A 113,633-nucleotide genomic window follows, 5' to 3' on the forward strand; every position below is an offset into this window, starting at 1 on the left:
TACGGCTGGGAGCCCACGGAGGAGTACTTCTCGCCGTGCCGTCCGGTCTACGTCGCGGAGACGATGGGGAAGGCACGGGCGGAGGCGGAAGAACACCTCGAGTTCTTCTACGACACGCTGTTCGCCGGCCTCTACCGCGCCGGCGCGGTCCAGCAGGTCGGCGAGTCCGCCTACCGGGAGGACGACTCCTTCTCCTATGCGGACCACACGCCCGAGAAGGGGAAGAAGGCGATGAACTTCGACTTCGACGAACTACAGGAGACCGGCGAGATCATCGTCGGGTCGCCCGAGTACGTGGTCGGCGAGATCGAGCGCCAGTACGAGGCGATCGGCGGGTTCGGCACGTTCATCGGACTGTTCCAGTTCGGGACGCTCCCCGACGACCTGGTTCGACGGAACCTCGAACGGTTCAGCGACGACGTCATGCCCGAAGTGCGGTCGCTGACGAACTGACGTGGACGGGAGTCGGACCGCGAGCAACGGGAGTCCTCGAGCCACACCCGTCGCACGCGGAGCGGGGAGATCGCCTCCAGTGCGGGCCTACTCCGGCTTGCCGGGGAAGTTGACGAACCGGTCGAGCCGGTCGCGCCCCTCCTCGAGTATCGAGCTCCCGTGGAAGACGAGGATGACGTCGAACGAGTAGTCGAGCAGCCGTTCGAGCCCCTCCTCCAGGGCGATGAGGTCGGTGCTGTACGCCGCCGGCGGGAGGACGGGGTAGCCGGCCGGCATCCCGCGCTGGTCCGACCCGCTCACGACGTCGCCCGACACCATCACGCCGCGGTCCTCGTCGACGAACGCGTAACTGTCCTCCTTGTGACCGGGGACGTGGAGCGCCTCGAACCCGCCGATCGTGTCGCCGTCGTCGTAGACGTGATCCGGCTCGTGACCGTCCAGATCCGTCTGTGCCGAGGCCCAGACGTCGGCGTCGAACGCCTCGGTGATCGTCCCGAGCCCGCCGACGTGGTCGTGATCGCCGTGGGTGAGCACGATCCGTTCGGGCGTCATCCCGGTTTCCTCGATGCGGGCGACGGTTTCGTCCGCGCCGTCGGCGAAGCCGGTGTCGAACAGCGTCGGCGTCTCCCCGTCCACGAGGAACACGCGATACCGCCGGCCGTCCGCGAACGTCTTCGCCGTGACGTCGTACACGCCGTCCTGAATCTCCGTGACTCCCGTCATGGTGTGAGAGTTCCCTACGCCGCATAATGTAGTTTTCCCCGCCGCTATTCGACCGCGAGCGGGCGCAGGCAGTCGAGCACGACGCCGACGTCCTCGGGCCCCGCTCGGCCGACCGCGGTCGGCCGGACCTCCCTCGTCCACGCGTCGAACTCGTCCATCGCGCCGTGGTACTCGACGAGGTTCGGGTGGAAGAGGAACGTCTCGCCAGGGGCGGCACGGTCCGTGAGCTCCGCGAACGCCGCCTCGGGCGTTCCGTCGCCGCCGAGCAGGCGCGTGTCGTGGGGGAACACGGAGTCGAACAGGTCGATCCCGTCCGGCGCGTCGGCTTCTGACCGGCCGAGGATCCACGTGAGGCCGAGTTCGTCCGCGGCCCGGAGCGTCCCCTCGCTCACCTCCTTGAACGGCGCGAAGAAGCCCTCCGGGCGGACGCCCGCGGCGTCCTCGATGGCGTCGAGCCCCCGCGCGAGGTTCTCGTGGGCGAGGTCGTACGGGAGCCCCGCGCACTCGACGTGTCGATACCCGTGGAGCACGATCTCGTGGCCCTCGTCGTCGAGTTCCTCGATGATCGCCGCCCGCTCGTCGGCGTCCCGTCCGAGGAACGCGACGCTCGCCCGCGCGTCGGCGTCGAGGAACAGCCGCGAGAGCGTCCGGTACTCCTCGTCAGTGTAGCGGGCGAGTGCGTGGAACGTGCGCCTGTCCAGCTCCGCGTCGGACCCGGCGTGCTCGGCGATGAACCCGAAGAACGCCCGCGTTTCCAGCCGCCGTAGCTCCGATAGCTCCTCCATGGTTCGCCCGGACGATGGGTCGGTCCGGTCATAAACGCTCCCCCGGCCCGACGAACGCGCGGCCGTCGCCGGTCCGCCCGGTCAGTGAAACGCCTGCCGGGACGACGCGAGGGACACGTCCTCGGGAAGCTCGCGGAGCGTCGAGCGCGACGTCGACAGGTCGGCCGTGACCGCCGCCTCGGGCGAGGTCTGGAGGTTCACGCCGAAGTCGACGTCGACGGTCGGGACGGGCGCGCCGTCCTCGATGTAGAACGGCGAGTCGTGGCCGGGGATCACGAGATCGACCCGCGATTTCACGTCCCGAATCGTCTCGATGGCCTCCCGCTTGTCGTGGAGCACCATCGGGTTCTCCGTGGCCACCTCGCGCGTGTTCTTCACGGCGTCGCCGGTGAAGCCGTAGGTGCGGTCCCCCTGGGACAGCAGGAACCCGACGTGGTGTTCCGTGTGGCCGGGCGTCGGGAACGCCTCCAGGCCGCCGACGGTATCGCCGAGCGCGAACGGTTCGACCCCGAGCGAGTCGAGCATCGCCGCGGCGTTGCGCGGGGTCGCCCAGTCGTACTCGCCGTTTCGAACGCGTGCCAGTTCCTCCTCGTACACGTGAACCGTCGCGTTCTCGAAGAGGTCCACGTTGTCACAGTGATCGAAGTGGACGTGCGTGAGCAGCACGTCCTCGACGTCGTTCGGATCCACGCCGACCTCATCGAGCGCGTCCGTGAGGAGCGGTCGCCGCGCCAGCGAGCCGACGTCGACGACCGTCGACTCGTCCACCAGCGCCGCCGATGCCTGTCCGAGGTAGCCCTGACTCGACCGTCCGGGGATGCCCTGCAGGAGCACGTCTATTCGCGTCATCGCCTCCCCGGTCGGACGCGGACGGGTAAAGCGTGTGGGTCGATCCCCGCCGGCCGAACGATTATTGCTCTGGGGAGCCGTCACCCACGCATGCAACTGGCACTCGTGCAGTTCGAACCGCGGGGCACGGTCGCGGGAAACCGCGAGCACGTCGAGGAACGGGTCCGGGAGGCGGCCGCCGACGGCGCGGATCTGGTCGTCCTGCCCGAGATCTGGAACGTCGGCTACTTCGCGTTCGACCGGTACGAGGCGGACGCCGAACCCCTGGACGGCGAAACGGTTTCCGCGGTTCGATCGCTCGCGGCCGAGGTGGGGATACCGATCCACGCTGGGAGCATCGTCGAGCGGGACGGTGACGACCTGTACAACACGAGCGTCTACGTCGACGACGCGGGCGAGGTGCGGGCGACCTACCGGAAGATGCACCTGTTCGGCTACGAGTCCGCCGAGAACGAACTGCTCACTCCCGGGGACGAGGTCGTGTGCTTCGAGACGGCGTTCGGGACGGTCGGGCTCGCGACGTGCTACGATCTCAGGTTCCCGGCCCTGTTCCGGGCGATGTCGGACCGCGGCGTCGACCTCCTGCTCGTGACGTCGGCGTGGCCGCTTGCGCGGCTCGACCACTGGTCGCTGTTGACGCGGACCCGGGCGCTCGAACACCAGTGCGTGCTCGCCGCGGCGAACGGGGTCGGTCCGAACGAGGGGGTCGAACTCGGCGGCCACAGCTGTGTCGTCGATCCATGGGGGACGCCGGTCGCGAACGCGGGAGGGCGCGAGGGGACGATCCACGCGCGGGTCGACCCGGCGACGGTCGGCGAGTCCCGCGCCGAGTTCCCGACGCTGGCTGATCGACGGATCGACGTCCGGTACGACGTCGGGGACCCGCGGGAGGGCGAGTTGAACGACTGAGCGTTCGCGAGGAAGGGGTCGAGCGTCGTTCCCGTCCGAACGAGCGCCCGTCAGGTGCCCTCGGGCGTGTGCCAGTCGATGACGTCGACGGTGTAGGCGACGGACAGCGTCCGGTTCAGGACGGGGTCACGGAGCTCCGCCTCGAAGTACGGTTCGGTCCGCAGTTCGCCGGCGTCGGTCCCGACGCTGCCCGAGAACAGGAGCGTCCCGTCGTGCGGGGGCGTCGTCCGGTCCTCGAGCAACGAGAACAGGTCCTCGGGGGGACGGAGCTCCGCCAGCGTCCCGGTCTGGTACCGGTCCGGATCGGTCGGATCGCCGGTCCAGCTCCTGAGTTCGAGTTCGTCCCAGTGGTCGGCCACCTCCGCGAGTTGCCAGAACGTGTCCCCGACGACGTTCGGACACACCTGCTTCGAGAGCGCGACGTTCTCCGTCTCGAGTTCCCGGTCCGTGTGGTCGCTGCCGACCGTCACGTACACCCTGTCGTGTGCGACGTAGAAGGCGACCTCCACCTCGCCGCTCGTCTCGCCTGAGGCGACCTGGATGTTCGTCCCGGTCGAGAGCGAGTGGCGGGGCTTCGGGTAGAGGATCGGGGTTCGATCGGGCGGGGACACCCCCTCGGCTTCGAGTTCGGCGACGTGCCGGTCGACGGCGTCGCGGTCCCGCCCCGTCCAGCCGGCGTTGACGAGGCGGTCGATCGAGAGGCTGACCGACTCCTCGTCCCCGTTCCGGTGGAGCAGGCACCCGTAGATGGTCATTCGTAGTATCTGACCTCGAACGTGAGACAGCCGTTGGGTGACCGATACGGGCCGTGTTCCATCCCGGGCTTGCGGTACGCGTACATGCCGGCCGTGAAGGACTCGTCCAGCCGCTTGTCGATGAGTTCGCCGTGGAGGACGTACGCCTCCTCGTAGAACTCGTGGGTGATGACCGACTCGGACTCGGTCCCCGGCTCCAGTTTCAGGAACCGCGTGTGGCTGCCGTCCGGTTCTTCGTGCAGGATCATCTCGGAGACCCCGTCCGAGTAGGCGCCGGCCTGCTCCCACTCGTACTCGTTCGCCTCGGCGGTCGGGTCGTGGAACTCCTTGCTGGGGGTTGGCATCGACGGTCGAAACGAGGAATCCCCGTTATTTATGCGTTCCCGTCAGGATCGCCGATCAGTCCGGCAGTCGTAACAGACGACGTACAATAATCAAAACCATTATACATCTGTATTAGAAGTGTTCGTACACATGGTAGAAGTGGGTACGTTCCACAACGGTAGTACCAACATCGGCCTGAAGCGCCTCGAGAGCGGGCACATCATTCCCGACGCGGACTTCGACGAGCGACGTGCCGACGCGCGCGAGGTGGCACGGGACCAGATCGAACACGGGATCAACGCCGAGAAGGCGGGCCTGGATCGGGTGTACTTCACCGAACACCACTTCCAGCCGATGGGGCTCGAGTTCAGTACGAACCCGCTGATGTCACAGATGCAGGTCGCCAGGGAGACCGACCACGTCAAACTGGCGCAGATCTCGAACATCATCGTCTGGCACGACCCGGTCCGGCTGGCCGAGCAGACGGCGCTGCTCGACGTGATGAGCGACGGGCGCGTCGAGGTCGGCATCGGCCGGGGGTACCAGCCCCGCGAGAACGAGGTGTTCGGACAGTACTGGGGAGGCACCATCCAGAGCCAGGAGCAGAACCGCGTGTCCTTCGAGGAGAAGTTCGAGATCCTCAAGCAGGCGTGGACCGAGGACCTCTTCTCCCATCACGGGGAGTACCACCAGATCCCGCCCGCCCACACCAAGTGGCACCACGGTCAGGAGAAGCAGTACCTCGCCGACGACGTCACGAGTTACGACGTCGACGACATGCTCGAGTGGATCGAGGAGGAGGACGAGTACTCGAGCGGCGGGCAGAGCGTCACCGGCGGCCGCTCGCGGCTCAAGACGCTGAACGTGCTTCCCAAGCCCGTCCAGGAACCGTTCCCGCAGCTCTGGCAGCCGATCAACTCCTCCCGCTCCGTGAAGTGGGCGGCCCGGAACGGCGTCAACCCGATCATCACGCTGGGCCCGGCAAAGCGCATCTCGCCGATCGTCGAGACGTACTACGAGGCTGCCGAGGAAGCCGGCTGGCCCGACGTCCGTCCCGAGTACGACGGCGAACCGTTCGCCTACGGCTGGGACGAGGAGCGGCACCGGGGCGTCGCGATCTACCGTCCGGTGTTCAACACGGAGCACGGGACCGACGAGCAGTACGAGCGGTTCAAGATGGGCCAGGAGTTCCTCTGGCAGTGGTTCGACGCGTTCTTCGGCCTCGAACGGATGCTCTCGATGGACGACGACGAGGTCGACGCGCTCCGTGACCGCCGTGACCTCGCCGAGGACGACTACCTCACGCCGGACATGCAGCTCCTGAAGGAGAAACAGGTCGCCATCGTCGGGGACAGCGAGGAGATCGCCGACCAGCTCGTGGGGCTGGGCGAGGACTGCGGCTACGAGGACTTCAACGTGGCCGGCGTGTTCGAGTGTGCGGGCCTGTCGGGCGAGGAGATCGACGGCCAGATGGAGGTGTTCGGCGAAGAGGTCGTCCCGTACCTCGAAGGCGAGTACCCCAGCCCGTAGTTCGACGCCCGGATCGCCCCTCCATCCGTCCCGATCGTTCATCCACGTTTTACGCCATCTCCGAACACGGTAGCCGACGGCATTCCGGCCGCGAAAACCGACCGAACGGAGCCCGATCAGCTTCCGTTCCGGGCCCGGAATCTCCCCTCATTCGTGCCGGCCCCGCCGGTTTTCGGGTCGCTGAACCGGGTCAAATCGGCCGCCTGGACCCGTTCCGGCCGGGAGCGAACCCGGAGAGCAACCGACCGACGAACTCGACCGGCCGGCCGGGTCGACGTTCGGAATCCCCGAACAACGGCGTCGTGTCCCCGGCCCCTTCGACCGCTGCACGCTCCAATACTTACAGTACTACGGCTGTAAAGTATTCGTGGTATTTGGACACACGTCACAGGACCTCTCGACTCCGGGTCCGAGCCCGCTACGGCTTTCGAACTCGTGTCCGGACATAGCGAACAGATGATGGTCCGTCGCGTCCCCGAACGCGCGTCTCGAGTCGGGAGCGAACGTCCGGCGCGCGCTCCCCGGTTCGGATCGCCGTGGGTCGACGCGATCCGGTCGGGGCCGGCGTCTGCGTCCGCGGAGAAAAGATTATCAGTGAGAAACGAGAACGTGTAGATCCGACAGCGCTGGCAACCAATGAGACACGACAATCGCGTGCGGCGGGAGAGTGCCACGTCACTCGATCGGGACCTGTTGCGCCTGCTGGCCGACCGTGGGGCGGCGTGCCGGGAGACGTGGGTCGACCCGGAGGAGATGGCCGGGCGACTGGATCGGCCGCCGGCGGAGATCGGGTCCGCGCTCCGGGCGATGGCGGCGGAGGGATACCTCCGGGTGACGCGTATCGAACGGGGGGCGATCCTCACCATCACCGACCGCGGCCGGGGCGAACTCGACGGGCCGACCGGGGAGGACCGCATCGAACTCGCGGGCACGATCGAGGACGGGCTCGGGAAGGGCGGGGAGTTCGTGGCGCTCCCGGGGTACGAGCGACAGTTCGAGGCGCGGCTCGGCTATCGCCCGTTCCCGGGAACGTTGAACGTCGCCCTGACCGAGGACGCCGCGCGGAGCCGGCGGGAACTGGCGGACGTTCCCGGAATCCCGATCGACGAGTGGGAGGCCGACGGCACGACCTACGGTGCCGCGACCTGTTACCCGGCGTCGATCAGGGCCGACGAGGGGAGCGCGCGGGAACTCGTCCACGTGCTCGTCCCGGAACGGACGGCACACGACGTCGACAAACTCGAACTGATCGCGCCGATGCGGCTGCGGGCGGACCCGGCATACGACACCGGGAGCGAGGTCACGATCCATGTCTGAGAGCAACTACCGGACGGCGGGAGGGACCGACGTCGACCGAGCCGTCAAGGCGTTCCGGTCCGGCGAGCCGGTGCTCGTCCACGACGCAACCGACAGGGAGGACGAAACCGACATCGTCTATCCGGCCGCGGCCGTGGGCCCGGAGGACGTGACCCGGCTCCGGAACGACGCCGGCGGGCTCGTCTGTGTCGCGCTCGCCGCGGACGTCGCGGACTCGTTCGACCTCCCGTTCCTCGCCGACGCGCTCGATCACCCCAGCGTCGAGTCGGGGAACCTGGCGTACGGCGATCGGTCGTCGTTCTCGCTTCCCGTCAACCACCGCGACACGGTGACGGGGATCCCCGACGGCGAGCGCGCGCTGACCATCTCGGCGCTCGGGGCTGCCGCGGCCGAGCCGGACCGGACCGAGTTCGCCGCCTCGTTCCGCGCGCCGGGACACGTCCCGCTCCTGCGTGCTGCGGACGGGCTGTTGAGCGAGCGGCGGGGACACACGGAACTCTCCATCCGGCTCGCCCTGGAGGCCGACCGCGCGCCGGCGACCGTCGTCTGTGAGATGCTCGACGACGACACCGGGGAGGCGCTCACGCGGGAGGCCGCGGCGGCGTACGCCTGGGACCACGGACTCGTTCAGGTCGAAGGGACAGAGATCGTCAACTCCCTCAGGTGATCGCTCGCCCGGCCCGTGACGCCGGCCAGTCGCGGTTCGGCGCCGTGAGCGGAGGAAGATATAATTGACCGGTGATCGAATCAGGTTTCATGAGTCGCCTTGACCTGAGTGGTATCAACCCCGCGAACGTCGTTCCGCTCGCCGACGACGGCGAGCGCATCGACGAGTCCGGCCTCCGGTCGCACCTGCGCGACCTGGTCACGACCGAGGGGATGAACGGGATCGTCTGTAATGGCCACGTCGGCGAAGTGTACGCGCTGACGAGGGACGAACAGCTCCGCGTCGTCGAGATCGCGCGCGAGGTCACCCCGGACGGCATGCCCGTGGTCTCGGGCGTGGTGGGCGGGTCGACGACCGAAACCGTCGAGCAGGCGGGTCGGATGAAGGAGGCGGGCGCGGACGGCCTCCTCGTGATCCCGCCCCACACGCCGATCAACGAGCATCGACGTGCGGCGGTGACGTTCTTCGAGGACCTCTCGGACGGGGTCGACGTCCCGCTCGTCATCTTCCAGCATCCCACCTGGGCCGGCGGGTTCTACGAGCCGTCGCTGCTCGCGGAGCTGATCGGGGTCGACAACGTCGTCGCGGTGAAGGACGCCGTCTGGGACGTCGACCACTACCAGGAGGACGTTCGCGCCATCCGCGACGCGGACGAGGACGTGCAGGTGCTGGTGGCCAACGACGAGCACCTCCTGCCGTCGTTCTCCATCCGGTCCGAGGGGGTCATCCTGGAGCTCGCGGCCGTCATTCCGGAACTCGTCCGGGACCTCCACGCCGCCGTCGAAGCGAGCGATATCGCGGCGGCTCGGCGAGTCTACGCCCGGATGGAACCGTTCATCGACGCGATGTACGAGCCGCCGGTGACCGAGTCCCACACCCGACTCAAGGTCGCACTCGAACTCCAGGGACGGATCGACTCGGCCGTCCCCCGTCGTCCCGGGGTGCCGATCGACGACGAGGAGGTCGAGTCGATCCGGGAGAGCATGGAAGCGACCGGCATCCTGTAGTTCGGTCCGGCACCCGCACGGGTCCGGTGGTTCGCGGCGAAGCGGTTTTATCGCTCACCGCCGTCCCGCCTCCATGGCCGAATCCACGAGCGGCGTCGGCGGAACCTGGGCGGAGTCGTCCGCACCCGAGATCCGTCGGCTGGCCGAGCGTCCCGGCTCGATCGTCGTCGTGCCGGTCGGAAGCGTCGAGCAACACGGCGACCACCTCCCGGTCGCGACGGACGCGATTCTCGCGGGGGCGGTCGCTGGCGCGGCCGTCGAACGGGTCGAGGCGGACGTACCGGTGATCGCGACCCCCGTCGTCGCGCCCGGCTTCTCGCCCCACCACCTGTCGTTCGGCGGAACGCTCTCGCTCCGGCGGGAGACGCTCGTCCGACTGCTCACCGACGTCGCCGAGTCGGCGCTCGACGGCGGGTTCGACGCCCTGCTGTTCGTGAACGGCCACCGGGGGAACGACTCGATCGTCGGCAGCGTCGTGGGCAGCGTGGGCGCGGCCCGTCCCGACGTGGACGTGGGGGCGGTCACCTACTTCGACCTCGCCGCGCCGTTCGTCGACGACGTCCGTCGGAGCGACGTCGGCGGGATGAGCCACGGCGGCGAGTTCGAGACGTCGCTCATGCTCCACCTCCGGCCGTCCCTGGTGGACGAGAGCCGATTCGAGGTCGAGTACCGCCGGGAACCCCACGAGCACGGCGTCCACGACATGTTCGAGAGCGGCCCGCTCGGCAGATATCGTGACTTTGCCGACCTCTCGTCCTCCGGGGTCGTCGGCGATCCCTCGGAGGCGAGCGCCGAAACGGGCGACTCGCTGTTCGAGGGGCTCACGACCGAACTCGCGGCGGTCCTCGAGGAGCTTCACGACGTCACGACGGGGACGGAGCGACCCCCGTCCAGTGACTGACGCTCAGTCCCGCTCGGGGGCGGGTAACTGCTCGACGATCTCCGTGTCGTACACCTCGTCGACGTCGACGAGCTTTTCGGCCTCACGGACGGCAGCGGGTGGCTCGGGGAGCCCCTCTGCGGGCGTCTCGACGGGGACGCCCGCCTCGAGGAACCCCCGTTCGAGCCCCGGCTCGAACAGGATGTGGAGCCTCGAGACGCGGTCCTCCGCGTTCCGGAACCCGTGGACGACCCCCTTCGGGAGGTACACGGGTTCGCCCGGCCCCACCAGCGCGTGCTCGTCGGCGTAGTAGACGTCGAACTCGCCGTCGATCGGCATGAGCAGTTCGTCGTGGTCGTTGTGGACGTGCAGCGGCGCTTCGTACCCCGGCGGGCACGTCTGCTCGGCGAGCGACAGCGAGCCGTCCGTCTCTTCCGCGCTCGTCTTGACCGTGACGATGGACCCCCGCGACCACCACACCGACGTTCCCTCGTCCCGCCTGCGGACGATCGGGTTCGGTTCCGGACACATACACCCCGAACCGGGGGCGACTGGACGATAAAGGTGGTGCAGCGGGTGACGCCCGCGGTGCGGTTCGATCGACCGGCGGTCAGGGGACGGGTTCGGTCCGATCGACGGACGGCCCGGCGGGCGGGTTCGGGTCGGCCGGAACGGATGCGAGGCCGGTTCTACCGAAATCAGCACGGATAAGGTGCCGCCCGCGTGAAGGGTGAGCATATCACGCATGGCCTCCCGATCGACGAACTTCACCAGCGTCCTCGACGCACGCACCGCCCCGAACCCGGACACCGTCGCGCTCGTCCACGACGCGACCGGCGAGCGCGTCACCTACGGGGAGCTCGCCGACCGCGTCGCGGCCGCGGGGAACGTGCTCCGGTCCCGTGGCGTCGAACAGGGCGATCGCGTCTGCCTGTTCTTCCCGAACGAACTGTCGTACCTCTCGGCCCTGTTCGGGGCGATGCGTCTCGGCGCGGTTCCGGTCCCGATCAACGTCCGGCTCTCCGCGGACGCGATCACGTCGGTCGTCGCCGACGCCGGCGCGACGGTCGCGGTCGCCAGCGGCGAGGAAGCGATCGGACGACACGCCCTCGAGGCGCTGGCGTCGCCCGACACCGCGCTCGAAACCCTGCTCGTCGACGACCCGGACCCGACCGTGACCGACGCGGCCAACGAGTCGGATGTGGGCTCGTTCGCCCGGGCGATGGACGGGGCGTCGACCGACCTGGAACCGGCCGCGGTCGCCCCGGAGGACCCCGCGATGCAGCCGTACACGAGCGGGTCGACCGGCGAGCCCAAGGGGGTTCTGCTCACGCACGGCGGCGTCGCGTGGAACACGGACTCGCTCGCCAAGGCCCTCATGCTCGACGACAGGGAGCGGGGGCTCGCCGCGACGCCGCTGTACCACAAGAACGCGATGCCGGGGTTGAAGGCGCTGCTCGACAGGGGCGGGAGCGTCGTCGTCATGCCGGGGTTCGAGGCGGCGGCGGTGATCCGCGCGATCGACGAACACGGGATCACCTTCATCACGGGCGTGCCGGCGATGTTCAAGCTGCTGCTCGACGAGACCGAGGCGATCGCCGAGGCGGACCTGTCGAGTCTCTCGTTCGCCGAGTGCGCGAGCGCGCCGGTGCCGGCGGAGCTCCACGAACGGTTCGCGGACGCGTTCGACGCGACGCTGCTCGAGGCGTACGGGCTGACCGAGGGCGGCCCGGTCGTGTCGGTGTCGCCGCGCTGGGGCGTCACCAAACCCGGAAGCACCGGACTCGCGATCCCGGGGACCGAGACGGTCGTCGTCGACCCGGACTCGCTCACCCCCCTCGAGGCCGGCGACGTGGGGGAACTGCTCGTGTCGAACCCCGGGCTGGGGCGGTACCACGACCGCCCGGAGGAGGTCGAGCGGAACTTCCTGCGCCGGGACGGGGCGACGTGGCTGCGAACGGGCGACCTCGCCCGGAAGGACGGGGACGGCTACCACTACATCGTCGGGCGCGTCGACGACATGATGATCGTCGGCGGGGAGAACGTCTACCCGACCGAGGTCGAGGAGCTCCTGCTGGGCCACCCGGCCGTCAGGGACGTCGCGGTGGTCGCGGCCCCCCACTCCGTGAAGGGCGAGGCGCCGGTCGCGTTCGTCGTCGCCGACGACGTCACGGCCGCGGAGCTGAAGGAGTACGCGCTCGACCGCGGACCCGCGTACGCACATCCACGGCGGGTGTTCTTCAGGGAGTCGCTGCCGCTCACCGGGACCGAGAAGATCGACCGGGGGACGCTCGAAGGCGAGGTGGAGGGGCTCATCGACGGGACGCTCTGAACGTTCTCCCCGGGGTGGAACCGGCCCCACCGGTGGTGAGATTTATCCGCCCGGCCGCAAAGGTACGGCCGTGCCGACGTTTCCAGTGGCCCCGGACGTGTACGGGATTGCCCTCGACGACGACGAGACGACTGCCGCGTACCTGATCGACGACGAGGAACCGACGCTCGTCGAGACGGGGACGGCGCAGGGAGCGTCCCGGATTCGATCCACGCTGACGACGCTCGGCGTCCCGCCGGAGACGCTCCGTCACGCGGTGATCGGCCACTACCACCTCGACCACGCGGGGGGCGCGAGAGCGCTGCTGGAGGAGGCTCCCGAGTTGACCTGTTACGCCCACGGGTCGATGACCGCCTGGCTGACCGAGGGGGAGCAGTTCGATCGGCTCGTCGAGAGCACCGCGAGCGCGCTTCCGGACCAGTTCGAGGGGATGGGCGCGCCGGACGGGCCGCTCCCGACGTCGCGCCTCCGGTCGGTCGGCGACGACGGAACCAGTCTCGACGTCGGGAGCCGGACCGTCGAACTCGTCCACACGCCCGGCCATTCGCCCGATCACCTCTCCGCGTTCGTCCCCTCGGACGGCATCGCGTTCGCGAACGAGGCGATCGGGCGGCTGTTCCCGCGGACCGACACGTTCCTCCCGCCCGCGACCGTCCCGTCGTTCGATCTCGAGGCGACCGCGCGGAGCATCGACCGGCTCGCCGACCTCGACCCCGACCTGGTCGCGTTGAGCCACTTCGGCGTCCACGACGAGCCGGCCGCGCTGTTCGACCGCGCGCGCCGGGCGCTCTCCCGCTTCCGCGACCGGGTTCCAGCCCTCCACGAGGCTCACGGGGAGGACCTGGAGGCGACGGTCGACGCCGTGCGTCGGGAGCTGCTCGACGGGCTCGAGGCGGGGTATCCGCGACGCTTCGTGGACACCCAGGCTGACGTGTGTACGCGCGGGTTCCTCGCCGCGACCGACCGCCGCTGACAGCCGTTGGGACCGACGAGCCCACCGCAAGTCCGTCGCGTCACTCCGCCGCCCGCCCCGTCACCGCGCCGCCCGCGCCGTCACCTCACCAGGAGTCGGAGAGCTGCCGGCGGGGATAGATGGAGACCTCGTGGACCGTGGTCGCGTCGGAGCGCTTGCACGCGAACGCGATGGCCTCCGCGACCTCCTCGGGCTCGGGTGCCTCGCCCGCCTCGTAGCGTTCGCGCTGTGAGAGCCCCTCCTCGAACTCGAACCCGGTGCGGACCCCGCCGGGGTTGACCAGCGTGACCGCGACGTCGTCCTCGCCCGCCCTCGCCTCCATCGAGTGCGCGAACGACCTGACCCACCCCTTCGTGGCGGCGTACACCGGGTTCGCCGGGAACGGGTACTCGCCGGCGAAGCTCCCGACGAACACCAGGTTCCCGCTCGTGGCCTCCAGTTTGGGAAGCACGGCCTGCGTCACGTAGAACGTCCCGTGAACGTTCGTCTCGGTGATCGCCCGGAACTCCGCCGGCGACGTCTCGACGGGGTCGCCCTCGACGCCCGTTCCCGCGTTGTTCACCGCGACGTCCAGTTCGCCGTGCCGGTCGACCGCCGCGTCGACGGTGGCGCGCACCTGTTCGGGGTCGCGGACGTCCGTCGGCCGGACGTGGACGTCGGCGTCGAACTCCGCGCGCAGTTCGGACGCGAGCGTCGAGAGCCGGGACTCGCGCCGCGCCGTGATCGTGAGGTCGGCCCCCTCCCGCGCGAGCGCCCCGGCGGTCGCCCGACCGATGCCGGAACTCGCGCCGGTGACGAGTGCAGCCGTCCCCGTGAGTGTTGATTCCACGGTCGCTTCCATGTGTCCGACATCCCATGTTCGCTTCGGTACCGGGGATACCTGAACGCCCCCGGCACGCGGCGTCTCGGCCGTATCGACCGCTATCACAAGCGGCTTTCGCGTCCGGGGCGATGCCGACGTATGACCACGCAGGGTGGACCCCCTCGCATCGACCACGTGACGATCGCGGGGCGGGACCTGGACGCACTCGAGGCGGCGTTCGAACGGGTCGGGATCGACCCGGAGTACGGCGGCAGACACGAGTCGTCGGTGACCCACATGTCGGTGGTCGGGTTCGCGGACGGCACGTACGTCGAACTCCTCGGGAAGGCGGAACCGGGGACGGCAGACTTCTGGGACGCCCACATCGACGGCGACGCCGGCCCGTGCGCCTGGGCCGTGCGAACCGACGACATCGACGGCGCGACCGAGGCACTCGTGGAGGCGGGCGTCGCGGTCGACGGGCCGTTCCCCTACAGCCGCGACCGCCCGGACGGGACCACCGCCGAGTGGAAACTCACCTTCCCCGGGGAGGGCGAACCGGGCGAGCTGTTGCCGTTCCTCATCGAGGACGTCACGCCGAGGAGCCGGCGGGTTCGACCGACCCCGTCCGCCGTCGAGTCGGGGCTCTCGGGGGTCCACACCGTCGTCATCGCGGTCGAGGACCTCGACGGGCCGATCGAGCAACTCCGGTCCGCGCTCGGGCTCTCCGCGCCGACGCGCGGGCGGGTCGAGCGGGGTCGGCTCGCGGGCAACGCGGCGGCATTCGCGGACGCGCCGGTGGCCCTCCTCGCGCCCGGAGGGACCGACGGCTGGGTGGAGGACCGCCTGGAACGGGTCGGTCCCGGCCCGTGTGCGTTCCTGTTCGGCGACGCCGGCGACGACGTCGATCGGTTCCCCGTCGGCGAGCGGTGCGAGTTCGGGCCGCTGGACGTCGCCCTCCTCGATCCCGACCGCGTCGGTGGCATCGAGCTCCTCGGGATCGTGGACGCCGAGGGGGCCGAAGGCGGTCGGTCGTGACCGTCCGCGGCGGGAGTTCGTCACCGGAACGCCCCGACCCGGACCGTCCTCAATCCTGCACGAACAGCACTTTCCCGTACAGCTCCCGATCGTCCATCTTCCGGAACGCGGTGTCGTACTCGGACAGCGGGTAGGTCTCCTGGATCACGGGCTCGATCGTTCCGTCCCAGACGTACCCACAGAGCTCCTCGAGTTCGTGGGGGAGCGCCCCCGAACTCCCGACGAGATCGAGCTGGCGGATGAACAGGAGCCGGAGCTCGGTTTCCGGGTTGGGGCCGGCGGTCGCACCGGAGGTGATCAACCGACCGCCGTCCCGGAGCGACCGCATCGAGTCGGTCCACGTGGGGCCGCCGACGCAGTTGTACACGGCGTCGACGCCGGTCTCCCCCGTCAGTTCCCAGATCCGCTTCGAGAACGACTCCTCGACGTAGTTGATGACGTGGTCGACGCCGAGATCGCGGAGGAACTCCGCCTTCGCTTCGGTGCTGGTCGTCGCGTACAGCGTGTCCACGTTGAACACGGCGTCGGCGATCTGGACCGCGAACGTGCCGACGCCGCCCGTCGCCCCGACGATCAGCGCCTCCTCGGTCGGCCGGAGGTCCCCTCTGGTCGCCAGTGCGCGCCAGGCGGTCCCGCCGGCGGTCGGGACCGCGCAGGCGGTCTCCAGCGACACGTCGTCCGGGACGGGGATGAGCGCGTGGGCCGGGACCGCGACGAACTCGGCGTGGCCGCCACGGCGCATCTCCCCGAGCATCTCGAAGTCAGGGCACGACAGGTGCTCGCCGCGTTCGCAGGCGGGACACGACCGACACGACAGGTACGGGTTCACCAGCACGCGGTCGCCTTCCTCCCACGCGGTGACGCTCTCACCGGCGTCAGCAACGGTGCCGGCGACGTCGCCGCCGGTCCAGAAGGGGTAGCCGGGGACGTAATGGTCGAGCTCCCTGACCGCGAAGAGGTCCATGTAGTTGAGCGCCGACGCTTTCACGTCGATCAGTACCTCCTCGGGCCCGGCGGTCGGTCGATCGACCCGCAACAGTTCGTAGTTCTCGATCGGTCCGTGCTCGTGGAACCCGACAGCCTGCATTGTTGACCCCATACTCGGTGGGGGTTTCGTCGGCTTCGGCAAATAACCGCCCCCTCGGGAGAAGCTTTCCCCGAACGTGCGGCAGTTCTCCCGAGTCGAGTCAGTTCGCACGCGCCGACAAGTTAAGATATACTGTTAATTGTGTTATCTAGTATAAATTCTGCTACTATCTGGGCGTGCTCACGTGCGACTCCCACGTGGTCGTTCTGAACCCGAGTGAAAACTGGGATGTGAGTCTCCTGCGCATCGTTGAGGGTGCTTGATCGTTCTCCCGCTCCGATCCAGGGCGGCATCCCCCTTCATCGCGTGACTCGCTCAGTTCGCCGCGGCGAGTGGGAGTGTCCATGGCGGCCCAGCAGTACGTACTGAACCGCGTCAAAGCGCCTGCCCGTAACCGATACTGAACGTCCGCTCTGTCGAACGAAGCGTCTCGAGCACGGCGCACTCATGGCCCGACGGTCAGTGTCGTCAGGCACCCTTCTGGACTCACACCGTCCCTGATATATATGAACTCTTATATAAATATAAATTTGCCATTAAACGGGTTCCTTCATGATTCTCATCTTTCGAGGCGAGCAAGCGCTCCCGTTCGGGATCAACCCAGCAGTGACCCCGCTGACGGCTTTCGCTGCCCCATGACGAACGTCCCCGTCCGACCGCTCGAACGCCGGCACCTGCGCGACATACCGTCCCATCACACGCCAGTTCGATCGACCACGGTCGCAACCCGATCGAGCCACTCACCGACGGTCGAGACAGTTGTCGCTGACACGGGAACGGAAGTTCGACTCACCTCGCGGTTCCCACGGTGCGACCCGTTCTACCATAAATTCAGAGGTCAGTTCGTCTCTATCGCCGAAATCCGCGTCTCAGTGACCCGCTCCAAAACCGGGGTTGGACATCTCAAACGGGGAAAAACCGCTGAGCAACCCGATTTCGGCCGTTTCAGCTCGAAAAAGGTCCAACCCCGCTCAGAGACCGAGAGAACGGGCAGAAATCGGGGCTGGACATTTTCCCCCTCGCTCACACGGCGCCGAGGGGGCGGTCTCGACATGAACAAGGGGTGTTCGACGGAACGAATAATTGCCCGTCTGAGCACGGTAATCGCCAGAATTCGGGCGAATCAGGGCGTTACTCGGACCAACGAACCGATCAGTTCGACGCCACGAACGTATCACGCTATCCGTCCAGAAAAATGTCCAGACCTGTTGAGCCCCGCTGTTTCAAAACACCAGAGTGCGGATAGGAACCCAGGATCGTTCGCGGAGATCGATGCAGTTGGTTCCGGGAGCAGTTCCACGCGAAGCGAAGCGTTTCGATGCGTCGGCTGGCGGCCGTCCCGGTCGTGGACTGTGGCTCAACTGCCCACAGCATGCTGTACAGCAGGGTAGCTTTCGGTTCGCGGTCGGCTACTCCACTCTCTCATCGTGAGTACCCGAACGCCACCGTGACCAAGTCGCCCCGACTGTTTCATCTCGAGCGCTCCCGACGCGTTTTCTCCGCCAGGGACGGCTTCAGATGCAGCGGGATCAGCTGGGTCCGCAATCGGGTCAGACCCCAGATATCGCCGTTCCCTCGGCGATTAACCGGGGTTGGACGTCTCGAGATGGGATGTGTACCGGGTGAGTTTCCCGTCGAGAGCCGATCTGACCCGTAAGATCGACCGAATTGGGATCGGATCCGTTCGGGGGAAGATCGGCCAGATCGGGCCGAAAATGTCCAGCCCCTCCTGGCGGATCGGGCTCGCCGGCGATTTTACGGTCAGATTCGGCTCTCGTGGCCGATCTCGTATTTGACAACGATATGAAGAGTGGTGGCCGTGTCGCCGGTGACCGGTACGTCCCGGGCCCCCGGGGCACCGTTCACCGCCGGTCGACAATCACCCGATCGATGAACAACTATCAATGTGCGATCTCACCGAGTCACGGCGAGCGGTTCCCGGAGCGTCCACTCGTCGGTCGTGGGGTCGAGTCGGTGTGGTTCGGCACCCCGTTCCGCGAGGATGCCCGCGTGGTACAGCATCGCCTTCAGCTGGAAGACCGTCGGCGAGTGATAGACGTGGCCGTCCGCGAGCGTCTCGACCCTGAGGTCCCCGTCCGCGTCCAGCACGCGACCCCGGACGTCCTCGGTGCCCCGGACGAACAGCTCGACGGTGAACGTCGGATGCTGGACGTGCATCCACTCGACCAGGTCGACGAGTGACGGCTCGGCGATGCCGTCGTCGTGCATCGTCTGGAGCTCCTCGACGAGCAGTTGCGTCGCGGGGTACGCCCAGACGACGCGTCTGGTCAGCACGCCCCACTCGGGCGCGAGCTCGCAAAAGCGCGTCCGTGACCCCTGCCACTCCTCGAACGCGTACAGTGCGGCGTCGGCCGACCCGTAGCGGTCCAGCGCGAAGCGGATCACCTCCTCGCCGAGCGGCGTGAGACGTTTCCCCCGGGGCCGTTCGTCCACGAGTCCGAGGAACGCTGCCCCCGTCCGAGCGCTCTCGACCGCGCCCACGACGCGTTCGGCGAGCACCGAGTCGGTGTCGGCAGGGTGATAGCGCGCGAGCGGATACGCGAGGTAGTTCTTCGGGTGGTTCAGCCCGAACGACCTGTCGGCGACTCCCTGCGCGGTCGCCTGAAAGCGGATCGCCGTCGCGTCGTCGGAGGTTCGGTTCCCGACGACGCGCGGCACGCCGAGCGGGTCGACGGTCCCGTCGTCCGCGACGGCGAGGACGCCGACGTTGAGTTCGCGGGCGAGCGTCCGGGCCGACCCCGAGATCGCGTCGGCCGGCGCGGCGACGAACGCGGCGTTCGCCTCGTGGAGCCGGTCGTGCGCCTGGACGACGCCCCGTTCGACGTCGACGCCACCGGCGCCGGTGTGGCCCTTCGCCTCGACGGCGATCAGCGGCGGCTGCTCGCCGAAGCGCTCGACCGCGAGGAGGTCCGACTCGAGCGTTCGGACGCCGACGAGATCCGGGTAGCCCGAGCCCAGCCTGACGTGGTTGAACGGGGCGAGCTGCTCGCGGACGTCCGCTGGTATTCGCTGGTCGGGCAGCCACTCCTCCATCGCGAACTGCGTGTCCGCGACGGCGTACGCGTTCCCGTCGCCGGTCGCCGGAAAGAGGCGGCGCTTGGCGTGGGCGAGCACCCGTGGTTCCGACAGCGCCGCCGCGCCTGCCATGGTTCGGGGTTTCGGGGGTGGTACATGAAGGTTCAGGTGGAGGCGGAGCTGAGGGAGCGAGATGCGTCGTGCTGTCTCTCGGAATGCCCGTGGGACCGACGGACGAGAGCGACGGGCCACCGGCTCGATTGCCCAGACTATGGAAGCTCGTCCTGCCGGCGTGCCCACGCGAGCAGCGGGTCCAGCCGCTCGCACAGCTCCTCGCCCGAACCCGTCAGCTCGTACTCGACGCGGGGCGGGATCTCGTCGTACTGCTCGCGGGAGAGATACCCCGCCTCGACGAACTCCTCGAGCCGCGCGGACAGCGTCGAACTGCTCACGTCGCCGAACGCGTCCTCGATCTCGCCGTACCGCACCGGCCCGACCGCGCCGACGACACAGACGAGCTGCATCGCGTACGTCCGGCTGAGCAGGTCCATGACGCCGCCCAGCGGACAGTAGCACGCGGCCGGTTCCCCGGTCGATTCCGTCGGTTCCACCGGTTCGGTCGATTTCGCCGACTCAACCGACCCCGCCGACTCGTCCGACTCCGCTGATTCTACCGATTTCGCCGATTCTGGCGATTCTGCCGATTCCGTCGTTTCAGGCCGGCTCCCCGTTCGTCCCGTCATAGCTTCGTTCGAGCACACCTGGTTCGATGCTTCGGACTCGACAGTATATGTGCTTTGGATCTCGAAGTAACGGCTGCATGTCGGATTCCAGGTGCCGTTGCTGTGACCCCACGGACGCACCGACGACCGACCGTCCCGCGTCGACGGACCGCTGGCTCGACGAGCGCCCGGCGGGCGACGCGTCGCTCCCGCCCGACGTGGCCGACCGCATGAACGAGTTCTACGGGACGTCGATCGGGACGATCGACGAGTTCGTGGCCGCGACCCGCGTCGCGACGGGTGGCGGCGCGATCGCCCGCGAGGACCTCTGTCACGTCGAGGTGGAGACACCCCACGTCGCCAGGACGGCCGGGGAGCGCCACCACTTCCGGTGTTTCCTCGACGGGATCGCGCTCGCGTTCATCGCCGAGGAGCCGGTCGAGATCAGCACCGTGAGCCCCTCCGGAGCGCCGATCGAACTCGACGCGACGCCCGACGGCGACGTCGCTGCGACGCCGTCCGAGGCGGTGATGTCGCTGGGGATCGCGGCGGACGTGGCGACCGGCGACGACACGGCGTCCGTCGACGACGCAGCGACCGGTGACGATACGGCCCACGTCGACGGCGCGCCGGCCGTCGAGGCCGTCTACGGGGCCGTCTGCCCGGCCGTGAAGGCGTTCCCCTCGCGGGAGCACTACGAGGGCTGGGCGGCGGGCGTCGACGCCGCCACCGTCGGGCTCCCGCTTCCGCTCGGAGCGTCGATCGCCGCCGCCCTGACGGGGGAGCGTTGAGATGACGCCCGGTCGGACGCCGGCGTCGGACCGACCGAAGTCCCTCGCCGAGATTCGGGCGACGTACGCCGAGCAGGCCGAGTCGATCCACCGGTTCGAGCGGGTGAACCGGCTGCTTACCGGCCGGTACCGTCGCGAGCGGTTCGGGGACGTGACGGGCCGGGTGCTCGACGTCGCCTGCGGGACGGGGACGAACTTCCGCTATCTCCCGGACGGGATCGAACTCGTCGGCATCGACATCAGCCCGGAGATGCTGGCGAAGGCCGAAGAGCAGCTCGCGGCCCTCGGGATGGACGGGACGCTCCGGAACGTGGACGCGGAGGCGCTCGAGTTCGAGGACGACGGGTTCGACGCGGTGATCTCGGCGCTCTCGACCTGCACGTTCCCGGACCCCGTGGCCGCGCTCCGGGAGATGGCGCGCGTCTGTAAGCCGGACGGGACCGTTCGGCTCGTCGAACACGGCCGGAGCGACGTCGCCCCCTTCGCGCGATTCCAGGAGTGGCGTGCGGACGCCCACTACGAGCGGAACTGTTGCCGATGGACTCAGGAGCCGAGCGCGGTCGTCGCGGCCGCGGGGCTGTCCGTGCGGGATTCGAGCACCGGGCTGTTCGGCACGATCACCACGTTCGAGATCGACCCCGAGTGAGGCGTATGGACTTGCGGTCTCACGCCCGGTGGCGCTCGGACTCGATGGCGTCCCCCACGATCCGGGCGAGCTCCGACCGCGACAGCGGCTCCAGTTCGACGTGGGTCCCGTCGGCCGTGTAGAGAATGCCGGCGGTCACCTCCCGCTCGGGGAACCACTCGTTCAGGACGTGGTAGTAGACGCTCAGCTGCTTCCGGTACTCGGCCTCGGCGTGCCGACTAAGGTCGGTCTTGAAGTCGACGATCTCCGCCGAATCGGGCCGGAGGTGGACGAGGTCGACGATCCCCGAGATCGCCACGCGCTCGCCGTCGACGGTGAGCGGGAGAAACGCGTCCGCCTCGACCCGCAGTTCACCGTCGAGCGAGTCGAGGAACCGCTTCACGGTTCGCTCGTCCTCGTTGGCCGGCTCCGCGGCCTCGCCGTTCACGTACCGCTCGGCGAACTCGTGCGTTCGCGTACCGAACTCCGTCCCGCGGCCCTCCTCGACGTCCTCGAACACGTCCTCGCGCATCAGGGTGTGGGGCGTCTGCCCGATCGGCCCCTCAGGGGTGGGAACCGAGATCTGCAGCCTCGACTGGATCGTTTCCTGCCCCCGGTCCTGCTGGACGTCCGGCTCCAGCTCCTCGAGTTCGACCGGGAGCTCCTCGATGAACGTGTTGGGCGTCTCCCCGGCCGAGAGGATCAGGTGGTGCTCGGCGCGGGTCATCGCCACGTACAGCAGCCGGCGCTCCTCGTCGTAGCCGCGCGGGAGACACGTCCGAAGCACGTCCGACCGCCAGTCGTCGTACAGGTGTGGCCGCCCGTGGTCGTCCGCGTAACGCGTTCGCTGACGGAGCCCCACCGTGTCGTCGAACGTGATCGTCCCGCCGCTCCCCCCGGACGGCGGGAACCGGTGGCGGTTCATGTTGGCGAGGACGACGATCGGGTGTTCGAGCCCTTTCGCCGCGTGGATCGTCCGCACCGTCACCGAGTTCGTGCCCGCGCCGGCGTCGATCTCGTGGGTGCTGCCCGCCTCGATGCCGCGCTCGATGTACCGAACCAGCTCCCCGCGGGTCATCGTCGTCTCGTCGTGGACCGACTGGACCGTCGTCAGGAGTTCGTCGGCGGACGCGCCGTCGTAGTCGTACCGCGAGCAGACGAGGCGGGCGACGCTGCCGACGGTTTCGCGCGCGTCGAGGTCCGCCCTGAACGACGCCATGTTCTCGGGGAACTCCCCGGTCTCGAGGACGTGCCGGATCTCGTCCAGCGCGTAGCCCGCCTCCTCGAGGACGACCGCCCAGCCGCGGTCGGCGTCCGACTCGAGGATCCGCAGCCACGCGAGGAGGAGCTTCGCGGGGTCCGACCGGAACAGTTCGATGCCGCCCTCGTAGGCCAGGGGAACCCCGTACTCGTCGGCGGCCGAGAGCAGGTCCCTGCCGAACTCCCGCGTCCGGGTGAGCACCGCGACGTCGCCGTACTCGGGTGGTCGACGTTCGCCGTCGTCCTCGACCCGGTACGCCTCGTTCCCGACCAGCTCCTGGAGCTTCGTCAGGACCGCCTCGTGTTCGTCCTCGTGGCGGATCGCCTCGATCCGGGAGTGGTCGTGGTCCGTGTCCGCCGACAGCGAGACGACCCGCTCGCGGACCGCGTCGACGTCGACCTCGTCCGTACTCGCCGCGGGCGTCAGGAGGCTCTCCTCGGAGAAGTCGAGGATGGACTGGGTCGAGCGGTAGTTCTCGACCAGTTCGACCTCGGTGATCGGGCCGGTCGGCCACGAGACCCGCTCATGGTCGTCGTTCAGCTCTCCGACGAACCGGTCCAGCCGGGACTCGAAGTCGGTGATGTTCTCGACGGCGGCGTACTGGAACGAGTAGATGCTCTGCTTCCAGTCGCCGACGACACAGACGTTGTCGGTGCCCGCGAGCAGGAGCGCGAGCTTGAACTGGATCTCGCTCGTGTCCTGGAACTCGTCGACCATCACGTACTCGAACTCGACCGCCTCCCGGAGCCGGTGGTCCTCACACAGCAGGACGAACGCGAGGAGCTGGAGGAAGCTGAAGTTCAGGTAGTTCCGACCCAGCGCGAACGCCAGGTACTCGTGGTAGACGTCGTGGACGAACGATGTGAGCCCCTCCCGGTCCTCCTCGAACGCGCGCCGTGCGACGTCATCGGGAACCCGTTTCGTCCCCTCCCCGCGGAGTTCCGACCGGTCGGGGGCATCGGGGAGGTAGCATCTGTCCCGCCCGTACCGGCCGAGTCGCTCGCGGAGACGCGACTGCTTGCTACCCCCGTTCCGCGGCCGATTCAGCTCGTCGAACGCCTCCCTGAACGCATCGAACTCGCCCTCGAGGTGTCGCTCGCCGTTCCGGTACCAGCCGTCGCCCGTGGGGAACACGCCCTTGGCCGCGAGCCGTTTGAGCAGGTCGAGGAGTTCGGTCGGGTCCGCGACCGCCCGGAAGAACTCGTCGTACTCGGGGTGGTCCTCGCTGAACCCGCGGACGAACTCCCGGAAGCGCTCGGCCTCGACGGTCTCGTCCTCGAGGAGACGCGTCGAACGGGTGACGCGGTCGTCGATGTCCAGCAGCGTCGGCGCCGCGAAGCCGTGCTCCACGAGGAGGTCGTGACAGAGGCTGTGGAACGTCTGGATGGGGGCGTCCGAGAGGGTACGCATGCCGTACTCGGAGCGGGAGACGATGCGCTCTCTCATCTCGGTCGCCGCGCCGTCCGTGAACGTCACGAGGAGGACGTCCTCGGGGTCGACCGCGTCCCGTGAGACGACGTTCGCGTACCGGCGCGTCACGGTGAACGTCTTCCCCGTCCCGGCGCCGGCGTCGACGACGTGGATCCCCTCCGTGCTCTCGATGAGCCGTCGCTGCCGGTCGTTCGGTTCGGTCATCGCGTCCACCCCTCGAGGATGCAGTCGCGGTGGTCGACGTAGCGGTAGTTCGGCTCGCCGCCGGGTCCCTCGACGGGGAAGCGCTCCGCGCCCGCCCGCCGCGCGTTCACCTCCGCCAGCCGCTCGTCGACGAACGCCTCGAACGCGTCCAGGTCGTCGCTGAAGTAGTTCCGCTCCCGGATGCGGCGGAGGTGACGCAGCGCCTGCGTACAGCCGTTCTCGACGTACCTGTACTCGCCCACCGCCGCCCGCATCCGGTCGATGAGCGCCCGGCCCAGCGACGACGCGAGGAGGTCGTCGCTGTCGTCCGCCTCCGGGAACTCGTGGTCCCGGAGAACCGCCTCGTAGGCGTCGTACTCGACCTGTTCGAACGTCTTCCGGCAGTCGCCAGCGGCGTCCTCCCGGAGCTCCGTGAACACCTCCCGTCCGGCGACGTGCTCCGCGAACGGCGTCGGGTGGTACGTCACGGTCGTGAGACAGTCCTCGAGGTCGGCCTCGCCGCGGAGGACGTCCTCCAGCGTCTCCAGGAAGTGGAAGAACGTGAACTGCAGGCGCTCGTCGGGGCGATCGGCCCTGTGGTGGGTGAGATACAGCAGCGCCTGGAAGTTCGGCCGGTCGCTCGGCGGGTCGAGCGCGGAGCGTTTGACCACCGACGTCGGCGACGACTTCGCCCCGCTCTTGTAATCGATGAGGTGGTCACGCCCGTGCACGAGGTCGATCTTCCCCTTCAGGCCGAGGTCGTCGTTCTCGAACCAGCGTTCCGCGTGGGGAGCGTCCACCGCGCGGTCGTAGTACTCCGCGAAGAAGTTGCGCCCCCGGCCGCCGTCGGCCGTCACGAACGCCTCGCCCTCCGGCGGGTTCGCCTCGAGGAACTCGACGATGGTCTCCAGTCCGACCCGGTACTTCGTCCGGCGCACCTCGCGGTCGATCTCGCGCAGGAACGGGTCGACCTCCTTCAGGATGACGTCCGCGACCTCGTCGAGGTCCGCGTCCGCGACGGCGTCGGGATGGGCGACGGCGAACTCCGCGAAGTCGTGGAACAGGTTCCCCTCCGCGAAGTAGTCCCGGTCGGGGCCGTCGACGAGGCGGCCAAAGAGGTAGTCGCGTGGACAGTTGACGTACGTGCTCAGGCTCGACTGGCTGATCGCCTCCACCCGCCCCGGCTCGACGTCGAGGGGTTCCCGCTCGAAGCCGCCCCCGGGCGACCGGGCGGTGCGGGCGTGCCGAACCGAATCGAGGTCGTCGAACCGCTCGAACGCCTCGTCGAACAGTTCCTCGAAGTAGAGACACGGCGTCACGGGCGTGCCGCCCGCCGTGTCCTGGACGAGGTACTGCTGGTCGACGCCGTTCTGGAGCAGGAGCTGGAACTGCCGGATCTGGCGCTCGAACTCCCGGTCACGGTCGACCCACGGTCGCCGCGGCGAGGACCGCGTCCAGCCCTCGTCGATCCCCAGGAGGAACACGAGCGGGCGGTCGACGTACGCGGCCGTGTTCGCGTCCGCGAGCAGGACGCCCTCGTTCTCGCGGTCCACGGGGACGTCGTAGGTCTCCAGGTAGAACGCCAGCCGGTCGACCGCAGGCTCGGTCACCCTCTCCTCGAGAATGCCGAGCGCCCCGAGTTCCTCGCGGAACGCCGGGAGCGAGGCGTCCGTGACCGATTCGAACTCGTCGAGCGCCGTCCCGAACGTGTGCGACTCGATCCCCTCGGCGAACGCGACGAGCCAGTCGGTGCCCGGATGGTCGAGGTCGCGGAGACGCTTCTCGTCGTGTTCGACGTCGACCCCGTGCCCTAGGTGGGTGAGGAGCGGCCTGACGTCGCCGACGCGCGTGTCCCGCCCCGCGTGGGCGCTCCGGAGCAGCCCCAGGAACGCCCGGTGATCGGGCTGGTCGGCGAAGCCGGGCCCGCCGTAGTACGGGACCTCAGCGGCTTCGAGCGCGGACTCGACGAGCGGCGAGTACTGCCCGCCCGCGTCCAGGACGACGCCGACGTCGTCGGCGTTCTCGGGCGTGACCGTCTCGAGGAGGGCGTCGACGATCGCGGCCGGCGAGTCGAGGATGCGGAACGGCGAGTGGTCGAACGGCTCGTCCGTGAACGGGTCGACCGTCTCGTACTCGTCCGGGAGGATCGACCGCTCGAGCGCCGTGAGCTGGTCGATCCCGACGACGGCGACGGACGTGTCGGCGTCGATCGAGAACCCGGCGAGCCGCCCCGAGGTCGTATCCAGGTCCGCGACGCACTCGACGACCCGTTCGGTCGGTTCGCCCGCGAACGCGTCGTACTCGAGGATCGCGTCGACGCTCCCCTCGTGTTCCCAGCACTGCAGGACGTTTCCCACGACGTGGGCCGCCTCCTTCCACGGGAGGTCGAGGCGGTCGATCACCGCGAGGAACGCGAGCCTGTCCTCGGACTCCTCCCGGCGCCCGGCGGCCAGCCGGCGCGGCGTGATGGCGAACGGGCCGAACTGCGGCCCGTCGAGCCGGCGGTTCAGCGCGCTCGCGAGCGGCGCTTCGGGGACGAGCACGCGGTCGAACGCCTCGCACTCGGCGTAGAGCGTCTCCAGCGACTTCGCCCGCGTGAGTGACACGAGTTTCCGGACACGAGTCGGTCACTAAAGTGTACTGTGGGGTGGGAACCGACGGCGACCCCGACCGCCGCCGGGATGGCTTCCGGTCCATCAGCAGAACGGCGCTACTGATACCGCCCGCGCCCCTCGATCCCGCGCAACCGCTCTAACACGGCCTCCTCGCTCACACTAGCGTACCCCTCCTCGAACGCCGCGACCAGCGACGCCGACTCGTCGGCGGTCCCCACGAGCGACTGCTCGAACACGTGGAGGTCCATCGCGTGGTCCTCGACGTGGCCCGACCCGAACCCCAGGCCGAAGTCGAGCAGGAAGACGCGCTCGCCGTCGACCCGCACGTTCCGCGTCGTCGGGTCGCCGTGGACCACGTCGGCCGCGTGGAGGCGCGCGAGGTGTTCGCCCACGGTCCCCACCGCCTCCTCGGACAGCGCCGCCGCGAGGTCCCGCTCCCCGACGCGCTGCATGCGGATCGTCGCCTCCGCGACGTCCACGTCGCGGACGAGCGGGGTCGGCACCCCCTGTTTGCGCGCCTCGGCGAGCAGTCGCGCCTCCGAGACGGTGCGCTCGCGCCGCAGCGTCGCGTCCAGGTCGGGATGGCGGTACCCCTTCGGCAGTCGTCGCTTCGTCACCGCGTCGCCCGACATCTCGACGGTCGCCTCCGCGCCGCGGAGCGCCACGTCGTCCGCCCCGCCGCTCGCCGCGCCGTTCGGGTCGGGAACCCGCGAAACGGACTCGTCGTCGCCGCGCCAGGTGACCGGCACCTCGTCGGGCCGGAAGTTCGGGTCGATGGCCGACTCCGCCACCGACACGGTGTCGCCCGCGGCGGCCATCTTCGCGCCGAGCACGGCGATCATCCCGGCGTTGTCCCGGAGGAACCGTGGCTCGGGCGCGAAGAAGTCGGCCCCGCGCGCCTCGCACATCGCCGCGAGCATCCCCCGGAGGCGGTCGTTCTGGCCGACGCCGCCGCCGAGCACCAGTTCGTCGGTGCCGGTGAGCGAGAGTGCCCGTTCGGCGACCTCGGTCAGCATCGCGAACGTGTGCTCCTGTAACGAGTTGCAGACGTCCTCGACGGGGACGCCGTCGTCGTAGGCGTCCTTCGCGGCGCTCATGATGCCCGAGAAGGAGAAGTCCATCCCCTTCACGACGTACGGGAGGTCGACGTACTCGCCGCCCGCGGCGCGGGCCTCGATCTTCGGCCCGCCGGGGTGTGACCAGCCGACGTGGCGCGTGAACTTGTCCAGCGCGTTGCCGACGCCGGTGTCCATCGTCTCGCCGAGCACGCGATACCGGCCGTCGTGATAGCCCAGCAGGTGGGCGTTCGCCCCGGAGGCGTTGAGACACACCGGCGAGTCGAACCCCGAGCGGTGGCGGCCGACCTCCAGGTGGGCGACCATGTGGTTCACGCCGACGAGCGGGACCTCGAGGGTCCGTGCCAGCGCCCGCGCGGCGGTGCCGACGATGCGGAGACACGGGCCGAGCCCCGGGCCCCGCGAGAACGCGACGGCGTCGATCGGATCGGCGCCGTGCTCCTCGCGGGCCCGCGAGAGCGCCGTCCCGACGACCGCCGGGATCGCCTCGCCCATGTGTTCTGCGGCCTCGCGCGGGTGAATGCCGCCGCTGTCGGGTTCGTACGCGTCGGACTCGATGAAAACCGCGTCCTCGGCGTCGTCGAACACCGCGGCGCTGGCACACCACGCTGTCCCTTCGATGCCCAGGACGCGCATTCGGGGGCGGCCGCCCTACGCCTCTTCGGCCTCGGCGTCCTCCTCGACGCCGATGGCGTTGCGGTCGAGCATGTACGCCTGCTCGACGTCCTCGGCGTCCTCGGCCGTCTCGTACACCTTCGCGTAGCCGATCGTCTTCCGCATGCCGAACTTCGTGTTCAGCTCGTGGACGACGACCTCGTCGGCGTCCTTGTCGAGCTTGGCCGCGAGCGAGTCGCGGACCTGCAGGCGGGCGGGCGTCGCGTCCTCGTGTACGATCTCGAAGCGGACGTCGGTGCGGTGCAACATGGGGTTCCCGTCCTCGGAGATGACGTCGATGTCCATGGTTCAGTTGCCGGAAAATCCGGGTGTTGGGGGGAAAAGGATTTCGAAGCGGCCGGCAGTCCGACGGCGGGCCGACGAGGACGGCGTCGTTCTCCCCCCGGGCGTCGCCCGCCGCCCGGGGTTATCCCGAGTCGTCGCGTCCGAACGCCCGGATCCCGTCGGCGGCGACGACGTACGCGCCGCCCTCGACGAGCGTCGGCGGGCCGCCGATCCCCGAGGCGATCACGTCGGAGATGCCTTTGTCCTCGGTTCGCCGGTGCCACCGTTCGGTCCCGTCCGCCAGGTCGAGCGCGTAGATCCGTGCCTCGGAGCCGGTCTCGCCGACGTAGACGGCCGCGTCGTCGACCGCGGGAGTGGTCGCCGAGCCGCGCGGAACGCCGAACCGCCAGCGCTTGCTCCCGTCCGCGCGTTCCAGGCAGACGACCGCCTCGTTACCCGGGACGATGACCGCGTCCTCCGTGACCGCCGGCGTCGTCCGGCCGTCCGGTTCGACGCCGACGTCGGCGGTCCAGCCCACGCTCCCGTCGGCCACGTCGACCGCGCGGACGAGGCCGTCGGTGTCGAGGAGGAAGGCAGTTCCGGCCGCGAGCGCCGGGCCGGACTCGGACCCACTGGCGACGTCCACCTCCCAGACTGACTCGCCGTCGGTCGAGAACCCGTGCAGTACCCCGGCGTCGCTGGCGACGACGACGGTGCCGTCGGCGACCGCCGGCGGCGCCCGCACCTCGCCGTCGAGTTCGACCAGCCAGCGTTCGGTGCCGTCGGGTGCGAACGAGGCGACCGAGGACGGCGTCTGGAGTTCCCCCTGGGCGGCGTAGACGTCGCCGTCGACGACCGCCGGCGGCGTCGGGCCGCCCCCGCCGAAGTCGGTCCGCCACAGCCGCCCGTCGCCGCCCGGGTCGTACGCCTCCATCGCGGTGTAGCGCTGGACGTAGAGCCGCCCGTCGCCGACGGCGGGGACGGCCGCGGCCTCGCCGCCCAGTTCGACCGCCCACTGCTGCCGGCCGGTCGCGGCGTCGCGGGCGACGAGCAGCGAGTCACGGTTGCGCTCGACCGCGTACAGCGTCCCGTCGGCGACGACCGGCGTGGACAGCCGGCTGAAGAACGACCAGCCAAGCGACGGCTCCTCCGGCGTCGCAGTCCCGTCGAGTCGCCCCCGGCGGTCGGGCGTGTTGCCCCGCTGTGGCCACTCGGTGTCGGTCGGAAGGGGGGTTGGTGACCGGGGTGCCGCGGAGGTCGGGGGCGGCGGCGGGAAGCTGTGGGTGTCGGAGCCGGTCGGCGTCCCGTTCGGTCCGGCCCCAGGGACGCCGGCACAACCGGCGGTGGTGGCGAGGGCCGCGAGGAGGGCGCGTCGCGAGAGGCGGGGCATGCGGTGGTGGACTCTGCCGTGTCGGATGAAGTGTCTTGTGTGCGAGTCGGCGGGTTCCCCTGGTCCCGCTCTCGCCCATCCGGCCCGGCTGGTATGAGCGCGTCGCAGGCGACCATCGGGATCGCGATACGCCGCCCAACAGCACGTCATATGGTATCCTAACCATATGTATGGGGCCCTCCCCATATATTTATGCCGTTGGGGCGACTACCACAGGATGTCGATGGTGTACTCGGTCGTCGAGAACGAAGAAGACCGCGTCGGAACCCGTGTCACGCGCCGACGGATAATCAAAACCGACGACCCACAGTACCCGAGCGGGTACCGCTACGCGCTCCACTACGGCTACACCGACGGCCGGGGCACCATCCTGCGGTACGACAATGAAAACGAGACGATCGGCCGCCATGAGCGTCACACCCCGGACGGAATCGAGCCCATCGATTTCCCCGGCATACTGGCACTGCGCGACCGGTTCCTCGACGAAATCGAGGCCCTACCATGACCGATGACACCCTGAAGATCACGTTCGGACAGGCCGATGACCACCGGCGAGCCGCTCGCGAGCGGCTCCAGCGGGCAGAAGCCGGCGAGAGCGGCGACGCGATCGAACAGGACGCTCGGTTCGTCCTCAACTTCGAGGAGTTTGGCGACGTCGAGCAGCTCATGCGGACGTCGAACCTCGAACTGCTGGACGCGATCATCTCCGAGCAGCCCGAGAGCATTCGCCAGGCGGCGATGGCGGTCGACCGAGACTACAAGGAGGTCCACCGGAACCTGCAGGAACTCGAATCACTGGGCGTGATCGAGTTCACACGGGAGGGAACGAGCAAGAAACCGATTCTCCGAGGCGGAGCCGAAACGATCGACGTCTCGTTTCGGATGAAGGGACACGGCGAGATCGGTGATCGGTCTGGCGCGTCGGCGTGAAAGGACGACGGTGAAACCCGACCACGCCGGTTTCTCGCGGAAGCGTCGATGGGAACCTCGGTAACGGAGTCGTCGTCGCCGTCCGCGCCGCCGAGCGTCGTCCTGCCGACGACGCGGTAGATCGACGCGTGCGCGGCGCTTGCTGCCAGCTCGACGAAAACCACGAGCCGCTGGTCGTCCGGACGGCGCGGACGACCATGGCGTCGTTCCGGCCGCCGGAACCGGGGGCCACCACGAGCGGTCGCGTCAGCGATCGGTGCCGCCGACGTGGAGCGACGAGAACACGGTCGCCTCGATCTTCCGGAGGTGTTCGCCCACGGTCGTCCCGGAGAGCCCGGTCACGGACGCGATCTCCTCGTGGGTCGCCCCGCGGGGCTCCCGGTAGTAGCCGAGGTCGACCGCCACCCGGAGCACCTCCCGCTGGCGCTCGGTCAGCCGGGAGACGACGTGGCGCGGGCCGGGCGTGTACGGGCCGGTCCGTTCGATCTCGATCCTGACGCCCTCGGGCCGCTCGGCGAACGCGTCGGCGAAGGCCGACTCCGTCCCGATGTACGTCGCCCGGAGGCCGCCGTCGTCGGTGTACTCGACCGGCATCTCGATGAGGGACGACGACTCGCGCCGGCCCTCCATGAGCAGCCTCGTCAGGTCGTCCGCCGCGTAGCGCGTGTACGAGAAGAACCCGCCGTCGTCGCCGGAGACCGAGAACTCGACCACCTCGGGCGACTCCGACAGGATTCGGCGGAGCCCCCCGACGTCGCCCCGCCCCTCCGCGAACATGGCGACGGTGTCGTCGTCCAGGAGTTCCATCCGGTGGATGGCGCGGTACTCGAGGCCGAGGTCGAGGACCCGCCGGTCGAGCCGGTTGATCCCGTCCTCGTCGGGGTAGGCGACGACGGTGACGTAGCGCATGCGCCCCGATGGGTCGCCATCCCCCAAGTCGGTGTCTAAAAGCGTCCATGGATGGCCGGCAGCACGCTCACGGTCCCCGGCTGCGGAGCCGTACCCGATGGATTTCGGAGACGCGACGTGGCAGACGGTGGGCTCCGGTCCCGACGCCGGAGCCGAACGAGCGAACGCCCCCGACACTCGTCGGGCTCGGTTCCGCACCCGTCGTGGCGACGCCGCTCCGAAACGTGTGAACCGCTGCGGACGGTGGACGGGACCGGTCCGTGGTTCTCGCCGATCGCCGCGGTTCATCACGGATCGGGTGCCATCCCGCGGATGACGACGCCGACCGACGGGGAGGTCATCGTCCTCACCGGCGCGAACGAGGGGATCGGCTACCACATGCTCAGGGCGCTTGCCGAGGAGGACCGTCGGATCGCCGCGCTCGACGTGAACGGGGACGACGTCCTCGACGTTCGGGACGACGCGACCGCCCGGGTTCGATACGACGAGTGCGACGTCACCGACACCGACGACGTGACGACGGCGGTGAACGACGTCGTGGCGGAGTGGGGCCGGATCGACGTCCTCGTCAACAACGCGGGCGTGGCAGACGTCGGACTCTTCGAGGAGCAGTCGATGGCCGAGACGCGCCGCGAGTTCGAGGTCAACTTCTTCGGCTATCAGCGGCTGATTCGGGCGGTCCTCCCGCACATGCGGGCGCGGGGGACCGGGATCATCCACAACATGTGCTCGGGAACGGCCGACACCGGGCACCCCGGCCTGTCCGGCTACGCCGCGACCAAGGGTGCCATCAAGGCGTTCGTCCGCTCGCTCCGGCTCGAACTCCGCGACACGGGCGTCTCCTGTACGCTGATGGTTCCGCCGTCCGTGGACACGGGGATGACCGCCGACCTGGACTACCCCGAGCGGATGACGGTCGCCCCCGAGAACGTCGGCCGCAAGCTGGCCGGCAAGATCCACTCGACCCGGCCGGTGATCACGCCCGACCTGACGACGCGAGTCGGACTGTCGCTCACCCGGCGGTTCCCGTCGCTCTGGCGACGAATGACGGCGGGGGTCGTCGGCGACCCGGAGTGACGACGCGACCGACCCGGTGGCGACCGCCAGCGGGCGTGTGGCCGACGGCGTCCGGGTGCCGTCGCCCATAAGCGTCCGTGGATGGCCGGCAGCGGGCTCACCGTCCCCCGGCGCGGAACTATCCACGATGACCGACCACCCGCCGACGAGCGTCGTCCTGCCGACGACGCGGTGGACCGACGCGTGCGCGGAGCTGGCCGCCCAGGTGGACGAGGGCGACGAACTGCTCGTCGTTCACGACACCGGGGACGACCCCGTCGCCGGGCGGGACGACGTCCCCGAGGGCGTCCGGCTCGTCGCCGCCGGCGAGCCGGAGCGCTGTTCGGGGAAGGCCAACGCCATCGCCGCCGGGATGGAGACGGCGCGCCACGATCGGCTCGTCTGGACGGACGACGACTTCCACCACCCGCCGGACTGGCTGGCGACGATGAACGCGGACTACGCGGAGCACGGGCCGACCTCGGAGGTGCCGTACTTCGTCGGGCAGGACCCCCTGTCGGTGCTGCTCGAACCGCTGTACGCCTCGGCCGGCTCGCTCCCGCTCGCCCTCGGCAACCAGATCTGGGGCGGCGCGGTCGTGTTCGACCGAACCGACATCGACGAGGCCGCGTTCCTGGACGAGCTTCGGCGGACCGTCAGCGACGACGGCCTCCTGATGGAGCATCTCGACGTGACGACCGTCGGCCGGACGCGACCCGTCCACGTCGGCGGGAGCGTCCGCGAGGCGGTCGAGCGCCCGGTCCGGTGGGGGCAGATCCTCCGGTGGCACTTCCCCGGCGCGATGGTCGGGACGTGGCTCGTCTCGCTGCTCGTCCTCGCCGGTGCGGTCCTGGCCCCGCTCCCCGCGGCGGCGGTGCTGACGGCGGGACACCTCGCGGTCAACGAGGTCCTCGGCGTCCGCCGGTGGACGGCCGTGCTCGCGTACCCGTCGCTGTTCGTCTTCGTCCCGCTCGTGGGTTTCGCGCTCCTCAGCCGGACGTTCGTCTGGGGCGGCCGGCGGTACCGCTGGCGCGGGAAGTTCGACGTGACGGTCCTCGAGTAGCGAATCGTCCGGACCGGACCCGGTTCACGTCACCGCGCGCCGTCGATCCCTGCGGGTTCACAGCCGTTCCGGACGACACGGGAGAACGTGACGCGACGACCTCACCGCCGCTCCAGCAGCTCGAACGCCGCCGCCGCGTCGCCGTCCATCCGCTTCATGAGGTCGCGCGCCTCCGCCTTCGTCTCCGCGGTCACGGGGACGAGCACCATCCCCTCGTCGGGCTGGCCGTAGACGACGCTCGCGCCCTCCGGAGCGGCGACGATGGCGGGGAGCGTGGCGAGGTCCTCCTCGCCGGTCACGTGGACGACGACGTGGTCCTCGCGGTCGATCGCCTCCCGGAGCGCGGAAAGCATGGCAGAAGAGAGCGTCGCGGGCTCGTTGTCGACCTCGAGGCGGTCGTTCCCGCCCGCGAGGACCGCGGCGATCTCCTCGCCCACGGCCTCGCGTTTCGTCTTCCCGTCGAGCACGGAGACGTCGGGGTCGCGGTCGGCGACGCGGAGGTGGTAGGTGACGACGTCGCCGACGGCGAGGATCGGGTCGCCGGCGTCCGCGAGCAGCGCGTCCGTATCGGCGTAGACGTCGCCGAGCGGCTCCTTGAACGCGCCGCGGAGGGAGTCGGGGAGCCGGAGCATCCCGTCAGCGGACCTTCAGTGCGTAGCTGCCCGGCTCGCTCACGTTCATCTCGGGGGCGATCTCCGAGCTCTCGGGGTGGGTGATGATGACGTAGCCGGCCCAGTCCTCCGTGAGCGAGGAGGAGCCGCAGCTGTCACAGGTCTGGCTGTCCGGGTCGTTCACGTAGTGGCACTCGCGGCACGCGAGCCGGTCTTCCGCCATCTAGCTCCCCTCCGCGGTCGCCTCCCGCTCCTCGGCGTCGGCTTCCAGCCACTGGTGCTTGCCGAGGCCGGGCTGTTTCGCGGTGAGGCCGATCTTGGAGTCGCGGGGGTTGCGCTCGTCGATGCTCTTGGTCACGACGCGAACCCGGACCGAGTCCTCGACGCCGAGCGTCTGGTTGGATTCGGTCGAGGCGAGCTGCTGGTTCTCGCCGTCGTAGGCGAGGTACTCGTCGGAGATCTGCGAGACGTGGAGCAGCCCGTCGACCGGGCCGATGCCCACGAACGCGCCGAACTCGACGACCTCGACGACGTTGCCGTCGACGACCTCCTGCATGTCCGGGTCGAAGGTGACGGCGTCGAACTCCGCCTCGTAGTAGACGCCCGGGCGGTTCGGGAGGACCGCACCATCGCCGATGTCGTTCACCCGGGTGACGCTGACGACGCTGCCCACGTCCTCGTCCATCCGCCCTTCGAGCTTGTCCTGCAGCAGCTTTCGCACCCTGCTGTTCGTCACGTCGGCCAGGTGTTCGGGTGGCACCTCGACCGTGTCCTTGAGTCGTACCCGCTTGTACATGTTATTGTGCTGTTACCGCCAGTGTGTTCCCGCCCCTTAAACAGATTACGCGAACGGCTCGGTCCGCGAGCCGCTCGCGCAGGGGGCCGTCGTTCGTGACGACGTAGCCGTCGAACCCGCCCGACGCGAGTTCGACGACGGCGTCGTCGGCGTACGATTCGTCCGTCTCGACCACGCGGGCGCGCTCGGCGAGATCCCGGCCGACCGCGGCCGCTTTCGCCTCCGCGCCCGCGCCCTCCCGCAGCTTCTCCAGTTCCGCGAGGACCGCCGCCGGGGTGACGTACTCGGCGTCCGCCACCAGCGCGTCGACCGCCTCGAACAGCCGCACGTCGCACTCGACGGGCATCATGAGCGCGTTCGTGTCGAGGACGACGGTCGTCACGGTCGATACCTACGTCAGGGTCCCGACGCCGATGAGTCGCCAGCGGGCGCCCATCCGTCGGTTGATCGCGATCTTCGCGCCCGCCTCCGCACAGACCGGGCGCTTCAGCGACACCTCGCACTCGCCCTCGCGGGCGCTCGTCACCGCGCCGACCGTCGTCGCCGTGCCCACGGTGAGCATCAGCGGCTCGCCGGTCGAGATCTCCTCGACCTCGCCCTCGCCGACGACGCGCTCTAACAGTTCGACGTCCATCTCGAACGCCTCGCGCGTCGGCGGGAGGCTGCCGGGCTCGCCGGCGACCTGGCCCGCGAGCGCGTCGCCCTTCGTCAGGCTCGGGTCCAGGCCGGTGCCGACGCCGAGCAGGCCGCCCGGGCCGACCGTCTCGGCGGGCTGGCCGCCCGCCTGGAGCGACCGGACGCTCGTCTCGATCGGCCGGTACTCGGACTGGCCGCCCTCCTCGACCTCGCGGCCGGGTCGGAGTTCGAGGTCGTCGCCGGCCTCGAGGGTACCCTGCGAGAGCGACCCGCCGAGCACGCCGCCGAGCAGTTCGTCGGCGGTCGTGCCGGGCCGGTTGATGTCGAACGAGCGCGCGACGTACATCCGCGAGGCGAGCGTCTCGTCGCGCTCGGGCGTCGGGATCTCCGCCTCGATCGCCCCGATGAGGTAGTCGACGTTGATCTCCTGCTGGGCGCTGATGGGGACGATCGGGGCGTCCTCGGCCACCGTGCCCTCGACGAACTCCTCGATCTGGGCGTAGTTCTCGCGGGCGCGGTCGGCGCTCACGAGGTCGATCTTGTTCTGTGCGATGACGATGTTGTCGATGCCGATGATGTCCAGGGCCATCAGGTGCTCCTCGGTCTGGGCCTGGGGCACGTCCTCGGTCGCGGACACGACCAGGACCGCGCCGTCCATGATGGACGCCCCGGACAGCATCGTCGCCATCAGCGTCTCGTGGCCCGGCGCGTCGACGAACGAGACCGTCCGCAGTAGCTCGGTCTCGACGTCGTGCTCCGGACACGTCTCCTCGACGGTGAACGCCTCGGGCTCGTCGCACTCGGGACACTTGCGCAGCGTCGCGTCGGCGTAGCCCAGCCTGATGGAGATGCCGCGTTTCATCTCCTCGCTGTGCTGGTCGGTCCACGACCCAGAGAGGGCCTGAACCAGCGTGGTCTTGCCGTGGTCCACGTGGCCGACGAGTCCGATGTTCACCTCCGGTTGTGTGTTCTCCGTCACCATTGACCTCCGAGAGAGATTCTCGTTGTGGATTTTTCGGCCCGAGCGAATGATAAAGGTGCTGTTCTGGGGTTCCGCGCCGCCTTGCGGTTTTCCCGCTCGCTTCGTGTGAACGTGTGTCAGTGAGTGGTTTCGGTTCGGGTTCCGGTGGTGGTCATTGCGGGGACGGCCGTGGGGACGAACACACTGATTTCGTTGGTGACGACGTGCACCCGCTAATTTCAGTGACGCCGTGCAGACCGCTGCTGCTTGACCTAGGAGGACCTCGCCCTCCCCAGCCTCCTGCGATGCTCGCTCGCAGGCTCGCTGCGCTTCTCGTCCCTCGCGCGCATCCGGCGGGCACGGAGGCCCGCCGGCACGCGCCGACCGCACTTGGACGGACGAGGTTCGTGGCGCGCGGCGTTCACGAGAGCTCCGCTCTCGTGAGCTCACGAGACGCACGGCGTCTCGTGAACGGCCAAGCGGAGCGCGGCCGCTCGTGCGAGGCTCACGCGAGCGCAGCGAGTCTTCCGTGAGCGCGGACCGTCAAGCACCGCAGCGCGACCGGAGGGAGCGCGAGGAGCGTGGTTCGAAAGGCGCGAGCGCCGTTCGTCATCACGAAAACCTTCGGTTTTCGAACGACAGCGGCCGCACCGAGTCGATAGCCGCGGGGGCTTTCGAGGCGGTCCGACCGAGACGAATGACTCCGACCCCGACAGGAGCTCCCGAGGCAGTTCGAACGGAAGGAACGGCCGGGTCGGGGACGTCCGCGTTCACCACTGTACCAGTCCCTACGACGATACCCGTCAAGACCCCCGAGACGAATCGGCATACATCCGAAAGAAGTAATCCTACGACACCAGTCAGGACGGACATGGACGCCTACGAGCGGATTACCCGGAACGTCTCCGAGGTAGTCACCGAGGAGGAGGTGCGGGCGCTGGCCGACGACGCCGACGGCAAACGGGCGTACGTCGGCTACGAGCCGTCCGGCGTCCTCCACATCGGGCACATGCTGACCGCGAACAAGCTCATCGACTTACAGGAGGCGGGCTTCGAGGTCGTCGTCCTCCTGGCCGACGTGCACGCCCACCTCAACGACAAGGGGAGCTTCGAGGAGATCCGCGAGACCGCAGAGCGGATGAAGCGGCAGTTCATCGCGTACGGGCTCGACGAGGAGCAGACCGAGTTCGTGTACGGCTCCGAGTTCCAGCTCGACGAGGAGTACGTGCTCGACCTCCACGAACTCGAGGTGTCGACCACGCTCAACCGCGCGCAACGGGCGATGGCCGAGATCCAGGGCGGCGACACCGCGAAGGTGAGCCACGTCGTCTACCCTCTGATGCAGGCGCTCGACGTCGAGTACCTCGATCTCGACCTCGCGGTCGGCGGGATGGACCAGCGGAAGGTCCACATGCTCCACCGCGAGATCGTCCCGGGGCTGGGCTACGAGTCCCGGCCGTGCCTGCACACGCCGATCATCGCCGACCTGACCTCCGGCGTCGGGAAGATGTCCTCCTCCTCGGGCGTCTCGCTCTCGATGGAGGACTCGACCGCGGACATCGCAGAGAAGGTCAACGCGGCCTACTGCCCGCCGACGCGGGACCCCGACCCCGACGACGAGGGGAACGAGCGCGAAAACCCCGTCCTGGAGATCTTCCGGTTCCACGTGTTCCCGCGCTTCGAGACGGTCGTCGTCGAGCGCCCCGACGAGTACGGCGGCGACCTGACGTACGAGGAGTACGAGGACCTGGCCGCGGACCTGGAATCGGGCGAACTCCACCCCGCCGACGCGAAGGGTGCGCTCGCGGACTACCTCGACGAACTCGTCGCGCCGGGCCGCGCGGTGCTCGCCGAGTTCGCCGGCGACGCCGACCAGTAACGCCCGATCCGCCGGTCACCGCCGTCCCCGTTCTCGCCACTCCGATCGCTCCACAGCACGTCGGAGTACCTGCGTTTCCACGTCGGAGTACCTGCGTTTCCACGTCGGAATTCCCTCGTCTCCCGACCACGACGGTTCCATTCGTGGCACGTGTTCACTCGCGACAGATACTACTACCTGAACGTCAATTATAACGGTCGTTAGATTCAAAAAACAGTTAACTATGCGGGGCCTGTATTGAATATCCAACGGAGAAGATCGGCCGAAGCACACGTTCGGCCGAAACCACCGACAGCACGATCACCCATGACCGCGACCGCACACGCCCACCCGACGCCCGACGCGACCGCCGCACAGTCGTTCGACCGCATCCTCGTCCCCGTCGCCGACGCCGCCGACGCCGAGTCGCTCGCGGACACGGCGCTGTCGCTGGCGGCCGCACACGGCGCGACGGTCCACGCGCTCTCGGTCGTCGACATCGACGCGGGCGGTGGCCACTGGGACGTCGTCGTGGAACGCCACGAGGCCGCGGCCACCGGCGGGGTCGACGCGGTGGCCGAGCGCGCGGCCGCCCTCGGGGTCGAGACGGTCAAGCACGTCCGCTACGGCGACCCCGACGGCACCATCGCCGACTACGCCGCCGACCACGGCGCCGACCTCATCGTGATGGGCGCGCGCGACCGTTCGGGGCTCTCGCGGTTCCTCTCGGCCGGCAGCGTCACGCCGCGGGTGCAGCGTCGCTCCTCGGTGCCCGTGCTCACGGTTCCGGAGTCCGGCGCGGAGTAAGCGTCGCGCGGAGTAGTCGCGCAGCGACGGCGGCGGACGCGGTTCGAGGGGGTGTCGACCGGCCTGGTTCTTCGGCGGGGGGCAGCGTTCCGCGTGGAGGCTACGAGTCGTCCTCGCCGAGGTGGGAGACGTCGGTCGCGGCGTCGACGATGTCGAGCAGGGGGAACTGGGGTTCGCGGTCGAACGAGACGAAGACGCCGCTGTACCGGGAGGACGGGAAGAGGAAGACGATCAACTCCGTGAAGAGGAATAGCTGGCAGTCGAGGTCGCCGAACTCGCCGACCGACTTGAAGTCCTCGGCCGACACCTGGTTTGCCATCATGCTCTGATAGGCCCGGTCGAAGTCCATCCGGGTGTACTCGTCCTCGAGGTCCTCCCGGACGTACTCGACCTCGTAATCGATCGATTCGAGGGTCGCCACGACCCGTAGCTGTCCGCCCGCGACGTCCTTGAACGCCTCCACCAGGCTGGACATCTGTCCGCTTACATAACGGTCGCGGATGACAAAAGACCGGCGGTGAACGCGGTTTCGAGCCGCTCTCGCGGGGCGATCACGCGAAGCCGAACTGCCGCATCAACCCGCTCGCGAGCCCTTTCACGACCAGCCCGGTTCCGACGATCACCAGCGCGATCCCGGCCGCGACGACGGGGTCCGCGTAGGCGACGAGGCCGATCCCGCCGACCACCAGCAGTACGCCGAGGAGTCCGACCGTGCCGAGTTTCTCGAGCATGCTCCGGCGTCTCTCTCCCGGGGCCTAAACCGTCGCGGTCCGGCGTGGGGGCGAAATCCCGGCGAATTTAAACCTCGGCCGACAGAAGCTCCGTCTAGCCATGAGCGACGACGACTCCGGCGGTCGCAAGAACCTCCGGATGCCCGATGACGACGAGGTGTTCGCCGAGGTGACGAACATGCTCGGAGCCAATCGCGTGAAAGTCCGCTGTGCCGACGGCACCGAGCGGACCGCACGTATCCCCGGCCGGATGCAGAAACGCATCTGGATCCGGGAGGGCGACATCGTGCTCGTGGAGCCGTGGGACTGGCAGGACGAGAAGGCCGACGTGGCGTGGCGCTACGAGAAGGCGGAAGCCGACCAGCTGCGCGAGGAAGGCCACATCAAGTAGCCCGGTTTCGACGGCACACCGGCGGTTCCGGCTCGACGGACTCCCTCCGTAGCTGATCGAGTTGCCGATTCTCCACTCCCGTCCAGTCTCACTCGACGGCGCGCTCGCGCTCCGCCGACGCGGATTCGACCGCTTCGGTTTCGAGCAGATCGTCGAGCCGCCGCTGGAACGCTTCCTGCCCGAGTTCGCCCTCCGCGTACCGCCGTCGGAGCGTTTCGATCGGCGTCTCGGCCCCGTCGTCGGGGTCCCCTTCGATTGGTGCCCCCGCCGTGGGTGCCGCGTTCGCCTGCCGAACGAGGCCCCGCGTCAACTGGCCGGCGATCCCGAACGACGCGGCGATGACCGCGAGATACAGCAGTGCCACCGCCAGGACCGGGGTCCCCTCGAGGAGGCCGAACGCCAGCACCCAGAGCCCGACCGCGGACGCGAGCACGGCGACGCCGACGCGGACGGAGGGGCTGTCCGGCACGTACCGGTGAACCAGCTCGTACATCGGTTCCGACGTCTCGACACCGCCACAAAAGCGTCGGGGGAACCGGGACCCCGCCGTCCGTTCCCGGTCGCGGACTCGACCGTCGCCGCCTCCGGGTCACCGCGAACGACCTGCGGGGCTTTTCACGCCGGGCGACGTAGCCGGGTGCAATGACAGGGGAGTTCGGGCTCGTCGATCCCGAGGAGGCCGAGGTGCCGGGCGACGAGTGGGAGTCGCTCGACGTCTCGGACGACGAGGCCGACCGCATCGCCCGGCGGCAGGACGACGAGTTCGACGAGTTCCGGATCAGGGTCAAGGACACCGAGCAGTTCAAGATCGAGGCGTCGGTGTTCGACGACGCGACGCTCGCGGCCGTCTACAAGCTCGTCCAGGACGGCCACATCGGCGCGTTCGGCGGCCCCATCTCGACCGGGAAGGAGGCGAACGTGTACGAGGCGCTCGGGGACGACGGGGAGGAACTCGCGGTGAAGGTGTACCGCATCGGCACCTCGAACTTCCGGCACATGCGCGAGTACCTGGAGGGCGACCCACGCTTCGAGGGCATCGGCTCGGACAAGAAGAAGGTCGTGCTCGCGTGGGTGCGAAAGGAGTTCGCCAACCTCCGCCGCGCGAAGGCCGCGGGCGTCCGCGTTCCCGACCCCATCGCCGTCCAGCGGAACGTGCTCGTGATGGACCTGGTCGGTCACGCCGACGACCGGGCGCGCCGGCTCTCGGAGGTCGACGTGGAGAACCCCGAGACGGCCTACGAGGTCGTCCGCGAGTACATGCGCCGGCTCTACTCGGCCGGCCTCGTTCACGGCGACCTCTCGGAGTACAACATGATCATCCACGAGGGCGAACTCGTCGTCATCGACCTCGGGCAGGCGGTGACGGTCCACCACCCGAACGCGCGCGAGTTCCTCGAACGCGACTGCGAGAACGTCGCCGCCTTCTTCTCCCGGCAGGGGATGGCCGTCACGGGCGCGGAACTGCAGGAGTACGTCACCGCGCCCGAGCCGGAGCCGTCGGCGGATCTGGAGTGAGTTCGACGGCGGCGTGACCGCTCGACCCACCGACCCAGAGACGGAACGGCCGTTCGACCCGTCCGCTCGACAGAACGAGCCTTCTGCTCGCCCGCCGACAGAAGTGTCATTCTGCGAGTACATTTCTGCCCCCGTCCCCATCGGACGGACATGCGATCGCTCCTCGGCAACGTCGCCTTCCGGCGGCTGTTCGTGGGTCGGCTGGTGACGAACGCGGGCGACAGCCTCTACGCGGTGGCGGCGATGTGGCTCGTGTTCGAGCTCACCGGGTCGACGTTCTACACCGGCCTCGCGGGCGCGCTGACGATGGGCCCGCAGGCGCTCCAGGCGTTCGTCGGCCCGCTGGTGGACCGCTGGCCGCTCCGTCGCCTCCTCGTCGGCATCCAGGTGACACAGGCGGTCGTCGTCCTCGTGGTGCCCGCGGCGTGGCTGCTGGGCGTCCGCTCGGTCGAACTCGTGCTCGTCGTCGTCCCGGCGCTCTCGATGCTGAACCAGTTCGTCTACCCGGCCCAGAGCGCCGCGCTGCCCCGCATCGTCGACGACGACGAACTCGCGGACGCCAACGCCGCGTTCTCGTTCGCCTACCAGGGCGCCGACCTCGTGTTCAACGCACTCGCCGGGGCGCTCATCGCGCTGTTCGGCGCGGTGGCGCTGTACGCGATCGACTCGCTGACGTTCCTCGTCGCGGCGGTGCTGTTCGCCGGCGTCGTCGTCCCGGCGGCGGGGGCGGGCGATACGGCGACCCACGGTGCCGAGGAGGCACCGTCGGCAGGCGATGCCGGGGATGCTGTGGGCGACGATCCGGCCGCGGGTCCGGCCGAGACCGACGGCGGCGAGTCGGACGGCTCCGACCGCGGCGAACCGGACGGCTACCTCGACCGCCTGCGCGGGGGCGCGGCGTTCGTGCGCGGGACGCCGCTCGTCTGGCTGCTCGGGGCCGGCGTGCTCACGAACGGCCTGCTCGGCGTCTCGACCGCGGTGCTGCCGGCGTTCGCCGATACGATGGGCGGCGCGGGCGCCTACGGCGCCATCCGGGCGGCGACGGCCGAGGGCCTGCTCGTCGGCGCGCTCCTCGGGTCGAAGCTGGACCACGTCGGGTTCGCGCGGCTGTTCGTGCCCGGCTTCCTGCTCTCGGCGGCGGGCTGGTTCGCCGCCCTGTTCGCGCCGACGCTGCCGCTCACGGCGCTCTGTTTCGCGCTCGCGCTGCTGCCCGTCGGCGCGACGAACGTCCTCGTCTCGACGCTGATCCAGCGGATGGTGCCCGACGACTTCCTCGGCCGCGTGAGCGCCATCCTCGGCTCCGCGTCGGTCGCGGTGATGCCCATCGGCTCGCTCCTCGGGGGGACGCTCGGCGAGACGGTCGGCGTGTGGGAGACGATGGCCGCCGGCGGCTTCGGGCTGCTCTGGATCGCGGTGTACGTCGCCGCGGTCCCGACGCTCCGGCGGCTCCCGCCGGTGTCCGAGGCGCGAACCATCGCGGCGTGAGGCGGCGTCGGGAGGCTCGACTCGGTGACGACTAACGCCCGTCCCCGAGATCCGACCGGCGACCGGACCGTCGGACGCCGAAGGAACTCTTAAACACGTCCGGCCGGAATTCCGGAGTATGAGCACCCAACACGTCAAGGTACCGCAGGACCGCATCGGCGCGGTCATCGGCGAGGGTGGCGAGACGATGCGCGAGATCGAGTCGGAGGCGGAGGTGCGCCTCGACATCGACTCGGAGTCGGGTTCGGTCGCCATCGACGCCGTCGGCGACCCCGTCACGGCGATGGTGGCCCCGGACGTCGTCCGCGCCATCGGCCGCGGCTTCACCCCCGAGTCGGCGCTCTCGCTGCTCGAGCACGACCTCCGCCGGTTCGACCTCGTCGACCTGGCGGCGGAGACCCGCAACAAGAACGACCTCCAGCGACAGAAGGGCCGGCTCATCGGCGAGAACGGCCGGACGCGGCAGCTGATGGAGGAACTGTCGGGCGCGGAGGTCGTCATCAGGGGCTCGACGCTCGGCGTCATCGGCCAGCCGGAGGAGGTCGAGGCGGTGCGGCGCGCGACCGGGATGATCCTCGACGGCGCGCCCCACGGCGCGGTGTACTCGTTCCTGGAGCGCCGGCACAACGAGATCCACGGCGTTCCCGACCTGTCGCCCGAACCCGAGGAGTCGCGCTGATCGAGATGCGTTCTCTTGGGGCTGGTGGCAAACGGTGACTGTTCGGGTGTGAGTTACGCGGTATCTGGATGAGGAAACGGACAGCAGGGACTGCTAGCTCACCTGAAACCGCACGGCACCGCACCTCACCCTCCCTTACCTCGGAGCACGCTCCTCGGAACTCACCCTCGCTCCGCTCGCGTGAGCAGCCTCCTGCGATGCTCGCTCGTAGGCTCGCTGCGCGTCTCGTTCCTCGCGCGCGTCGACTCACACAGGGGGGTTCGCGTCACGCGCGCCGACCGCAATAGGCTGGTCGATCCACGTGGCGCGCGGCGGCCGCGCTTGCGCGGCCGCTCGTGCGAGGGACGAGCACCGCAGGCCGAAGCTCTCGTGAGCGACGCAGGAGCGAACGAGAGCACGCGGGTCGAGCGAAGCGAGTCCCGCGAAGGCCGAGGAGCGCAGGAGGCTGGGGAGGGTGAGGCGCGGTGCCGTGCGGTGGGTGGGACTGAAAGGGGCCGCGGCGGTCGGCGACGGCGCGACTGACAAGCACCACAGCGCGACCGCAGGGAGCGCGAGGAGCGCAGCAGTCGCACCGAGCCGAGCGTCGCGGGGGCTTTCGAGGCGGTTGACGAGATAACCGAACGGATGCCGGAAACGACAGCAGCGGGAGCTTTCGAGGCGGCCGAAGCGACAGCCAAACCACCGCAGAAGCCGACAGCAGCGGGGGCTTTCGAGGAAGTCGTCACGAAACCCGAGATCATCCCTATCGCGTCAGGTGGAACGGAAATCGCCACGAAGCCTTCCGCTCATGTCGCCGATCGAAACGCCCGCTCGTGCTCCCACGAGGACGAATCATCGCCGACGTGCTTTTCCACCCCCGCCGACTCGTACCGGTCATGGACGGCGAATGCTCCCCGACGGACGTCGAGGGGTTCCTCGACGCGGACGAGGACGTCCGCGTTGTCGACATCAGGAACCCGCAGGCGTTCGCGGGGGGACACATCCCCGGCTCGGAGAACGTCCCGTTCCAGCAACTGCCCGACCGCGTCGAGGCGTTGACCGATGCCGACCGCATCGTCACCGTCTGTCCCCACGGCAAGGCGAGCGTGCAGGCCGCCAAGCTCATCGGCTCCTACGAGGGCACCGCCGACGCGACCGTCCTCAGCATGGCCGGCGGGCTCACCGCCTGGGACGGCGACCTCGACGCCGACGCCCCCGAGCGGGAGGCTGACGAGGGGCCCGAGCCCCCGTTCTGAGCCAGTCGTCGCCACGGCCGCCACTTCTCCCGGGTCAGTCGCCCGCCGAGCGTCCCCACAGGAGCACCGACAGCAGCGACAGCACTCCCAGCGCGACCCAGGCGGTCACCGCCCCGAACCCGGGCGTCGTCACGGTCGTTCCCGCGCCCGCGTCGCGCTCGACCGTCACGGAAACGTCCCGGTCGCCGACCGACACGCGGCGGGTGCCCGGCTCGGAGAGGGTGACGGGGACCGAGACCACCGTCGTCTCGTTCGGGGCCAACTCGACCGTCGTCGTCGCCACGCGTTCGTGGTCCACGACGACCGACAGGTCGCCCGCGGCCGGCACCGCCGCGTCGTTTCGCACGACTGCGGCGACGCGGATTCGCCCGTCCGGCGCGACCGTCGTCCGGTTCACCTCGACGGACTCGACCGAGACGGTCGCCGGCTCGCGCACCTGAACCCGGTAGGTCCGGCCGGCGACCGACGCCGTGTACGTCCCCGGCTCCGGGAAGGTGTGTGAGAGCGCGAGCGTCGCCCGCTCGTCGGGGGCGAGCGTGCCGGTCCGTTCGGCGACCGGCTCGCCGTCGATTCGGAGGGTGAGCCGGTACTCGCCCGGCGACCCGCCGGCGTTCTCCGCGACCGTCCGCAGCGTCAGCGTCTCGCCCGTCGCCAGCGCCAGCGGCGGGTGCTGGGTCCCGTTCCGGGACGGCCCCTCGACCGTGGCCGTCCCGGGCGGCGTGAACGTGACGCGAGCAGGCGGCGTCCCGAAGGCGGCCTCGTGAGCCGGACGCGACCACATCTCCGGGACCGCGTCCGTTCGCGTGTAGCGCTCCGTCGCGTCGGCGGTCGAGTCGCCCGCCAGGTCGGCGACGGTCGCCCGGACCGTCCCGTCCGTCACCGGGTCCCCGCGGGCGTTCAGCCGGGACAGGACCGAGGCGAACGTCGCGCTGCCGTTCGTCGCCAGGCGGATCCGTCGGTCGAGTTCGCCCGTCACGAGCGCGCCCTTCACGTACTGGCCCCCGACACGGGGGCCGGACTCCCACGTCGCGGGCTCGGCGAGCACCGCGTCGGCGTACGGGTCGCGCTCGCCGCGGGCCAGGTCGGCGGCGAAGTCGCCGAAGTCGATCCGGTCCTGCCGGAGCGCGAGCAGCGCGGCGTAGTAGTCGGCGCTCCCCTCGACGAGCCAGCGGCTCGACCGCGTCGGCTGGAACGCCTGTCTCGTGTGGACGTACTCGTGGAGCCAGGGGCTGTCGGGCGTGTCCAGCCGCTCCCCGGCGCGCACCCAGACGTCCGCGTCGCCGGTCTGTAGCCCCCGGACCGCCCAGTCGGGGTCCCCGGGGCCGGCGGGCGCGGCGACGAGGAAGACGGACTGGTCGCGGTCGCCGATCCGGAGCGTTCCGGACGCACCGGCGAGCGCGTCGAGCACGGCCGCCGGGCGCTCGGCCGGCTCGGCGGCTTCGGGGACGACGAGCCGGAACGTCTGCCCGTTCGCCCGCCGCGTGTGAACCTCGTGTGGGCCGAGGAACGCGATCCGCTCGCCGATCGCGCCCTCGCCGGCGACGCCCGTCGTCCGGTCGAGGGAGAACTGGTCGCCGCTGTAGCGCCAGTGGACAGACGGGCTCGGCGTCCGGACGAGCGCCCACGGCCCGGCGTCGACGAACAGGTACTGCTCGCCCGGCGCGCTCGCGAACTCGGCCGCAGGGGCGTCGCTCCCGCGGTCCGTGTCTCGGGCCGTTCGGAACCGCGCCGTCGGCGAGAACTGGCCGGCCCCGGCGGTCCGGTTCGCCGGGGCGCGGTAGGTGACCGTCGGCGACGCCGTCTCGCCGTCCCACTCGAACTCGTTGGGCCCCGAGCCGGTCCGGAAACCGGACGTCGAGACGACGCGGGCCTCGGGCGCGAGCGTCGTCCGGAGCGAGTCGACCCGGTCCGGAACGGCGAACCGGAGTACGACGGTGATCTCGCCGGGAACGTCCGGCGTCAGCAGGAGCGTCGAGCGGAGCCGGAACTCGGCCCGGGCCGACGCGTCGGTTCCGCGGTCGGAGCCGGTCCGCGTCGAGTCGGTTTCGTTTGATCCCGCGACGACGGAGTCGGCCCCGATTGACCCGGTCTCGATGGGGTCGCCCTCGACGGAGTCGGTTCCGATGGGATCGACGCCGGCGGTCGCCGGAGCGGCGGTCGCCGGGACGAGGGCGGCGAGAACGAGCAGGGCGACGAGCGCCAGGGTCCGCGGACGCATTCACGGTCCGTTGGCGCGCCGGCCGGAAATACGGTTCGCACCCGTTTCGGCTCCGCTCCCGGCCCGACGGCGGCTGACCGGAAACGGACCATCGGCTGACCGGAAACGGACCGGCGGCTGGCGGGGATCGAACCGGCCGAAAAACGGGCGCTCGACGGGCGGGTACTCAGGTACCGGTCACGCGACGTTGAACCCCTTCTCGCGGAGGAAATCCTCGACGCGACCGCTGTGGTTCCCCTGCAGTTCGATGGAGTGGTCCTCCACCGTGCCGCCGCAGGCGAACTTGGACTTCAGGTCGCTCGAGAGCGAACTCATGTCCACGTCGCTGGGGTCGAACCCTTCGATGACCGTTACCTCCTTGCCGTACCTGCGCTCGTCGATGCGGATGGTGATCTCCTGGGACTCCTTGGCGACGTCCTCGCAGACGCAGAGTTCCTCAGGCAACCCGCACGTCGAGCATACCTCGGACATTTCCAGACGGACCTACAGGACCACCATATTAAACAGTGTCGGGTAGGGCGGTTCCGGGCGCGTGGGCCCCCGACTCCACCGGTTTCGGGACCGGCGCTCGGCGGTGGCGCGGCGGGTCACGCGAGGGGGGCAGGCGCGGTGCGGTCGGAACGACCGGGGCGACCCGTTCAGCCCGCGAACCGGCGGAGGACGGGCGCGTGTCGGCGCACGAGCGAGTCCGCCGCGTCGACCGCCTCGGCGGCCTCACCGTCGCTCACGCCCGAGCCGTAGCGGGCGCGCTCGTAGGCCTCGCCGACGGCACGCACGCGGTCGTCGAACCCGTGTGCGGCGAGCACGTCGAGGTAGGTCCGGGCCGTCTCGCCGGGGCGACGCTCCCGGTAGGCGAGCGCGCCGAGGTGTTCGAGCCGGCGGAACGCCCGGACCGCGTCGGCGTCGGGCTCCCGCCGCGGCTGGTAGACGAGCCAGAGGGCACGGTACGCCCGCCGGGAGAGCCCCGTCCGCCGGGCGCCCGCGACGAGTCCGACAAGCAGCACCGCGCCGACGACGGCGTCCTCGGGGGTGGGCGTCCAGCCGCCCTCGTCACTCTCGCCCCCGACGCCGGCGGCCGTGCCGTTGGCCGCGCCGGCCAGGCCGCCGCCGAAGGGCGTCTGGAACGTCGCGTTCGCGCCCGGCCCCTGGAACTCGCCGGGGTCGGGCGTCTGTCCGGGGAAGCCCGCGCCGGCGGTGCCGGTGTCGTTCGGCGTCGGATCCGGCGTCTCGTAGCTGCCGTTGGCAGAGCCCGCCGCGTCGACGCTCTCGTCGCCCTCCGCGCGGGCGGCCTCGACGCGCTGCGTCTCGGCCGAGTCGCGGGGGCCGCCGGGCGTCGGATCGAACCGGATCCAGCCCTGCTCGGGGAAGTACACCTCGACCCAGGCGTGCGAGTCGAGGCCGCGGACGACCCACTCGTCCTCGGCGACGCGCTGGCCCGGCGTGTAGCCGGTGACGAACCGGGCCGGGATGCCCTGGGTCCGGAGCATCACGACCATCGTCGTCGCGTAGTAGACGCAGTAGCCCGACTCCATCTCGAACAGGAACCGGTCGGCCGTATCACCCGAGGGCGGCGGCACGTCGAGCGAGTACTCCCTGTTTGATTCGAGGTAGCGCTCGATCGCGACGGCAGCGTCGTGGGGGTTGCTCGCGTCCGCCTCCTCGATGACCGACCGGGTGCGTTCGCCGACACGGTCGGGCGTGCTGCCGGGAAGCTGGGTGTACCTGGCGGCGACGTCCTCGGGGTAGTCGGTGCCGGCGCGCCGGAGCTGGCCCTCGGTCGCCTGGGGCACCTCGCTGTTGACGACGTAGGTGTCGTTCTCCAGCAGCGTCGTGCCCGGGCGGAGCCCGTCGTGTTCGGTCACCTGCGTCGTGTCCGACACGGGGCCCTCCACGGAGACGGGTTTCCACGCGGCCGGCATCGCGTCGAGCGATCCCCTCGCGGTCACCTCCTGTCGCATCGAAACCGTCTCGCCGGGCGGCTGGGAGAGCCGGCTGGTGCTGTACGGGCTGGCGTCGCCGGTCCGCACCCAGCCCTGCCCGGTGTAGCGGTCGTAGGAGCCGACGCGCCAGTACGCCGAGCGATCCGACTCGACGACGAAGCGCACGTCCGGGGAGAGCTCGATGCTGCCGAGGACGGCCACGCGGTCGGTGTTGGCGACGAGGCTCGACTCGACGGTCGGGTTGCCGCCGCCCGGGAGGACGGGGTTGCTCGCGCTGCCGGGGACGACCGTGACGACCGACGTGAGCACGACCATCGCGGCGACGATGACCGTCACCGTGTCGAGCTGTGCGAGGATGCCGCGCTTGCCCGCGGCGGCCAGCCCGGTGAACCCGAGCGCGACCGTGACGCCGACCGCGCAGGCGATCGCCGCCGCCGGCCCCGCGTCGCCCGTGAGGACGAAGAACGCGGTCGTGAGGCCGGCGACGGTCGCGGCCCACACGTAGCGCCCGCGGGCCGTGAGATACCACGCGAGGAACGTCGGGACCGGCGCGAGCAGCAGCGCCCAGGTGCCGACGCTGAGCAGGCGGAGCACCGACAGGCCGGTGAGCAGCGCGAGCACGTCGGCGACGATCCGCGAGGCGGTGAACAGCGCCCGCGCGCTCTCGGGAACCGAGTAGAAGTACGCCACCAGCGCCAGGGCGAACCCGGCCGCCGAGAGCGCGACCGCGGTCCGCTCGCGGAGGAACCCGGCGAACCAGGTGGCGAGCAGCGCCGTCGCAAGGAGTTCGAGCACCAGGAAGCCGACGCCGCCCACGACGTCGAGCACGTGGTAGAACACCGAGAGGTACGCGAGGACGGCGAGTGCGACGCCGAGCGCCGGCGCCCCCCTGAGCGCCCCGAGGGTGTCACGTCCGCCGCCGCCCCGCATGTACTCCGGCTTCGTCCCGTGTCCGGCCATGTCGCGCAGGCCGCCCGTGCCGCCGCTCATTCAGCGACACCTCCGTTCGACAACTCGGTGACTTCCGGCCGTGGTTCGGCACCCGACGTGAGGCATCCGGCGCGCGGCGGCCGCGCTTGCGCGGCCGCTCGTGCGAGGGACGAGCACCGCAGCGGGCGCGACCGAAGGGAGCGAACGCGAGGAGCACAGGAGGCTGGGGAGGGTGAGGTGCTGTGCGGTACGGTGGGTGGGACTGAAAGGGGCCGCGGCGGTCGGCGACGGCGCGACTGACAAGCACCACAGCGCGACCGCAGGGAGCGCGAGGAGCGCAGCAGTCGCACCGAGCCGAGCGTCGCGGGGGCTTTCGAGGCGGTTGACGAGATAACCGAACTAATGCCGGAAACGACAGCATCGGGGGCTTTCGAGGACCGCGCCACGCGACTGAACCAACCTCCGAACCGACCGTAGCGTCGCAGTCGAGAGACCAGCAACTCCCGACCGATCATCACGCCGCCACCTCCGACAAGCCGTCACGACCAGTCCCACGCGTCACGCCGTACGTCGGCCGATACGAGCCCACGAACTCCTCGAAGTCGACCGACTCGTCGCCGACGGCGACCGACACGCCGTCGGACTCGCCGTAGATCGTGACGTCGGCGTCCTCGGTCGTCACCCGGCCGGGGCCGACGAGCGCGAGGCGTTCGAGCAGGCGGACCTGGCTTCCGCGGTCCGGGCCGGCGGCGACGCTGCCGCCCGGCAGGTGGACCTCGACCGGGACGCCGTCCTCGACGAGCGCGAGCGCGATGCTGGCGACGGCCTCGGCCATCCGGTCTGCCGCGCCGGGCGAGCCCGACGCGCCGGCCGCCAGCGAGACGGCCTCCGTGTCCGCCTCGGCGGCGAACTCCTTCACGATGAGGTCCTCGCGCTTGGCGGTGGACTTCCAGTGGATGTCACGCAGCGAGTCGCCGTGGTCGTACTCGCGCAGGCGGTCGAACTCGCGGCGCTCCTCGTGGACGCCGGTCTCGTGGAGCGCGCGCAGGTCGCGCCGCGCCCAGCCGGCGATGGCGTGGACGCGCGGGTAGACGAGCACGTCGGCGGTGCCGGCGGTCGTCGCCTCCGTCTCGACGAGGCCGAGCAGGTCCCGGGCGGTGACGGTGGCCGGGCCGAGCGTGTGCTGGCCGCGCGTCTCGTATCGGAGCTCGTACTCGACGGGTGCGGTCCCGACGACCGTCTTGACGGTGGGCTCCTCGACGGCGAGGCCGTCGTCGACCTGCTCGCGCACCGTGCCGGCGAACGGACGCGAGAGGGCGGTGTCGGGACCCGGCCGCCGGCCGTCGGCGTCGCCGAAGAAGCAGCGGACGGTGCCCTCGTGGTCGACGTGGGCGTCCGGCGGGGTGTCCCGGGCGACCCGGGGCGGTTCGAACCGCCGGAGTTGCAGGTAGCCGGCAGCGAGCGCGACGACCCCGGGGATGACGACGGCGTTGAGCGCGCGGGGACCGAACAGCGCCGCCGAGAGGGCCGCGAGCGCGACGACCGCGACCACGACCCAGCCGCGGCGGGTCAGGTGCATGCGGCCCCCCGAGCGGCGTCGGCTGGCCAGGCAGCACCAGCTTGCCGGGCGGCATCGGGGTGCCAGGCGGCAGCGGCTGGCCGCCCCGTCGGTGTCGGCCCCATCGACTCACTCCACCGCGACGGCGTCCAGCGCGTCCCGGACCACGTCGGCGCCCGTCTCGCTTCCGGTCCGCGGGCGGATGCGGTGGGCGAACACGGAGGCGACCTCCGTCTGGACGTCGTCGGGGACGACGTAGTCACGGCCGTCGACGACCGCGCGGGCCTGGGCGGCGCGGACGAGGGCGATGCTGCCGCGGGGGCTGACGCCGAGCTGGGCGTTCTCGCGGGTGTAGTTCGCGAGCCCGGTGACGTACGCGCGGACGGGTTCGCTCACCTCGACCTCGCCGACCGTGTGGCGGGCGCTACGGAGTTCCTCCAGCGTCGCGACCGGATCGAGCGACCGGATGGGGTGTTCGCCGGCGGTCCTGGCGAGCAGCTCCGTCTCGTCGCCCTCGGTCGGGTAGCCGAGCCGCAGCTTCTTCATGAAGCGGTCGATCTCGGCGATCGGCAGTTCGTACGTCCGTCCCGGTTCGACGTCGTTCTGGGTGGCGATGACCGTGAAGGGGTCGGGCAGCTCCCGGGTGACGCCGTCGACGGTCACCTGTCGCTCCTCCATCGCCTCCAGCAGCGCCGACTGGGTCTTGGGCGGCGCGCGGTTGATCTCGTCGCCCAGCACGACGTTGGCGAACACCGGGCCGGGCTTGAACTCGAACTCGCTCGTCTTCTGGTTGAACACGTTCACCCCGGTCACGTCCGACGGGAGGAGGTCGGGGGTGAACTGCACGCGCCGGAACTCACAGTCCACCGAGCGTGCGAGCGCCCGGGCGAGCATCGTCTTCCCGACGCCCGGGACGTCCTCCAGCAGGAGGTGGCCGCGGGCGAGCAGGCCGACGAGGATGTGCTCGACGGCGGCGTCGTTGCCGACGATGACGCGCTGGACGTTGTCGGTCACCCGGTCCACGAACGCGGCGGCCTCGTCTGCGGGGAGCGACCTCGGCTCCTCGAGGTCGGCGTCGACGTCGCTCATTCGACGCCCGGACCCCCCTGAACCGCGAGCGGCTGGCTGTCGTTCACGTCCCCCGTGTCGGGCCGGCCGGAGGTAACTCTGCCGCCGATTCGCGGGGTGAACGGGCGGGCGATGGTGGTTAGCATCGGTGACGTCCTATTTCGGCTCCCCGATACCGCAGTGGCATACAGGTATTGTCGTAATCAGGACGCCAGTCCCGGGTCGAGTGTCTCGTCGGGAACTTCATCTCGTTCGACCGCCTCGAAGGCCCGTGACCCCTTTCAGCCCCACCCACCGCACAGCCACACGTCTCCATTACCTCGGAGCGAGCTCCTCGGAACGCACCCTCGCATCGCTCGCGTGAGCAGCCGATTCGATCACTCCACTCCCTCCGGTCGCTCCCCTCACTCATCCCTCGCGCGCCGGTGGCGGACACGGAGGCCCGCCAGCCGCGCGCCAACCGCACCCGCACGGCGTCCGACACCGTCAGCCCCGGAGCGGACGCGCGACGGACGGCCGTCAGACAGTTCGCAGTCGTGCGATTCTCGGGAGACACCTTTAGGTGCCTCCGGCGGGGAGACCCACTCGATTCACCGGGTGTGTCATGTCACAGGGAGCATACGGTCAGGGCTTCGTTGAACGGGTCGTCGAGGCGTGCGACCGGGTCGAGGCGGGGCTCGGGCCGGACGCCGCGGCCGAGTCGGTCGCCGCCGCGCTGTGCGAACACCTGTTCGCCGGGGTGCTGGGCTACGACGAGTCGCGCTACACGCGAAACCGCGCGGTCGCCCGGTTCCGGGACGACGCCGGCCACGTCGCGGCGACGCTCGCGGCCGTCGGACGGGGCGGCAGCGTCGACGCCGCGGCCGACGCCGCGTTCGCGGCGGCGGGCGGCGAGCCGTACGTGCAGTACGTCGTCGCCGCCAGCACCGACAGGCTCCTCGCCTACGAGCGCGTGTCGGAGGAGGACGCGGCGGACGACGCGGCCACCGAGACCCACCACGGCGTCACCGCAACGGTCCACACCGACGTCCCGCTCGACGAAGCCATCGCCGCCGGCCGCCGCGGCCGGCTCTCCCAGACGCTCCGCCCGGGCCAGCAGCTCGCGGTCGCCAAGCTGACCGCGCTCCGCCCCGACGAGCTCTCGGCCGCGGAACGCTACGAGGAGTTCGACGCGCCCGAGCGGCACTCGGTCGCCGAGGACGACGGGCTGGGCACGCTCGTCGGCACGCTCCGCGACTGCGTGACCGACGTGCTGCTCCCGGCCGTCGAGGAGGCGTTCACTGACGTCCGCGAGCGCACCGACGCCTACGAGGACCGCGAGGGGGCGCTCGAATCGGCCGTCGACTCGGCGCTGCGCGGCCCGGGCGACGACACCGCCGCGGCGCCCGCCCGCCTCCGCCTGCTCGACCACCGGCGCGGGGCCGACGGCCGGGCCGTCAGCGACCTCCGGGCCGTCTACGGCACCTGGGTCCGCGGCGCGGGCCGCACCGGCTTCACGCCCTCCGAGAACGAGCGCGCGTTCGTCCGCGTCGCCGCGTTCTCGCTGCTCGAGGAGGCGTTCCTCGTCCGCGTCGCCGAGGGGATGAGCCTCCGGGAGGAGACGCTGAGCGGCGACGCGGTCGAGCGGTTCGAGGCGTTCGCCGAGGAGTTCGGCGTCGAGCGCGACGCCGGCGACCTGCTTCTGGTCGCCCGCGAGTCGTTCTCGGAGCTGTACGACCGGCAGGCCCCGCCGCTTTGTGACTGGGCGCTCGACCACGAGGCCGTCGTGGAGGCGCTCTCGCGGGTCGTCTGGTACCTCGATCACTTCGCGTTCGACGTCGACGGCGGCCGCGCGGCTGCGGCGTACGACCGCCTGCTGAGCGTGCTCGACCTGCCCGAGATCGAGGCCGACGCGACCGACCCGCTCCCCGACGTGGCGCTCGACCGGACGGCGTTCCCTGCCGAGCCGGGCGCGCTGCTCGACCCGGCGGTCGGTGACGGGCGCTACCTCGTCGCGGCCGCGGCGCGACTGCGGGCGAGCGAGAGCGAGGAGTCGGACCCGCGAGAGCGACTGCGGACGGTTCGCGAGCGGCTCGTCGGCGCGACGGCGGACCCGCTCGCCTGTCGCGTGACCGAGACGCGCCTGCTGCTCCGCCTGCTGGACGACTACCGGGAGGCGCGCTGGGAGGAGGCCGGGTTCACGCTCGAGCCGCTACGGCTCCACCTGACGGACCCGCTCGTGCGCCCCGACGCGCAGACGACGCTGGGCGCGCCGGGCGAGGCGCGCGCGGCGGACCCGCTGGACAGCGAGGCGTTCGCGTACGTCGTGGGCGCGTTCCCCGCGCGGCTCCGGCGCGACGTGGCGGAGGGCCCCGCGGCGGAGGCGTACGCGGAGTACGACACCGCCTACTACACCTACGACACGTCGGCGCTGTACGTCGACCGGGCGGCCGACTGGCTCGCCGAGAACGGCACGCTCTCGGCGGTCGTCTCCGGGCGGTTCCGGGACACCAGATTCGGCGAGAAGCTGCGCGAGCGCCTCCCCCAGTGGTATCGCCTGGAGGAGGTACGCGAGGTGCCGGGCACGGCCGCGGGCCGGACGCCCGTCCTGCTCACGGCCCGGCGCTTCCGGAAGAACGAGCCGCTCGTCTCGGCCGCGGAGTACGAGCCGCCGACGTACTCCTTCGAGTACGCGGAGGGGCTCGACGCGGATTCGGTCGACGTGCCGGCGTCGCTTCTGGGCTCGGACGAGTGGGCGCTCGACGCCGCGCCGACGGTCGACGTGGACGCCGAGGCGGAGGGTAACACCGCGGATTAAATCGAACCGGCGTGTGGTGGTTTCTCGTGTGGCTCACCCGTTCTGACGTTACAGTGTGTCGGTCGGGAATCGGTAGTCGCCCGGCTGGTCGGGAGCAGGGGACGACTACTGCTGGCGGTGAGTAGGGCCACACCCACCCCAGCCGCCTGCGCTCCTCGCTCGCAGGCTCGCTCCGGTGCTCTCCCCTCGCGCGCGTCGACTCATCCCACGAAGGGGCTCGCGTCACGCGTTACCCGGGACCTCCGGTCCCGTGACGTCACCATCGCTCCGCTCGCGTGACCGCCGACCGCCAGCAGCCGCCGACCGCACGCCTGCTGCCGACGTGGCCGCCGGGTGACACTGGAGGGGCCACGGCATCGGTCGCAGTCACGTCCCGGGCGCGAACGCACGAGGGAGCGCGGAACCGACCGAACGAGCGAGGGCGGCTACTCGGGGTCCGCCCCGAAGCCGGTCGACTCCGCGTCCCGCAGCGCGCGTTCGGCAGCCTCGTCGATGGAGAACTCCCGGACGACCTCCCCGTCGCGGATCAGCGGCTCCAGCAGCGCCTCGCCGTCCTCCGGCCCCTCGCGCCCGCGCAACCCGACGTGGTGCCCGCCGTCGGCAGTCCGATACACCTCCTTCGCGCCCGAGAGCTTCCCCCGTTTGGCCGCCGGCTCGCCGTCGACCTCGACGATGTCCAGCGCGAAGTCCACCGGGTCGGCGTTGCTGACGTGTCCCCCGACGCCGAAGCCGTCGGCCACGTCGCGGAGTTCGCGGAGGTCGTCGGGACCCAGCCCGCCCGAGAGGAACACGTCCACGTCGCCGAGCGCGCGCGCGTCGAGTTCCCACTCGACCTCGCGGACGATGTGCCGGAAGTCGCCCCGGCGCGACCCGGTCGTGTCCAGGCGGACCCCCGAGAGGCGGTCGCCCAGTTCCTCCACCGCGCGGATGGTCTCGTCCTTCTCGTCGGAGTAGGTGTCACAGAGCGCGATGCGGGGCGTGTCCGCCGGAACGGCCTCGTCGAAGGCGCGCCAGGCGGCCTCCTGCTCCCCGCGTCCGAAGCAGATGAGCAGCGCGTGGGGCATCGTCCCCGACGCCTCGCGGCCGATGACCTCGCCGGCGGCAACGTGCGAGAAGCCGTCGAAGCCGCCCACGAGCGCGCTCCGCTCGACCATCGCCGCGACGCTCGGATGGACGTGGCGGGCACCGAACGAGAGCAGGTTCGCCCCGGGCGCGGCGCGCCGGCACTCCAGCGCGGCGGTGGCGACGCCGGAGGCGTGCGAGAGGAAGCCGAGCAGCGACGTCTCCGTCCGGGCGAACTCGAGGTAGTTCCCCTCGATTCGCAGCACCGGGCCGCCGTCGAACAGCGTCCCTTCGGGGAGCGCGTCCACGTCGACGTCGTGGCCCGCGAGCAGCGCGGCGGCGTCCTTCACGCCCGCGAGCAGTTCGAACTCGCCGTCCGGGAACTGGTCGGCGGTCACCTCGGCGACGACGCTGGGGTTCCGGTCGGCGTGGCGCAGCGTCTCCTCGGTCCGGGCGAAGTAGGCGTCGGTCGCGCGGCCCTCCCGGATGGCCGCGGACGTGACGACGTCGAAATCGGGCGCAGGGGCGTCCATTGCCGGTGGTTCGCCCGGACGCGGGAAAAAATCACGCTTCCCGGCCGCGCGACGGGACGCCGTTTTCGGTCGGTCCCGCCCGACCGGACGCTGCCGTTCGTCGGTCCCGCCGCGGGCGGACGGCGTCCGTTCAGTCCCGCCGGGCGAGCAGCCCCGCCACGCCGACCGCGATGACGGCGACGAGGAAGCCGAAGCCGGCCCCGGTCGTCTCGGTTTCCGTCGTGCTCCTGGGCATCTCGTCGTTCGAGCCCTCGTCGGTGCCCGCGCCTGTGTCCTCGTCGGTGGCCGACGTCGGCGTCGGGGTCGGCGTCGCCGTTCCGGTGTCGGGCGAGAGCGTCGGACGGATCTCCTCGACCGCGTCGACGCTCGGTCCGTTCACGACGACGACCTCCGTCCCGTTCTGGACGACGAGGAAGGCGTCCTCGAAGGGGCCGCCGGGCACGACGTAGTAGCCCTCTTCGGTCTCCTCGACGTCGTGTGCTTCGAGCATCCGGAGGTAGGCGTCGTGGAACTCGGTCGCGTCACGCTCGGTGTCCCAGGTGGTCTTCCAGACGTAGCCGTACTCGGCGCCCTCGCCCTCGCCGTTGCGGTAGGGGAACACCCGGTCGTTCGCCCAGCCGTCGGAGGGCGGCGCGTCGTAGTTGTACACGTCGTACTGACCGTCGGTGTCGAACAGCGTCTGCGGGTTGATCGTGTCGGCGCCGTACTGTCTGGCCTGGTACCAGAACATCGAGTAGATGGACGCCTCGCCGACGGTGTCAGAGCCGTTCTCGCCCTGGGCGGGGAACGTCTCCCAGCCGCCCCGCGCGGTGTCCTCGAACTCGATCGGCTGCGGTTCCTCGTCGGTGGCGTGGATGATCTGCTCGGAGGAGCGCGGCGGGTTCCGGAAGCGCTCGTCGAAGGCCGCCCAGCCGCCCTCCTCCACGACGTCGCTCACGTACACCGGGCCGTCCGAGTACGGGTTGAAGATGGTGAGCAGCACGCCCAGGTTGGGCTGGCCACCGCCGGCCGCGGGGCCACCGGGCGTCTCCACGCAGTCCCACTCCTCGCCGCAGCGCTGGGAGTAGCGCGCCTCGACGTAGTTCGCCTCGCCCTCGACGACGCCGTTGACGCCCAGATCACCGTCCTGTGTTCGTGCGCGGTAGGTCGCGTTCGTCAGGTCGTACCGCTGGTCCTGGAGCGCGTGGACCAGTTCGTGGATGAGCGTCGCGTTGCTCACCGTCGGCGACTCCGGCGTCGACGTGATGATCTTGATCTGGTCGTCCGCGGGCGAGTAGAAGCCCGCGACCGAGGAGCCGGACGTCTCGCTGAGCGCGGTCGCGGAGCTGGTGTCCTCGCCGACGATGAACAGCGACTCCCACACCTGGTCGTTCCAGCGGTTGAACTCCGGCCGGTCGGAGGCGTTCGCCGCCGTCCGGTTGCGGTAGTCCTGCCGGGAGATGATCTCGACGGGGACCGTGCCGTTGAACTCCGCCTCGCGGACGTACTCGACGCGCGCCATCGACCGCGCGACGAACGTCTCCAGTTCGGCGTCAGTCAGCCCGTCGGACTGGTTCACCTCGATGCTCTCGTTGTGCCAGATTCCGTCCTCCCACCCGATCGTGTCGTTCTCCGGGTCCGGCGGGGCGTCCGTCCCGGCGGCCGGCTGTGCGGCCCGCGCCTCGCCGGGCGCAGCCGCCGCTGCGGGCGCGACCGCCCCGACCAGCAGCAGCACGGCGAGTGCAATCGCACCGAACCGCCGAACTCGGGCCGGCGGGGAGGAACGTCGCATACGTCGGCATGGGACCCCGGGTAAAAGTACCTTGTCCGACCTTCTCGCCGGCCGAGCCCTTTTCGTCGTCCCCGCCCAGGACCCACGTATGTCGTCGCCCTCACCGTTCGATCCCGACGCGACCGCCGTCGTCGTGGTGGACATGCAGAACGGCTTCTGTCACCCCGACGGCAGCCTCCACGCCGAGCCGAGCGAGACGGCCATCGACCCCGTGTCGACGCTCGTCGAGCGTGCGAGCGACGCCGGCGCGCCGGTCGTCTACACCCGCGACGTCCACCCGCCGGAGCAGTTCGAGGACGCCCACTACTACGACGAGTTCGAACGCTGGGGTGAGCACGTCGTCGAGGGCTCGTGGGAGGCCGAACTGATCGACGACCTGCCGACCGACGAGGCCGCCCACGTCGTCGAGAAGCACACCTACGACGCCTTCTACCGGACGAACCTGGAGGGCTGGCTCGACACGCACGGGATCGAGGACCTGGTCATCTGCGGGACGCTCGCCAACGTCTGCGTCCTCCACACCGCGGGGTCGGCGGGGCTGCGCGACTATCGGCCGGTCGTGGTGTCGGACGCGCTCGGCTTCATCACCGAGGACCACCGGGACTACGCGGTCGAGCACGCCGACTGGCTGTTCGGGGAGACCGTCGAGCTGGGGGACGTTTCGTTCGACTGAACCTGATCGAGTTCTCCGTGGTTATTGGCTGATCTTTCGAGTGGCGGTGTGAGTGCGGCGTTCGTTTCGAAAGCCCCCGCGGCTGTCGGCTCGGTGCGGCCGCTGTGCTCCTCGGCTCGCTCCCTCCGGTCGCTCGCCTGCGGTGCTTGACGGTCCGCGCCTGCGCCGACGTACGGGAGAGCGTGCTCTCCCGAATTCACGGGCGCAAGCGCCCGTGAACGCCGCGGCCCCGGTCAGTCCCACCCACCGCACGGCACCGTGCCATCCCCAGCCGACGAGGCCCCTCCCTGCGGTCGGGACCTCGCCTTCCCTCGGAGCACGCTCCTCGGAACTCACCCTCGTGGTTCGAAAGACGCCAGGGCGTCTTTCGTCAGTACGGGAAACCGACGGTTCCCCGTCAGCGGTCGGATTCCGTCGGAATCCGACGGCATCACGAAACTCTTCGATTTTCGAACGACTCCGCTCGCGTGAATAGCCTCCTGTGCTCCTCGCGTGCGCTCGCTCCGCTTGGCCGTTCACGAGACGCACGGCGTCTCGTGAGCTCACGAGAGCAACGCTCTCGTGAACGCCGCGCGCCAGCCGGCTGATCCCCGACACCCCTCCCGGTGGCGAAGGTTCAAATCGGAGAACGGGACCACCCCACCCGTGCGGTGAATCACGCCCGGGGCGGGCAGCGGTAGCGCGACGCCGACGCCCCGTGGGCCGCGGTGGCGTCGCCTGTTCGCCAGTCCTGAGCCGCGGCTCCGTTCGCTACTCCTCGTCGGCGGACGGTCCGTCGTCGCCGCCCGTCTCCTCGCGTTCCTCGTCGTCGAACCCGCCGGGCAGGAGGTTGTCCGGCTCCTCCTGGGAGAAGACGACGCGCTGGGAGTCGTCGAGCGGCCGGAGGAACGTCCGCATCTCGCCGCGTGCGGCGACGCGTTTCAGCATCTCGTTCGCCTCGCGGCGCGCGTAGTACAGCGGAAACACGACGACGAGCCCCTCGTCGGGCGCCTTCATCGCGACCACGAGAAAGACGACGTCGGCCTCCTCCCCGCGGTAGGCGTCGTACTCGTCGAACGCCGCGTCCTCGACTAGCTCCTCCAGCTCCCGGAACTCGTCGCCGGGGAGCAGCACGTCGAGCCCCATGCGATCCGACTCGACCCGCGCCGAGGCGGTCGGGAGCGCCGTCACGTCGCCCGGGTGGAGCTCCAGCGCCTCCCAGCCGGCGTCGCGGTACTCGGCTGCGGTCGCCTCCATGTCTTCCCTGACCGCGTCCCAGCGATCCTCGACGCCAGAGAGCGGGTGACTACCGGCCATGGGCGTGGTTCGGGGCGCGGCGGGTGAAAACGGTTGCCTTCGGCCCGGCTCAGCGGCGGACGTTCCGACCCACGGCGTCACCGAACGCTTCCTCGCCGCGCTCGTCCACCTCGTCGCGTCCGTCCACCTCGCCGCCTCCCCCACGAGCGTCCCGACCGTCGTACACCACGGTCCCGCGAACCAGCGTCAGCGACGGGAACACTCCCGTGAACCCCTCGAACGGCGTCCAGCCGCAGTTCGAGTGGAGGTCCTCGCCGCGGATCCGCCGGGCGTCGTCCAGATCGACCAGCACGAGGTCGGCGTCCCGGCCCCCCTCGATCCGGCCTTTCCGCGGGAGGTCGAAGATCTGGGCTGGGTTCGCCGCGGTCAGGTCGCGGACGCGCTCGAGCCCCAGGCGGCCCTCGCGGACCTCGTTCAGCAGGAGCGGCAGCATCGTCTCGACGCCCGGCACGCCCGACGGCGCGTCCCAGACGCTCGCGTCCTTCTCTGCGCGGGTGTGGGGGGCGTGGTCGGTGGCGACGACGTCGACCGTGCCGTCGCGGACGCGCTCGACGAGTGCCTCCCGGCACGACTCGTCACGCAACGGCGGGTTCATCCGCCCGAACGTGCCCAGTTCCGGGAGGTCATCGCGCGAGAGGAACAGGTGGTGGGGCGTCACCTCGCAGGTCGCGCCCGCGTCGCTCGCCGCGTCGACCCCCTCCGGCGTCGAGGTGTGCGCGATGTGGACGTCGGCCTCCGAGTCCGCTCCAACGTCAAGGGCGCGTTCGACGGCGGCGGCCTCGGCCTCCGGAGTCCGGAAGGCGCTCCAGGCGTCGGGATCGTCGCGGGCTTTCACACTCTCGTCGAACAGGTCGGCGTCCTCCGCGTGGACGGTCACGGTCACGTCGTGTGCTGCCGCCCGCGCGACGGCGTCGGCGAACAGGTCCGCCTCGATGCCCATGTCGCCCGTCGAGTCCGCGAGGAACACCTCACCGAGCGCGAACAGCGGCCGGTCGAACAGCGAGTCGGGGTCCCAGTCGGCCGTGACGCCGCCGTTGAGCCCGTAGTCGACCAGGGAGTCGGCCGCGAGGTCGGCCTTCCGGTCGAACGAAGCGCCGGAGGTGGTCGGCGGGTCGGTGTTCGGCTGGTCGACGACGGTCGTCACCCCGCCCGCCGCCGCCGAGCGCGACCCGGTCGTCCAGTCCTCCTTGTGTGAAAAGCCGGGCTCCCGGAAGTGGACGTGGACGTCGATGGCGCCCGGAAGGAGGTGGAACCGTCCGGCGTCGACGACCGACCCGCCGTTCTCCGGGTCGAGCGCCCCGCCGTCAGCGACCTCGGCGATCTCCCCATCGGCGACGCGAACGTCCCGGACCCGGCCGTCCGCGAGCGTGGCCTGCTGAAACAGCATTTGCCCGGACTGGGCGACGGCGGGTGGTAAGTGCCGCGGTCAGTCTCGACTGGCGGCTTGCTCGGAATGGCGATGCCGAAATCGCCCCGGCAGCAGCCGTCCACTTTGCGGGAAAGACGACGGAGAGACGCTTCACCAAGGTGACGACGGAGAGACGCTTCACCAAGGTGACGACGGAGAGACGCTTCACCAAGGTGACGACGGAGAGACGAGAGGACCGAACGAGCGGTCGGTCGACGAGGGGAGTAGTCGCGCGAACGAAGAACGGTCGGAAGTCGGCGAACGATCCGCGACCCGACTAGTCGTCCGCGGGGGCCGCGCCGCTCGATCCCGTGTCGTGCTGTGCCTTCGTCCAGGACAGCTTGCCGCCGGCCGCGAGGATGTCGCGTTCGCGTTCGGAGGCGTCGAGCGTGGCGGTCGCCTCCCAGTCGTCGTTCACGCGGACCGTGAACTCCTCCTGGCCCGAGCGGACGCCCTCGCCGACGTCGTCGACGATCTCGATGTCGTCGCCCTGTTCGATGCGCTCGTAGGTGTCCTGGTCGATGCTGAGCGGGGCGAGTCCGAAGTTGAACAGGTTCGCCTTGTGGATGCGGGCGAACGACTGGGCGAGCACCGCCTCGACGCCGAGGTACATCGGGCACAGTGCCGCGTGTTCGCGCGAGGAGCCCTGGCCGTAGTTCTCGCCGGCGACGAGGAAGCCGCCGTCGGCGTCACGGGCGCGCTGGGCGAACGTGTCGTCGACGCGCGAGAGCGTGAACTCCGAGAGGCGTTCGATGTTCGAGCGGAACTTGAGGATGTCCGCGGTCGCCGGGATGATGTGGTCGGTCGTGATGTTGTCGACCATCTTCAGGAGCGCCTCGCCCTCGATGTCGGAGGCGAGCTCGTCCTTCAGGGGCACGTCGCCGATGTTCGGCCCCTTGATGAGGTCGTCGTCGACCGCCTCGTCCGGCCCGATGATGTCCGGGTCGGACTCGCCCATGCCCGGGCCGTAGGCGTCGCCCATCTCGAAGCCGGGCGCCTCGAGGTCGCCGAGCTCGTCGGCGAGGTCGCGCGGGTCGACGATCTCGCCGGCGATGGCCGCCGCGGTGGCGACCTCGGGCGAGCAGAGGTAGACCGCGTCGTCCTCGATGCCCGAGCGGCCCTCGAAGTTCCGGTTGAACGTGCGCAGCGAGACGGAGTCGGAGGCGGGGACGTGACCGATGCCGATGCAGGCGCCACAGGTCGCCTCGGAGAAGTTGACGCCGGCGGCCATCAGCTCGGCCGTCCAGCCCTCGCGGGCGAGCATCTCGGAGGCCTGCTTCGAGCCGGGCGCGATGATCATCTCGGTCTTCTTGGCGACCTCGCGGCCCTTCAGCATCTTCGCGCCGGGGAGGATGTCCTCGTAGGCGCCGTTCGTACAGGAGCCGATGATGACCTGCTCGACGTCGGTGCCGGCGACCTCGCTCACGGGCACGACGTTGTCGGGCATCGACGGCGTCGCGATGAGCGGCTCCAGCGAGGAGAGGTCGACCTCGATGGTCTCTGCGTACTCGGCGTCCTCGTCGGGCGCGAGGTCGACGTACTCCTCCTCGCGGTCCTGGAGCGCGAGCCACTCCTCCGTCTTCTCGTCGGTGGCGAAGATGGAGGAGGTCGCGCCGAGCTCCGTGCCGAGGTTCGTGATGGTCGTGCGCTCGGGGATGGTGAGCGACTCCGCGCCCTCGCCGGTGTACTCGAGCACCTTGCCGACGCCGCCCTTGACGGTCAGCTCGCCCAGCAGGTGGAGCGCGACGTCCTTCGCGGTCGCCCACTCGGGGAGTTCGCCGGTGAGTTCGACGTTGACGACCTCGGGCATCTCGACGTAGTAGGGCCCGCCGCCCATCGCCACGGCGATGTCGATGCCGCCGGCGCCGATGGCGAGCTGGCCGAGCCCGCCGGGCGTCGGCGTGTGCGAGTCGGAGCCGAGCAGGGTCTTGCCCGGCGCCGCGAAGTTCTCCTTGTGGACCTGGTGGCAGATGCCGTTGCCGGGGCGGGAGAAGTACGCGCCGAACGTGCCCGCGGCCGAACGGAGGAAGCGGTGGTCGTCGGTGTTCTTGAAGTCGAACTGGTACGTCTGGTGGTCGCAGTACTGTGCGGCCAGCTCAGTCTGGACCTCGTCGAGGTCCAGCGCCTCGAACTGGAGCCAGACCATCGTCCCGGTCGTGTCCTGGGTGAGCACCTGATCGATCTCGATGCCGATCTCCTCGCCGGGCGTCAGCTCGCCCTCGACGAGATGGTCATCGAGGATCTGCTCGGTAATCGTCTGTCCCATATCGGCCGAATATCGACTTCGCTCGGATATAAATCCGGCGAGTTATGACCCCGACAATCGTGAAGAATCGCCGGGTGCGGCGATTCTTGCGGCGAATTTTGTGTTCACGCGCCTCCGAGTGGACGGCCGACCAGCGCGCTTTTAGCCCCTCTCGGGCCACGCACACGCATGTTCGAATCCGGCGCGTTCGTCGCCGCCCGGCTGGAGCCCGTCACCGGCGAACAGGTGCAGCCGAACGGCGTCGACCTCACCCTCGATGGCGTCCACGCCCAGACCGCTCCCGGCCGAGTCTCCACCGACGGGAAGCGCGTGGGCGAGCGGAAGGAACTCGCCCCGGAGGACGGCTGCTACCGGCTCGACCGTGGCGGCTACGTCGTCGAGTACGGCGAGCGCATCGCCGTTCCCGAGGATCACGTCGGCTTCGTCTACCCGCGCTCGACGCTGCTGCGCAACTCCTGCATGCTGAACACCGCCGTCTGGGACGCCGGGTACGAGGGCCGCGGCGAGGGCCTCCTGCAGGTCCACCATCCGATCGAACTCGAACCGGGCGCTCGCATCGCCCAGTTCGTGCTCGCCGAGGCCGACCACGACGGCGAGTACGACGGCGACTACCAGGGCGAACGGCTCTGACCGGGCCGGCCGACCACTTCCCTCCGAACGCGACTCGACGTGACCGGTTCATGTCTTTCAACTAACGTGTATGTCTGACGAAAGATTGTTATCACGTGGTTCGCTATCCGGCACCAACACGTCCCCGAGGGAGCGTTCATGTCACAGGGAAGATTGGAACTCCACCGCCGCGCCTTCCGCGAGACGGCGAACCCGACGCTCATCGCGGACACGGGGTTCATCATCACCGACGCCAACGACGCCCTGCTGGAGCTGACGGGCTACGAGCGCGAGGAGCTCGTCGGCTCGACCCCGCTGATGCTCATCGACGACGACGGGGTGTACGAGGACGTCATCGACGCGCTCTCGAAGGGGGAGCCGTGGGTCGGCGACTTCGAGTCGACCACGAAGGACGGCCGACTCGTCTACGGGAAGGGCTCGGCCGCGCCGCTCGTCGTCGACGGCGAGACGCGGGGCTACGTTGCGGTGTTCACCGACATGACGCGCCACCGGCGCTACGAGGAGTCGCTCCGCATCCTCAACCGGGTGCTCCGACACAACCTCCGCAACGACGCGAACGTCGTGCTCGGCCACGTCGAGCGCGTCGCGGACGCCGTCTCGGACCCGGAACTGACCGAGTCGCTCGAAACGGCGGTCGACCGCGTCGAGGACATGCTCGGCCGCGCGCGGACGACGCGGCGCTTCGGCGGCATCCTCACCGGCGGCGACTCGGAGTCGCTCGCGCCCGTCGACCTCGCCACCGCGGTCGGAGAGGCGCTCGAGGACGCGCCGACCCAGGAGGTCGTCGTCTCGCTCTCGGGCACCGCGGCCCCCGTCGAGGTGCTCGCGGACGACATGCTCGCCCCCGCGTTGCGCGCGGTCATCGAGAACGCGGTCGAACACAATGACAAGGAGGTGCCCAGAATCGACATCAGCGTCGACGAGCGCGAGGAGGCGGTCGTCCTCTCGATCGCCGACAACGGTCCGGGCATCGAGCCGCGCCACCACGACCAGGTGCTCGGCCGCGACGAGCGCACCCAGGTCCAGCACGGCGAGGGGCTGAGCCTCTTTTTCGTCGACCGGCTGATGGAGATGTACGGCGGGACGGTCGACGTCGGCGCGAACGACCCCGAGGGGACGGTGTTCGACCTCCGCTTCCGCCGCCCGGGGTCCCGGGAACCGGTGCAGGGCGACGCCGACCGCTGGAACGCCACGCCGGACGAGCAGGCAGGAAACGGGTCCACCGCGGGCGAAACGACCGGCTCCGCCGCCCCGACGCTGACGGGCGAGGCGGGCGTCGACGAGGTGGCGACCGACCCGATCACGGAGTGGCCGTCCGGCTCGCGGACCGAGGACTCGGTCCCCCTCGAGGCGTCGGAACCGGGGTCGGAGGACCCCGCAGTCGGGGAGTCGACACCAGCCGTCGAGCCGGCATCGGTCGACGCCGGAAACGCGTCCCCGGACGCCTCGGACCCGACCCAGGCATCCAACGTGGACGAGGACCCCCGGGCCGACGACCCCCGGGCCGACGACGCCCGCGACGCCGACCGCGCGGCGGCCCTCGCGGCCGCGGCGGCGGGCGAGTCGGTCACGGCCGAGCGCCTGTCGGGAACTGCTCGCCGACTGCCCGACTCGCTCCGGGTCCTCGGTGAGTACGAGCAGCCCCACCACCTCCTGCGGCTCCGCCGGAGCGGCGGGCTCAGGCAGGACGGCGACCTGCTGCTCCGGGGCGACGCGGCGGCGCTTCTCACCGACGACTCGGTCCGGGTCGTCGCCGACGGCTCCGACGGGGGCGAGTGGACCCTGCCGTACGGGTCGCTGACGGGCGTCGGTCACAGCGGGGACGTGCTCGTGCTCCAGGCCGAACGCGCCCGGATCGAACTGGCGCTCCCCCGGGGCGACGGCGAACCGACGGTCGTCGACGCGGCCGTGGCGTTCCTGCGGCGCGAACTGACGCGCTGAACGACGGGCGACGATTCCGGACTTGCGGGTGGCGGTCGGCGGTCACGCGAGCGGAGTCGTTCGAAAGGCGCTTCGCGCCTTTCGTGATGACGAGGGAGCTTCGCTCCCTCGAACCACGAGGGTGACGTCACGGGACCGGAGGTCCCGGGTAACGCGTGACTCGAACCCCCTCGTGGGGTGAGCAGCCGCGCGCGAGGGGTGAGAAGCGCAGCGAGCCTGCGAGCGAGCATCGCAAGCGGCTGCTCACGCGAGCGGAGCGAGGGTGAGTTCCGAGGAGCTCGCTCCGAGGTAAGGGAGGGCGAGGCCGAAATCACCGCCAGGGGTAGTGATCTGCTGCCCGGTAACTGAATTTGTGACGTTGCCCGGACTACCTCCGTTCTATCGAGGATCGAGTTCAACGGGGAAGGAGAGATGGGAGGGATTCGAACCACGCCGAGACGGTCGCCTCGCTGTCGCTCGGCGCTGCGTCTCGTCTCCGTCGAATCCCTCCCAGCCCGTTTTCGGCGACGCGGCTCCTCGCTTCGCTCGTCCGTGGTGCCCCGAAAAACGGGCTGGGAGGGATTCGAACCCCCGACCGTCCGGTTAAAAGCCGGACGCTCTCCCTAACTGAGCTACCAGCCCTCGCCCGGACTTGCCGGCGTGCCCGCATAAGCGTTTACGATACAGCCGCCACCCGAATCCACCATCAGATTCCCGAGGGGGCGACGTCGTACACGTCACGGAACGCGCCCTGCACGACCTCCGAGAGCGCCGGGTGGACGTGGATGGTCTCGGCGATTCGCTCGGCGTCGCCGCCGGCCGCGACCGCGGTGCTCACCTCGTGGACGAGCATCGAGGCGTGCGGGCCGACGACGTGAAAGCCCAGCACCTCGGCGTCGGGCCCCACGAGCGCCTTCGCGTAGCCGGCGTCCGACTCCAGCGCGACGCCCAGCGCCGTCTCGTCGTAGGTGAACTCGCCGACGTCGTACTCGCGGCCGGCTTCCTCGAGTTCCGATTCGGTCCGCCCGAGGCTCCCGACCTCCGGGGAGCCGAAGACGGCGTGGGCCATCCCGGGGTACTCGACGGCTCGACGGTTCCCGCGGATCGCGTTCTCGACGACGTACTCGGCCTCCGTGTCGCCCGAGTGCTTGAACATGTAGTTGCCCGCGATGTCGCCGATGGCCCAGACGCCGTCGACCGACGTTTCGAGGTACTCGTTCGTCTCCACGAACCCCGTCTCGTCCGTCTCGATGCCCGCGGCGTCGACGTTCCAGGCGTCGGAGTTCGGCCGCCGGCCGGTCGCCAGGAGCACCTCGTCGCCCCGGACCGTCAGCGCCTCGCCCTCGTCGGATTCGGCGGCCACGACGACCTCGCCGTCCGCCTCCGCGAGCGCGGTCGCACTGTGCCCGAGGTAGAGGTCGTGCCGGTCCGCGTACACCTCGGTCAGGCGCTCGGCGATGTCGCGGTCCTCGCGGTCCACCAGCACGTCGCCGTGGCCGACGACGACCACCTCCGACCCCATCTGGCCGAAGAAGTGGGCCAGTTCGACGGCGATGTAGCCGCCGCCGACGATGACGAGGCGCTCCGGGAGCGACCCCAGCCTGAGCGCCTCGTCGCTCGTCAGGAACGCCACGTCGTCCGTCCCGTCGATGGAGTCGGGGACCAGCGGCCGCGACCCGCCCGCGAGCACGACCGTCTCGCCGGTGATCCGTCGCCCGCCGGGCCCGTCACCGCCGTCGTCGCCGTCGGCTCCACTTCCACCGTCGGACCCACCCCCAGCGCCGCCGGCGTCGAGTTCGACGGTCCGCTCGTCCACGAACCGGCCGGTCGTCCGGAAGAACGTGACGTGCTCGTTCGCCCGCGCCTCCGCGGCCTTCGACTCGGCCTCCTCGGTGATGACGTCGGTCACCTGCTCGACGATCTCCTCGAACGCGACGTCGTGTAGCGTCGCGTCGACGCCGAACGCGTCGGCCCCGCGGACCGTCTCCACGACGTTCGCGTGGTGGATGAGCTTCTTCGATGGGTTACAGCCCCGGTTGAGACAGGTCCCGCCCAGCCCGTCCCGTTCGACGATGGCGACGTCGAGGCCGGCGTCCGCCCCGGCCGCGGCGACGAGGTTTCCGGTGCCGCCGCCGAGCACGACGAGGTCGAAGTCGGTCATGGGTGGAGGGACGTGGCCCGCGACCTAAGGCCTGATGTAGGCGTACCCCTCGCTCTGGAGCAGCGTGAGTTCCGTGACGCCCGAGTCGACGACGTCGACGCCGTCCACGAGGTCCTCGCGGGTCAGGTCCCGCAGTTCGAGCGTGTTCCCGCAGGCGACGAATGCGATGCCTTTCTCTTGGAGCGACCGCACGCGGTCCTCGTGTGACCCGTCGGCCGTGAGCGGCGTGATGCCGTCGGCCTGTGCCAGCACGACGACGTCGTCCATCTCGACGTCCTCGTCGTCGGCGAGGTTCTCGGCCAGCGTGAGCGTCGTGTCCTGCCCCCCGGGGTCGCCGGTGATGAGGTGAAAGACGGTTTGCATCCACCCGAAGGCCGCTCCGGACGTGGGTAGTCGCTCGGCCTGCAACGGCAGGCCGCGCCCGCCGGTGTGACCGCCGCCGCCCTCGCTCTCCCGCTCACACTCACCCGGTCACCCGCTCACACGCTCGCTCGGTCTCCTGCCCGTCCGTTCGCCCCTTCTCCCGGCCGGGAGGCCAACGCTTACGCCACCCCTCCACGACGCCTCCCACGTGACCGACCTCGACCTCCGCGCCGTCGCCGAGCGACTCTGCCGGTTCGACACGACCGGCGGGCGGGAAGCCCCCGCGGCGGCCTGGTTCCGCGACCGCATGGCCGACGCAGGCATGGAGACGTACGAGTGGGAGGCCGATCCCGCGACGCTGGCCGAGCATCCGTCGTTCCCGGACGACCCCGCCGAGATCGACGCCGAGGGGCGGCCGAGCGTCGCGGGCGTCCTCGAGTTCGGCGACCCCGACGCCGGCCCGACGCTGGTGTTGAACGGGCACCTCGACGTCGTGCCCGCCGACGCCGACCTCTGGGACTCGGACCCGTTCGAACCGGTCTGGGACGCCGCGAGTGGGGGAAGCGACGAGGGGGTCGCGGGCGACGGCGGGACGGAGACGCTCACCGCCCGCGGGGCGGCCGACATGAAGGCCGGCCTCGCGGCGTGTCTGTTCGCCGCGCTCGACCTCCGCGAGCGCGACCCGGCCGTCGACGGCCGGGTCGTCGTCGAGGCCGTCGCCGGCGAGGAGGAGGGCGGCGTCGGCGCGGCCGCCGCCGCGCTGTCGAACCCGTACCCGTTCGACCGGGACGCGGCGATCATCGCCGAACCGACCGAACTCCGCCCCGTCACGGCGACGGAGGGCTGCGTGATGAAGCGACTCCGGCTCCACGGCCGGTCGGCCCACGCCGCGACGCGCTGGCGCGGCGTCGACACGCTCCCGAAGTTCGAGACGGTTCGACGGGCGTTCGAGCAACTCGAAGCCGAGCGGACCGAGCGCGTCACCCACCCGCTGTACGACCACCCGGTCCCGTGGCCGGTCGTCTGCGGGCGCGTCGCGGCGGGGTCGTGGTCCTCGACGGTTCCCGGCACGCTCACCGCCGAGTGGCGGCTCGGCGTCGCGCCCGGCGAGACGGTCGACGAGGTGGAGGCCGAGTACGAGGAGCGACTCGCCGAGGTCGTCGCGGGCGACGACTGGCTCGCCGAGCATCCGCCTGAGTTCGAGCGCTTCTCCGTGCAGTTCGAACCCGCCGAGGTCGCCGCAGACGAGCCGGTCGTTCGATCCCTGCAGGCGGCGATGCGGGACGCGGGGCTCGACGGCACGGAGCCGAGGGGTGCAACCTACGGCGCGGACTCGCGCCACTACGTCGCCGCCGGCGTCCCGACGGTCGTGTTCGGCCCGGGGAGCATCGACCAGGCGCACTTCCCGGACGAGACGATCCGCTGGCCGGAGGTCGAGCGGGCCAGAGACGTGTTCTCGGCGACCGCCGAGTCGTTCCTCGCCGGCGAGAACGCGGGCTGAGTCCGCGGAAAATCGCCTACTCGGGCCGGTACGCGTCGAGCGCCTCGGCGAGCACGTCGCCGGGGTCGCGGTTCTCCAGCGAGGCCCGCACCCGGAGGCGGCGGTACGCCTCGAACGGCAGGTCGACCTCGATCCGGCCGAGCGGAACGCCCAGCTCTCGCAACGCGGTCTCGGCGGCCGTGCCGTCGTTCACCCGGGAGGCGAGCGTCCTGATCTCCCTGACCGTGAGGTCGGCGTCCAGCGCCGCCCAGGCGAGCGCGAAGCGGGCCTCGCCCGGGGTCCGGGCGATGTGTTTGGCCGCGGTCGGGGCCAACTCGCCGCGGGCGACGTGTCGCCGGATCGCCTGCGGGAGGTCGTGGACGCGGGCCCACTTCCGGATGAACGACACCGGCACCTCGTCGTCGCCGTCGCTGGCGCGCTTTGCCGCCGACTTGTACGAGCCGGTCCCGCGCACGAGCGCGGCGCAGGCGGCCGCCCCGCGGAGCATCACGACGTTGTCCTCGTCGCCGACCTCGTCCGTCGAAAAGCGCGTCACCGTCGCGGCCGCCTCCGCGAGGCTCGCCTCGTCCTCGGGATCGAACCCGACGGCGGCGTCGGCCCGCTCGCCCGTGACCGCGGGGTCGCCGCGCACGACGGGGTCGCCGACGGCCGCCTCACGGTCCGCCGGTGGCTCGCGGGTCATACCGACACGTCGGCCGGATTCGGTAAAAGGCTCGCGGGGGTGGCCGTACTCGCCGCACGACCCACGGCGCCCCAAGACGCCTCCCGCCCGGCCACCCACGTCGGTTCCGTCCGCTATCGACGCCGCTAACAGCCACGCCCGCGGACTCCCGACAGGAATGCTCCGGTACGTCACGACGAACGAGGGGAAGGTCCGCGAGGCGCGCGAGTACCTCGGCGACGACGTCGCCCAGCTCGAGTTCGACTACACCGAGGTCCAGGCGGACGACCTCGGCCCCATCGCCGCCCACGGTGCCCGCGAGGCGTACCGCCACGCCGGGGAGCCGGTGCTCGTCGACGACGCCGGCCTGTTCGTCGACGGCTTCGACGGCTTCCCCGGCCCGTACTCCGCGTTCGTCGAACACACGCTCGGCGTCGACACCGTTCAGCGACTCGTCGCACGCGAACTCGACGACGAGCGACGCGCCGCCTTCCGCTGCGTCCTGGCCTACTGCGACGGCGAGGAGTTCGACGCCAGCCCGGACGCCGTCGACCGTGAGGACCGCGTCGCCGCCGCGGCCACCGGCGCCGAACGCGGCGAGCAGGAGGAGCGCGCGCTCCCGGTCAAACTGTTCGCCGGCACGGTCCGGGGCCGGATCGTCGACCCGCGCGGCGACGGCGGGTTCGGCTACGACCCGATCTTCGAACACGACGGGAAGACGCTCGCCGAGATGGACGCCGCCGAGAAGAACGCCGTCTCCCACCGGGGGAGGGCGCTCGGGAAGTTCGCGGAGTGGGTTCAGGGGCGCTAGCGACGCGTGTGTCCTTCCCCGAACGCCATCATCCGGCCTCGATACCCCGCGTTCGGGAGCGAACGTTCGTATCGGAAGCCGGGACCAGCGCCCCCGTGACCTGACGACGACCCCGCGTCGGCCGGGACGGGTGTGGGGCGCACCGACGCGGGACACGAACGCGCCGCCTGTCAGCTACTGCCTCGGATCCCTGTCCGGTCCTGGATACGGACCACTGACGACCGCCGCGTGGAGGCTCTCGGCGTCGAACAGCGTAGCGAACGCGGCCGGCTCGCGGACGCTCACGGGGAAGCGTTCGCGGAGCCCCGCGCCCGCACCGGGTCCGGTGAGCCCGTCGTCGAACGAGATGACGTGCATCGCGCCGCCGCGATACGCCGAGGCGAGCGCCGGCTGGTCGCCCTCCGGGTGCTCGACCGGCTCGCGCCAGGCATCAACGCGCTCGCGCCAGTCCGCCGCGAGCGACTCGTCGGCGAGCGTTTCGATCACGGTTTCGGCGTCGGTAAGCAGCGGATCGCTCGCCACGAGCGTCGTCCACGAGTGGCGACGGAGGTGGTCCAGCGCCGTTCGCGCGTCGCCCCCGACCAGCAGATCGGCGGCGAGCACGTCCGCGTCGGCGACCACCCGGGCCGGCGACGGCTCAGGCCGGTCCGGCTCGCTGCTCACCGCGACCACCGCCGACCCTCACGCATCGCGGTGGCCCCCGAGCGCGTCGATCACGTCGCTCTCTTCGAGGTCGAGTCCGTCGGCCCGCTCGAACAGCCGTGCCCACGTCTCCATGGAGTCCGATCGGGACGCCTCGGGTAAGACGGTTGCCCGTTTCTCCGGGCCGATCCGGACGGTTCCAGCACCTCCGATCACGCGAGGCGTCAGACACCTGGCGTGCGTCTGACGATAATTTAAGGTGGCACCGGGAAACGTCCCATCCGGGCGCGACGATGCGACCCCGCGGATCGACCGCGGGGCCTGGGTTCGTTCCCGGACTGGCCTCAGTTCGACTCCACACCGCGCGCCCGGCACACCCGACACCCACCCCTTTCGACGCTCGACTCGCCGAGCCGGAGGCTCGGTCGTTCGCCGTCCCGGTGGACTGGCGTCCGTCTCAGCCGCCCAGCAGCGCGTTCCGGGTGTCCTCCGCCCGTGCGGTCTCGGTGATGAGCGCGAGCCTGTCGCCCGCTTCGACGGTGATCCCGGGCATCGGGATGGTCAGCGGTTCCCGTTTTCGGCCGTGGGCGTACACCCGCGCGCCGTCGAGGGCGATGTCGTGGACGGGCTGGCCGACGACCGGCGCGTCCTCCGGCACCGCGACGGCGACGACCTGGAGCTGTTCGGTCAGGTCGCCGATGGCGTTGAAGTTCCCGCCGAGCAGCGCCGTCTTCGCGCCCGCCGCGCCGAGCCGTTCGGGGTAGATCACCTCGTCGACCGCGCGCTCGTACTCGTCGTACACCTCCTCCCGGAAGTCCTCGGAGATCCGCATGACCGTCCGACAGCCGTACTCCTTGGCGAGCATGCACACCTCGAAGTTCACGTTCGGGTCGCCGGTGAGTCCGCCGACCGCGACCGCTTCCTCGACCCCGGCCTCCCGCAGCACCGAGGGGGTACTGCCGTCGCCCGCGACGACGGTGAACCCGCGTGACCGGGCGCGGTCGACCTTCTCCGGGTCGTCGTCGACGACGACGACCTCGTGGCCCTCCTCGGCCAGCACCCGCGCGGTCCGCGAGCCGACGCGGCCGAAGCCGACGATGATGAGTCGCATGGGGGTGTGGTACGGAGTAGCACGACAAAAACCTACGTCTCCGCCGCGCGCTTTCCCGTCCCCGCTCGGGTGCCCGCGCCGTTTATCCGGTTCAGCGACGTACTCGAAGCCGATGATGGCGACGACGCACGCCCTGGTGGGCGTGCTGATCGGGCTCGGGGTGCTGGCGACGGTTCCGGAAGCCGGCGGTCCGGTGCTGCTCGCGGCCGCGCTCGGCGGGGCGTTCCCGGACCTCGACGTCCTGGCGGTCCACCGGCGGACGCTCCACTTTCCCGTCGGCTACGCCGCGCTGGCGGCGAGTTCCGCTCTGAGCGCGCTGGTCCTCCCCGCCTGGATGGCGATCGCGGCCGCGACGTTCTTCGCCGCCGCGGCCGTCCACGCCGCGACCGACGTGTTCGGCGGGGGGCTCGAACTCCGGCCGTGGGAGGCGACCTCGGATCGGGCGCTGTACGACCACCTCCGTGGTCGCTGGCGACCGCCGCGTCGCTGGATCCGCTACGACGGTGCGCCCGAGGACTTCATGCTCGCGCTCGCGGTCGGCCTGCCGTCCTTCGCCGCGCTGGACGGGAACGCGCGGCTGGGCGTGGTGGCGCTGCTGGGGATTTCGGCCGCCTACGCCGCGTTCCGGCGACCACTCGTCGACGGCGGCGAGACGCTCGTCGGTCTGCTCCCGGCGAGCGTCCTTCGACTGATCCCGGAGACGCTCATCGAGGACCTCCGGTAGGCGCTTTCCATCACTCGGTGACGCGCTCGCTCGCCATCACCCGGTGACACCGATGTCTCCTGTCCGGCTAAGTGGCTGGCACACGTTCGGTCGGTATGGCCGACTCCGAGATACCAGTCACCGCGGAGACGCCCGACAGCGCGTTTCACACCACGGGAACCGACCACATCACGCTCATCGGCAGCAACGAGGCGGACACGGTCGCGTTCTACCGCGACGTGCTCGGGATGTCGCTCGTGTTGCGACAGCCGAACCTCGACGCCCCGGAGGTGACCCACCTGTTCTTCGACACCGGCGACGGCCGGATCCTGACGTTCTTCGTCACCGACGACCGGGATTCGAACCCCGCGCCCCAGCGGACCGGCGTCGGCGCCGTCCACCACCTCGCGTTCAGCATCGAGGCGGGCGAACTGGACGAGATCAAGGCCGCACTGCAGGAGGAGGGACACGGCTTCAACGAGTTCGACCGCGGCGCGTTCCACTCGCTGTACACCCGCGATCACAACGGGCTCACCATCGAACTGGTCGTGGACAAGTACGCCATCCCCGACGACCGGCGCGGCGAGGTGCTGGCGCTCTCCCAGTCCAAGCGCGTCGCGGCCGGCGCGGATTACGTCGACGACGAACACATGCAGGCCGCGCTCGAGGAACTCGGCCTCCCCGTCGAGCGCGCTGACATCCCGGACGCCGCCACCGGGACGGGATATGACAACTGATCTGTATGACGACTTTACGAACTCTGAAGACGTTATGAAACGTCTGATCGTCTCTGAGCGGTTCGTAAAACGTCACGGCCCGTCGGTGAACGGTCCGTGAACGGTGGGCTTACCGCGAACTGACGCGAAGCAGTTCCAAGGAATTGCACCTTATACGATGGTGGCCGTCTCAGGGTGAAACGGAGCCAGCCCATGTCCACGTCCGAACCAACTGACGCCCTCCGAACGGTCGCCACCACCACCCCCGCTCTCGCCCTCCGCGACGGGGTCGAAACGCTCACCGCCGGCGCCGCCGAACTCGTGCGCGTCGTCGCGTTCTGGTTCGCAGCGTTGCTCCCGCTGACGTACCTCCCGATGGTCGCCACCAACCTCGTGGGCGAGTACGCGGTCACGTTCACGGGCCTGCTCGCGCTGCACGCGGTCACGTTGCTGGTCGGACACGGCTACGGCTCCGCCGACTGACTCGGGCCGCTTCCCGCTGGCTTTCGACTCCGACCGGTTCGGGGCCGACGACGCTCGACACCCGGATTTTCCCGCCGGACGTTCCCAGTTCTCTCGGTCAGTCCCGTATCGAACCGGCGGACGCCGGTAAGTTGTCGCCGATTGACGGGAGCGCTCGGTAGCACACAAATACCGAAGGAGCGTTCGCTCGAACTCGCCGACGATTCAGTCATGAACGGAACCAGGCGGAGCCTCCTTCGCGCGGCCGGTTCGATGGGAGTCCTCGGAAGCGTCGCCGGCGTGCCCGGCGTCGGCACCGTCGCCGCACGACAGGAGGGATACGACGTCGTCCGCGTCCCGGCCGATCACGACACGATTCAGGCCGGGGTCGACGCGGCCGCGGCCGGCGATCTCGTCCTCATCTCGCCGGGCACCTACGCGGAGGAGGTGGACGTCACGACGCCGGACATCACGCTCAGAGGGGAGGACCGGAACGGGGTCCTGCTCGACGGCGGGTTCGAGCGAACCCACGCGGTCCACGTCCAGGCCGACGGGGTCGCGGTCGAGAACGTGACCGCCCGCAACTACGAGGTGAACGGCTTCTACTGGACGCAGGTGGAGGGGTTCCGCGGCAGCTTCCTCACGGCCTCGAACAACGGCAACTACGGCATCTACGCCTACGGGTCGCGGGACGGTCGGTTCGAACACAGCTACGCGTCGGGCCACCCGGACGCGGGCTACTACCTCGGGCGGAACCAGCCCTACGAGGCCGTCATCGACGACGTCGTCGCCGAGCACAACGCGATGGGCTACTCGGGGACGAGCACCGGCCCGGACCTCACGATCCGGAACTCGCTCTGGCGGAACAACATGGCCGGCATCGTCCCGAACACGCTGAGCGACAGCGAGTCGCCCGAGCGCGCCTCCACCATCGTCGGCAACGAGGTGACCGGCAACGACAACCGGGACGCCCCCGCGAAGTCGCTCACGTTCCAGACGTTCGGGATGGGCATCGTGCTCTGGGGCGGCTCCGAGAACGTCGTGGAGGACAACGACGTCACCGACCACGAGCACTTCGGCGTCGTCGCACAGCCGAACGTCGTCGAGCCGTCGGGCAACGTCGTCCGGAACAACCGCGTGAGCGGGTCGGGCGTCGCGGACCTCGCGCTCGGAGAGCCCGCGGGCGAGGGGAACGAGTTCGCGGGAAACGAGTTCGCCACGAGCCTGCCCGAGGGGATTCAGACGGACGCGAGCGCCGGGAGCGCCGAGGTGACCGCGGTGTTCGACGAGCACGCGGAACTGGCTGACGAGGGCGAGTACCCGAACGGCGACTGGCGGGAGCAGCCGTTACCCGGCGATCAGCCGACGATGCCGGATCCGATGGCCGCGCCGCGTGTCGCCGATAAGACGACGTCCTGGGAGGCGGCGACGTCGCAGACTGATGCCGTTCGGGATTCGTGAGCGGAGAGCGTCGCTAGTCGAACTTGCTGGTGTGAGAACGGAAGAGCCCAGGCTGGGATGTGTACATCATATTCCTGGCCTCACTTATCATATTGAAGACATCGGCGTGGGCAACACCAGAGCCAAAGTCGAATCCCTCCGCGAACGCATCCAGAACTCCAGCGACCTCAGCGACGACCATCGGAGTGTTCTTCTTGAATTCCGCGACACCCTGTGTCTCCTGAAGCGGGAGTACACCGAGTATCGACACGAGAAAACTCCTGGGCCACTGTACCCGTGTGGCCGAAGTCGTCGGCGGTCTCGCGGACTCCCTCCACGACGAAAGACGCCGCGGAGAATTTCTCCCGATGGATCAACATCACCTACGAGAACGAGAGTACCAACCCGACTACCGGACGGCACTGCGTGTCTTCGGTAGCCGTGTTACCGAGGAAGAGGGAATTCCGGACAGTCTCGAATCGATTCCGTCGGGTACCTCGAACAGCCACAACTCCGTTCGGAACCCCGCCGACAGCTCCGATGCGAAGACGACGTTATCCCGATGATCGAAACCAATTGAGCTGTTAGTAATTCCTCTCCCTCTCTCGTCTAATTCAACCCGACAGAAATGAATTTATAGAAACCTTAATGAATTCATAGAATAGTCAGTTGTTCGTCTCGTGACTCTTCCCAATCGAGGTGATCCGCCCTGCGAGTGATCGCTCGTCTCCGAGCGAGGGCGGATACAGCCTACCAGAACGACTATCACCACAAGCTCCGTGGGCGTCTCTGGAGCGCCCTTGAGGGGACGGAGTACGAATCGGCACACGACACGAACGATCCGCCGGGATTCGCGTTCAGCAACCCGTTCCCGCCTCGGGACATGGCCGAGGGCGACGAGCGAACCCTCATCGTTTCGGCGCCCGAAGAGGGACTCCTCTCCGCGGTGACGACTGACCTCCAGGAGAACCCCGAACTGAACGTCGGGGAGATGCCGTTCACGGTCGAGGACCTCTCGGCGATCTCGCCGGACGTCGGCGAACCGGGGAGCGGCGGCACGATCGAGACGGGGACCGGACTCCTGGTCCGCATCCCGCCGTGGCGCTGTGAGGACTACGGGATCGACAACTCCGGCGAGGAGGCGTTGTACTGGCGGCCGGAACACACCGTCGAACCGTTGCGCGAACAGCTGACGTCGAACCTCGACAAGAAGCACGGCCTGTTCGGCCCAGACTACCTCCCCGGGCCGAGCGAGACCGACGGCGACCTCTTCGAGGGGTTCGAACTGCTGAAGACGTTCGCCGTCCCGCTGCAGGTGACGACCGACCAAACTCTGACGTACGTCCTCTCAAAGTGGCGGTTCGGGTATACCGTCAGAGACGACGACCACCGTCGCCATCTGAACCTCGCGCTGGACTGCGGACTCGGGGAGCGTAACGCGCTGGGGCTGGGGTTCTGTAATCTCGTCGAGAAGCGCGACCCGTACGGCGAACCGGCGCCGGAGGTCCACGGATGAGCCTGCTCCCCGAGCCGCGTGAATTCAGGGAGGAGTACGAGGACGACGAGAAGCTGGCCGCGGAGCTTCCGAACCGGCCGATCACCTCGCTCCGTGACCTTCAGTACGTGTACGGGCGGCTCTACACGCTTGCGACCGCAGGCGGCGGCGAGTACGCGGCGTATCTCACCCCGGAGCAGTCGACCGACCTGTTCGACGAGCCGGAGAGCCTGCTCTCCCTTCGGGTCGATCTGAGCGGCGAGGAACCCACGCTCGATTCCGATCAGCCCGTCGCCGTCGAACGATACGGCAAGGAGAAAGTCGAGGCAGTCGCTCACGCGTGGTTCAACGCCGCCGCGGGGTTCGATCACAGCGTCACCCACCGAACGGGCAAGAACAAGGAGCCGGAGAAGGTTTCGGAGTACCTCCACGAGCGACTCACCGCGTGGGCGGCCGACGAGGTGATCCGGGACGCCGCGTTGGACCACGAGGACGGCTGGATCGTCGAAGCCCTGGCGGCCCTCGGCGAGCAGGAGGGGCTCCGTGACCGTATCGAGGCTGGCGTCGGCGAGCAGCTCGACGGCAAGACCACCGCGCTCACGACCGTGGCGGTCAAGCTCGAGCCGGACGGCGAGTACCGCTTGCCGGGCGAGGCCAGCCCGGTGTTCAACGAGGCGATGCGGGCGCGCAAGCGATCGAAGCTGGTTTCGAAGGGCGAGGCCACGAACTCCGTCGGCGAAGCGACCGACCTCGTGACCGGCCAGCGAGGGCCGACGGTGGGGACCGCGGAGGACCCGCTGAACTACTTCCTCGGCAAGCAGCTCGAGAAGTTCCCGGGCTTCGATCCGGACGAGGCGTGGCGAACCCATCCAGTCTCCGAGGACGTCGCGGTGACGCTGATGAACGCGAGCACGTTCGTCGACGCCTGTGACTACTACACGATGGGGGCGAACGTCTACTACCTCCCGTACTTCTTCGGTCGACTCGGGCCGGATGACGCGAGGGACCTCTACCAGTTGTTGTACGACCTCGTTCACGAAGACGACATGACGCCGGTCGAAAGCGCGTACCGGAGCTACCGGAACGCGCCACGACTCCGAGAGATCGGCGAGCGGTTCCGGTTCTACGTCGCCGCGGTGATGGAACACCAGACCAAGCGCTTCGACGTGTTCGGCGACAGCATGGACGGGACACTGTTCTCGCCGGTCGAGCTCGCCCGGGCACACGAACGGGTCCTTCGGTCGTGGCTGTACGACGCGGAGGGCGGGGCCGATCTGCCCGACCCGCGACTACGAGCCGCGTTCCCGACACCGGACAACTGGGACGTCTTCGTCCCCGACGAGAACGCGCTGCTGGGAACGCTCGCCACGGGGTGGTACTTCGAGCAGACGTTCGACGCGGCCGACGACGACGACGCCAGCGCCGACGACTACCGGATCCGGGCGCTCGTCGCCGTCCTCTCCGGGGAGCCGCTCGACGCCGAGACGGTGCTCGCCGAGTACGTCGACCGGCTCCTGAACGACGAGAGCGAGGGGTTCCCGGGCTTTCGAGTCGCCGCACAGTACGCACAACTCTGTGCGCTCGCCACTGAAGGCTTGCTGACCGGACGCGACGCGTACACGGCAGTCGCAGAACCGCCCCAGTTGACCGACGAGCAGTCGACCACTATGCAACAGGACACACCAGCCCGAGCCGACGGCGGGAACGTCGCGGCGGCACGGGAGACGAAACTCGAACAGTTCCTCGAACGGACTCCGGCCCTCTCCGAGGACCAACCGGAGCGCCGTGGCAGTTTCCTCCTCGGCGCGCTGGTTGGCCAGGTGACCGGCTACCAGCAGGTGAGTGAGGGTCGCTCGACCACGCTCATCGACCAGTACCCGATCAAGGCCGTCACCGAGTCGAAGCTGAAACGGCTCGCCAGCGACGTCCTGGACAAGAACGTCGTCTACTCGCGGGAGAACAACATGGCCGGGACGATGTACCGCGAGGTCGTCGACCGGCTGGTGACGACCCTCCCGCGCATCGACATCGACGGCGACTGGACGCTCGACACGACCGACCTCCGGTTCTACTACTCGCTCGGGGTCGCCTACGGGATGAACAACTGGGCGAGCAGCGACGACGACGAACAGGCCGACGACCGATCCGCAGCCGAGGAGGAAGACGCATGAGCGACACATACGCCGACGACAGCTACGAGCCAGTGACGAATCGCTCCGAGATCGTGTTCTGCTATGACGCCGTCGACGCCAATCCCAACGGCAATCCGCTGAGCGGGGCGAACCGCCCGCGCATCGACCCCGAGACCCAGCGGGCGGTCGTGACGGACGTGCGACTGAAGCGCTACCTCCGCGATCAGCTCGACGACGACGGCCACGGCGTCTACGTCCGGAACGTGAAAAACGACCAGGGAAAGCAGTCTTCCCGCGAGCAGTTGCTCGCCGACCGGATGCGTGACCTCGACCCCGACGACTGGGACCTGGGAACCCTCGACGACGAGGAGGAAGCCGAACTCCGCGAGGAGGTGTTCGGGGCGTTCCTCGACGCCAGCGCGGACGTGCGCTACTTCGGCGCGACGATGAGCGTCGACATGAAGGGAAGCTACGAGGGGTTCGAGGACTACCTCCCGGACCACTTCACCGGTCCCGTCCAGTTCTCGCCCGCGAAGACGCTCCACCCCGTCACCGAGAACGAGGAGTACAACAGCCTCACTAGCGTCATCGCGACGGGCGAGGGCAAGGAACAGGGCGGGTTCGACCTCGACGACCACCGCATCCAGTACGGCTTCATCGCGTTTCACGGCCTGGTCGACGAGCACGGCGCCGCCGACACGAAGCTCTCGACGGCGGACGTGGAGCGACTCGACACGCTGCCGTGGCGCGCCATCAAGAACCAGACCATCAGCCGGAGCAAGGTCGGGCAGGAACCTCGGCTCTACCTCCGGGTCGAGTACGAGGACGAGAGCTTCCACCTCGGCGGGCTCACCCGCGACCTCGACATCGACGAGGAGCGGTCGGTGCCGGCCGACGAACTCAGGAACGTCCGGGAGTTCACCCTCGACGCGACCGACCTCGTCTCCCGGCTCGGCCGCCACGCCGACCGTATCGCCCGCGTCCGTGTCGTCGCGAGCGACGTGCTCGACGTGACCGTCGGTGATGAGGTGTCCACCGCAGGCGACGATATCGGCAAGCACGGCTTCTACGACGCCCTCCGGGAGGCGGTCGGCGACGACACGGTCGAAGTCGTTGACGTCTACGACGAGGCCGCCGAAACGATGCCCGAGTGATGTCCCGAGCGTCACTCGATGACGGGACTGACGACGCCGGCGCCGCGCTGCCGGAGACGTGCCTCTCCTTCGAACTGCGCGGAGAGTGGGGCCACTTCCGACGCGTCGAGGGCAATATCGTTAAACAGACATACCGGATCATCCCCCGGACGACCGTCGCCGGGCTGGTCGCCGCGATGCTCGGGCTGGAGCGGGACAGCTACTACGAGGCGTTCGGTCCCTCGGCCTCGGCCGTCGCTGTGGAGCCTATCGAGGAGCTCCGGGCGATGAACGTGCCCCAGAACACGCTCTCGACGGCCAAAGAGCACATGACGACGATGCCCAGCCGGGGGCACGCGCGCATCTCGATGCCCGACCCAACGGAGTTGCGTCAACAGCACAACTACGAACTGTTGGTCGATCCCGCCTACCGGATAGACCTTCGACTCGCGGACGACCACCTGCGGGAGCGGCTTCGAGCCCGTCTCGAGGACGGCACGTCGTACTACTCGCCGAGCCTCGGACTCTCCGAGCATCTCGCCGAAGTGACGTACCTCGGCGAGTTCGACGTGACGCCGAAAGCGCGGGAGACCACCCGAGTCGACTCGGCCGTCGTGGAAGCGGTCGACAGCGTCGAACTGGAGCCCGACACGGAGGTGAATGTCGAGCGGTCGCCGGCGTTCATGACCGCCGACGAAGGGGGTCGTACGACGAGAGCGTTCCAGTCGCTCGCCTACGCAACCGGAGCGGAGCCGCTGCGGGTACACGACATCGAGACCCGGGAGGTCGATGGGCGCCGGGTGATGTTCTCGTGAACTGGCGAGGACTGTCGCCGTGACGGAGTTCACGGAGCGGCCGTCACACCGCGGGCCGGACGGGGAGCCGATACCGCTTGACAGGCATCTCTCGGACGTTCGGGAACGGGTTGGCTGGCTCGTGCCGGCGGACGCCGAGACGCCGGCGGGGAACTCGCTGCGGGAGCTCGCGGAGACGGTCGCGGTGGTTCACGACTTCGGGAAGCTCACGAGCTGGTTCCAGCAACACCTGAACGACGGTGATCCCGGGGGACCGAAACACCACGCACCCATCGGGAGCCTGCTCGCATCCTACGCGCTCACGGAGCGTGGCTTCGACGGGGCGGAAGCGCTTGTGGGCTTCCTTGCGGTCGCACGACACCACGGCAGGCTCCCCGATGCCGCCGACTACGTCCATCGAGCGGCGATCGAACAGTCGAGCCGGCCGCAGACCCTCTTCCGGGCGGACGCCCTGCAACAGGCCGACAACATCGACGAGACCGTTCCGGAGCTCGCGGCAACAGTCGTCGACTGTGCGACCGCGGGCGGTGGCGGGTGGGAGGCGTTTCGGGAGCGGCTTGCCCGCGCCGAGTCGACGCAGGAGTTCCTATGGCTCGCTAATCCGGCGTGTAGCGGTCGGCGGTATAGTCCGGCCCCGGAGAAGCTCCCCGAGGGGTTCTACGAGGCGCTGCTGAACGTCTGGAGCGCGCTCGTGTTCGCGGACAAGGCGAGCGCCGCGAGCCTCTCCACGGGCGTCGAGATCGGCCGGGACGCCTACCAGTCGTCGCCGCCCCAGCGGCAGGCGATCGACAATCACGTCGCAGAGATCCGGGAGGGGAACGCCGAACTCGACCTCGATTCGCGAACCGAGCGGATGAACGAACGACGTGAGGCCGCCCGGCAGACGATCCACGCCCGCGCGGAAGCGTTCGCCGCCGCCGATCGACGTGTGGCGACGCTGACGCTGCCGACCGGGATGGGAAAGACCCTCTCCGGACTGGACGCCGCGCTGACCCTCCTGAGCGAGCGGTCGGAGGACACGTCGAACCCGTCCGAGGGGCGACTCGTCTACGCGCTGCCGTACACGTCGATCATCGACCAGGTGGCAGACGAGAGCCGCAACCTGTTCGATCCCGGCGAGCGAGCCGACCGCGTCACCGTCGACCACCATCTCGCCGACACGCTTGTCTCGCCGCCCGATTCCGCCGAGGAAGTGGCTGACGACGCCGTCGAGAACGTCGCCGCCCTGTTGGGCGAGAGCTGGCGTTCCGGAATGGTCGTCACCACGTTCGTCCAACTGTTCGAGAGCCTCGCCGGCCCGACCAACAGCCGCTCGATGAAGCTCCCATCGTTGCACGGGAGCGTGATAGTGCTCGACGAACCGCAGGCGCTTCCCCTGGAGTGGTGGCCGCTCGTGGATCGCCTGGTCGAGCTGTTGACCGAGGAGTACGGCGCCTCGGTCATCGCTATGACGGCGACACAGCCGAAGCTCCTCTCGACGGACGGTCGCGAGCCGTTCTCGCTCGTTCCGGACCCCGACCCGTACTACGCCGAGCTGGACCGGCTCGACTTCGAGCTGCACCCCTCGGCGGTGGCGATGCTCCCCGGTCGAACGGACGGCCCCGCCGTCGATGCGGGCAACAGCGAAAGCGTGGTGCTCCCGTACGACCGGGCCAGCGAGCTGCTCGTCGATCGGGTCGACGACGGCTCCTCGGTGCTGACGATCTGCAACACCATCGACAGCGCACGCGAGCTCACGACGGCCGTCGCCGACCAAGCGTCCGTGCTGAACGTCAACGAGGTGTATGCCGACCTGCTCGCCGATGGAGGACAGGCGACCGAGTCGCTCCGCCCGGAGCGAACGATCGCCGAGATCGATCGGCGACGACGAGCGGGCGAGCCGCTGCTGATCCACCTCACGACGCGCCACAGACCGTGTGACCGCCGACACCTCATCGACGTCGCGACCGACCTCGCCGCGGCGGACGAGCCGGTGCTGTTCGTCTCGACACAGCTCGTCGAGGCGGGCGTCGACGTGAGCTTCGACGAGGTGGTACGGGACTTCGCCCCCATGGACAGCCTGGTACAGGCAGCTGGCCGGTGCAACCGCTCCTACGACCGAGCCCGTGGCCGAGTCACCGTCTGGCAACTCGCGCCCCCGTCTGACCGGGAAACTACACCTGCGAGTGCGGTGTACGGCCGCGGCGAGAGCCTCACGAAGCTGACCGGCCAGGCTCTCGAGACGGTGTACGACGGAGAGCCGATGTCCGAGCCCGCCGTGACGCGGGACGCCGTCGAGCGCTACTTCGAGCTCCTCGATGCACGAGACGTCGGTACCGACGAGTACGTCGACTACCTCGAGCGCGCCGAGGCCGAGACGCTCGGGAGGCTCTCGCTCATCGACGAGCGGCCGGCCGTCGACCTCCTCGTCGCACGGACAGCCGGCGAACGGGAGACGATCGAAGAGATACGGGCGGCGTACAACGAGTTCCGGTGGGACGAACTCGACCGGCTCGTCGAGCGGACCGCCGAATGGCAGGTCTCGATCCCGGTCTACCCCGGTGACGACGAGACGCTCGAAGCGCTCGCCGCATGCGAGCCGCTGTTTCCGGACGCCGACCGTCTCGTTCTGGACGGTCGGCCGGGCAGGAGCGACGGCTACTTCGACGCGACCGACGGCGCCGTCGTCCCCGACACAAGCGTGGAGGCCCGGTTGCTGTGAGCGACAGCCCCGTCTCTCGGTTGCTGGCGACGGCCCGCGGGGACGCCGTCGACGACCCGTTCCGCGTCACGGGCGTGATGATGCAGTACTACTACGTCTGTGAACGGGAGCTCTGGTTCGAGAGCCGGAACGTCGAGATCGACCGGGAGAACCCGAGCGTCGCCCGCGGGACGCGCGTCGACGACTCCTCATACGGCGAGCGCACACGGGAGAACCTCCGACTCGGGATGATTTCTCTCGACCTGCTTGAGGACGACCGGGTGATCGAGGTGAAACCCTCTTCGACGCTCACGGAGCCGGCCCGAATGCAGCTCTCGTACTACCTCTGGTATCTCGATCGGGTGCTGGGAGTACGACGAGAGGGGGTGTTGGCGCATCCGACCGAGCGGAGACGGGAGGAGGTACGCCTGACTCCCGAGCGGCGCGAGAAAGTCGAGTCGGCGATCCGCGGGATCCACGGTATCGTCACCGCCGACTCGCCCCCGGAAGCAACTGAGAAACCATACTGTGAGTCGTGTGCGTACCGCGACTTCTGCTGGGTCTAACCATGGACAAGAACTACCACATTTTCTCCGATGGCCGTATCGAACGGAGCGAGGACACGGTTCGGCTCGAGACCGAGGACGGCGAGAAGAAACACATCCCCGTCGAGCACGCGGAGGCCGTCTACCTTCACGGGCAGGTCAACTACAACACGCGCCTAATGTCGTTCCTGAACGACCACGGCGTCGCGGTCCACGTCTTCGGCTGGAACGACCGCTATGCGGGGTCGCTGATGCCGGAGCGAGGGCAGACGAGCGGCCGAACCGTCGTCGAGCAGGTGCGCGCGTACGACGACCCCGAGCACCGACAGCGGATCGCGTCGGCGTTCGTCCGCGGCAGCATCCACAACATGCGGACGAACGTCACCTACTACGACAGTCGGGAGTACGAACTCGACGGCGTTCTCGATGACCTCGACGCCGCGGCGACACGCGTCGGCGACGCCGAAGACATCTCACAACTCATGGGGGTCGAGGCGAGCGCACGCCGGGCGTACTACCGGACGTTCGACGCCGTCCTCCCGGACTCCTTTTCGTTCGATCGCCGGGAGTACAACCCCCCACCGAACCCGGTGAACGCGTTGATCTCCTTCGGAAACAGTCTCGTCTACGCGAACTGCGTGTCGGCCATCCGCGCCACCGCGCTCGACCCGGCGGTGAGCTACCTCCACGAACCCGGAGAGCGCCGGTACTCGCTTTCGCTCGACATCGCGGATCTGTTCAAGCCGGTGCTGGCCGACAGACTGCTGTTTCGGCTGGTGAACCGGAAACAGATCTCCCGTGACGACTTCCGCGAGGAGCTGGACTCGTGTCTCCTCGACGAGGGCGGTCGGGAGACGTTCCTCAAGGAGTTCGAGGAGACTCTCGAGCGGACCGTCGAACATCCGGAGCTGAACCGGAAGGTGAGCTATCAGTACCTGCTCCGGTTGGAGGCGTACAAACTGAAGAAACACCTCTTGACGGGAGAGTCGTACGACCCGTTCCGCCGGTGGTGGTAGATGTACGTCATCGTCGTCTACGATATGGAGGCGGACCGAACCCACCGCATGCTCACGCTCTGTCGGCGCTACCTCATCCACGTGCAGAACTCGGTGCTCGAAGGCGAGATCTCGGAAGGCGACCTCGCCACGCTCAAAGGCGAGATCGAGGACCTGCTGCAGACGGGAGAGTCGGTAGTCGTCTACGAACTCTCCTCGGATTCATTGCTCAACCGCGCCGTCTATGGTGAGGACCCGGCCGAGGACAGCCGATTTCTCTAACGCATGTCGACCCCCAGGGGTTGAACGGGTATTGGAGGTCGACGGAAATAGTGAAGTGAATACCGTAGTTACAGGGGATATGGTGGCCGATTTCACCATGGATTCAGACGAACCCTTGTGGGGTTGAAGCACTCCGAGAGGTCGCGGATCTTCGCCTGGTGGCTGAAGATTCAGACGAACCCTTGTGGGGTTGAAGCGGACGGTCCGGAAGGAGAACCGTGGCGTGACGATCGATTCAGACGAACCCTTGTGGGGTTGAAGCGGACCATTGCACACGTCCCGTCGCACCACACGGGTAGATTCAGACGAACCCTTGTGGGGTTGAAGCCTGCGAGTGGTGCGGGTCGGCCTTCACCTGCTGTGATTCAGACGAACCCTTGTGGGGTTGAAGCGTCTGCTGGCCGGGGCCGGCGCGCTCGACGAGCGGCCGATTCAGACGAACCCTTGTGGGGTTGAAGCCTCCGGGCGTTCGACGCGGTGGGACTTGTGGACGTGATTCAGACGAACCCTTGTGGGGTTGAAGCACGTTTGCGTTCGAGACGGTCGAGAACATCCCCGCGATTCAGACGAACCCTTGTGGGGTTGAAGCTCCGGGCCGGGCGAAACGCGCGGCTGGAAAATCACAGGATTCAGACGAACCCTTGTGGGGTTGAAGCTTGCGTTCGGTCATAGTGCCGTCTCCAATTCCGCGTGATTCAGACGAACCCTTGTGGGGTTGAAGCACAGTCCGGACACACGATGTCAACGGATTTGGGGTCGGATTCAGACGAACCCTTGTGGGGTTGAAGCTTCGACACGCGCCCCGAGGCAGACGACGCGTTTGGATTCAGACGAACCCTTGTGGGGTTGAAGCGGGCGAGGGCGGCGTCCTCAACCTGCGGCCGTTCGGAGATTCAGACGAACCCTTGTGGGGTTGAAGCCACGTCTGCGTTAGTGCCGTCACCATATCCGAAGTGGATTCAGACGAACCCTTGTGGGGTTGAAGCCGGTAGTGCTCATGGGTTACCACCCCTCTCCATCCGATTCAGACGAACCCTTGTGGGGTTGAAGCCAGTGAGGCGCGTAGTCGCCGCCGTCGAAGTCGGGGGATTCAGACGAACCCTTGTGGGGTTGAAGCGTTGTCCGACACGGTGAGCGTCCCCGGGAACTTGCGGATTCAGACGAACCCTTGTGGGGTTGAAGCTACTTCGCGCGCGGAATGGCGCGATACGCCTACAACGATTCAGACGAACCCTTGTGGGGTTGAAGCGTCCACGGGGTCGGCCTCCTCGGTGGCGGGTGCCTCGATTCAGACGAACCCTTGTGGGGTTGAAGCTCGTACCGCTTCCGGAGGTCCTCGGACTGCCCGAGGGATTCAGACGAACCCTTGTGGGGTTGAAGCTTTCTGTAGCCAGTCGCGGCCGTGCCGGGCGAACCGCGATTCAGACGAACCCTTGTGGGGTTGAAGCCGCTTCTCCTCGGTTGTGTTAGCACTCGGCGCTCTGAGATTCAGACGAACCCTTGTGGGGTTGAAGCGCCTGCCGCAGCGCCCGGCGGACGTCGTCGATGGTGATTCAGACGAACCCTTGTGGGGTTGAAGCCCCCACCGTCCGGGCCGCCGGGGTAGTTCTCCGGCGGATTCAGACGAACCCTTGTGGGGTTGAAGCACCCGATGGGATTCCGAGCCTGGGACGACGTCCCCGGGATTCAGACGAACCCTTGTGGGGTTGAAGCTCGTGGACGCCCTGGGGGGCGTCCTCCCAGATGAACGGATTCAGACGAACCCTTGTGGGGTTGAAGCTCCTCTGCATCGGGAGTGGTGTCCTCCGCGTCGTCGGCGGTCTGCGATTCAGACGAACCCTTGTGGGGTTGAAGCGTGATACGATACGCCCTTTTATGCAACAGGAGCGGATTCAGACGAACCCTTGTGGGGTTGAAGCTCGCTCCGGTGCCGGTCGTAGCACAGCGAGCTGCGATTCAGACGAACCCTTGTGGGGTTGAAGCGTCTCGTCGGGGTCCGTCTCGTCCGTCTCGTCGGGCGATTCAGACGAACCCTTGTGGGGTTGAAGCCTCCGCGAATACTGCATGGTCTACACGCAGGTCGAGGATTCAGACGAACCCTTGTGGGGTTGAAGCACGTCCATGTCACGCTCGTCTACGGGTTCCTCGTTGGGGATTCAGACGAACCCTTGTGGGGTTGAAGCACGTTCTGCAGCCCTCCGTGAGAGCCGTCGATGAACGGATTCAGACGAACCCTTGTGGGGTTGAAGCCTCGAGGTACTGCCCGCGGTGCTCCTCGCACGTCACGGATTCAGACGAACCCTTGTGGGGTTGAAGCCGCTCGTCGGAGACCGTGCAGCCCCCGCAGTTGTGGATTCAGACGAACCCTTGTGGGGTTGAAGCCACTGTCCCGTGGAACTCGGGTCGCCCGCGTTGACCGATTCAGACGAACCCTTGTGGGGTTGAAGCGACCCATGAGCATCGTCGAGGCTCAGACCGACGGGGATTCAGACGAACCCTTGTGGGGTTGAAGCGGAGGTCGGCGACCTCGGACCGGAGGGCGTCGAGTTGATTCAGACGAACCCTTGTGGGGTTGAAGCGATCACACGACGACAGGGTAGGCAAAGGTCGGTTTGATTCAGACGAACCCTTGTGGGGTTGAAGCCTGTACCGGGTCGAAGCGGTCGAGGTCGAGACGGAAGATTCAGACGAACCCTTGTGGGGTTGAAGCCCAGTAGGCCCACCCCGTGTCAACCATATCATCCACGGGATTCAGACGAACCCTTGTGGGGTTGAAGCGTCGCGCGGCGCGTCGAGGCGGTCCCCGGCTACGCGATTCAGACGAACCCTTGTGGGGTTGAAGCTTGGAAGGCGTCGTTGAGCCGGCGCGTGTCCCAGTCCGATTCAGACGAACCCTTGTGGGGTTGAAGCCGCGAACGACTCCGCGAGATTGGCTCGCTCGCCAACGATTCAGACGAACCCTTGTGGGGTTGAAGCGCGTCCAGGCCGGTCGCGGTGTCCAGGTACACGATGGATTCAGACGAACCCTTGTGGGGTTGAAGCCGTTCGGGTGCAGCGCGTCTTCGGCGTCCATCGTCGATTCAGACGAACCCTTGTGGGGTTGAAGCGGCCTCTACATTGAACGTCACGTCGACGGGCCCAGCTGATTCAGACGAACCCTTGTGGGGTTGAAGCAACTGCCAGTGCCATCAGCAGCTCGTGCTCGAGGAGATTCAGACGAACCCTTGTGGGGTTGAAGCGCGAGATAGCGAATCACCTTGTACGTCGTATCTCGGATTCAGACGAACCCTTGTGGGGTTGAAGCCTTGGAAGAACGACTGCCTGCGTGTCGTAGACCTGGATTCAGACGAACCCTTGTGGGGTTGAAGCGTTTGGGGGAGCATCTGTCGAACCAACCGTGTCCGTGGATTCAGACGAACCCTTGTGGGGTTGAAGCCCGCGGAAGTATCGGAGCCACAAGCACGAGTGGGCGATTCAGACGAACCCTTGTGGGGTTGAAGCACCCGCCGGCTCAGCCCCGTCTGGCTGGTCTGGAACGGATTCAGACGAACCCTTGTGGGGTTGAAGCGAGGAGACGGTCGGCCTCGAGGGGGTGCTCTCGTCGGGATTCAGACGAACCCTTGTGGGGTTGAAGCGACCGGGAAAACAGCGCGAAGCCACTCCAGGACCCGGATTCAGACGAACCCTTGTGGGGTTGAAGCGGACGAGATGGTCAACTGGTATCTTGCCGAGGGGCGGATTCAGACGAACCCTTGTGGGGTTGAAGCCGAGATATGATCGGACTCTTCGAGGTCCTCCGTCGTGATTCAGACGAACCCTTGTGGGGTTGAAGCTCCTCCCCCGTGTGGCAGAACATGCACTCCCCCTCCGATTCAGACGAACCCTTGTGGGGTTGAAGCGGTCCGATTCGGAGACGCCAGTACCCACGGCGGTATCGATTCAGACGAACCCTTGTGGGGTTGAAGCTTGTGCAACGTCTCCCGCGTGGTCGCTTCCGGGTTGTGATTCAGACGAACCCTTGTGGGGTTGAAGCAACTCGAAGAACGTCACGAGTATGCCGGGCCGAAGGTGATTCAGACGAACCCTTGTGGGGTTGAAGCGCTGAGCCTTCCCCCTCGAAGACTTCGTCCGCGAGGATTCAGACGAACCCTTGTGGGGTTGAAGCTGCTTGGTCGGTCGTGTTCACCGTGTCTTCTTGGTCGGATTCAGACGAACCCTTGTGGGGTTGAAGCTCGCAGAGATCTCCGTCGGCGGTCTCACTCACCGTGATTCAGACGAACCCTTGTGGGGTTGAAGCCCCGTGAAATCGCCGTACGTGACGTTCTCTACGTAGATTCAGACGAACCCTTGTGGGGTTGAAGCGCCTGGAACCAGGGCGCTCCGACGGTGTCCAGTCTAAGATTCAGACGAACCCTTGTGGGGTTGAAGCCCCGCTACCCCGGACTCGTTGTCCTTGGTCGTGATGAGATTCAGACGAACCCTTGTGGGGTTGAAGCGATGGTCGTGATACCCCCGCGCTCGTCGCTGGACGCAGATTCAGACGAACCCTTGTGGGGTTGAAGCCTGGTTGATGGACACGTCGTCCAACTGCCCGAACGATTCAGACGAACCCTTGTGGGGTTGAAGCACGTGCTGCGAAACGTCGATGAACCCCGCTCGCCGGGATTCAGACGAACCCTTGTGGGGTTGAAGCGGACGAGGCTCGTTCGCGGTCGGGTGCGACTGCAAGGATTCAGACGAACCCTTGTGGGGTTGAAGCCGTCTCCCGGCGGTGGTGACGGCGGACTCGTCGGTAGATTCAGACGAACCCTTGTGGGGTTGAAGCGGCGGGTACGTCTGTCCCTCTTGCGACTTCGACGATCGATTCAGACGAACCCTTGTGGGGTTGAAGCGACAACATCGAGCCGGCGCCGCCCCGGGACCGCTCCGGATTCAGACGAACCCTTGTGGGGTTGAAGCTCGCAGTCGGACGCGCAGTACCTCCACGACGTGGTCGGATTCAGACGAACCCTTGTGGGGTTGAAGCGACAAGGAGAAGTGGCGATTTGAGGAGACAGACGGTCGATTCAGACGAACCCTTGTGGGGTTGAAGCTTCACAATCGGGTTTGTTCTTGGGTTACTGGTGCTGGATTCAGACGAACCCTTGTGGGGTTGAAGCATATTTACTGTCACATACGACGAGTCCATCGATAACAGATTCAGACGAACCCTTGTGGGGTTGAAGCCCCGTCCAGACGCGGGCGGACGACGGGCCTGATAGCCGATTCAGACGAACCCTTGTGGGGTTGAAGCCCGGTCCGGACGGCTACATCACGGTCGAAGTGTCGGATTCAGACGAACCCTTGTGGGGTTGAAGCACTCGTCCCCACGTCGCCGTCGCCGCTCGGGGACGATTCAGACGAACCCTTGTGGGGTTGAAGCAGCGGACGAGTGGCCGGGGGACGTGCGCGCCGATTAGATTCAGACGAACCCTTGTGGGGTTGAAGCATCCGCGAGGCCGTCGCCGTCCCAGTCGAGGCCGTCCGATTCAGACGAACCCTTGTGGGGTTGAAGCCACGTGTGGAATCTGTCGGTGAGGACCTTGGACGATGGATTCAGACGAACCCTTGTGGGGTTGAAGCATCCGCGAGGTCGTCGCCGTCCCAGTCGAGGCCGTCGATTCAGACGAACCCTTGTGGGGTTGAAGCCGTTACGGCCCGGAGTTCGACTCCGCCGCCGCCCGCTGATTCAGACGAACCCTTGTGGGGTTGAAGCAACTCCGGGAGTGAGACGTTGGAGCACCTTACCGCGGATTCAGACGAACCCTTGTGGGGTTGAAGCGTCTGAAGCGAACTCGTCGGCTGCCGGATCGTAGGTGATTCAGACGAACCCTTGTGGGGTTGAAGCTCGACAAAGTTCCACGCGAACGTGTTGAAAGAGCCGATTCAGACGAACCCTTGTGGGGTTGAAGCACCAACAATCACGCCAGCGACGACGCTCTCGTGTGGATTCAGACGAACCCTTGTGGGGTTGAAGCGCGTCACCGAGGACCAGCCGCGAGCGTGGGAGTATCTGATTCAGACGAACCCTTGTGGGGTTGAAGCGAGAACATGGAACTCGACCAGACCACCGACACCGAGATTCAGACGAACCCTTGTGGGGTTGAAGCTCCGGCGGGACGCCCGTGTCGACGTCGTCGTCGCGTTGATTCAGACGAACCCTTGTGGGGTTGAAGCACGGTCAACAACATCCGCGACGCGATCGCCGAGCGCGATTCAGACGTACCCTCGTGGGATTGAAGCCTAGGCCGGGAAAGAACGCCGGGACTCTCGTCCGCTGGGCGTTTCACGCCCTGTGTACCCGGACGACCCGTTTACGCAGGCTGTACCCAGACAGCCTATGAGCCTGAAACCGACGCCGCCGCACGAAGCCAAGAACCGATTTCTCAACGACAAGAAGCCGGGCGTCACTCGGAAAACACTCAAGAACTACCGGACGTGCCTGCGCCACTTCTGCGACTGGCTGGACGACCAGCAACTCACGAACCTGAACGACCTCGACAGCGAACTCATCCAACGGTACAAGGAGTTCCGGCTGTCCAAGGTCAAGGTCATCACGGCGCGGCAGGATATAATGACTATCAAGCAGTTCATCGAGTTCTGCGAGCACATCACGGCTGTCCCGCGAGGGATGTGCGATTAGGTTCGGATACCCCCCAGGCCAACGAGGACGACGAAATATGCGACGACCTCCTCACGAGGGCCGACGCAGCCGCCGTGTTGGCCCTCTTCGGCAAGTACGAGTGCGCCAGGAATCAGCACGTCTCGCTGCTCGTCCTCTGGAAGACCGGGAAGAAGGCCAGACACGGAGGTCACGAGCCCAGGATTCGTGCTGCCCTGTCTCTGGATCCCTGCAACCCTCCAGGTCGCCGCATCCACAGCAGTTTCAGATCGAGACACTCGGATTGCGGCGATCTATCCGGTGTAGTGGAAGATGAGCGACGTCCTGAGTGAGAAGAGGTGTGCTCCCAGATTTGGGAGTCGAGGCCGATAGATTGCCTGTTCCCGAGTGGAGAGGAAGGTGGTTTGAGCAGGAGTCTAACTCAGATATCAGCCCAATATGGGCTGACGTGCTGACTACCGGAAGGCTCAAGCGTTTCATTATCGGATTCGGGCCCCGGAAGGAGCGCACCTGTGGAATTCTCCATTCCCGTTCAGGGTGAGTTCGCTCGGGGCTGAGCAATCTGATCCAGATGATGAGACGAGGAGGTTCAGAACCGTCGAATTTGGAGAGATAAGGGTTTCCAACGACTCGCTCCAATTTCGGCTAAGCGCCAGACGGGAACCGATTATGAAGAATTTCGGGCCTGGGTTTGGCCTCGACGACGGCTTCTGCGGCGGCGTCTCCGGCATCGATGGGGCTTCTTGGTTCAGTATTCGGCCAATTTGGGGGTTAGCCGACGGCCAGTCTACTTCGGTTTTTGCGCACAGTGATAGGTATCTACCGGAGATTTGGGCCGATTATGATGGCACTACAGACCTGAAGCGGAGGGTTGAGATTTTCATAATCGGTTCCAGTCTGGCATTTTGGTGTTCAATAATCTGACCCACTGTTTCGTTTCCAGCCCGTTGTCAGTAATTGAGATTCCATTCTGCACCGTGGGCGCCAAGCTCCGGCGAAGAACCAGAACAAACCAAGTGCCCAATGAGCGTTCGCCGGGGTAAGACACGTCGTAAAACGGGTGTCCTTGTCTCCAAAAATCGGTAACCGATGTGAGCAAGAAGGGCTCTATCTGCCAGTTACGGTACGCACCGCAGGTGTAAGCCTAGGCCGGGATATCAGATGCCTCCCCAACGACGCTCACCCTGACGGGTTCGCACATTTGGGATTTGGCTTGTCCGTGAACTCAGCCTCAAACCCGTCAGGGTGGGCGGTAAACCCGCCGCTCAGCGTCACCGTTCCAGACTTCAGGGCAAGCTGACTGTTGCCCGTCCGCCGAGACGACTGTTGGCCCCGACGGACGTACCGCATTCCGATGTTCTTCGCCGCGTTGTAGTCGGCGTTCGCCTCCGACTCGCACTTCACACACTGGAAGTCGTTTCGAGTCGGGCGATTCTCATCCGCTGTGAACCCACACTCGGCGCACCGCTTCGACGTGTACGCGGAACCCACCTGCTCCACCGAGACACCGACTGCTTCGGCTTTGTACTCCACTTGCTCGTAGAGCGTTCGGAACGCCCACTTGTGTCCCCACGACGCGCCTGTGCGGTCGCGGATGTGGGTCAAGTTCTCGAACACAATCACGTCGCACTCGTAACGTAGGGCTTCTGTGATAATGGCGTTCGACGCGCGGTGAAGTACGTCTCGGACGTATCGTAATTCCCGACCACTCGACTGTTCAAGCGTCCGGTGAGAGCTTCGCGTTCCAGTCTGCTGCAGGCCAGCGCGTACCTTCTCGAACTCTCGAAGGTTGTGGTTTAACTCTCGCCCACTGAAGAAGTAGGCGGTACTGGTGACAGCGAGGCTTTCGATACCCAAGTCGACGCCGAGAACCGTTCCGTTCTCAGTCGTCTCCGCAGTCTCGGCCTTAAGTTTACGAAATCCGAGATGGAGGAACCATCCACCGTCACGATAGTGGAGGGACGACTCCGTCGTCTCCCACTTCTCGGAGTCGATGTACTGGTTTTGATGTCCCTCCTCCCCCTCCGGGAGTTCAAGGTCGGCCTGCACTCGTGAGTGGTCCCCGAGGGTCGTGAGCGATACCTGCTCGCGTTCGGGGAAGAGCGTCATCGTCCGGGTATCGTAGGTGACTGTCGGGCTTGTGTACGTTGGTCTGGACGCTTTCCGCCCCATCTGGTGCCGTGAGATACACGACTGGATGTTCTCAGCTGCCTGATGACATGCGAGGACGGCGTGTTGGCTCCCTAACGATGCCCGCTCGCGGACGTCGTCGTAGGCGAGTTTCTGGACCTCGAACGGAGAACGACACTGCCTCCATGCGCGGTCGACAGCGACCTGGCAACCGCGTTTCCACGCCGAGACTGTGTCTCGAAGGAGCGTCTCGTCTTCCGGGGAAACGGTGAGACGCGTAATCGATGTCCGGCGGTGGTACTCAGCGTCCGACACGGTGTTTTCTTCCTCGTGATCAGTGATAAGGGTCCGGAGGGAATAACCTCGTCCAGAGCTCTCACTGCGTCAGTCAGATGTACAATACAGATAGAGCTGCAGCTGGGTTTCCCGAATAGGTTGAAGAGTGGAGAAGAGCCTGAGGCGGGATTTGAACCCGCGCTCTCGTCCTTACCAAGGACGCGCTTTACCGCTAAGCTACCCAGGCGCGAGTTGTGATAGCCCCGAGTCGTCTTTAGGCGTTTCGATTGGGGTCGCCGCGCCGTGTCACGGATTGACGCCGCACGCGATCACGGATCCGCCGACGACGCCACGGGCTCGTCCGCGAGCGCGGCGATGCGGTCGCCCGCCGAGTCGGGTAGCGCGCCCTCGCCGGGCATCCGCTCGTCGTCGTCGCCGGCGAGCTCGGCGGCGTACGCGAGCAGTTCCGCGGGTGCGGCCGCGCCGACGGTGTCCGTGCCGGCGACGACCGCGAGTTCGAACACGTCCGCCTCGAGGTTCCGGTCGAGCGCCAGACGCTCCTCGGCGTCGGCCACGTCTCGCCGGAGCGTCTGGTCGCGGCCGAACGCCCGGACCGTCTCCACGGCCTTCTCGGCGGCCTCGGTCCGGGCGAGGAGGTAGAAGCCGCGGGCGACGAACACGTCCGCCGCGAGCACGTCCATGTCGGCGTCGACGTCGCCGGCGTCGTCGAGGTCGCGGTCGGCCCACGGCTCCTCGTGGGCCAGCCGGCGGGTGAGCCGGAGGCCCTCGTAGATGAGCTGGACCCCCGCGGCGCGTTCCGCGACGGCGTCGCCGGCCGCCGCCGGGTCGAGCGCGCGGGCGCTCACGAGCGTCAGCACCCCCGGCGTCATCTCGGCGTCGGCGACCCGGCCCGTGAGGATCTCACGGAGCCGGTCCGGCTCGATGTCCGCGAGCGCCCCGTCGGCGGCCGCGCGGACCCGCACGGCGTCGTCCATCAGCCGAACCTTCCGCCGGCATGGGCAAAGGCCTTTGGAAACGGCCCGCTACCGGGCCCCATGATCCGCTCGGAACGGGCCGACGGCGGCGACTACCGCGTCGTCACCGTCGACCGCCCGGCCGCCCGGAACGCGCTCCGCCCGGCAGACCTGGACGCCCTGGAAGCGGCGGTCGTCGAGGCGACCGAACCGGTCGTCCTCCTCCGGGGCGCGGGCGACGCGTTCTGTGCCGGCGCGGACCTCGACGTCGTCGCCGACCTCTCGGACCCGGCCGCCTTCGCCGCACACGGCCAGCGCGTCGCGGCCGGCATCGAAGACGCGGACGCGGTCGTCGTCGCCGGGATCGACGGGCCGGCACGCGGCGGCGGCGTGGAACTCGCGCTCGCCTGCGACGTCCGGATCGCGACGCCCCGGGCGACGTTCGCGGAGTCGGGCGTCCGCTTCGGCCTGTTCGGCGCGTGGGGCGGCACCGTTCGGCTCCCTCGAGTGCTCCGGGAGGGCGACGCCATGGAGTTCGCGCTCTCGGGTCGGACCATCGACGCCGAGGAGGCCCGCAGGATCGGACTCGTCTCCCGCGTCGTCCCGGATCCGGCGACCGTCGCCGCCGAACTCGCCGGGAACGAGCCGGACGCCCTCGCCGTGGTGAAACGCAGACTCCGGGACGGCGCTCCCGTCGCCGAGCGGGAAGCCGCCGAGCGCGAGGCGTTCGCCCGGCTCCACGCGGCCCACGGCCCCGAAATCGCCCGCGACCGGAAGGATTGAACCTCGGAGGGTCCTACGTCCCGACATGGCAGATCGCTCCGATTCCGGACGCCGGCCGCACGCCGGAGACGCCGCCGCCCCGGGGTCCCGCCCGTCGACGCGCCGCCCGTCGACGCGCCGGGCGGTCCTCGGCGTCGTCGCCGGCGCGACGATCCTCCCGCTGTCGGGCTGTCTCGGGCTCGGCGGCGGCGGTGGCATCGAGGCCGAGTCGCTCCCGGAGGGCGGCGACGACGAGGTGATCTCGAACGTCGAGACGTTCCCGAGCGAGGGCGTCGACCACGTTCGGACCGGGACCGAGATCGAGTACGACACGCGCCCCCCGACGTCGGGTCCCCACTACAACGGGACGCTGTCGGCCGGGTTCTACGAGGACACCCAGCCGCTCGGGAACGTCGTCCACACGCTCGAACACGGCGCGGTCGTCGTCTACTACGGTCCCGACGCGCTGACCGACGAGAGCCGGAACAGCCTGCAGGCCTGGGCGAACAACCACACCAGCACCTGGCAGAGCTTCGTCGCGGTCCCGTACTACTACGACGACCCGGAGACGGGGTTCACGCTCACGGCCTGGCGGCACATGCTCGGGATGGACGAGTACGACGCCGAGACGGTGCGGGCGTTCTGTGCGGAGTATCTCGGACGCGGGCCGGAGAACCCGGTTCGATAGCAGGATTTTCGTCGGCCCGACGGGGGTTCCGGCCGATTACAGGCGCAGCTCCTTGGGCGCGGGCGGCGTCGCCCGCTTGTGTCTCGACGACTCGTAGAGCTCGTCGACGCGCTCGACCGCGGACTCGGGGACGCCGAGGTGCTCGACGGTCGCGCTCGTCGAGAGCGGGCCGTCGACGTGGAGCGCGAGGATGGCGTCGAGCGTGTCGTAGGTGAGCCCGAGCTCCTCCTCGTCGGTCTGGCCCTCCCACATCTCGGCGGAGGGCGTCTTCATCACCAGGTCGCGGGGGACGCCGAGGTCGTCGGCGAGCTGGCGCACCTGCTGCTTGTAGAGGTTCCCGATGGGGTGGCAGTCGACCGCGCCGTCGCCGTACTTCGTGAAGTAGCCCGCGAGCGCCTCGCTCCGGTTGCCGGTGCCGAGCACCAGCCGGTTCTCCGCGTTGGCGAGGAAGTAGTTGAGCACGGCCCGGACGCGCACGCGGACGTTGCTCGCGGCCATCCGGTCGTCGGTCGCCTCGGGGACCGCGTCGTAGAACGCCTCCGCGATGGGTTCGATCTCGATCACGTCGAACTCGATGCCCAGGTCCGCCGCGACGCGTTCGGCGTCGCTCATGTTCCCCTCGGTGTTCACCTCGCCGGGCATCACCAGCCCGTGGACCGCGTCGGCGCCGAGCGCCTCGACCGCGAGGTACGCGACCGTGGTCGAGTCGATGCCGCCCGAGAGCCCGAGGACGGCGCCGTCCAGTCCCGCGGACTCGACCTGGTCGCCGATGAACTCGGCGAGGTGCTCGCGGGTCGCCGCCAGTTCGTCCCCCGAGAGCCGGAGGTCGAGAGGGGTGTTCGATTCGTCGAGGAGGACGGTGTCGCTCATCGGCGGTTCCTTTCGCGGCGACGGACTAATAGCCACCCGTCGGCCAAATCCGCTGGACGCGCGTTCAGTTTACGTGGTTCACGCTGGGTGGTGGTGGCCGGAATCGCGAAAACCGGGTTCTGATTCGGCGGGCCGGGCTAACGACGCCGCGTCGAGGTACCGGCCAGCCAACTGGCGCGCGGCGGCCGCCCCTCGTGGGCGGCCACCCGTCGCGCGAGGGATGAGTGAGGGGAGCGACCGAAGGGAGCGCCGAGCGAATCGGCTGGGGAGGGTGAGGCCCGGTGGCGGTGCGGGGCGGTCGGGTGGGATTGAAAGGGGCCGCGGCGTTCACGGGCGCTTGCGCCCGTGAATTCGGGAGAGCGTGCTCTCCCGTCCGTCGGCGAACCCTGAGGCCTCAAGCACCGTGGTTCGAGAGAGCGGAGCTCTCTCGTCAGTACGGGAAACCGTTGGTTTCCCGTCAGCAGTCGGATTCCGCCGGAATCCGATGGCATCACGAAAATCTTCGATTTTCGAACGACAGCGCGACCGCAGGGAGCGAGGAGCACAGAGCGTCTCGCGGGAGCCGAGAGCCACGGGGGCTTTCGAGAACTGCGCCAACACACCGTACCAACCGGCTACGTCGGATGTTGCGGGAGGATTTCGAGACGACGACCACCCCATTCCCACACGGCGGGCCCCGTTCGAGGCTACCGATTAGTTGAAGTGTCGGGATGGGGTACTCCGAACCGCACCGAACGCGCCGGTGGTCCAGTGGTAGGACATTAGCTTCCCAAGCTAATAGCCCGGGTTCAATTCCCGGCCGGCGCATCCTCCGACCTCGCCGAAACGGCCACGGCTTCGTCTCCGTCGTGGCACCGCCGACGCCGCCTCCACGTCCACACACCCGACCGACGTCCCCGACGCCACCGCCCGAACTCGATCCGGCGTCGGCGAACCTCCCCGTCGACGGACTGACTGATACGCGTCCGTTCGGCCCCGAACCCGGGGAGTTAACCCGCCCCCGGACGCCCACCGGAGCATGGTCCCGCTCCAGTTCGACATCGTGTACTCCGTCCTCGGCGTCGTCGTCCCGCTCGTCGTGGCGGCGGCCGTCTTCCTCGTCGTCTTCGGCCTCGCACGCTACGCGCTCCCGTCGGTGTTCCGCCGGCTGGCGCTCCACAACGGGTGGTCCGCGAACGGCGAGGCAGTGCTGCTCGCCGGAGCTAACGGCGCGGCCGCGACGCTCGCTGCCGTGCTCGCGCTCGGCGCGGCCGGCTTCGGCAATCGAATCGGCGGCGTCCTCGTGGTCGGCGGCGTCGTCACCGGCGTCGCGGTCGAGCGTCGCCGGCGCTCTTCGACCTCGCCGGTGACGGAACTGCTCGCGCTCGTCGCGGGGCTGCTGGCCGTCGGCGTCGCCACGCTGGCCACGTCCAGCGGTATCGTCCGCGTCGTCGGCGTGTTCCTCGCGGGCGGCGCGTTCGGGGCGCTCGCCCGGGCCGGCATCAACGCGCTCGTCGCGTCGGAGGACCGCGGAACATCCGGATCGGCAGGGTCCTCGCCGGCGGACGCCGCCGGCGAGTACGACCCCTCGACCGGCGACGACTAGCGCTCCTCGGGCGTCGCGGTCGGCGTCGTCTCGCAGGCCGGCGGGTTCTGCTGGAACCAGACGCCGAACTCCCCCTCGGCGTCCACCTTCGCCATCGCGCCGAAGCAGTCGCCCCCGCCGTCGGCGATGTCGAACGACTCCCACTCGTCCTCGTCGTCCAGCCGGAGGTACACCGTGATCTCGTCGGCGGAGCCGGTCCAGGACTGCTCGACCGTCTCGCTCGTCATCTCCCGGTCGCCATCGTCGAGTTCGTGATCGGACCAGTGGACCGGCTCGCCGTTCCGCTGGACGAGCACGTGGACGGTGTGATCGACCGCGTCCTCGTTCGCAACGCGGAGGTAGGCGAGCCTGGAGTCGCTCCCGTCGCCGCCGACCTCCGCCTGGTTCGCCGCCCCCTCGCCGAGACAGCCCGCGAGCCCGGCCGCTCCGACGCCACCTGCGGCTGCGAGGACCCCCCGTCGCGTCGTGTTCATGGAGAGACTTCCGGAGGCGCGGAGATAAGGGCTGTGACGGCGTCGTGCGGGCGTCTGACGCGCGTGCGCTGCGTTTCGGGTGGAACTGGTTCACACGCGACGTGCGTGCGGACCCGCGACGGTTCCCAGCCATCCCGCGTTCTCGTCAGACGGGCCACTCTGCCGGGTCGGTTTCGACGTGCTCGCGCAGCGACCGCGTCGCCGCCTCGTCGTACCGCAGGACGCGCCGCCACCACGGTCCCTTCCCCGAGTCGTTCGACAGCTCGGTGACCAGCCGGTTCGCGTCGGCACCGGCCTCGGGGGTCGACAGCGGGACCGCCCGCTCGTAGAGCCGCGAGCGATCGGTGCCCCCGACGAGCGCCGCGGCGTCGAACGGGTCGCGGCGGGCGTGGGCGTTCGAGGCGAAGCGCTCCCGGAGCCCGGCGTCGGGAGCGGCCGCCCGGTACTCGTCGCCGGTCACCGCCGCCGCGACCTCGAACTCGCCGACGAGGAACGCGCCCCACTCCGGCGGGAGCCAGTCCCGACCGGTCCCCGTCGCCTCGACCTCCCCACTCGCGCTGACTTCACCGTTCGCGCCCCCAGAACCGTTTTCGACGCGCGAGAGCGTCGCGTAAAACAGGAGGAAGTCGCCCGGCTCCAGCCGAGAGAGCGGGCCGGCCTTCACGCCGTGCGGGTCGCCGTAGGTGTACGACTCCCGGCCGAGGCTGCCCGCGAACTCCGGATCGAGATGGACCGGGAGTTCGCGGGCCTCCGCCGGAACGTGGTCGGCGAGCCCGAGGTCACGGTACGTCGCCACCGGCTCCGCGGTCGGCTCCCGCTCCGGGATCGGGACGTAGACGAACGAGCCGTCGGGGAACACCGGGCCGCGGCTCCCGGGCAGGTTCGTGTTCGCGGCGACGTTGATGGCGACGGCTCGTGGCACGACTGCGCTTCCCCCGGTCAGTCGTCGGTTTCGGGGGCCTCGACGTCCGGCGGCGTGAGGTCGCGGTCGAACTCGTCGAAGACGTCGAGGTCCTCGGGGAGGTCCGAGTCGATCCGGCGCTCGGCGGCGTTGTTCTCCAGTTTGTCGGCGATCGGGTCCGCGACCGACTCCCAGCCGGGTTTCACCTTCACGCTCCGGGCCGGGCTGCCGACGGCGACGTGGTGGGCCGGCACGTCGCCCTGCACGACCGACTTCGCGCCGACGACGCTGTTCGCGCCGACCTTCACCCCCGCGCGGATCATCGAGTCGTACGTGATCCGGGCGTTGTCACCGATGATCGTGTGGAAGTTCTCGATGGCCGTCTGGTCGACGATGTCGTGGTCGTGGCTGAACACGTGGGCGTGATCGGAGATGGAGACCTTCTCGCCGATGGTCAGCCTGCCGCGGTCGTCCAGGTGAACGTCGTCGTGGATCACGGTGTTGTCGCCGATCTCGATGTTGTGGCCGTAGGTGAACGTGATCCCCTTGAACAGCCTGAGGTTCTCGCCGGCCTCGGCGAACAGGTGACCCGCGAGCATCTCGCGGAATCGGAGCGCGAACTCGATGTTGTCGGCCATCGGCGTCGCGTCGAACTGCCGCCAGAGCCACTGGAGGTGTTTCGAGCGCTCGAACGTCTCCTCGTCCTTCTCGGCGTAGTACTCCGATTCCAGGGTCGCGTTGCACGGGTCATACCCCTGCAGGCGGACCCGTTCGGCGGGCGTCACGTCGCCGCCGGCCTGCCACGCCTCGTAGGCGTCACGGTCCCCGAACAGGTCCACGAGGGTGTCGCGGACGACCTCGCAGGTCTCCTCGTCGCCGGAGAGCCGTTCGTCCACCTGCTCGATGAAGGCCCGGAGTCCCTCCTCCGCCTCCGCCGGGAGCGAGACGTGACGCTTGGTCATGTCCCGGACTTGGCAGTCGGGAGCCAAAGGGGTTCGGATGTGCGTGCCGGTCGCCGGAGCGCCATCGGGCGGTACGGCGGTCCGCTCGGTTCGTGCGGTCGGGCGAGTTCGCCGTCCTCGTCGGCGACGACGCCTGCCCGTGCCGGGCCCTCAGCCGTGATCGTTCGCGGTGACGACGGCCAGATAGGCGAGCATCGACCCGACGGCGACCGCCGCGAGGAGGCCGACGGCCCCCTCGGTGGAGAGGACCTCGAACAGCAGGACGCCGAGGATTCCCGCGAGGAGCGCGACGATGACGTTCAGCCGGGCGGCGAGCGCGTCGGAGGGCATACCCTCGACCCTCGCCCCCACCGACTTTCCTCTTTTCACTGATGACGGCTGACGTGGTTGGGATTTCGGATCGGGATTCCGGAGGCGGTCGGCGCGCGTGACGGCGAGCCCCGAAGTGGGCGAGCAGACGCGCGCGAGGGACGAGCACCGCAGGCGAACGAGCGAAGCGAGTGAGACGAGGAGCGCAGGAGGCTGGGGAGGGTGAGGCGCGGGGCGGTCGCGGTGGGTGGGACTGAAAGGGGCCGGCTGGGTACGCGAACCCCGGACCCGGTGAGGCGAGCAAAGCGAGGCGAACCTCGGAAGTCGCAGCCGACGAACGTCGCGAGGAGGACCGTCTTCCGTAGCAAGCACCGCAGGCGAGCGTAGCGAGCCGAGGAGCACAGCGCGGTCCGCGGGAGCGTAGCCAGCCGGGGGCTTTCGAGGCGGTCGTCACTATCCACCGGCCCACGCCGGACGTGACACATCAGGAGCCGAGAACGGCGAGGGATTCCGTGTCCACTGCCACGATATCCCTTCGACCTGCGTTCGACCCACACAGTTGCCCACGTTCGAGGACCGGTCCGGCTAAGTCCCCGGATGCCCCACACCCGCGCATGCACTACCGCGAACTGGGCGACTCCGGCGTCGAGGTGAGCGAGGTCGCCTTCGGCGCGTGGGTCGTGGGGACCGACTGGTGGGGCGACCGGAGCGACGCGGACGCCGTCGAGATGGTCGAGTACGCGCTGGAGAACGACGTCACGTTCTTCGACACCGGCGACGTGTACGGCCACGGCCGCTCGGAGGAACTCGTCGGCGAGGCGCTCTCGGAGCACCGCGACGAGGTCACGGTCGGCACGAAGGTCGGCTACGACTTCTACGACAACCCGCAGGCGGGCCACGGCGAACTCCCGAAGGAGCTGACCCCCGAGTACGTCCGTGAGGCCGTCGAGAACTCGCTCGACCGGCTCGACATGGAGTACGTCGACGTGCTGTTCCTCCACAACGCGAACGTCGACGAGGTGACCGACGAGCTGCTGGAGACGCTGTACGACCTCCGCGGGGAGGGGGTCGTCGACGCGCTCGGCTGGGCGCTCGGCCCCTCAATCGGCTGGCTGGCCGAGGGCGACCGCGCCGCGGAACTAGACTTCGACGCGATCCAGACCGTCTACAACCTGTTCGAGCAGACGCCCGGCAACCACTTCGTCGAGAGCATCCGCGAGGAGAACGCCGACACGAGCATCGTCGCCCGCGTCCCGCACTCCTCGGGCCTGCTGAACGAGCAGGTCACGCCCGACACCGAACTCGGCGAGGGCGACCACCGCGCCTACCGACCCGACGACTGGTTCGAGACCGGCTGGGAGAAGCTGGATGAGATTAGGTTCCTCGAACGCGACGGCGCGCGGACGATGAGCCAGGCGGCCATCCAGTGGCTGCTCGCCCACGACGAGGTCGCCGCGGTGACGCCGACGTTCCGCTCCCGGGAGGACATCGACGAGTGGGCCGCCGCCTCCGAGACGCCCCCGCTCTCCGAGGAGGAGTTCGAACGCGTCGCCGACCTGTCCGCCCGGAACTTCGGCATCGACCGGAGCGACGGCATGGACGCCGAGGAGTTCCGCACCTCCGTCGGCGGCGAGGACCTCCGGGACGCGGGCGTCATCCCCGCGAACTCCGCCGAGAACTGATGGGAGGCGGCGCGCGACCGTCGGGGCGCGCCCCCGGACGGCGGGGAAGCCGCGGGCGAATCGCGGCGGCGACGCTCGTCGTACACGCGGGACTCGCAGCCGCCGTCGCGCTGGACGCGCGTGGAACCGATCGTGACGCCGGCCGCTGGGGGCTGGTGACGCTCGCGACCGGAGTCTTCGGCGCCCTCGCGTACGTTCTCACGCGCTGACCGCGATTCTCTCCCCGTATCGGCTCCCCGGGGTCACTCCGCGTTCGTCCTGACCTCGAAGCGGGCCCCGCCCCCGTCGCTCTCGACGAGCGCCACGTCCCAGCCGTGGGCGTGTGCGATCTCCCGGACGATCGACAGCCCGAAGCCCGTCCCGTCCTCCGCGGTGGTGAAGCCGCGCTCGAACACCTCCTCGCGGTCCCCCGGCGGGATTCCCACCCCGTCGTCGGCGACGAAGAACCCCTCGGCTGCCGGGAGGGTATCGACCGTGACGGCGACGTCCTCGCCGGCGTGCTCGGTCGCGTTCCGGAACAGGTTCTCGAACAGCTCCCGAAGCCGTGAGGGGTCGGCGCTCACGCTCCCGAGTTCCGGGCTCACCGAGAGGTCGCCGCCGGGGACGGTCCCCCACACCTCTCGGGCGAGGGGCGCGAGCGCGACCGGCTCGATATCGCCGAGGTCCCGGCCGGTCCGCGCCAGCGAGAGCAGGTCCTCGATGAGCGCCTCCATCCTGCCGTGTGCCTCCGCGATGCGGGCGTGGTGCTCGCTGTCCCCCTCGTCGGCCGCGAGTTCGAGCCGGCCCTGTGCGACGTTGAGCGGGTTCCGGAGGTCGTGGCTCACGACCGAGGCGAACTCCTCCAGCCGGTCGTTCTGTCGGGCCAGTTCCCGCTCGCGGTGGCGGAGCATCACCTCCCGCTCGGCCCGGTCGAGCGCCGCCTCGACGTTGTCGGCGAACACCCGTGCGAGACCCAGATCCGACTCATCGAAGGCGTTCGTCTCGTCGGAGCCGGCCATGAACACGCCGTGCTCGCCGAGCGGGAGGACGACCTCGCTCCGGACCTTCGTGTCGGGGTTCTGGACGCGCTCGGATTCGCGCACGTCGCCGTGGAGGACGGCTTCGCCGGACTCGAACGCCTCCCAGCCCACGCTGCCGTCCTCCAGATCGGGGATGTCGCCGAACATCGCTCTCGCCTCCTCGGTGACGCTCACCGGGACGAGCCGGGTCCCGTCCGAGGAGAGCAGGTGGATCGAGTTGACGCGGAGCCCGAGGATCTCGTGGGCCGCGTTCGTCGCGGAGGCGGCGACTGCGGCGGTGTCCCGGGCGGTCATCAGCTCTCGGGCCGCCTTGTGGAGCCGGTCGAGGCGGCGTTCGCGGTCGAGCCGGTCGAGCGCGACCCCCATGTTCTCGGCGAGCAGGTGGACGAGTTCGACGTTCGTCTCGTCTGCGTCCCGCTGGTCGGCCGCGCCCGCGACGAGGACGCCGTGGGAGCCGATGGGGACCACGACCCCGGCCTCGATCACCGAATCGCGGACCCGGTCGAACGTGACCGGCTCGCTCCCCTCGAAGACGGACCAGACCGCGTCGCCACGCCGGTACACGGGGACCTCGTCGTAGCGCTCGCGGATCGCCTCGCTCGTCGCGATCGGTTCGAGGTGCCCGCTCGATTCGAGGAGGTAGACGCCGACGAACGGGAGCCCGAGGATGTCCTCGGCCGTCTCGACGGCCACGGCACAGAGCGACTCGCGGTCGGCGGCCGTCAGCAGATCCCGCGTCGCCGCGTAGAGCGCCCGCACGCGCTCGGTTCCCCCCTGGGGGTCGCGGGGATTCATTACTGCTGGGGTATCGGAGGGGTCCTGATAAATCCCGCACCTTCCGTGCGAGTGGTTCCCGAACGCGCGTGGATCGCCCGAACACGCGTGGGTCGCCCGGACGCTCGTGAACCCGCCGGTCAGGCCAGGAACACGTGCCGCGGCCGGTCGGCCAGGACGTCCCGGCCCCACGAGACGGTGTCCCGGAACGCGTCCGAGCGGAAGAACGCCATCGCGTCCTCCTTCGAGGCCCACTGGCTGGCGATGAACATGTCGTTCTCGTCCTCGCGGTTCACCATCAGGTCCGTCTCGTGGTGGCCCTCCATGTCGGCGAGCAGGTCGCCGACCGTCCCGAACTTCCCGACGAAGTCGTCGGTGTGTTCGGGCTTGACGGTGTAGAACATCCCCATGGTGCCGAACCCGGACTCCTCGCCGGCGCGCGCGACGATGCCGGGGAGCTCCGAGAGGAAGCCCGCCGCCGTCTCGGCCGCGCTGGCCGTCTCCCAGATGGAGACCACCGCCTCGCGGTCGGTCTCGGTGCCCGAGTAGACGGCCGTCTTCACGTGGGTGCCGTAGTGGTCGAAGTTGCCGCGCAGCCCCTCGACCTCCTCGAACAGTTCGTCCGGGTCGGCCTCGGAGTAGAGCACGGTGGCGAACACGTCCTCGCCGTGGGGTTTGCCGGCGTAGATGTCGAGGTCCCCCAGTTCGGCGCGGATCGACGCCTCGTCGTCCGCCTCCGCCCCGTCGCCGTCGCGCTCGTCGCTCTCGCCGCCGTCGCGTCCGTGGTGGCCGCCCTCCGCGTGCGGATGGTCGCCGTCGCCGCTGTGGCCGTCGCCGTGAGGGTGGTCCCCGTGCGCGGACTGGCCGTGCGGGCGGCCGCTGGTGGCACCTGCCTCGCCGGCAGCGTGCGGGTGGCCGCCGTGGTGCCCCTCGCCGTGCGGGCCCCCGGACTCGCCGTGGTCGCTCGTCGGCACCGGGTCGCCGGCGAGGTACGCGCCGAGATCGCTCGGCGGGAACCGGCGACCGACGTAGAACTGCCCGAACTCGCCGTAGCGCGAGGACGCCTCGTCGAAGCGCATCTCGTAGACGATGTCCTTGATGTCGGTCGGGTCCGACGCGAACAGGGTGACGCCCCACTCGTGGTCGTCGAACCCCACGGAGGAGGCGATGACCTGCTTGATCTTCCCGGCGTACTCCCGGCCCACGTCGCCGTGGCCCGACATCAACTCGGCGCGCTCGTCGAAGCTCAGGTCGTACCAGTTGTCCCGTTCGCCCCGGCGCTTGCTCATCGGGTAGAAGGAGACGTACTCGCCCTGGGGGATGTCCGGCTTCAGTTTCCCCTCGATGTAGCGGCGGAGCCCCTCGTCGATCTCGTCCTCGTCGCCCTCGAAGTAGTCGTCCGAGACGTATCCGGACACCTCGGTGACGGAGACGTAGGAGGTCGGCTGGCTCGTGAACGACGCGAGCGCGGTGGATTCGAACCGGCGTTCGGCCGTCGAGAGCGCGTCCATCGTCGGCCGGAAGTGGACGACGAGCAGGTCGGCCTTGTGCCCGAGGACGGAGAACACCGCCGAGGCACCTTCCTCGGCGTCGGCGACGTCCTCGTGGCGCTGCAGGTAGTCGGTCCCCTCGGCGATCGCCTGTCGACGGTCGCGCTCGGGGGCGTCACGCCAGCCGTCCCAGTCCACCTGCCGGAAGTCGTGGAGCACGTACCACCCTTCGTCGGTCCGCGGGGCTTCGGTCATGCTCGGGGGTTGGCACGCGGGGGGTTTGCCTGTTTTCCTTCGATTCTTTTGGAAAGTGCGGTGTCGGCTGGGGATGACTCGGGTGGTGTTTCGGGTCTCAGGGGTTCGCTGGTGATGACCGCGAAAGCCCCCGCGGCTCTCGGCTCCCGGGCCTCGCTGCGGTCCTCAGTCGCTCGCTCCGCTCGCGCCCGCCGCGGTGCTCGTCCATCAGATGCGGTCGGCGCGTGCCGGCGGGCCTCCGTGCCCGCCGGGTGCGCGCGAGGGGTGAGCATCGCAGCGAGCTTGCGAGCGAGAAGCGCAACGGCTGGGGAGGGCGAGGCCGTAATCACCGCCAGCAGTAGTGATCCAGTTGTTCGTCCAGTAGACTAGCGACGCACTCGCCTTCGAACCACCGCGATTCCGCTACCCGTTCAAATCGGACTAGTTCTCCTCGATGGCGTCGATCACCACCGCAGCGATGACCACCAGCCGCGGATCGATATCGCCCGACACCGACACCGTGTAGCGGTCCCGGAACGAGAACGCGCCCTCGATCCGCCCGACCTCGCTCCCGTCATCGGCCTCCACGACGTAGGCGAACGGCAGCAGCGTCGTCACCATCCGGCGGACGAACGCGCGCAGCCAGTTGTCCTCCTTCACCGTCGCCACGACGTCGCCGTCGGGACCGAGCAACTGGTACTCGTGTTTCAGCAGCGACTTCAGGCTCCGCTTGACCGACCCGACGCGCTCGCCCGTCCGCGAGTCCTCGATGTCGTAGGCGGCCGACGTGTCGAGCACGCTGTCAGCTTTCACTCGGAACAGTTCCTCGCCGCCGTCGGCGTCGGTAAAGCGGAAGTCCTCCTTCAGCTTCAGCTTCTTCTGCTTGGACGCGAGGATCTCCCGACCCTCCTCGGAGACGACGTACGCGTTGCCGATGGCGATCTTCTGCTGGATCTCGTAGCGGGAACCGTCGAACATGGCCGATGATGCCGCCCCCGCCGGCATGAACGTTCGGAGTTCGACCCGCGGCGCGGCCCACAGTTGCCGGGTCTGGTCCGACGCCGGATCCGGGTCGGACTGTGACGGCGTACCCGAATGCCTTTGCCCGAGCGGGGATTCCTCCCCGGTAATGAACACGCTCCTGTGGGTCCTCGCGGGCGTGATCGCTTACACCGCGGTCCTCACGGCCCTCAAGTCCCGGGGCTACCTCCCCGACTCCGTGCGGGTGCAGGGCCCGCTCACGACGATACACACCGGCCGCGGCCGGGCGTTCCTGAACTGGCTCGCGTCCGCGAAACGGTTCTGGCGCGCCTGGAGCAACGTCGGCGTCGGCGTCGCGCTGGTCGTGATGTTCGGGATGTTCTACCTGCTCGTCCAGTCGGCGGTGCTGACGTTCCAGAACCCGGTCTCCACGCAGGCGAACGAGCCCCAGAACTTCCTCGTCATCCCCGGGGTCAACGACTTCCTGCCGCTCGCGGTCGCCCCCGAGATCGTGCTCGGCCTGCTCATCGCGCTGGTGGTCCACGAGGGCGGCCACGGCCTGCTCTGTCGCGTCGAGGACATCGACATCGAGTCGATGGGCGTCGTCCTGCTCGCGTTCATCCCCGTCGGCGCGTTCGTCGAACCCGACGAGGAGAGCCAGCGCGAGGCGGATCGCGGCGCCCGCTCGCGGATGTTCGCCGCCGGCGTCACCAACAACTTCGTCGTCACGATTCTCGCGCTCGTGCTGCTGTTCGGGCCGGTGGTCGGGGCCATCTCGGCCGCCCCGGGCGTCGCGGTCGGCGGCGCGTATCAGGGCGCGCCAGCGGCGACGGCCGGCATCGAGGGCGGCGACCGCGTCACCGCGGTCGGCGGGACGCCCGTCTCGAACGAGTCTGATCTCCGGGCCGCGCTCGCGGCCGCGCCGAACCAGTCGGTCCAGGTCGAGGTGAACGGCGAGGAGACGGTGCGGGTCGACCGGCGCGTCGTCGTCGTCGGGGCGACCGACGGGAACCCGGCCAACTTCTCGATCGGCCCCGACGAGCCGCCGGTGAACGTCACGGCCGTCAACGGCACGGCGGTCGACACGTACGGCGAGTTCCGCGAGGTGGCGGCCGAACACGAGTACGCGCGCCTCTCGACGAGCGCCGGCGAGCGGACGATCCCGCTCGGCATCTACGTCTCCACGGTCGCCGCTGACGGGCCGATCGACAACGCGACCGGGCTGAACGGCTCGTTCGTCGTCACCGAGGTGGCCGGCGAGCGGGTCGTCGACCTCGCCGCCCTCGACGGGGCGCTCGCGGGCCACGAGCCCGGCGACACGGTGACGATGCGGGCGTACGTCGACGGCTCGTTCGAGGAACACGAGATCACCCTCGCCGGCACCGCAGCCGACCCCAGGATCGGCGTGTACGCGCCGGCGGGCGTCTCCGGGCTCGTCGTCGACGACTTCGGCGTCCGGTCGTACCCGGCCGACTCGTACCTCTCGCTGCTCGGCGGCGGCCAGGGCGAGGCACCGCCCGGACTGGGCGGGCTCGCGGACTCGTTCCTCGGGCTGGCGTACCTAATGCTCGTGCTGCCGCTCGCGGGGGCCATCGGCTACCTCCCGTACAACTTCGCCGGCTTCTACGGCGTGTTCACCAACTTCTACCAGGTGAGCGGCCCGCTGGCGACGTTCGGCGAGACGCCGGTGTTCCTCGCCGCGAACGTGCTGTTCTGGACGGCCTGGATCAACGTTCAGCTGGGCATCTTCAACTGCATACCGGGCTACCCGCTCGACGGCGGGCGCATCCTCCGGATGGTCGCGGAGGGGATCGTCTCGCGGCTCCCCGTCTCGGACCGCCCGCGGCTGGTCAGCACGCTCACCACGTCGGTCGGGCTGACGATGCTCGCGGCGCTGCTGGTCATCGTGTTCGGGCCGCAGTTCATCGCGGGGTAAACGGTCGGAGAATCCCGGGAGGGTAGCGGTTCGTCGGTTTCAGTC

General features: G+C 69.0%; 100 protein-coding genes, 3 tRNA genes and 1 CRISPR repeat array (2 of these 104 running past the window's edge). Of the genes, 50 read left to right on the top strand and 53 right to left on the bottom strand.

Annotated features, from left to right (window positions below):
* Nucleotides 1–453, top strand: partial view of an LLM class flavin-dependent oxidoreductase gene (locus RJT50_RS01945; protein ID WP_313693560.1) — the final stretch only. 690 nt of this gene lie to the left of the window's left edge; 453 of the gene's 1,143 nt are visible here — the last part of the coding sequence; its start codon lies beyond the left edge, outside the window; its stop codon occupies nt 451–453.
* 87 nt (nt 454–540) lie between these two features.
* Here the strand turns inward: RJT50_RS01945 and RJT50_RS01950 are convergent, their stop codons facing one another.
* The 3 genes from RJT50_RS01950 to RJT50_RS01960 all read right to left on the bottom strand — a co-directional run bounded on the left by RJT50_RS01950 (nt 541) and on the right by RJT50_RS01960 (nt 2,810).
* Nucleotides 541–1,176 carry an MBL fold metallo-hydrolase gene (locus RJT50_RS01950; protein ID WP_313693563.1) on the bottom strand — a complete coding sequence of 212 codons (636 nt, stop codon included), beginning with the start codon at nt 1,174–1,176 and terminating at the stop codon, nt 541–543.
* Between the two features lie 44 nt (nt 1,177–1,220).
* Complete coding sequence (locus tag RJT50_RS01955; protein ID WP_313693565.1) at nt 1,221–1,961, bottom strand: polysaccharide deacetylase family protein; 741 nt, start codon at nt 1,959–1,961, stop codon at nt 1,221–1,223.
* Nucleotides 1,962–2,042: 81 nt separating this feature from the next.
* Nucleotides 2,043–2,810 carry an MBL fold metallo-hydrolase gene (locus tag RJT50_RS01960; RefSeq protein ID WP_313693568.1) on the bottom strand — a complete coding sequence of 256 codons (768 nt, stop codon included), beginning with the start codon at nt 2,808–2,810 and terminating at the stop codon, nt 2,043–2,045.
* Nucleotides 2,811–2,900: 90 nt separating this feature from the next.
* Between RJT50_RS01960 and RJT50_RS01965 the strand changes: the two genes are divergently transcribed.
* Nucleotides 2,901–3,719, top strand: coding sequence for a carbon-nitrogen family hydrolase (locus RJT50_RS01965; protein WP_313693570.1), 819 nt, complete (start codon nt 2,901–2,903; stop codon nt 3,717–3,719).
* A gap of 50 nt (nt 3,720–3,769) precedes the next feature.
* Here RJT50_RS01965 and RJT50_RS01970 read toward each other — a convergent pair whose 3' ends face one another.
* Together RJT50_RS01970 and RJT50_RS01975 are read right to left on the bottom strand one after the other, a co-directional pair.
* Nucleotides 3,770–4,474 (bottom strand): DUF2848 family protein, encoded by a 705-nt coding sequence (locus tag RJT50_RS01970; RefSeq protein ID WP_313693572.1) that lies wholly within the window; start codon nt 4,472–4,474, stop codon nt 3,770–3,772.
* Complete coding sequence (locus RJT50_RS01975; RefSeq protein WP_313693573.1) at nt 4,471–4,818, bottom strand: cupin domain-containing protein; 348 nt, start codon at nt 4,816–4,818, stop codon at nt 4,471–4,473. Before RJT50_RS01975 ends, RJT50_RS01970 begins: the two co-directional genes overlap by 4 nt.
* Nucleotides 4,819–4,948: 130 nt before the next feature.
* Here RJT50_RS01975 and RJT50_RS01980 point away from each other — a divergent pair, with 130 nt between their 5' ends.
* The 5 genes from RJT50_RS01980 to RJT50_RS02000 all read left to right on the top strand — a co-directional run bounded on the left by RJT50_RS01980 (nt 4,949) and on the right by RJT50_RS02000 (nt 10,220).
* Complete coding sequence (locus RJT50_RS01980; RefSeq protein ID WP_313693574.1) at nt 4,949–6,328, top strand: LLM class flavin-dependent oxidoreductase; 1,380 nt, start codon at nt 4,949–4,951, stop codon at nt 6,326–6,328.
* Between the two features lie 636 nt (nt 6,329–6,964).
* Nucleotides 6,965–7,645: a DUF120 domain-containing protein gene (locus RJT50_RS01985; RefSeq protein ID WP_313693575.1), complete on the top strand. Its 681-nt coding sequence runs from the start codon at nt 6,965–6,967 to the stop codon at nt 7,643–7,645.
* Entirely contained in the window at nt 7,638–8,312 is a 675-nt protein-coding gene (gene ribB, locus RJT50_RS01990; RefSeq protein ID WP_313693576.1) for a 3,4-dihydroxy-2-butanone-4-phosphate synthase, read from the top strand. The genes RJT50_RS01985 and ribB overlap by 8 nt, the downstream gene beginning before the upstream one ends.
* An 89-nt stretch (nt 8,313–8,401) precedes the next feature.
* A complete protein-coding gene (locus tag RJT50_RS01995) occupies nt 8,402–9,319 on the top strand; it encodes a dihydrodipicolinate synthase family protein (RefSeq protein ID WP_313693578.1) in 918 nt (305 codons plus the stop codon).
* A gap of 73 nt (nt 9,320–9,392) precedes the next feature.
* Nucleotides 9,393–10,220 carry a creatininase family protein gene (locus RJT50_RS02000; RefSeq protein WP_313693581.1) on the top strand — a complete coding sequence of 276 codons (828 nt, stop codon included), beginning with the start codon at nt 9,393–9,395 and terminating at the stop codon, nt 10,218–10,220.
* 3 nt (nt 10,221–10,223) lie between these two features.
* On the opposite strand, the gene RJT50_RS02005 is transcribed toward RJT50_RS02000, so the two are convergent.
* On the bottom strand, nt 10,224–10,730 hold the full coding sequence (locus tag RJT50_RS02005; RefSeq protein WP_313693584.1) for a cupin domain-containing protein: 507 nt from the start codon (nt 10,728–10,730) through the stop codon (nt 10,224–10,226).
* A gap of 214 nt (nt 10,731–10,944) precedes the next feature.
* On the opposite strand from RJT50_RS02005, the gene RJT50_RS02010 reads away from it, so the two are divergent.
* Both RJT50_RS02010 and RJT50_RS02015 read left to right on the top strand, forming a co-directional pair.
* The gene (locus tag RJT50_RS02010; RefSeq protein ID WP_313693586.1) at nt 10,945–12,531 is read left to right on the top strand and encodes a class I adenylate-forming enzyme family protein; all 1,587 of its coding nucleotides are present in this window, start codon (nt 10,945–10,947) and stop codon (nt 12,529–12,531) included.
* A gap of 70 nt (nt 12,532–12,601) precedes the next feature.
* The gene (locus RJT50_RS02015) at nt 12,602–13,504 is read left to right on the top strand and encodes an MBL fold metallo-hydrolase (protein WP_313693588.1); all 903 of its coding nucleotides are present in this window, start codon (nt 12,602–12,604) and stop codon (nt 13,502–13,504) included.
* An 85-nt stretch (nt 13,505–13,589) separates the two neighbouring features.
* On the opposite strand, the gene RJT50_RS02020 is transcribed toward RJT50_RS02015, so the two are convergent.
* Nucleotides 13,590–14,345 (bottom strand): SDR family oxidoreductase, encoded by a 756-nt coding sequence (locus RJT50_RS02020; RefSeq protein WP_313693590.1) that lies wholly within the window; start codon nt 14,343–14,345, stop codon nt 13,590–13,592.
* Between the two features lie 120 nt (nt 14,346–14,465).
* Between RJT50_RS02020 and RJT50_RS02025 the strand changes: the two genes are divergently transcribed.
* On the top strand, nt 14,466–15,344 hold the full coding sequence (locus RJT50_RS02025; protein ID WP_313693592.1) for a VOC family protein: 879 nt from the start codon (nt 14,466–14,468) through the stop codon (nt 15,342–15,344).
* Nucleotides 15,345–15,393: 49 nt separating this feature from the next.
* On the opposite strand, the gene RJT50_RS02030 is transcribed toward RJT50_RS02025, so the two are convergent.
* From RJT50_RS02030 to RJT50_RS02040, 3 genes are all read right to left on the bottom strand, one after another.
* Nucleotides 15,394–16,431 (bottom strand): zinc-binding dehydrogenase, encoded by a 1,038-nt coding sequence (locus tag RJT50_RS02030; protein WP_313693594.1) that lies wholly within the window; start codon nt 16,429–16,431, stop codon nt 15,394–15,396.
* Nucleotides 16,432–18,345: 1,914 nt separating this feature from the next.
* The gene (locus RJT50_RS02035; RefSeq protein WP_313693597.1) at nt 18,346–19,599 is read right to left on the bottom strand and encodes a hypothetical protein; all 1,254 of its coding nucleotides are present in this window, start codon (nt 19,597–19,599) and stop codon (nt 18,346–18,348) included.
* Nucleotides 19,600–19,736: 137 nt separating this feature from the next.
* The gene (locus RJT50_RS02040; protein WP_313693600.1) at nt 19,737–20,018 is read right to left on the bottom strand and encodes a winged helix-turn-helix transcriptional regulator; all 282 of its coding nucleotides are present in this window, start codon (nt 20,016–20,018) and stop codon (nt 19,737–19,739) included.
* A gap of 269 nt (nt 20,019–20,287) precedes the next feature.
* On the opposite strand from RJT50_RS02040, the gene merB reads away from it, so the two are divergent.
* Both merB and RJT50_RS02050 read left to right on the top strand, forming a co-directional pair.
* Nucleotides 20,288–20,980 carry an organomercurial lyase gene (gene merB / locus RJT50_RS02045; RefSeq protein ID WP_313693602.1) on the top strand — a complete coding sequence of 231 codons (693 nt, stop codon included), beginning with the start codon at nt 20,288–20,290 and terminating at the stop codon, nt 20,978–20,980.
* Nucleotide 20,981: 1 nt separating this feature from the next.
* Nucleotides 20,982–21,626, top strand: coding sequence for a class I SAM-dependent methyltransferase (locus tag RJT50_RS02050; protein ID WP_313693605.1), 645 nt, complete (start codon nt 20,982–20,984; stop codon nt 21,624–21,626).
* A gap of 19 nt (nt 21,627–21,645) precedes the next feature.
* On the opposite strand, the gene RJT50_RS02055 is transcribed toward RJT50_RS02050, so the two are convergent.
* The 5 genes from RJT50_RS02055 to RJT50_RS02075 form a co-directional block, all read right to left on the bottom strand.
* On the bottom strand, nt 21,646–24,501 hold the full coding sequence (locus tag RJT50_RS02055) for a UvrD-helicase domain-containing protein (RefSeq protein ID WP_313693607.1): 2,856 nt from the start codon (nt 24,499–24,501) through the stop codon (nt 21,646–21,648).
* A complete protein-coding gene (locus RJT50_RS02060; RefSeq protein WP_313693610.1) occupies nt 24,498–27,086 on the bottom strand; it encodes a PD-(D/E)XK nuclease family protein in 2,589 nt (862 codons plus the stop codon). Before RJT50_RS02060 ends, RJT50_RS02055 begins: the two co-directional genes overlap by 4 nt.
* 104 nt (nt 27,087–27,190) lie before the next feature.
* Nucleotides 27,191–28,807 (bottom strand): bifunctional N(6)-L-threonylcarbamoyladenine synthase/serine/threonine protein kinase, encoded by a 1,617-nt coding sequence (locus tag RJT50_RS02065; protein ID WP_313693613.1) that lies wholly within the window; start codon nt 28,805–28,807, stop codon nt 27,191–27,193.
* A gap of 15 nt (nt 28,808–28,822) precedes the next feature.
* Nucleotides 28,823–29,131, bottom strand: a complete 309-nt coding sequence (locus RJT50_RS02070) for a 30S ribosomal protein S24e (protein WP_313693616.1) — start codon at nt 29,129–29,131, stop codon at nt 28,823–28,825.
* A 121-nt stretch (nt 29,132–29,252) separates the two neighbouring features.
* Nucleotides 29,253–30,500: an outer membrane protein assembly factor BamB family protein gene (locus RJT50_RS02075; protein WP_313693618.1), complete on the bottom strand. Its 1,248-nt coding sequence runs from the start codon at nt 30,498–30,500 to the stop codon at nt 29,253–29,255.
* 223 nt (nt 30,501–30,723) lie between these two features.
* Between RJT50_RS02075 and RJT50_RS02080 the strand changes: the two genes are divergently transcribed.
* Complete coding sequence (locus tag RJT50_RS02080) at nt 30,724–31,005, top strand: toxin-antitoxin system TumE family protein (protein WP_425499717.1); 282 nt, start codon at nt 30,724–30,726, stop codon at nt 31,003–31,005.
* Nucleotides 31,002–31,430: an HVO_A0114 family putative DNA-binding protein gene (locus tag RJT50_RS02085; RefSeq protein WP_313693622.1), complete on the top strand. Its 429-nt coding sequence runs from the start codon at nt 31,002–31,004 to the stop codon at nt 31,428–31,430. The genes RJT50_RS02080 and RJT50_RS02085 overlap by 4 nt, the downstream gene beginning before the upstream one ends.
* 246 nt (nt 31,431–31,676) lie before the next feature.
* On the opposite strand, the gene RJT50_RS02090 is transcribed toward RJT50_RS02085, so the two are convergent.
* Entirely contained in the window at nt 31,677–32,339 is a 663-nt protein-coding gene (locus tag RJT50_RS02090; RefSeq protein ID WP_313693624.1) for a helix-turn-helix domain-containing protein, read from the bottom strand.
* A 312-nt stretch (nt 32,340–32,651) separates the two neighbouring features.
* On the opposite strand from RJT50_RS02090, the gene RJT50_RS02095 reads away from it, so the two are divergent.
* Nucleotides 32,652–33,416 (top strand): SDR family NAD(P)-dependent oxidoreductase, encoded by a 765-nt coding sequence (locus RJT50_RS02095; RefSeq protein ID WP_313693626.1) that lies wholly within the window; start codon nt 32,652–32,654, stop codon nt 33,414–33,416.
* A 127-nt stretch (nt 33,417–33,543) separates the two neighbouring features.
* The gene (locus tag RJT50_RS02100) at nt 33,544–34,458 is read left to right on the top strand and encodes a glycosyltransferase family 2 protein (RefSeq protein WP_313693628.1); all 915 of its coding nucleotides are present in this window, start codon (nt 33,544–33,546) and stop codon (nt 34,456–34,458) included.
* 101 nt (nt 34,459–34,559) lie between these two features.
* On the opposite strand, the gene RJT50_RS02105 is transcribed toward RJT50_RS02100, so the two are convergent.
* The 5 genes from RJT50_RS02105 to RJT50_RS02125 are packed head-to-tail and all read right to left on the bottom strand — an operon-like array spanning nt 34,560 to nt 37,483.
* A complete protein-coding gene (locus RJT50_RS02105) occupies nt 34,560–35,090 on the bottom strand; it encodes a GTP-dependent dephospho-CoA kinase family protein (protein ID WP_313693629.1) in 531 nt (176 codons plus the stop codon).
* Between the two features lie 4 nt (nt 35,091–35,094).
* Nucleotides 35,095–35,292: a transcription elongation factor subunit Spt4 gene (spt4, locus tag RJT50_RS02110; protein WP_313693632.1), complete on the bottom strand. Its 198-nt coding sequence runs from the start codon at nt 35,290–35,292 to the stop codon at nt 35,095–35,097.
* Entirely contained in the window at nt 35,293–35,865 is a 573-nt protein-coding gene (locus RJT50_RS02115; RefSeq protein ID WP_313693634.1) for a DNA-directed RNA polymerase, read from the bottom strand.
* A 1-nt stretch (nt 35,866) separates the two neighbouring features.
* Entirely contained in the window at nt 35,867–36,247 is a 381-nt protein-coding gene (locus RJT50_RS02120; protein ID WP_313693636.1) for a type II toxin-antitoxin system VapC family toxin, read from the bottom strand.
* Between the two features lie 9 nt (nt 36,248–36,256).
* Nucleotides 36,257–37,483, bottom strand: coding sequence for a translation initiation factor IF-2 subunit gamma (locus tag RJT50_RS02125; RefSeq protein WP_313693637.1), 1,227 nt, complete (start codon nt 37,481–37,483; stop codon nt 36,257–36,259).
* Nucleotides 37,484–38,333: 850 nt separating this feature from the next.
* On the opposite strand from RJT50_RS02125, the gene RJT50_RS02130 reads away from it, so the two are divergent.
* Together RJT50_RS02130 and RJT50_RS02135 are read left to right on the top strand one after the other, a co-directional pair.
* On the top strand, nt 38,334–39,341 hold the full coding sequence (locus tag RJT50_RS02130; RefSeq protein WP_313693639.1) for a tyrosine--tRNA ligase: 1,008 nt from the start codon (nt 38,334–38,336) through the stop codon (nt 39,339–39,341).
* A gap of 306 nt (nt 39,342–39,647) precedes the next feature.
* Nucleotides 39,648–40,127, top strand: a complete 480-nt coding sequence (locus RJT50_RS02135; RefSeq protein ID WP_313693642.1) for a universal stress protein — start codon at nt 39,648–39,650, stop codon at nt 40,125–40,127.
* A 100-nt stretch (nt 40,128–40,227) separates the two neighbouring features.
* Here RJT50_RS02135 and RJT50_RS02140 read toward each other — a convergent pair whose 3' ends face one another.
* Both RJT50_RS02140 and RJT50_RS02145 read right to left on the bottom strand, forming a co-directional pair.
* Nucleotides 40,228–40,602: a DUF7522 family protein gene (locus tag RJT50_RS02140; RefSeq protein WP_313693645.1), complete on the bottom strand. Its 375-nt coding sequence runs from the start codon at nt 40,600–40,602 to the stop codon at nt 40,228–40,230.
* A 76-nt stretch (nt 40,603–40,678) separates the two neighbouring features.
* Complete coding sequence (locus RJT50_RS02145; RefSeq protein WP_313693646.1) at nt 40,679–40,858, bottom strand: DUF7470 family protein; 180 nt, start codon at nt 40,856–40,858, stop codon at nt 40,679–40,681.
* Nucleotides 40,859–40,958: 100 nt separating this feature from the next.
* On the opposite strand from RJT50_RS02145, the gene eif1A reads away from it, so the two are divergent.
* Nucleotides 40,959–41,249 carry a translation initiation factor eIF-1A gene (gene eif1A / locus RJT50_RS02150; protein WP_313693649.1) on the top strand — a complete coding sequence of 97 codons (291 nt, stop codon included), beginning with the start codon at nt 40,959–40,961 and terminating at the stop codon, nt 41,247–41,249.
* Nucleotides 41,250–41,337: 88 nt separating this feature from the next.
* On the opposite strand, the gene RJT50_RS02155 is transcribed toward eif1A, so the two are convergent.
* Nucleotides 41,338–41,742: an SHOCT domain-containing protein gene (locus RJT50_RS02155; RefSeq protein WP_313693652.1), complete on the bottom strand. Its 405-nt coding sequence runs from the start codon at nt 41,740–41,742 to the stop codon at nt 41,338–41,340.
* Between the two features lie 149 nt (nt 41,743–41,891).
* Here RJT50_RS02155 and rio1 point away from each other — a divergent pair, with 149 nt between their 5' ends.
* From rio1 to RJT50_RS02175, 4 genes are all read left to right on the top strand, one after another.
* The gene (gene rio1, locus RJT50_RS02160) at nt 41,892–42,764 is read left to right on the top strand and encodes a serine/threonine-protein kinase Rio1 (protein ID WP_313693655.1); all 873 of its coding nucleotides are present in this window, start codon (nt 41,892–41,894) and stop codon (nt 42,762–42,764) included.
* A gap of 150 nt (nt 42,765–42,914) precedes the next feature.
* Entirely contained in the window at nt 42,915–44,249 is a 1,335-nt protein-coding gene (locus RJT50_RS02165) for an MFS transporter (protein ID WP_313693657.1), read from the top strand.
* A gap of 118 nt (nt 44,250–44,367) precedes the next feature.
* Nucleotides 44,368–44,928 (top strand): KH domain-containing protein, encoded by a 561-nt coding sequence (locus tag RJT50_RS02170; protein ID WP_313693660.1) that lies wholly within the window; start codon nt 44,368–44,370, stop codon nt 44,926–44,928.
* Between the two features lie 875 nt (nt 44,929–45,803).
* The gene (locus RJT50_RS02175) at nt 45,804–46,163 is read left to right on the top strand and encodes a rhodanese-like domain-containing protein (RefSeq protein ID WP_313693661.1); all 360 of its coding nucleotides are present in this window, start codon (nt 45,804–45,806) and stop codon (nt 46,161–46,163) included.
* A gap of 34 nt (nt 46,164–46,197) precedes the next feature.
* On the opposite strand, the gene RJT50_RS02180 is transcribed toward RJT50_RS02175, so the two are convergent.
* The 5 genes from RJT50_RS02180 to RJT50_RS02200 form a co-directional block, all read right to left on the bottom strand.
* A complete protein-coding gene (locus RJT50_RS02180) occupies nt 46,198–48,381 on the bottom strand; it encodes a hypothetical protein (protein WP_313693662.1) in 2,184 nt (727 codons plus the stop codon).
* 177 nt (nt 48,382–48,558) lie between these two features.
* Nucleotides 48,559–48,852, bottom strand: a complete 294-nt coding sequence (yciH, locus tag RJT50_RS02185) for a stress response translation initiation inhibitor YciH (protein WP_313693663.1) — start codon at nt 48,850–48,852, stop codon at nt 48,559–48,561.
* Between the two features lie 167 nt (nt 48,853–49,019).
* Nucleotides 49,020–51,311 carry a transglutaminase TgpA family protein gene (locus RJT50_RS02190; RefSeq protein ID WP_313693665.1) on the bottom strand — a complete coding sequence of 764 codons (2,292 nt, stop codon included), beginning with the start codon at nt 51,309–51,311 and terminating at the stop codon, nt 49,020–49,022.
* A 454-nt stretch (nt 51,312–51,765) separates the two neighbouring features.
* A complete protein-coding gene (locus tag RJT50_RS02195; RefSeq protein ID WP_313693668.1) occupies nt 51,766–52,830 on the bottom strand; it encodes a DUF58 domain-containing protein in 1,065 nt (354 codons plus the stop codon).
* A gap of 108 nt (nt 52,831–52,938) precedes the next feature.
* A complete protein-coding gene (locus RJT50_RS02200; RefSeq protein ID WP_313693671.1) occupies nt 52,939–53,898 on the bottom strand; it encodes an AAA family ATPase in 960 nt (319 codons plus the stop codon).
* A 583-nt stretch (nt 53,899–54,481) separates the two neighbouring features.
* On the opposite strand from RJT50_RS02200, the gene RJT50_RS02205 reads away from it, so the two are divergent.
* Entirely contained in the window at nt 54,482–56,674 is a 2,193-nt protein-coding gene (locus RJT50_RS02205) for a hypothetical protein (protein ID WP_313693673.1), read from the top strand.
* Nucleotides 56,675–57,099: 425 nt separating this feature from the next.
* Here RJT50_RS02205 and RJT50_RS02210 read toward each other — a convergent pair whose 3' ends face one another.
* Nucleotides 57,100–58,269 carry a nicotinate phosphoribosyltransferase gene (locus RJT50_RS02210; RefSeq protein ID WP_313693675.1) on the bottom strand — a complete coding sequence of 390 codons (1,170 nt, stop codon included), beginning with the start codon at nt 58,267–58,269 and terminating at the stop codon, nt 57,100–57,102.
* A gap of 130 nt (nt 58,270–58,399) precedes the next feature.
* On the bottom strand, nt 58,400–60,040 hold the full coding sequence (locus RJT50_RS02215) for an Hvo_1808 family surface protein (RefSeq protein ID WP_313693677.1): 1,641 nt from the start codon (nt 60,038–60,040) through the stop codon (nt 58,400–58,402).
* Between the two features lie 88 nt (nt 60,041–60,128).
* Between RJT50_RS02215 and RJT50_RS02220 the strand changes: the two genes are divergently transcribed.
* Entirely contained in the window at nt 60,129–60,713 is a 585-nt protein-coding gene (locus RJT50_RS02220) for a cysteine hydrolase family protein (protein WP_313693678.1), read from the top strand.
* 750 nt (nt 60,714–61,463) lie between these two features.
* On the opposite strand, the gene RJT50_RS02225 is transcribed toward RJT50_RS02220, so the two are convergent.
* The 3 genes from RJT50_RS02225 to RJT50_RS02235 all read right to left on the bottom strand — a co-directional run bounded on the left by RJT50_RS02225 (nt 61,464) and on the right by RJT50_RS02235 (nt 65,683).
* Complete coding sequence (locus RJT50_RS02225) at nt 61,464–62,009, bottom strand: DUF7529 family protein (protein WP_313693680.1); 546 nt, start codon at nt 62,007–62,009, stop codon at nt 61,464–61,466.
* Nucleotides 62,010–62,058: 49 nt separating this feature from the next.
* Entirely contained in the window at nt 62,059–63,396 is a 1,338-nt protein-coding gene (locus RJT50_RS02230; protein ID WP_313693682.1) for a dihydroorotase, read from the bottom strand.
* 298 nt (nt 63,397–63,694) lie between these two features.
* On the bottom strand, nt 63,695–65,683 hold the full coding sequence (locus RJT50_RS02235; protein WP_313693685.1) for an aconitate hydratase: 1,989 nt from the start codon (nt 65,681–65,683) through the stop codon (nt 63,695–63,697).
* Nucleotides 65,684–65,851: 168 nt separating this feature from the next.
* Between RJT50_RS02235 and RJT50_RS02240 the strand changes: the two genes are divergently transcribed.
* Nucleotides 65,852–66,313, top strand: a complete 462-nt coding sequence (locus tag RJT50_RS02240; protein ID WP_313693687.1) for a deoxyuridine 5'-triphosphate nucleotidohydrolase — start codon at nt 65,852–65,854, stop codon at nt 66,311–66,313.
* Nucleotides 66,314–66,451: 138 nt separating this feature from the next.
* Complete coding sequence (locus RJT50_RS02245) at nt 66,452–68,254, top strand: sensor histidine kinase (protein ID WP_313693690.1); 1,803 nt, start codon at nt 66,452–66,454, stop codon at nt 68,252–68,254.
* A 547-nt stretch (nt 68,255–68,801) separates the two neighbouring features.
* On the opposite strand, the gene RJT50_RS02250 is transcribed toward RJT50_RS02245, so the two are convergent.
* The 3 genes from RJT50_RS02250 to RJT50_RS02260 all read right to left on the bottom strand — a co-directional run bounded on the left by RJT50_RS02250 (nt 68,802) and on the right by RJT50_RS02260 (nt 70,757).
* Nucleotides 68,802–68,875 (bottom strand) — tRNA-Lys (locus tag RJT50_RS02250).
* A gap of 64 nt (nt 68,876–68,939) precedes the next feature.
* On the bottom strand, nt 68,940–70,394 hold the full coding sequence (locus RJT50_RS02255; RefSeq protein WP_313693691.1) for a dihydrolipoyl dehydrogenase family protein: 1,455 nt from the start codon (nt 70,392–70,394) through the stop codon (nt 68,940–68,942).
* 24 nt (nt 70,395–70,418) lie between these two features.
* Nucleotides 70,419–70,757 (bottom strand): DsrE family protein, encoded by a 339-nt coding sequence (locus RJT50_RS02260; RefSeq protein ID WP_313693693.1) that lies wholly within the window; start codon nt 70,755–70,757, stop codon nt 70,419–70,421.
* A gap of 208 nt (nt 70,758–70,965) precedes the next feature.
* Here RJT50_RS02260 and RJT50_RS02265 point away from each other — a divergent pair, with 208 nt between their 5' ends.
* Nucleotides 70,966–72,258 (top strand): M20/M25/M40 family metallo-hydrolase, encoded by a 1,293-nt coding sequence (locus RJT50_RS02265; protein WP_313693695.1) that lies wholly within the window; start codon nt 70,966–70,968, stop codon nt 72,256–72,258.
* Nucleotides 72,259–72,274: 16 nt separating this feature from the next.
* Here the strand turns inward: RJT50_RS02265 and RJT50_RS02270 are convergent, their stop codons facing one another.
* Nucleotides 72,275–72,940, bottom strand: coding sequence for a DUF7119 family protein (locus RJT50_RS02270; RefSeq protein WP_313693698.1), 666 nt, complete (start codon nt 72,938–72,940; stop codon nt 72,275–72,277).
* Between the two features lie 157 nt (nt 72,941–73,097).
* On the opposite strand from RJT50_RS02270, the gene RJT50_RS02275 reads away from it, so the two are divergent.
* On the top strand, nt 73,098–73,730 hold the full coding sequence (locus RJT50_RS02275; protein WP_313693701.1) for a non-canonical purine NTP pyrophosphatase: 633 nt from the start codon (nt 73,098–73,100) through the stop codon (nt 73,728–73,730).
* A 174-nt stretch (nt 73,731–73,904) separates the two neighbouring features.
* Here RJT50_RS02275 and RJT50_RS02280 read toward each other — a convergent pair whose 3' ends face one another.
* Together RJT50_RS02280 and RJT50_RS02285 are read right to left on the bottom strand one after the other, a co-directional pair.
* A complete protein-coding gene (locus tag RJT50_RS02280; protein WP_313693703.1) occupies nt 73,905–74,393 on the bottom strand; it encodes a PIN domain-containing protein in 489 nt (162 codons plus the stop codon).
* Nucleotides 74,394–74,829: 436 nt separating this feature from the next.
* Complete coding sequence (locus RJT50_RS02285) at nt 74,830–75,483, bottom strand: potassium channel family protein (RefSeq protein ID WP_313693704.1); 654 nt, start codon at nt 75,481–75,483, stop codon at nt 74,830–74,832.
* A gap of 112 nt (nt 75,484–75,595) precedes the next feature.
* Here RJT50_RS02285 and RJT50_RS02290 point away from each other — a divergent pair, with 112 nt between their 5' ends.
* The 4 genes from RJT50_RS02290 to RJT50_RS02305 all read left to right on the top strand — a co-directional run bounded on the left by RJT50_RS02290 (nt 75,596) and on the right by RJT50_RS02305 (nt 78,825).
* Entirely contained in the window at nt 75,596–76,207 is a 612-nt protein-coding gene (locus RJT50_RS02290) for a metal-dependent hydrolase (RefSeq protein ID WP_313693706.1), read from the top strand.
* A 95-nt stretch (nt 76,208–76,302) separates the two neighbouring features.
* Entirely contained in the window at nt 76,303–76,923 is a 621-nt protein-coding gene (locus RJT50_RS02295; protein WP_313693708.1) for a VOC family protein, read from the top strand.
* Between the two features lie 192 nt (nt 76,924–77,115).
* Nucleotides 77,116–77,385 (top strand): DUF8028 family protein, encoded by a 270-nt coding sequence (locus tag RJT50_RS02300; protein ID WP_313693710.1) that lies wholly within the window; start codon nt 77,116–77,118, stop codon nt 77,383–77,385.
* A gap of 210 nt (nt 77,386–77,595) precedes the next feature.
* Entirely contained in the window at nt 77,596–78,825 is a 1,230-nt protein-coding gene (locus tag RJT50_RS02305) for a right-handed parallel beta-helix repeat-containing protein (RefSeq protein WP_313693712.1), read from the top strand.
* Nucleotides 78,826–78,838: 13 nt separating this feature from the next.
* Here RJT50_RS02305 and RJT50_RS02310 read toward each other — a convergent pair whose 3' ends face one another.
* On the bottom strand, nt 78,839–79,075 hold the full coding sequence (locus tag RJT50_RS02310) for a hypothetical protein (RefSeq protein WP_313693714.1): 237 nt from the start codon (nt 79,073–79,075) through the stop codon (nt 78,839–78,841).
* 438 nt (nt 79,076–79,513) lie between these two features.
* On the opposite strand from RJT50_RS02310, the gene cas6 reads away from it, so the two are divergent.
* From cas6 to RJT50_RS02360, 10 genes are all read left to right on the top strand, one after another.
* Nucleotides 79,514–80,320 carry a CRISPR-associated endoribonuclease Cas6 gene (cas6, locus tag RJT50_RS02315; protein ID WP_425499718.1) on the top strand — a complete coding sequence of 269 codons (807 nt, stop codon included), beginning with the start codon at nt 79,514–79,516 and terminating at the stop codon, nt 80,318–80,320.
* Nucleotides 80,317–82,470 (top strand): type I-B CRISPR-associated protein Cas8b/Csh1, encoded by a 2,154-nt coding sequence (gene cas8b / locus RJT50_RS02320; RefSeq protein WP_313693717.1) that lies wholly within the window; start codon nt 80,317–80,319, stop codon nt 82,468–82,470. The genes cas6 and cas8b overlap by 4 nt, the downstream gene beginning before the upstream one ends.
* Nucleotides 82,467–83,585: a type I-B CRISPR-associated protein Cas7/Csh2 gene (gene cas7b / locus RJT50_RS02325; protein ID WP_313693720.1), complete on the top strand. Its 1,119-nt coding sequence runs from the start codon at nt 82,467–82,469 to the stop codon at nt 83,583–83,585. Before cas8b ends, cas7b begins: the two co-directional genes overlap by 4 nt.
* Complete coding sequence (cas5b, locus tag RJT50_RS02330; RefSeq protein WP_313693722.1) at nt 83,585–84,379, top strand: type I-B CRISPR-associated protein Cas5b; 795 nt, start codon at nt 83,585–83,587, stop codon at nt 84,377–84,379. The genes cas7b and cas5b overlap by 1 nt, the downstream gene beginning before the upstream one ends.
* A 19-nt stretch (nt 84,380–84,398) precedes the next feature.
* Nucleotides 84,399–87,080 carry a CRISPR-associated endonuclease Cas3'' gene (locus RJT50_RS02335; RefSeq protein ID WP_313693724.1) on the top strand — a complete coding sequence of 894 codons (2,682 nt, stop codon included), beginning with the start codon at nt 84,399–84,401 and terminating at the stop codon, nt 87,078–87,080.
* Nucleotides 87,077–87,625 (top strand): CRISPR-associated protein Cas4, encoded by a 549-nt coding sequence (gene cas4, locus RJT50_RS02340; RefSeq protein WP_313693727.1) that lies wholly within the window; start codon nt 87,077–87,079, stop codon nt 87,623–87,625. Before RJT50_RS02335 ends, cas4 begins: the two co-directional genes overlap by 4 nt.
* 2 nt (nt 87,626–87,627) lie before the next feature.
* Nucleotides 87,628–88,620: a type I-B CRISPR-associated endonuclease Cas1b gene (gene cas1b, locus RJT50_RS02345; protein ID WP_313693728.1), complete on the top strand. Its 993-nt coding sequence runs from the start codon at nt 87,628–87,630 to the stop codon at nt 88,618–88,620.
* Nucleotides 88,621–88,881, top strand: coding sequence for a CRISPR-associated endonuclease Cas2 (gene cas2 / locus RJT50_RS02350; RefSeq protein ID WP_313693730.1), 261 nt, complete (start codon nt 88,621–88,623; stop codon nt 88,879–88,881). It begins immediately after the preceding gene.
* A 100-nt stretch (nt 88,882–88,981) separates the two neighbouring features.
* Nucleotides 88,982–95,163: direct repeats of the CRISPR family, unit length 30 nt; unit sequence GATTCAGACGAACCCTTGTGGGGTTGAAGC.
* A 97-nt stretch (nt 95,164–95,260) separates the two neighbouring features.
* Nucleotides 95,261–95,563 (top strand): site-specific integrase, encoded by a 303-nt coding sequence (locus tag RJT50_RS02355; RefSeq protein WP_313693732.1) that lies wholly within the window; start codon nt 95,261–95,263, stop codon nt 95,561–95,563.
* 516 nt (nt 95,564–96,079) lie between these two features.
* A complete protein-coding gene (locus tag RJT50_RS02360) occupies nt 96,080–96,466 on the top strand; it encodes a hypothetical protein (RefSeq protein WP_313693734.1) in 387 nt (128 codons plus the stop codon).
* 255 nt (nt 96,467–96,721) lie between these two features.
* Here the strand turns inward: RJT50_RS02360 and RJT50_RS02365 are convergent, their stop codons facing one another.
* The 3 genes from RJT50_RS02365 to RJT50_RS02375 form a co-directional block, all read right to left on the bottom strand.
* Entirely contained in the window at nt 96,722–97,987 is a 1,266-nt protein-coding gene (locus RJT50_RS02365) for an RNA-guided endonuclease InsQ/TnpB family protein (RefSeq protein WP_313693735.1), read from the bottom strand.
* 136 nt (nt 97,988–98,123) lie between these two features.
* Nucleotides 98,124–98,195: transfer RNA gene (locus tag RJT50_RS02370), tRNA-Thr, on the bottom strand.
* Nucleotides 98,196–98,277: 82 nt separating this feature from the next.
* The gene (locus RJT50_RS02375; protein ID WP_313693736.1) at nt 98,278–98,943 is read right to left on the bottom strand and encodes a DUF7114 family protein; all 666 of its coding nucleotides are present in this window, start codon (nt 98,941–98,943) and stop codon (nt 98,278–98,280) included.
* Nucleotides 98,944–99,003: 60 nt separating this feature from the next.
* Here RJT50_RS02375 and RJT50_RS02380 point away from each other — a divergent pair, with 60 nt between their 5' ends.
* Together RJT50_RS02380 and RJT50_RS02385 are read left to right on the top strand one after the other, a co-directional pair.
* On the top strand, nt 99,004–99,705 hold the full coding sequence (locus RJT50_RS02380) for an enoyl-CoA hydratase/isomerase family protein (protein ID WP_313693737.1): 702 nt from the start codon (nt 99,004–99,006) through the stop codon (nt 99,703–99,705).
* Nucleotides 99,706–99,730: 25 nt separating this feature from the next.
* Nucleotides 99,731–100,372, top strand: coding sequence for a thioredoxin-like domain-containing protein (locus RJT50_RS02385; RefSeq protein WP_313693739.1), 642 nt, complete (start codon nt 99,731–99,733; stop codon nt 100,370–100,372).
* Nucleotides 100,373–100,408: 36 nt separating this feature from the next.
* Here the strand turns inward: RJT50_RS02385 and RJT50_RS02390 are convergent, their stop codons facing one another.
* Nucleotides 100,409–101,242 carry an NAD+ synthase gene (locus RJT50_RS02390; protein ID WP_313693742.1) on the bottom strand — a complete coding sequence of 278 codons (834 nt, stop codon included), beginning with the start codon at nt 101,240–101,242 and terminating at the stop codon, nt 100,409–100,411.
* Nucleotides 101,243–101,978: 736 nt separating this feature from the next.
* Here RJT50_RS02390 and RJT50_RS02395 point away from each other — a divergent pair.
* Together RJT50_RS02395 and RJT50_RS02400 are read left to right on the top strand one after the other, a co-directional pair.
* Nucleotides 101,979–102,049, top strand: a tRNA-Gly gene (locus tag RJT50_RS02395).
* A 211-nt stretch (nt 102,050–102,260) separates the two neighbouring features.
* Nucleotides 102,261–102,827, top strand: coding sequence for a hypothetical protein (locus tag RJT50_RS02400; RefSeq protein WP_313693744.1), 567 nt, complete (start codon nt 102,261–102,263; stop codon nt 102,825–102,827).
* Here the strand turns inward: RJT50_RS02400 and RJT50_RS02405 are convergent.
* From RJT50_RS02405 to RJT50_RS02420, 4 genes are all read right to left on the bottom strand, one after another.
* A complete protein-coding gene (locus RJT50_RS02405; protein WP_313693746.1) occupies nt 102,824–103,300 on the bottom strand; it encodes a hypothetical protein in 477 nt (158 codons plus the stop codon). The two genes, RJT50_RS02400 and RJT50_RS02405, sit on opposite strands and share 4 nt — an antisense overlap.
* 145 nt (nt 103,301–103,445) lie before the next feature.
* Nucleotides 103,446–104,222 (bottom strand): Nmad3 family putative nucleotide modification protein, encoded by a 777-nt coding sequence (locus tag RJT50_RS02410; protein ID WP_313693749.1) that lies wholly within the window; start codon nt 104,220–104,222, stop codon nt 103,446–103,448.
* Between the two features lie 17 nt (nt 104,223–104,239).
* Nucleotides 104,240–105,163, bottom strand: coding sequence for an acyltransferase (locus RJT50_RS02415; RefSeq protein ID WP_313693751.1), 924 nt, complete (start codon nt 105,161–105,163; stop codon nt 104,240–104,242).
* Between the two features lie 150 nt (nt 105,164–105,313).
* Nucleotides 105,314–105,493, bottom strand: a complete 180-nt coding sequence (locus tag RJT50_RS02420) for a hypothetical protein (protein ID WP_313693753.1) — start codon at nt 105,491–105,493, stop codon at nt 105,314–105,316.
* Between the two features lie 593 nt (nt 105,494–106,086).
* On the opposite strand from RJT50_RS02420, the gene RJT50_RS02425 reads away from it, so the two are divergent.
* Both RJT50_RS02425 and RJT50_RS02430 read left to right on the top strand, forming a co-directional pair.
* Complete coding sequence (locus RJT50_RS02425; protein WP_313693756.1) at nt 106,087–107,154, top strand: aldo/keto reductase; 1,068 nt, start codon at nt 106,087–106,089, stop codon at nt 107,152–107,154.
* Entirely contained in the window at nt 107,154–107,363 is a 210-nt protein-coding gene (locus RJT50_RS02430; RefSeq protein ID WP_313693759.1) for a hypothetical protein, read from the top strand. Before RJT50_RS02425 ends, RJT50_RS02430 begins: the two co-directional genes overlap by 1 nt.
* 33 nt (nt 107,364–107,396) lie before the next feature.
* Here the strand turns inward: RJT50_RS02430 and RJT50_RS02435 are convergent, their stop codons facing one another.
* The 3 genes from RJT50_RS02435 to RJT50_RS02445 form a co-directional block, all read right to left on the bottom strand.
* Entirely contained in the window at nt 107,397–108,968 is a 1,572-nt protein-coding gene (locus RJT50_RS02435; protein WP_313693762.1) for a sensor histidine kinase, read from the bottom strand.
* A 119-nt stretch (nt 108,969–109,087) separates the two neighbouring features.
* Complete coding sequence (locus RJT50_RS02440) at nt 109,088–110,692, bottom strand: heme-binding protein (RefSeq protein ID WP_313693764.1); 1,605 nt, start codon at nt 110,690–110,692, stop codon at nt 109,088–109,090.
* 420 nt (nt 110,693–111,112) lie between these two features.
* Nucleotides 111,113–111,649, bottom strand: a complete 537-nt coding sequence (locus RJT50_RS02445; RefSeq protein WP_313693767.1) for an LURP-one-related/scramblase family protein — start codon at nt 111,647–111,649, stop codon at nt 111,113–111,115.
* 151 nt (nt 111,650–111,800) lie between these two features.
* Between RJT50_RS02445 and RJT50_RS02450 the strand changes: the two genes are divergently transcribed.
* Complete coding sequence (locus RJT50_RS02450) at nt 111,801–113,588, top strand: site-2 protease family protein (protein WP_313693770.1); 1,788 nt, start codon at nt 111,801–111,803, stop codon at nt 113,586–113,588.
* A gap of 39 nt (nt 113,589–113,627) precedes the next feature.
* Here RJT50_RS02450 and RJT50_RS02455 read toward each other — a convergent pair whose 3' ends face one another.
* Nucleotides 113,628–113,633: the end of a PadR family transcriptional regulator gene (locus tag RJT50_RS02455; RefSeq protein ID WP_313693772.1), read on the bottom strand. 594 nt of this gene lie beyond the right edge of the window; only the last 6 of its 600 coding nucleotides appear in the window; the start codon falls outside the window, past its right edge — the gene reads right to left on this strand; its stop codon occupies nt 113,628–113,630.

Origin of the sequence: Halobaculum sp. XH14 (assembly GCF_032116555.1) — an archaeon.
Classification (GTDB): Archaea; Halobacteriota; Halobacteria; order Halobacteriales; family Haloferacaceae; genus Halorarum; species Halorarum halobium.

Coding starts and splice junctions, on each gene's coding strand:
- RJT50_RS02145 (WP_313693646.1), bottom strand. CDS start 40,858: ATGCTCGAGAAACTCGGCACGGTCGGACTCCTCGGCGTACTGCTGGTG.
- RJT50_RS02065 (WP_313693613.1), bottom strand. CDS start 28,807: ATGCGCGTCCTGGGCATCGAAGGGACAGCGTGGTGTGCCAGCGCCGCG.
- RJT50_RS02425 (WP_313693756.1), top strand. CDS start 106,087: ATGCACTACCGCGAACTGGGCGACTCCGGCGTCGAGGTGAGCGAGGTC.
- RJT50_RS02445 (WP_313693767.1), bottom strand. CDS start 111,649: ATGTTCGACGGTTCCCGCTACGAGATCCAGCAGAAGATCGCCATCGGC.
- RJT50_RS02400 (WP_313693744.1), top strand. CDS start 102,261: ATGGTCCCGCTCCAGTTCGACATCGTGTACTCCGTCCTCGGCGTCGTC.
- RJT50_RS02155 (WP_313693652.1), bottom strand. CDS start 41,742: ATGTACGAGCTGGTTCACCGGTACGTGCCGGACAGCCCCTCCGTCCGC.
- RJT50_RS02230 (WP_313693682.1), bottom strand. CDS start 63,396: ATGCTGTTTCAGCAGGCCACGCTCGCGGACGGCCGGGTCCGGGACGTT.
- RJT50_RS02255 (WP_313693691.1), bottom strand. CDS start 70,394: ATGACCGACTTCGACCTCGTCGTGCTCGGCGGCGGCACCGGAAACCTC.
- RJT50_RS02300 (WP_313693710.1), top strand. CDS start 77,116: ATGTCCACGTCCGAACCAACTGACGCCCTCCGAACGGTCGCCACCACC.
- RJT50_RS02190 (WP_313693665.1), bottom strand. CDS start 51,311: ATGAGCGGCGGCACGGGCGGCCTGCGCGACATGGCCGGACACGGGACG.
- RJT50_RS02235 (WP_313693685.1), bottom strand. CDS start 65,683: ATGGGACAGACGATTACCGAGCAGATCCTCGATGACCATCTCGTCGAG.
- RJT50_RS02140 (WP_313693645.1), bottom strand. CDS start 40,602: ATGTCCAGCCTGGTGGAGGCGTTCAAGGACGTCGCGGGCGGACAGCTA.
- RJT50_RS02125 (WP_313693637.1), bottom strand. CDS start 37,483: ATGGTGACGGAGAACACACAACCGGAGGTGAACATCGGACTCGTCGGC.
- RJT50_RS02245 (WP_313693690.1), top strand. CDS start 66,452: ATGTCACAGGGAAGATTGGAACTCCACCGCCGCGCCTTCCGCGAGACG.
- RJT50_RS02270 (WP_313693698.1), bottom strand. CDS start 72,940: ATGACCCGCGAGCCACCGGCGGACCGTGAGGCGGCCGTCGGCGACCCC.
- RJT50_RS02225 (WP_313693680.1), bottom strand. CDS start 62,009: ATGGCCGGTAGTCACCCGCTCTCTGGCGTCGAGGATCGCTGGGACGCG.
- RJT50_RS02240 (WP_313693687.1), top strand. CDS start 65,852: ATGTTCGAATCCGGCGCGTTCGTCGCCGCCCGGCTGGAGCCCGTCACC.
- RJT50_RS01950 (WP_313693563.1), bottom strand. CDS start 1,176: ATGACGGGAGTCACGGAGATTCAGGACGGCGTGTACGACGTCACGGCG.
- yciH (WP_313693663.1), bottom strand. CDS start 48,852: ATGTCCGAGGTATGCTCGACGTGCGGGTTGCCTGAGGAACTCTGCGTC.
- RJT50_RS02205 (WP_313693673.1), top strand. CDS start 54,482: ATGTCACAGGGAGCATACGGTCAGGGCTTCGTTGAACGGGTCGTCGAG.
- RJT50_RS02405 (WP_313693746.1), bottom strand. CDS start 103,300: ATGAACACGACGCGACGGGGGGTCCTCGCAGCCGCAGGTGGCGTCGGA.
- RJT50_RS02085 (WP_313693622.1), top strand. CDS start 31,002: ATGACCGATGACACCCTGAAGATCACGTTCGGACAGGCCGATGACCAC.
- RJT50_RS02050 (WP_313693605.1), top strand. CDS start 20,982: ATGACGCCCGGTCGGACGCCGGCGTCGGACCGACCGAAGTCCCTCGCC.
- RJT50_RS02420 (WP_313693753.1), bottom strand. CDS start 105,493: ATGCCCTCCGACGCGCTCGCCGCCCGGCTGAACGTCATCGTCGCGCTC.
- cas7b (WP_313693720.1), top strand. CDS start 82,467: ATGAGCGACACATACGCCGACGACAGCTACGAGCCAGTGACGAATCGC.
- RJT50_RS02070 (WP_313693616.1), bottom strand. CDS start 29,131: ATGGACATCGACGTCATCTCCGAGGACGGGAACCCCATGTTGCACCGC.
- RJT50_RS02080 (WP_425499717.1), top strand. CDS start 30,724: ATGGTGTACTCGGTCGTCGAGAACGAAGAAGACCGCGTCGGAACCCGT.
- RJT50_RS02180 (WP_313693662.1), bottom strand. CDS start 48,381: ATGCGTCCGCGGACCCTGGCGCTCGTCGCCCTGCTCGTTCTCGCCGCC.
- merB (WP_313693602.1), top strand. CDS start 20,288: ATGTCGGATTCCAGGTGCCGTTGCTGTGACCCCACGGACGCACCGACG.
- RJT50_RS02390 (WP_313693742.1), bottom strand. CDS start 101,242: ATGAGCGACACCGTCCTCCTCGACGAATCGAACACCCCTCTCGACCTC.
- RJT50_RS02100 (WP_313693628.1), top strand. CDS start 33,544: ATGACCGACCACCCGCCGACGAGCGTCGTCCTGCCGACGACGCGGTGG.
- RJT50_RS02275 (WP_313693701.1), top strand. CDS start 73,098: ATGCTCCGGTACGTCACGACGAACGAGGGGAAGGTCCGCGAGGCGCGC.
- RJT50_RS02375 (WP_313693736.1), bottom strand. CDS start 98,943: ATGGACGACGCCGTGCGGGTCCGCGCGGCCGCCGACGGGGCGCTCGCG.
- RJT50_RS02295 (WP_313693708.1), top strand. CDS start 76,303: ATGGCCGACTCCGAGATACCAGTCACCGCGGAGACGCCCGACAGCGCG.
- spt4 (WP_313693632.1), bottom strand. CDS start 35,292: ATGGCGGAAGACCGGCTCGCGTGCCGCGAGTGCCACTACGTGAACGAC.
- RJT50_RS02035 (WP_313693597.1), bottom strand. CDS start 19,599: ATGGCAGGCGCGGCGGCGCTGTCGGAACCACGGGTGCTCGCCCACGCC.
- RJT50_RS02005 (WP_313693584.1), bottom strand. CDS start 10,730: ATGTGTCCGGAACCGAACCCGATCGTCCGCAGGCGGGACGAGGGAACG.
- cas2 (WP_313693730.1), top strand. CDS start 88,621: ATGTACGTCATCGTCGTCTACGATATGGAGGCGGACCGAACCCACCGC.
- RJT50_RS02260 (WP_313693693.1), bottom strand. CDS start 70,757: ATGCAAACCGTCTTTCACCTCATCACCGGCGACCCCGGGGGGCAGGAC.
- RJT50_RS02090 (WP_313693624.1), bottom strand. CDS start 32,339: ATGCGCTACGTCACCGTCGTCGCCTACCCCGACGAGGACGGGATCAAC.
- RJT50_RS02055 (WP_313693607.1), bottom strand. CDS start 24,501: ATGACCGAACCGAACGACCGGCAGCGACGGCTCATCGAGAGCACGGAG.
- RJT50_RS02075 (WP_313693618.1), bottom strand. CDS start 30,500: ATGCCCCGCCTCTCGCGACGCGCCCTCCTCGCGGCCCTCGCCACCACC.
- RJT50_RS02210 (WP_313693675.1), bottom strand. CDS start 58,269: ATGGACGCCCCTGCGCCCGATTTCGACGTCGTCACGTCCGCGGCCATC.
- RJT50_RS02415 (WP_313693751.1), bottom strand. CDS start 105,163: ATGACCAAGCGTCACGTCTCGCTCCCGGCGGAGGCGGAGGAGGGACTC.
- RJT50_RS02290 (WP_313693706.1), top strand. CDS start 75,596: ATGATGGCGACGACGCACGCCCTGGTGGGCGTGCTGATCGGGCTCGGG.
- RJT50_RS02115 (WP_313693634.1), bottom strand. CDS start 35,865: ATGTACAAGCGGGTACGACTCAAGGACACGGTCGAGGTGCCACCCGAA.
- RJT50_RS01985 (WP_313693575.1), top strand. CDS start 6,965: ATGAGACACGACAATCGCGTGCGGCGGGAGAGTGCCACGTCACTCGAT.
- RJT50_RS02175 (WP_313693661.1), top strand. CDS start 45,804: ATGGACGGCGAATGCTCCCCGACGGACGTCGAGGGGTTCCTCGACGCG.
- RJT50_RS02220 (WP_313693678.1), top strand. CDS start 60,129: ATGTCGTCGCCCTCACCGTTCGATCCCGACGCGACCGCCGTCGTCGTG.
- RJT50_RS02450 (WP_313693770.1), top strand. CDS start 111,801: ATGAACACGCTCCTGTGGGTCCTCGCGGGCGTGATCGCTTACACCGCG.
- cas5b (WP_313693722.1), top strand. CDS start 83,585: ATGTCCCGAGCGTCACTCGATGACGGGACTGACGACGCCGGCGCCGCG.
- RJT50_RS02440 (WP_313693764.1), bottom strand. CDS start 110,692: ATGACCGAAGCCCCGCGGACCGACGAAGGGTGGTACGTGCTCCACGAC.
- RJT50_RS02165 (WP_313693657.1), top strand. CDS start 42,915: ATGCGATCGCTCCTCGGCAACGTCGCCTTCCGGCGGCTGTTCGTGGGT.
- RJT50_RS02040 (WP_313693600.1), bottom strand. CDS start 20,018: ATGGACCTGCTCAGCCGGACGTACGCGATGCAGCTCGTCTGTGTCGTC.
- RJT50_RS02020 (WP_313693590.1), bottom strand. CDS start 14,345: ATGGAAGCGACCGTGGAATCAACACTCACGGGGACGGCTGCACTCGTC.
- RJT50_RS02030 (WP_313693594.1), bottom strand. CDS start 16,431: ATGCAGGCTGTCGGGTTCCACGAGCACGGACCGATCGAGAACTACGAA.
- rio1 (WP_313693655.1), top strand. CDS start 41,892: ATGACAGGGGAGTTCGGGCTCGTCGATCCCGAGGAGGCCGAGGTGCCG.
- RJT50_RS01960 (WP_313693568.1), bottom strand. CDS start 2,810: ATGACGCGAATAGACGTGCTCCTGCAGGGCATCCCCGGACGGTCGAGT.
- RJT50_RS02025 (WP_313693592.1), top strand. CDS start 14,466: ATGACCACGCAGGGTGGACCCCCTCGCATCGACCACGTGACGATCGCG.
- RJT50_RS02000 (WP_313693581.1), top strand. CDS start 9,393: ATGGCCGAATCCACGAGCGGCGTCGGCGGAACCTGGGCGGAGTCGTCC.
- RJT50_RS01995 (WP_313693578.1), top strand. CDS start 8,402: ATGAGTCGCCTTGACCTGAGTGGTATCAACCCCGCGAACGTCGTTCCG.
- RJT50_RS02305 (WP_313693712.1), top strand. CDS start 77,596: ATGAACGGAACCAGGCGGAGCCTCCTTCGCGCGGCCGGTTCGATGGGA.
- RJT50_RS02010 (WP_313693586.1), top strand. CDS start 10,945: ATGGCCTCCCGATCGACGAACTTCACCAGCGTCCTCGACGCACGCACC.
- RJT50_RS02285 (WP_313693704.1), bottom strand. CDS start 75,483: ATGCGACTCATCATCGTCGGCTTCGGCCGCGTCGGCTCGCGGACCGCG.
- RJT50_RS02105 (WP_313693629.1), bottom strand. CDS start 35,090: ATGCTCCGGCTCCCCGACTCCCTCCGCGGCGCGTTCAAGGAGCCGCTC.
- RJT50_RS02195 (WP_313693668.1), bottom strand. CDS start 52,830: ATGCACCTGACCCGCCGCGGCTGGGTCGTGGTCGCGGTCGTCGCGCTC.
- RJT50_RS01965 (WP_313693570.1), top strand. CDS start 2,901: ATGCAACTGGCACTCGTGCAGTTCGAACCGCGGGGCACGGTCGCGGGA.
- RJT50_RS01955 (WP_313693565.1), bottom strand. CDS start 1,961: ATGGAGGAGCTATCGGAGCTACGGCGGCTGGAAACGCGGGCGTTCTTC.
- RJT50_RS02135 (WP_313693642.1), top strand. CDS start 39,648: ATGACCGCGACCGCACACGCCCACCCGACGCCCGACGCGACCGCCGCA.
- RJT50_RS02200 (WP_313693671.1), bottom strand. CDS start 53,898: ATGAGCGACGTCGACGCCGACCTCGAGGAGCCGAGGTCGCTCCCCGCA.
- RJT50_RS02430 (WP_313693759.1), top strand. CDS start 107,154: ATGGGAGGCGGCGCGCGACCGTCGGGGCGCGCCCCCGGACGGCGGGGA.
- RJT50_RS01975 (WP_313693573.1), bottom strand. CDS start 4,818: ATGCCAACCCCCAGCAAGGAGTTCCACGACCCGACCGCCGAGGCGAAC.
- RJT50_RS02170 (WP_313693660.1), top strand. CDS start 44,368: ATGAGCACCCAACACGTCAAGGTACCGCAGGACCGCATCGGCGCGGTC.
- RJT50_RS02215 (WP_313693677.1), bottom strand. CDS start 60,040: ATGCGACGTTCCTCCCCGCCGGCCCGAGTTCGGCGGTTCGGTGCGATT.
- RJT50_RS02095 (WP_313693626.1), top strand. CDS start 32,652: ATGACGACGCCGACCGACGGGGAGGTCATCGTCCTCACCGGCGCGAAC.
- RJT50_RS02380 (WP_313693737.1), top strand. CDS start 99,004: ATGATCCGCTCGGAACGGGCCGACGGCGGCGACTACCGCGTCGTCACC.
- RJT50_RS02130 (WP_313693639.1), top strand. CDS start 38,334: ATGGACGCCTACGAGCGGATTACCCGGAACGTCTCCGAGGTAGTCACC.
- RJT50_RS02355 (WP_313693732.1), top strand. CDS start 95,261: ATGAGCCTGAAACCGACGCCGCCGCACGAAGCCAAGAACCGATTTCTC.
- ribB (WP_313693576.1), top strand. CDS start 7,638: ATGTCTGAGAGCAACTACCGGACGGCGGGAGGGACCGACGTCGACCGA.
- eif1A (WP_313693649.1), top strand. CDS start 40,959: ATGAGCGACGACGACTCCGGCGGTCGCAAGAACCTCCGGATGCCCGAT.
- cas8b (WP_313693717.1), top strand. CDS start 80,317: ATGAGCCTGCTCCCCGAGCCGCGTGAATTCAGGGAGGAGTACGAGGAC.
- cas1b (WP_313693728.1), top strand. CDS start 87,628: ATGGACAAGAACTACCACATTTTCTCCGATGGCCGTATCGAACGGAGC.
- RJT50_RS02435 (WP_313693762.1), bottom strand. CDS start 108,968: ATGAATCCCCGCGACCCCCAGGGGGGAACCGAGCGCGTGCGGGCGCTC.
- RJT50_RS02385 (WP_313693739.1), top strand. CDS start 99,731: ATGGCAGATCGCTCCGATTCCGGACGCCGGCCGCACGCCGGAGACGCC.
- RJT50_RS01970 (WP_313693572.1), bottom strand. CDS start 4,474: ATGACCATCTACGGGTGCCTGCTCCACCGGAACGGGGACGAGGAGTCG.
- RJT50_RS01980 (WP_313693574.1), top strand. CDS start 4,949: ATGGTAGAAGTGGGTACGTTCCACAACGGTAGTACCAACATCGGCCTG.